Genomic DNA, 95,897 nt, shown 5'->3' with positions numbered 1-95,897 from the left:
CGACACAACGCTCGACATACGGGGCCTCCTCGAGGAGAACGGACACCCCAACGTAGGAGCGCCGGCGACCCCGAAGGATCACCCACATATCAAGCATGACAGGAAGTGTGCTTCCGCATTCCGCTGGCGCACTGGGCTCAACCCAGGTTGACCGGCGCTCAACGGTCGGGTGCGCCGCGTCCCCGCAGGTCAGAGGCTCTCAGCCATACGCCGCGTGCGACCGGTTGCGCCGTCACCTACAGCTGCCGCAAGACGTACCTAGGTCCCCCGTGTACCGCTGCTTCCTGGTGCGCGCTGGTGCGGGGCCGGTGCGGTCGAGGGGGGCGGGGCGGGCGCGGTCGAGGGGGGCGGGGCGGGTGCGGTCGAGGGGGCGGGGCGGGCGCGGTCGAGGGGTGCGGGGCGGGGGCGGGGCGGGTGCGGTCGAGGGGTGCGGGGCGGGGGCGGGGCGGGTGCGGTCGAGGGGTGCGGCGTCGAGGTCAGGGAGTGACATCGCTCCAACCCCTTGACACTCGCCCCCTTCTACTCGATTATCGATAATCAGTTGGCCGCCCAACGAAGGGCGCCCGGGTCAAGGAGGACCTCATGAGCAGCAACGCGATCGCCACCTTCTTCGGGGATGACGAGTTCCCCGTCACCTTCGAGGACGGGCAGCGCGAGCTGCTCTGGGTCCACGACGACCTGCACATCCCGAACCCGGTGTCACCGATGTACGCCGACATCGGCGGCTGGTGGCTCAAGTGCGACTACATGTTCCGCCGGTTCGGCACCCCGTTCGCCTCGGACTGGATCTCCAAAGTCATCAACGGCTACGTCTACACCGCCGCCATCCCGGCCGAGCAGGGTCTTACGGCTGAGGCTTCGGAGTACGGCGCCCGGTACACGCCCCGCACGCCGCTCGATGAGAACTACGCCGCCGAGATCGGTGGCTACCTCGGCTGGACGCTGCCGACCTACGCCGAGAACTTCCTCGGCTGGTGGCGTGACCGGCTCGTGCCCGAGATCAGGCGCAACTTCGAGCGCCTCGACACCTACGACTACGACGCCGCCGAACTCGTCGACCTGGCCATCCTCCTCGAGGACGCGATCGACATCCACGACCGTCACTGGTCGATCCACTGGGTCCTGAACTTCAGCCAGTTCTCCTCGACGCTGAATCTCAACACCGTGATCGCCGAGGCCAAGGGGGAGGGCGACCACTCCGCCCTCATGGGCCGTCTCCAGTCCTCCACCGAGAACCGGAACTGGGACTCCATCGAGGAGCTGTGGAAGATCAAGGAGCACGTCAAGAAGGACAGCGGCGCCATCGCCGACGCGTTCCGTCAGGGCGCGACCGGCACCGACGTGATCAAGGCCCTGCAGTCCACGGCGGAGGGGAAGGAGTTCCTCGCCACCACGGTGGAGGCCTACCAGGCGGAGTACGGCTTCAAGTCGATGTGGGCACACGAGTTCTCCTTCCGTACGTGGCGCGAGGACCCGGCCCCGGTCGTCGAGGCGGTCCGTGGCTACCTCGAGGCGGACTACGACTACCCGGCCGAGATCGCGGCCGTCGCCAAGGACCTCGATGCCGCGAAGGTCGAGTGCCTCGACGGTGTCACCGGCGAGACCCGTGACCGCCTCGAGGCGGCACTCAACCTCAGCCTGCGGATGAACCCGCTCACCCCGGACCACCACTTCTACATCGACCAGGGCACCAACGCCCGGGTTCGCCTCGTGCTGCTGGCGATCGGGCGCAAGCTCGTCGAGGCCGGCAAGCTGTCCGACCCCGAGGACGTCATGTACCTCAAGTACAACGAGCTGCGCACCGTCATGGCCGGCTCCAACAGCTTCGACGCCGAGGACCTCGTCGGCGACCGCCGCGATGAGCGCGAAGCCGCCTACGAGGTCCGTCCCCGCGACTGGGTGGGCACGGCCACCGAGGAGAACCTCGCGTTCCCCTACCTGTCCCTGTGGGCCTTCCCGGAGAAGGTGTACCGCAAGCCTTCCACCGTGGAGGGGGAGATCCACGGCCTCGGCGCCTCGACAGGCGTCATCGAGGGCACGGCCCGACTCGTGCTCTCCCCGGAGCAGTTCTCCCAGGTCGAGCGCGACGAGATCGTCGTCTGCCGCATGACCAGCCCCGCGTGGGTCGTGCTCTTCACCAAGATCGCAGGCCTCGTCACGGACGCTGGCGGCATGGCCTCCCACCCCGCCGTCGTCTCCCGCGAGTTCGGCATCCCGGCCGTCGTCGGCACCTCCGACGCGACCCGTCAGATCAAGACGGGAGACCGCGTCCGGGTCAACGGCGCCACCGGCATCGTCGAGGTCCTGTCGTGACGCTGTCACGCTCCGTGCTGCGCGAGCAGATCAAGGAGGTCATCATCCAGCGCATCCTCGACGGGACCTACGCCCCGGGAGACCGGGTCGTCGAGCTCGCGCTCGTCCAGGAGCTCGGCGTGAGCCAGGCACCCGTGCGCGAGGCGCTGCGAGACCTCGAGGCGATGCGGTTCATCGAGTCCGAGCCCTACCGGGGCGCTCGCGTCCGGCAGGTCAGCCACAAGGAGCTCACCGAGACCTACCCGGTCCGTGCAGCCCTCGAGGAGCTCGCCGGGCACATGGCGGCACCCAGCGTCGAGAACAGCGTCCTGCGGATGCTCGAGACCGAGATCCAGAACATGCTCGAGGCAGCCCGACGCAAGGACCAGCACGGCCTGCTCGTACACGACGCCCGGTTCCACGAGCTCATCGTCGAACAGGCCGGCAACACGGTCCTGCTCGACTCCTGGTCCGGGCTGCGGATCGAGGCCTACACCCTCGTCTCCGTCATCAAGTCACACCTGGACCTGGTGGCCATCGCGAACGCGCACCTGCCCATCCTCGACGCCCTGCGCCAGCGGGACGGGAACCTGGCCGGGAAGGTCATGCGCGAACACATCGAACACTTCGGAAACACGCTGTTTGGAGGCGACCCCAATGACTGAGACACCGCTCGTGCTGCCGTTCACCGACGAGCGCTGCCGCGACGTCGACCTCACCGGAGGCAAGGGCGCCAGCCTCGCCTCCATGACGGCCAACGGTCTGCCGGTCCCGCCCGGGTTCGTCATCACCTCAGCCGCGTTCGCCGCCGCCGTCGACGGCGACACGCTGCTCGCCCACCTCAAGGAGCGCGACCTCGACGCGGCCCGGGCTGTCGTCGCGGCGACCCAGCCGCCGCGCGAGCTCATCCAGGCCGCGTACGACCAGCTCCCCGCGAACTGCTCGGTCGCCGTGCGCTCCTCCGCGTGCGCCGAGGACAGCAGCGACGCCTCCTACGCCGGCCAGCAGGAGACCTACCTGTTCGTCGAGACCTTCGAGGAGGTCATGGACAAGATCGTCGAGTGCTGGCTCTCGTTCTTCTCCGAGCGAGCCCTCTTCTACCGCGAGCACAAGGGCGACCTGAACGACATCGCGATGGCCGTCGTCGTGCAGCAGATGGTCGACGCCACCAAGGCCGGGGTGATGTTCACCGTCGACCCGGTCAACCACCGCCGCGACCGCATCGTCATCGAGGCCGCGTTCGGCATCGGCGAGAACGTCGTCTCCGGCGAGGTCACCCCGGACTACTACACGCTCGACCGCAAGGGCGCCCTGAAGAAGTCGAAGATCGTCAAGGACCAGGTCATGGCCGAGAGCGAGCTGGCCGACCTGGTCAAGCTCGGGCTGCACCTGGCCGAGCTCAACGGCGGACCGCAGGACATCGAGTGGGCCTACGACGATACCGGCCTGTTCATGCTGCAGTCGCGCCCTGTCACGACGATGTAGCCGAGACGGCCCGCCGCGGTCCGGCCTCGACCTGAGCACCCGCCTCACGGCCGGGCCGGAGCCTCACCTCGCCGCCGGCGAACCCGTCACCGAACCACCGACACAGGAAGGAGCCGACCGCCATGACATGGATGCAGCCCACCACGGTGGACGCCGTCGTGCGCGCCCGCGCCGACAACCCCGAGGCCGTGATCGTCGCCGGCGGCACCTTCCTCGGCATCCTGGTCAGGGCCGGCATGCTCGAGGCGGACGACTGGATCTCCCTGCAGGACGTGCGGGAGCTGACCCGCCTGCACTCGGCCGGGGACCTGTCCATCGGCGCCATGGTGCGCCACCGCAGGCTCGAGCTCGACGAGGACGTGCGCGGCCTCTGGCCCGGGGTCTCAGCCGCCTTCCGGGCCGTCGCCAGCCCCCGGGTGCGCAACGTCGCGACCGTCGGGGGAGTCCTCGCCGACGCCGACTACGCCTCGGACCCGCCCTCGATGCTCGTGGCCGTCCGCGCCGTCGCCGAGGTCGCCAGCGTGCGCGGCACCCGCCGCGTACCGATCGACGAGCTCATCACCGGGCACTACAGCACATGCCTGGAGGAGGACGAGCTCATCACCCGGGTCATCGTCCCCAGGCCTACCGGGCCAGCCGTCTACCGCAAGCTGCGCACCCGCTCCCAGGAGGACCGGCCCGCCTCGTCGGTGGCCGCCGCCGTCCACGAGGGGACCGTCCGGGTCGTCGTCGGCGCCGTCAGCGACCGCCCGCACCACTTCGCCGACGTGTGCGCGACCTGGCGCGCCGGCGAGGAGGCCTCTGCCCGCGAGATCGGGGAGGCCTACGCCGAACGCATCGAGTACATCGACGACAACCGCGGCTCTGCCGCCTACCGGCGTCGCGTCGTCGCCGTCGAGGTCCGCCGCGCCCTGATGCAGGTGAGCGCATGAGCCCCTCGACGCCACGCCCGGACCTGTCCGGCCAGAGCAGCCCGTCCGGCCAGAGCGACCCGGCCCCGCAGCCCCGGCCCGGTGAGACGTCCGCGGTGCGGGGGGTCAACCCGCGCATCACGGCCGGCATCCGCTACGCCATCGACGGCGGCATACCCGGCGAGTGGCACCTGCGGATCGTCCGCTCCTCGGTGCCCGCCGGCCGGGTCACCGGATTCCAGACCGCGCTGCTCGACGACGAGATCATCGTCCTGACCCCGGACGACGTCGAAGCGGCCGGCCTGCCCGCCTTCGGCTGCCAGATCGCCGACCAGACCGTCCTGACCCGCGAACCGAAGTTCGTCGGCGACGCCGTCGCGGCCGTCATCGCCCCGACACCGGCCGCGGCGCGGGTTGCGGCGTCCCTGGTCGAGGTCAGCTACGAGCGCACACCCGCCGTCTACGACGAGATGGAGGCGATCGCGCCAGACGCGCAGCTCGTCCACAGTCGGCACGCCACGTCCGAGTCCGACTCGGCCTACTTCGACATGCGCCCCCAGGACGGCACCAACGTGTGCCACCGCTTCCGGATCCGCACCGCCGCCCTGCAAGGGCGGCAGGAGCCGAACGTCATCACCGCTCTCGATGACCCCGACACGGTCCTGGCCGACGCGTTCGCCGACGCGGACGTCATCGTCGACGAGGTGTTCCACACCCCAGCGGCAGCGCACGTGCCGATGGAGCCGCACGCCACCAACGCGCAGTGGGTCGACGGGCGCCTGGAGGTCATCACCGGCACCCAGACCCCGTTCAACATGCGCCAGGACCTCGCCCACATCTTCGGCATGGCCGCCGAGGACGTGCGCGTCGTCGTGCCACCGATGGGTGGCGCGTTCGGCGCGAAGACGTTTATCCGCACCGAGGCCATCACCGCGCTCGCCGCGCGCGTCGCCGGCCGACCGGTGCGATGCGTCCTGGACCGGGACGAAGTCTTCAACGAGGTCACCCGCCACCCCGCCACGGTCCGTATCCGCCTGGGCGCCAAGGCCGACGGCACCTTCGTCGCCAAGCGCATCTGGGCCTACGTCAACACCGGCGCGTACGCCGACTGCGGGCCCGGGGTCGCCCAGAAGATGGGGTACGCCGGCGTCGGCCCGTACCGCTTCGAGCACGTCGCCGTCGACTCGTACTGCGTCTACACCAACCTGCCGCCCGGCGGCGCGTTCCGCGGGTACGGCGCCATGCAGTCCGTGTGGGCCTCCGAGCGAGTCGTCGACGTCATGGCCGAGCGACTCGGCGTCGACGCCGTCGAGCTGCGCAGGCAGAACCTGCTCCGTGAAGGCGACACGTTCTGCACCGGCGAGGTCATGCACGACAGCCACTTCGAGGAGCTGCTCGACGACGCGGCCGCCGCGGTCAGCTGGGAGCGCGACGGTGACCGGTCCGGCAAGGGCGTGGCCATCATGCTCAAGGGGATGCAGACACCGTCGAAGGCTGAGGCCCGCATCCACCTCCTGCCGGACGGCCGGTACGAGGTGCAGGCGGCGACCGCCGACATGGGCCAAGGCGCCTCCGAGATGCTCACCCGGCTGGCCGCCGAGTTCCTCAAGTGCGACGTCGACGAGGTCGTCGTGTGCACGCCCGACACCGACCGGGTGCCGTACGACACCCGGACCACCTCCAGCCGCTCGACGCACATGATGAGCCGCGCCCTGGCCGACGCCGCCCAGGACCTGCTGCAGCACGGCAGCATCGGGCACGGCTTCGTCTCCAACGACGGGGGCCTCGACCCCGACACCGGCCAGGGTGTCGCGTCATCGCACTGGCACCAGGGCTCGGCCGCCGCGCACGTCGACGTCGACGCCGAGACCGGCGTCATCACGCTGAAGACGCTGTACGCGTCCTCCTACGCCGGCAAGGTGATCAACCCGCACGGCGCCGACCTGCAGAACGAAGGCTCGATGATCCTCGGGCTCGGTACGGCCCTCTTCGAGGAGCTGCAGTTCAGCGACGGACAGATGACCAACCCGAACCTCTCCGACTACAACATCGCCTCCGCGCTCGATGTCGCCGCCATCAGCCACAAGGTCATGCAGATCCCGGGAGCAGAGGTCCACGGCCTCGGCGAGACCGCGGTGCCGCCGGTGCCGCCCGCGATCGGCAACGCCGTCGCGTCGCTCGGCTACCACGTCACCCGGCTGCCCATGACCCCAGAGCGCGTCCTGGATGCCGCACCCTCGGCCGACCGGGACACCACGGCGTCCACCCAGCCACAGACCGACGCGTCCGCCCGGCCAGACGCCCGGTCAGACACCGATTCAGATGGCGACTCGTACACAGACTCACATGGAGACTTGGACACCGGCTCACACGCTGACCGGGGAACGGAGCAGGCATGAACCTCACCCTGCGCGTCAACGGACGCACCATCGAGGCCGACGTCGACCCCGAGATGATGCTCGTGGACGTCCTTCGTGACCACGCCGGCCTGACCGGTCCCCGCGTCACGTGCGGCGTCGGCCTGTGCGGTACCTGCACCGTCCTGCTCGACGAGCAGCCCGTGTCCGCCTGCATCCTCATGGCACCCCTGGCCCAGGGCAAGGACATCACCACCATCGAGGGCGTCCCGGAGGACGACCGCGTCGTGGCCTGCTTCGACCGGCACCACGCGTTCCAGTGCGGGTTCTGCATCCCGGGCATGGTCCTGACCGGACGCGCCATGGTCGCCGAGGGCCACGCCGGCGACCGCGAACAGATCCGCGAGGGACTCGGCGGCAACCTGTGCCGCTGCGGGTGCTACCTGAAGATCATCGACGCCATCGAGGAGGCGGCCCAGTGAAGTACGTGACCTACATCCGCACCGACGGCGCGGATCCCACCCCCCGCGTGGGCTACCTCGACGGCGAGGACGTTATCGACGCCGGATTCGACGGTGACATGGTCGCCTTCATCGAGGCCGGTGCCCCCGCCGGCACCACCTTCCTAGCTGGACGCGGCGACACGATCCGGCTCCGCGCGCCGCTGCGCCCGCGCACCATCCGTGACTTCCTCGCCTTCGAGGGCCACCTGAAGAACGCGTTCGCCGGGCTCGGCAAGGAGATCCCCGAGGAGTGGTACACGGTGCCCGCCTACTACAAGGGGCTGCCCGACACCGTCATCGGTCCCGGGGACGAGATCCCGTGGCCGGCCTACACCCACAAGCTCGACCACGAGCTCGAGCTGGCCGCCGTCATCGGCCGCCCCGGCAAGGACATCACCGAAGGCGACGCCCTCGAGCACGTCTTCGGATACACGATCTGGAACGACATGTCCGCGCGGGACACCCAGACGCGTGAGCTGCCGGTCGGTATGGGCCCCTGCAAGGCCAAGGACTGGGACGGGTCCAACGTTCTCGGCCCGTGCATCGTCACCGCCGACGAGATCGACCCTCACAACGTCGACCTCGAGGTCCGCATCAACGGTGTGCGGTGGGGCGGGGACAACACCAGCGCGATGCACCACACCTTCGAGGCGATGATCGCCTACGCCTCCCAGGGCCTCACCTTGCGAGCCGGCGAGATCCTCGGCTCCGGCACCGCAACCGGAGGCTCCGGCCTCGAGCTGGACCGCTGGCTGCGCCCCGGAGACCTCATCGAGATGGAAGCCAGCGGGATCGGCGTCCTGACCAACACCGTCGGGCCGAAACCGGCCTGACGCCCACATCTGTTCCACCCACAACACCCCAAGCACCAAGGAGAGATCATGGCATTCGTCGTCGCTGCAACGTGGCTGGCCAAGGAAGGCGAGGAGAAGCGGGTCGAGGAGACCATCGTCAAGATGACCCCGCTCTCGCGCGCCGAGGAGGGCAACCTCTTCTACCAGGCCCAGGTCAACCCGGACGACCCGCGCACGTTCTTCCTCTACGAGCAGTACGTCGACGAGGCCGCCTACGAGGCCCACAAGGCGACGCCGCACTTCCAGGAGAACGTGTTCGGCTACATCATCGAGTACCTCGAGGAGCGCTCGGTGAAGACCTACACGACCATCGACGCGTGACCGTCTAGCACCATGTCTGACACCACAGTCCTGCTCCTGCGTCACGGAGAGGTGGCCTCCCATCGCGGCGACGTCCCCGTGACGCAGGACGGGCTGCTGCACGCCCGAACAGTAGGTCGTGCGCTTGCCCACCGGTTCGAGCAGCCCATCAGCCTGCTCTACGGAGGCACGCGCCGCACCCGCGAGACCGCCGAGGCGATCGCGGCCGGCATCGCCGACCCGGCACGCGTACACGGCCCGCTGGACAGCTTCGCCCTGCGCAACCCCGACATGTACGCGGCCGGCACCCGGGTCAACATGGTCAGCTCACCGGAGACCCTCGCCGAGCAGGTCCCCGGCATGACGACCGAGGACGCTCAGGCGAACCCATGGTGGACCGCCTTCTTCTCCGCACCCGACCGGATCGGGTGGTGGCTCGGCCAGAGCGAGCCACCCGGGGAGACAGCTGCCGACCTGAGCGCCCGCCTCACCAGGTTCGTCGTCAGCATCGCGGACCCGGGCCCGTTCACCGGCCGCCTGGTCGTCGGCGTCACGCACTCGCCTCTGCTTCGCTCGCTGCTGCTGGCCAACACCGGCCAGGACGTGGGCGAACCGCGGTACGTCACCGGGGCGCACGTCACCGTCACGGCCGAACGCACCCTGCACGTCGACGCCATCGACCTGCTCGAACCGGCGACCTGACAAGCGCCCGACTCGTACCTGACCCGGACATGGCCTCGCCCGCGACGCCTCACCACCCACCTCTCGACACCCAAGGACCTCGACATGGAACTCGTGCACGACTTCACGGTCCCCGTTCCCGCCGACCAAGCGTTCGCGCTGCTGGTCGACGTCCAGAAGATCGCGCCGTGCCTGCCCGGAGCGGCCGTCACCTCCGTCGACGGTGACGCCTTCGAAGGTGGCATGAAGATCAAGCTCGGCCCGATGTCGATGACCTTCAAGGGGGACGGCGTCCTGGAGAAGTTCCCCGAGGAGCGCCGGGTCGTTCTGCAGGCACAAGGACGTGACGCCAAGGGCAACGGCGGTGCCCAAGCCAGCGTGACCGCCTCGCTGCACGAGCGTGGCGAGACCACCGACGTCCACGTGGTCACCGACCTCAACGTCAGCGGCAAGGCTGCCCAGTTCGGCGGCGGGGTCATGAAGGACGTCAGCAACCGCATGCTGGGCCGCTTCGCCGACAACCTCGCCCAGCTCATCGCCTCAGGTGCGGCACCGGCCGCCGGGACCGCCGGGACCGCCGTGCCAGACGGTGACGGAGCGCCCGAGGGGCAGATCTCGACCCAGCAGCCTGAGACCCAGCAGCCTGAGACCCAGCGGGGGTCCGCAATCGCGACCAGCCCGCGTCCTGCGACCGGGCCCTCGCAAGCACCCGCGTTCACCCCGGCCAGCGACGACGGACTCGATGCGATGGGTCTGCTCTTCGGCTCGAGCAGCGTCAAAGCCGTCGTCGTGCCCGTGGGCGCGGCCGCGGTCGGTGTCCTCATCGGCTACCTCTACGGCAAGAACCGCACCCTGGAAAGGATCGTCCGTCGTGTCCTCTGACCCGATCGTCACCGTTAACCCGTCCACCGGCGCGGAGATCGCCCACTACCAGCCCATGACCGGCCAAGACCTTGAAGCCGTCCTCACCGGCGTCGCCGCGGCCCAACACGAGTGGGCCGCCACATCAGTGAGCACGCGCGCGGAGGTGCTACGCGCGGTCGCTGCTCAGCTGCGCAAGAACGCCGACGACCTGGCCCAGATCGCCACCGCCGAGATGGGCAAGCCGATCACCGAGTCGGTCGCCGAGGTCGAGAAGTGTGCGTGGGTCTGCGAGTACTACGCGGACACCTCACCGGTCGTGCTCGCCGACCGCGACGTCGACGCCGCCGGGTCCCGAAGCTGGATCCGGCACGAGCCCCTTGGCGTCGTGCTGGCGATCATGCCGTGGAACTTCCCCTTCTGGCAGGTGTTCCGCTTCGCGGCCCCCGCGCTCATGGCCGGAAACGGAGGCCTGCTCAAGCACTCACCCAACGTCACCGGCACCGCCCTCGCGATCGAGGAGCTGCTGACCGAGGCGGGCCTGCCGCGCGACGTCTTCCGCACCCTCGTCATCGCCGAGCCCGACGTGCCGGACGTCGTCAGCAGCCTCATCCGCGACGACCGAGTCGCCGCAGTCACACTCACGGGCAGCAACCGGGCCGGCTCCCACGTGGCCGCCGCCGCCGGCGAAGCTGCCAAGAAGAGCGTGCTCGAGCTGGGCGGGAGTGACCCGTTCGTGGTCCTGCAGGACGCAGACCTCGAGCAGGTCGTGCCCAAGGCCGTCGCGGCCCGCTTCCTCAACACAGGTCAGTCATGCCTGTGCGCGAAGCGTTTCATCGTCCACCAGAGCCTGGCCGAGGAGTTCGGCCGCCGGTTCGCAGAGGCCGTCGCCGCCCTGGCGGTCGGCTCGCCCCTGGACGCGTCGACGAAGATCGGGCCACTGGCCCGTCCGGACCTCGCAGACAACCTGGACCGCCAGGTGCGCGAGTCCGTGCAGGCCGGGGCCCGGGTCCTCACCGGCGGAACCGCGCTCGCGAACGGCCCCGCTTGGTACGCCCCGACCGTGCTGGTCGACGTCACGCTGGACATGCCCGTCATGGCCGAGGAGACCTTCGGTCCCGCAGCCGCCGTCATTGCCTTCGACACCGACGAGGAAGCCGTGGCGCTCGCGAACGCCACCCCGTACGGGCTCGGTGCCAGCGTCTGGTCGGCAGACCCCGACCGGGCCCTGGCCGTGGGCACCCAGATCAGCTCCGGTGCCCTGTTCATCAACGCTGTCACCGCATCAGACCCGCGCCTGCCGTTCGGCGGCGTGAAGCAGTCCGGTTACGGCCGCGAGCTCGGCGAGGCCGGCGCGACCGAGTTCACCAACGTGCGCACCGTCGTCGTCGGCTGACCCGGCGCCCCGACCCCAGGAGAAACAGACATGCAAACCGTCACACGGAACGTGTGGACCGACACCACACTGCGCGGCTGCAACCCGAGCATGGTCGTCACCCGCGCCGGCGTCGTCGTCATCGACACGCCGCAGCTGCCCACCAAGGCCGTCGCCATGCGTCAGGCCGCCGAAGAGCACGGTCCCGTGCGCTACGTCATCAACACCGAGCACCACGTCGACCACATCTTCGGCAACTACTACTTCCGCGGCGCCGGCCCGATCGTGCACCACCAAGGAGTCGCGGACAACTTCATGGAGGTGACCCCGAGCCTCGACTCCTACGACTACGCGCACGAGGCCATCCCCACCGACGACCCAGAGGGGGAGGCCATCTTCCCGGACCGCGAGACCTACTTCGCCGACCCCGGCCGGGCCGACATCGTCTTCACCGGCGACCTCACGATCACCCTCGGCTCGCACACGTTCGAGCTCATCCACACCCCCGGTCACACCCCCGGACAGCTGGCGGTGCACGTGCCCGAGGAGCGGGTCGTCTTCACCGGGGACACGATCTTCTCCGAGTGCCAGACCTGGCTCATGGGCTCGAACGTGACTCAGTGGCTCGCAGCCCTCGACCGGATCGCGCAGCTCGACGTCGACTGGGTCGTCCCCGGGCACGGTCCCGTCGTCACGCCCGACTACCTGGCCCGGCAGCGAGCCAACCTCGTCGACTGGGTCCAGGCCGTCGCCGACGCCGTGGCCAGCGGATGGAGCCGCGAGGAGACCGTCGCGAAGGTGAACTTCGCCGAGCGCTACCCGGTCGATGTCGGTCAGGGCTACATGATGAACCACATCCAGACGCTGAACGCCGGGTCCATCTGGGACAAGCTGACCGCCGGCCGGCCAGCCTGAGGAGAGGGACACCGCATGAGACTCCTGCTGATGGGGCCGCCCGGGGCAGGCAAGGGCACCCAAGCCTCGAGGCTGGCCGAGACGCTAGGCGTGCCGGCGATCTCCACCGGCGACATCTTCCGCACAGAGGTAGCCGCCCGGAGCCCGCTGGGCCGGCAGGCGCAGCGCTTCATGACGGCCGGCGAGTACGTGCCGGACGAGGTCACGAATGAGATGGTCCGCGGGCGCCTCAACGAAGCGGACGCCGCCGAGGGATGGCTGCTCGACGGCTACCCGCGCACGCTCGACCAGGTTGGAGTCCTCGATGACGTCCTGTCCGCCTCAGGCCATCGTCTGGATGCTGTGGTCGTGCTCAGCGTTGACGAGGACGAGCTGGTGCGGCGTCTGACAGAGCGCGCCGTGACCGAAGGCAGGGCAGATGACTCCGAAGCGGTCATCCGGCACCGGCAGCAGGTCTACCGCGAACAGACGGCTCCACTAGTCGAGGTGTACGAGAAGCGCTCGCTACTGACCTTGGTCAACGGGTCAGGGCCCGTCCGCGAGGTCACCGACCAGATCGTCGGCCTACTGCATGGCGACGCCCCAGCCCGGTCCTGACCGCCGGGGCCGCTATCAGTCTGGCCGTTGCGCTGGAGCTGGCGGCCGCTCCCGGCGCCGCGAGCCGAGCGCGACCGCGGCGATCCTCGTTCAGTGACTCTCGGGATCGTCAGGTCCCCGGCTGCCTTCGAACCCAGGCATCACGGCCTCGGCTTCTGGCCGATGCTCCGCCGGATTCGACGGTCAGCGTCTCGGCTCCCCGACGGTGCCGGCCATGACCGGCGCACCCTCCGGGTCCGCATCAAGGATCGCCGGCCGGGCGGGCGGTGGTGGCGGCACCGGTCTCGATGATGCGTGCGTGCGCTGCTGCTCGGTCAGGTCGCGGTAGACGGTGGACTCGTCGCCGGTGGCTGCGTGGATGGCGCGCAGGATCAGCAGCTGGCCGCGTTCGATGGTGGCGGGAGTGCCGGCCATGTGAACACCCGAGGTGGTCTTGCGGGTGGACACGGTCATCAGGACGGTCCCGCCACTCTCGACGGTGACGTGCTCGAGCTGGGCGTAGACCCAGTCGCGGTTGCGACCGCCGCGGAAGGCGACCCGGTCGCTGGTGACGACCGCGTGCCCCGGAGTGACCGACACGCGGTGGGGCTGACCCTGCTTCGTCCGCTCCTCCACGAGCGTGGAGGGGAGGGTGGCGTGCAGTGTCTCGGTGGGGCGAAGGCGCAGGCCGTGGGTGTCACCAGTGTGGGGCAGCAGGGGCGTGAGCGCCCAGGAGACCAGACCGGTGAGCTCCGCGGCGCGGGTCTGCCAGCGGCGTTCGGCGTCGTCGAAGCGGGCCATCGCGTGACGGTGCGCGGTCTGCGCGGCGGCGTACTCGGTCTGGGCGGCGGCGACGGCCGACTGGTGGGCGCGAGCAGCCGCCGCGGCGCGACGTCGTTCGCCGGTGGCGGCGATCCAGTGCCGTTTGCGCCACAGCACGACCAGGAGCGTCACGAGAAGGCCGAGCAGCGCGAGGAGGATGCCGAACCCGGCGGCGATCTCTCCGGCGGTGGCGGGTCGGGTGACGGTCACGGTGCGGGTCAGGGTGCTCTGGTTGCCGGCGGAGTCAACGGCGGTGGTGGTGATCTCGTAGGTGCCGGACTCCAGCGTCCGGGACCAGGCCTGCGTGGCACCGGTGCCGGCGAGGGTGTCGCTGATGGGGGAGAAGGCGCCTGCGGCGTCGGCATCGCCGTTGTTGGCGCGTCGGATCGCGCGGACCGTGACCCGGGCGGCCTTCTCGGCGACCAGGGTCAGCAGCAGCGTGCCGTCCTGCGCACGGGTCGCGTCGGGGTTGACGGACAGGGCCGGCTCGGTCGTGTCCACGACCGTGGCGGGCACGGCCGCGCGCGCGCTCCGGCCGGCGAAGTCCGTCAGCGTGGCCGTGGCCGCGCGGTAGCTGCCGTCCTCCAGGGGGAGGCTGAGGGTGGTCGCGCCGGAGTCGTCGAGCGTGAACGTCTCCGGGGTCAGCCCGGGGACGGCGATCTGGCCGCGGCTGCGCGGGGTGCCCACGACCCGGTACTCGACGGGGCTGTGGAACGGGACGCTGGTCTGTGTCACCGTCAGGGCCGCGGTCGGGTTGGCGACGTTGAGGGTGCGAGCCACACGGGTGACGTTGCCGGCGGGGTCGGTGCTGGTGACGGTGGCGCGGTACGTGCCGTTGCGCAGCCAGAGCTGGTGGGTGATGGGCGATCCGGTTCCGGTGCCTGTGATGGCCTTCTGCCCGGTGACGGCGACCGTGTACGCGGCCCCTGACTCGGTGGTGACCGCGACGCTCGCGGCGCCCTCCAGCGGCGTGGGGCGGTGCACCGCGACCGTGGCTGCGGGCTTGGTGGCGTCCGCCGTGACCGTGACGGCGTCGCCCTCGTAGCTGGTGTTGCCGGCGGCGTCGGTCGCGGTCATCAGGTAGCTGTGGCTGCCGGTGGCCGCTGTGAACGTGATCTTCTGCTTCTTGCCGGTGCCCTTCTTCGTCGCGACCGTGGTCCCGTCCTCCTGGACTTCGACGGTCGAGCCCTTCTCCGCCGTGATCGTCATCGAGACGCGGCCGCCGGCCTTCGCGACGACTCCGGAGACGGTGGGAGTGTCGGGCGCTTCGTAGTCCGGTTCCACGTCGTTGTAGAGCGGCACGACGGCCGAGGGCGCGTCGGGGAGTGCCTCGGTCCCGGCGCAGTAGGTGTCGATGCCGAGGTCGCCGCACACGTAGGAGCCGCTGTCGGAAGGGCAGGAGTGCCAACGGTGGCACCCATCACGGTGAGCCGACGCCGGCGGCGCGCTGGTCAGGGTCACCGGCAGGCAGGCGGCGAGAACCCCGACGGCCATGAGGGCCCGGAGGTACCTGCGCGGTCCTCGCCGGTGGGTGGCCACGGTGAAGCAGCCCTGCCCTGGACGTTGGGTGACGGGGGGCAAGCTAGTGCGTGGTGTCATGGAGGTGTGTCCCTGTATCCCCTGTGAGGAAGCGCTTGCTGGCCGGAGTTTGGACCGCGCGCTCGATCCGGTCAGGGTGCCAGAGAGTCACGTGACATGTGCCGGTTCGCGCAGATCTGCACTGCGCGTACACGGTCACCGCCCTCAGGACCATCGGGACCCTCAGGGTCGCGGCTCCGCCGGTGCCGTTCAGTGGCACCAGGTCTCCGCCGTGTCCACGACGCGTTGAAAGCGGCTCCGCTCGCCCGTGATGGCGCTGATCGCGCAGAACCGGGAAAGTCGGGTCGGGGCGGCGAACCGTGACGGGCAGCGTCCGAAGAACAAGGCGGGGCACGGGTGCCGCCCAGTAGTCGTTCGAGGCAGCAGATGTGTCCCCGATGCAGGCCCGGCATCGACGGCTGCGCTAGAGGTCCGGGTGGGGTTCAGTCAGGCAGTAGCGGCTCGTGCGGGCGAGCCGTGGGCCCCTGTCCCGCTAGGCCACGCCCGCCGGGTTGTCGCACGTCCGAGACCAGCTGCTGAACCCGTCCCTTCGACAGGCCGGTCGCCTCGGCGATGCGGTCGTAGGACCATCCGGCTCGTCGCAGCTGCCGCACGGCCTTGAGCCGGACTGTCGCGAACCGGTCCAGCTCGCGGTCGAGGGCGGCGTAGAAGTCGCCGACGGCCCGGGCGATCTGGATGGGGTCCTGCATGGACCCGAGGCGCTCCACTTCGGTGTGCAGAGCGTCACGCAGCTCGGGCGACATGGACCCGCGTCGGGCGCCGGAACGTCGGGCACGAGGGGGCATGAGGACATCGCACAGCGTATAGACATGTGTACGCACGGACGTCGGCGGGTGCGTCCCAGGGCGCGGGCCGGGTGGTCCTCTGAATGCCTGTGCAGCTGGGCGTCAGCGTCAGCAATCTGCTGCGCTGTGGCCCGCGTGGCGGCAGGGGGACCGCGGCTTGCCGCGGCGTGCGGCGGCGGCCGGGCAGGTCTTGTTGGCACTGTCGGGGGGCGCTTGCCAAACCAAGCCCCTGGAGAGTAAAGAGGTCTATTCTTGGGGTATGGGTGCGCTGTGGGTGCGGTGAACGTGCCGTGACCTTGAAGAGGCCCGAAGGGAACTCAAGGTCCACGGACCGCGGCGTGCGTGTCGAGCCCGCGCCGTCCTTCACAGACCCGGCTGGGCTCTACATCGTTGCCAGTCGCAGCTCGTTGCACCTGTTCGACCTGGCGGCGGGTGCCTATCTGCGCCTGCCGGGGGAGCGGTCCAACACCTTCCCTGGGGACTTGGCGGTCCTGCGCCTGACGCAGGTGGAGCGCATCGCTGTCGGCGACTCGTTCTTCATCTGGCTCGATGACCCCCGCGAGTACGCCGTCATGGACTACTGGCGACAGTCGTCACCCATTTCGGCCATCTACCTCGTCAAGGACGCGTGCGCAGAGGGCGCGACCGGCCCGCTGTCGCCGGCCGCTCAGGACAGGGCTCTTGCGCCGGGGAGCGATGCGCACCTCGTCCCGCACTCACGCCCTGGCGACTCCGCGCACAACTCCGCGCACAACTCCGCTTCGCCGGTCTGGTCGGGAGAGGTCTTGCCCGGCCTCCACGTGCAGCTCAGCGGTCTGTGGCGCGTGCTGACCGGCCCGGACGACTGGAGCCTGGAGCCTGCGAGTGATGAGGCGGGCGAGGGGCTCGCTGGGCGGGTCCTTGACTGGCCCTTGGCCCAGTCCGAGGAGTGGGTCACGCTCTTGGCGGTCTATGCGTCAGGCGCCGGGGAGCGCCTTCAGCTGCGCCTTGACGTCGCCCACCGTCCCGACACGGACCTGCGCAGCACGAGCGGTGTGTGCTCCATGGGGCTACGGGTCCCGCCGTTTCCGCCACGGGCGCCACGCCCGGCACCCCCAGGGGGAGCGTGAACCCCCCACGTCACGGTCGTGCCCGGGTCATCTGGGGCTCGTCCGCAGGCGAATGGCCGGGCGAGCGACCCTTCTCCGACTGGGGACAGTGGGGCTACGGACATCTTGACCTGCGCGTCTTCGCTGACAACGACGAGTACTGGGTGGACATCGAGGGCACGGCGCATCGGCTCGAGGACATGACACCGGGCTACCGGGTCAATGTCCTTGCCTGGCTGGACGCCAACGCGGCCTACTTCCACGCCATGACCATCCGCAAGCACCTGATCGAGGTCTACGCGGAGCTGCTCGACGGACGCGTTGACCCACTCGCCCTCAGGCGCCTGCACCACATCCTGGCCTCGGGCCCCGAGCAGTGGCTGGCGGCGACGGCGATCGTCCAGGCGCTCAAGGATGCAGTGGGCGAGAGGGGGACCTCCGCCAACCAGCCTCGCACGGTTCACCCGCGACGCCCGCCCTTGGGTGGGCCCGTCCCCGGCGTGGAGCGCCTGATCATCACCACGGAGAACTCGCGGTACGACCTCGACCTGCGTGGCGGACGGGTCCGTCGGGTCCCGTCTACTGGCGCCCGAATGCGAGCCGATTCGCAGTGGGTTCCGGTGCGTGACGTGCGCCCGGTCGAAGTGGGTGCGCCGATGGCAATGCGGCTGGACGTTCGCGGTGATGGCGTCCCCACGGTGCGCCTGACCAGTCCCGTGATCGGTGTCACGACCGCGTGAGCGCCTCGCCCGCGGGGTGCGCGATCCGTCGTTCGACGTGAGGGTGGGGAACGCCCGCCATCTCAGCGCGATGTGATTAGAGGTCTATACTCGGTGCCGTGGTGGGGAGCGCGGCGCAGGTTCCGCGCCGGTCGCGGCACGGAGCCACCGGCGTTGGCCTTCTGGATGTGCGCGTCCTCGAGCAGGCTCATGTCTGGACGGAGCCGGACGGGACGGTCCGTCGTGTCTGTGATCTGCCACGGGAGGATGCGGAGGCACTCGGCGCTCACCTGCGCGCGGAGTGCAACCTGCTCTACGCGGTCGTGCTGCGACGTGAGGTCGCCGCACGCCTGCTCGCGCTCGCAGCGACGAGCGCGCAGTCGGCGGAGGTGGTCGGGGCGAGAGCGGCAGGGCCGCGAGTCGCGGGGGAGACGCAGGCTGGTCCAGATCGTTCGACTGCCTCGCGGGGTGATGCCGAACGTGCGATGCCCCAGGGGTGGCCGCAGCTGTCCGGTCGCGCACGCGTGCGCTTGTGGGCAGCGCTGGGGCGCGGTCCGTCGGCGTGGCTGGAGAGCACCCCGTTGATGCGCGCCCTGAACCGGCAGCTTGACCGCTCTGACGGTGGCGAGGCGCCGTGAGCGGTCAGGGACGGTCGAGCTTCCAGCACGCCTGCCGGCCTAGCCTTGGCGCCGCTGGGGAGTGGCAGAGGCGTGGCAGCGATCGATCTCGTGGTGGAGTGGGGCCGCTCGCGCTGCTGACGCTGTCCGCCTTCGCTCGCCGGAGTGCGGGCCGGGCGGGGCGGGGGGGTGAGCGCTGTCGGTGTGGGGTGTGACCGGACGGATGCCCGCCTCGGCAGGTGCACGTCACGCCCGCCGTGGTTGGTAGGGCTTGGAGGTGGCGTGGCCTGACGGCCGCGGTGACGAGGCGCTGAGGCGCTGAGGCACCCGGCGTTTCGCCGCATCAGGGGTGTGGCGAGCTGGGGCTGTGGTGACCAAGGATGGCGCGTCCGGCTGGACGGCGGAGTCCGACGCCGCGCGCCATGGGGCGGGGGTAGCCCTCCCGGGGTGTTCCACGGTGAGGGTGGTGAGGGTGGCGCCGCGCGAGATGCCCGCCTGGCATGCCATTGAGCGCCGTTGAGCAGACGGATCGTGGACCGACCCAGGCCTCTTCAGGAGCGGAGCCGGCGCCTCGCCTCGTCGGAAGCCCGTCGACAGCCCGTCGAAAGCCCCGGCGGAGGGTGTGCAGCGCAGAGCCTAGAAAGAGCACGTCACATAAGTGCAGGTCAACGCGGTGAGGGTGTGACGTGTACGCCACACCCCTGTGTCGAGGTGACGACACACGCGCGGGTGCCGCTTCGGTCCGGGTGGCATGGCTGCTGCGCAGGGATGCCGGGCGCTGCGGCGGCTGCCTGATCGGCACGCGCGGCATGCGGCGCGTGTCCGGACCCGGACCGGAACGCTCTGGCAGGGGATTGCCTCGAGCCGGGATCTCCTGACGGTGCGGCAGGTCCCCCTGTCTTGCCATCGGAGTCACCCATGTCTGTTCCACACCCACCGCTGCCGGCCCCGCAGCGCCCAGGTCCACGTCCACAGCGGGAAGCGGAGCCCGCGCGGCAGGCTGCGAGGGCGCGTCCGATGGCCGATCTCCACACTGGAGAGATCCTGCTGTTCAGTAAGGCAAAGCCGGCGCCCCGGCACGGGCAGCCGTTCACCATGCTGTTCCAGGACGACCTGCTGGCCGTCGTCAGCTCGTCAGCTGGGGCAGGCATGACCGCCCTCGAGCTGCGGGTGCTGCTGGCGGTCTGGGCCATGGTCGGCTTCGACAACCTAATGGTCCTGAACGTCAGCGCGCTGGCCCGGCGCGTGAGCGCGCACCGCTCCTCGGTGAGCAAGGCGGTCGCGGCGCTCGAACGCCTGGGACTGCTGCGCGTCCTCGGCCCCGAGCCGGGATCGATGAGCCGGGACCGCCGGCTGCGCCTGAATCCACACATCTCCTACCGAGGGCGCGTCGGAGAGCGTCACGACGCAGTCGTGCGGGACCAGTGGGCCCCCAACGGTCCGGCGCTCGCGGCCGCCTCCGAGGCGGTGCAGACGACCTCGTCTGATGAGTCGGGTCCAGAGCAGCCGTCGAGGTCGTCGGGCATGGAGGCGACGCCGGACGCTGCGAGGAAGACGGAGAAGCCAGAGGTGACAAAGCCGTAGACGTCGACGAGGGAGCCCGGCGATGACGAAGACGCAGAAGGCGACAACGGAGCCGGAAGATGAAGGGCCCGAATGTGCCCTCGGCGCCGACGACATCGGGGCGAGCGCGGGGCGAAGCGGTCGCCGGGCGGCAGGAAACGGGTCCGCTCTCAGCCGTCGCGCGAGGTGCCTGCGCCAGTGGGCCGCATCTGCGCCCCGTCTAGTCCTCAGCCGGTCCTACGTCCCAGAGGTGGCAGCATGCACTCCCCAGCTGGGGTCCGCACTCTTCGAGCCGGCAGCCTTCCTCCCGTGGCCTCCATGCCAAGGCCCTCCGAACCCGCAAGCTCTCCGGGTCAGTCCCCGGCGCGCTTGTCGTCCTTGGGCGCTCGTCGTCTGGACCGGCCCGTCGGGCGGGTGGGCCACAAGGTGACGTTGAGGCATTGCTCGAGCTTGGCCAGGGTCACCATGTCGGGCCATGTGTTGCCCGCCAAGATGTCGTAGAGGGTGCTCCGTTCGATCCCGGCGTCGTGCGCGACCCGAGCTCGTACTTGCCCTTCCAGGGCTTGGTCGAGGGAGCGGGCGATCGCCACAGCGTAGGAGACGACTGGTGGTGCGTCCTCTCGGAGAACCCCGTCGGGCCATGTTCCGTCCGCCAGCCAGTCGCTGGGGGAGCCGGCAGGGCCGGAGCGGCGTGGCATGGGCTGATCGTACCCACGCACGGGGCGAGATCTGGCCGGACGGGATCGGTCGCCGCTCGATCTCCAGGGCCAGCAGACCGTGGCCGACGGTCACGCCGCCGTCTCTGGCGCTCACCGCGGCCGGCTCGCCAACCCGACGGGAGAGAGGCGCTCGGACGGAAGCCACTGGTCAACGACGGCGTCAGCATCCACAACGAGGTACGTGACCCGAGCCCACCACTGCCCATCCCTCTTCTGCCAGCCCGTCACCAGGCCGGGGTGGGGTCCGCCGTTCTCCGCAGTGTGGTTGACCCAGCAATGCTGACGGGCCGGAGGCGTGGGTGGGACGTCGTGCACATGCCCCCGTCCTGAGCCGCCTGCCATAAGCCCATTGTGGCGCAACGGTCGAACAGATGTTCCATGCCGGTCATCGCGTGCAGCGAGTGTGGATGGCAGCGGCCGGACCGCGTCGAATGCAGGGTCGCCTCGGCGTCCTCGCCGCGACCGGCGTCGTCGGCGCCCAGGTGCTGAAGGGCACCACTGGAGCGGAGCGTGCCACGAATGAAGCCTTATGGGGTCGGCCGCCGAGCGTGCCGTCCGGCGTTAGCTGGCGGCGTTCACGGGGGTCCACGTAGCGAGCGGCATCCCAGGACTCGCTCCGTTGTCCGGGGCCGTCGCGCTACTGCTCCGTTCGGTCGCACCTGTATCCGCATCCCACTGGCTTCGTGCGACGGTGATCGCCTCGAGGAGTTGGGCGAAGTCCTCGCAGACGTACAACTGCGCATGGGTATCGCCGTCGCCGCCGCCGTCGAGGCCATGTGGGGTAGGGGTATCGGTGACGGTCCCAGGGGTGGCGCAGATGACGTCGGTAGGCGTGGTGTCGTCGCTGGTCATGGTTCACGACAGTGCTCGACGGCGTGTGGCGCGCAAGGGTCTGGCCCGATTTCGCGGAAGGAGAGGAAGGTCGTCAGAACTGTCCGCGCATGCGTGGACGTGACTCGGCGGGACGCGTTGACGGATAGACGCGTACACCTTGGCGTCGCGCGGCGGCCAGAGTGAGAACCACGAGCGCAACGATGAGGTCTGGCCTGAGGCCTTCCGTCGATCGCCCTCAATGTGCGTGCCGGTTATGGCACCAACCGTCGATCCCTCGACCCTGCGTCGACCACGAGGTGGGGCGGTAGGCGCCTAGGGGAGCCGGCCGGTGAGACCGGTGACCCACCGCCGATCCAGCCGGCCGGACCAGTGCGCGAGCCCGCTCGGGCATCCGAGCCAGCGGCCGACGGCAGCGTACGTCCAGCCGGGCTGCCGGTCGATGACGCAGCAGCAGCTCTCGAGTGTGACAACGATCCAGCGCTTTCGTGCGCATGGTGACTCCTCCGTGAGGTCCGCGCCCGCCTATCGGGTTCAGGCGTGGAGGCGACCACCGCTCATCGTGACGAGGACGGTACCCGCGCAGCACCGCGGCCACGGCGAGGAACGCCGGCCTGGTCGAGCGCCCGACGCACCGCGGACTGGGTGCGCCCGGTCAACTCGGCGAGCTCGTGGATGGAGCGCCCGGCACGGTACTGCCCGGCGCAGAACGTGAGCAACCGCTCCCGCTGCTCCGGTGTCTGCCGGGTCGAGGCCGTGCCGACGAACTCGGGCAGCACGTTGAGGACTGGGCGGCCGGGGTACGGCACCGGGTCAGTCCTCCACCTTGCGCGGGCCGGCCTTCCGCGACGCATCGAGGATCGGGTGCTCCAGAACGTAGACCTTGGTCGCTTCGTACTGGTCGGCGATCCACTGGTCGAGCACCGCGATCTCGATGCGCCACTGGCCGCGGCCGCCGATCTTGATCGCCGGCAGGTCCCCGGTGCGGACGAGCGCGTACACCTGGGCCTCGGTGCTCGCGAGAAGGGTCGCGACGTCGCTCAGCGTGTAGAACCGCGGCGCGACCAGCGACGTGCGCTCGAGGGCGGACTCAGTCGTTCTCCGTCGCATGGCCGAGATGATGCCATGGCGCTCCAGCAGTTCAACTGCAGGCGTGAGACATGCCCAGGCGATCCCTGGAGGTCCCAGCGGGAGGTCAACTGGGGGCGGTGGCGCCGACCGACCCTGAGATGCCGGGCGAGAGCTGCAACCTTCATCCTGGCCCGTCCTTGCCGCGCGACCGCACGCGCTGCACAGACCACAAGGACCTCGCGGGCGGCCGTCCGGGGACCGCCCCGCACCGACTCCGAAGGGCGTACTGCTGAAACCCCCTTGCTCCGCGGCGTCGCGTGACCTCGCCCCGTGTGTCGTCCGGTTGGCGGCAGGGTCGCAGCGCCGTCTAGGGCGCCACGTCCTCTGTCAATCGTGTCCGGCGGTAGTTCTCGGAACTGATCGGAGTCCTGTCGTCGGTCAGGACGTGCGTCGCATACGTGCGCAGCCCGTCTGCGTCGCGGACATCCCAGATGCCGCCGTAGCCGGGCTCGGTCAGGAAGCCGCGGGCAGCAAGCCGGTGCAGGACGGCACGAACCTGAGCGCCGGAGAGGCCCGTCCGTTCGCTCATCTCGGGCGTTGAGATCCCATCGACGATGGCGTCGACGTGTCCCATGACCGTGACCAGCACGCTCGAGGGAGTCTGCGGCGACCGGATGAGCTTGTCCTCGATGAGGGCTTGGCAGCGTTCCATGGTGAGCATCAGCACCTGTGCGTACTCGGCTGGGAACCGGACGTTCTCCGGCATCCCGTAGCGCGCCGCGTCGGGCATGCGGCCGCACTCGCAGAGAAGGCTGCGCGGCACCTCAGGGACGCGAGCCACGACGCGCGCGATGCGCCCGCAGTCGCAGCGGACCCCCGTGTAGACGCTCGAGGTGAGTGTCTGTGTTGCTGAACCCGACCGGCGACGGCGTGTGCCGGTGGTAGGCCGGGATGGGGCGACGGTGGGTGATGTCATGGTGACGTTGACGACCGGGTCCCAGTCCGGGATGCGGCCCTTGGACCGAACCGTCCGGGTCAGGCGGGCGTAGCCGTAGGTCAGACCGCCCGGGGTGTGCTGACGGAGCAGGTCGTGGTCGACCTCGTCGTGCCGGGCGCACAGGTGTGCGAGGAGCTGTCGCTCCGGTGAGAACGTCGTGTACCGGCCGAGGTTGGCCCAGCGGAAGTCGGGGTCGGTGTAGTACCCCGTGATCCAGTCCACGAACGGCTGCGCGCGCCACTGAGGGCCGACCCAGTCCGGGAAGGGGCTGCCGTCCATCCCGTGAAGCACGACGTACGGCAGCTCAGGGAACAGGGCGTTCAGCAGGGACAGGAGCGCGGGACGCGTCAGGGTGCCGGCGTCGGTGAGCCGCGTGACCAGGACAGCTCGAGGTTCCCGCTCGTTGAACGTGAACGACCGGTCGGCGATCGAGGTGGTCCCGCGCCCGGCCGCGCCCACGCGCCAGCGGATCGGTCCGATGGCCACCACCGAGTCGTCGCTGGTGCCGAGTCGCAGGGTAGCGGCGGCATGCCAGATCCCGTTGTCGTCTCGGTGGAGCGACAGCTCGGGCATCACCGTGTGCAGCGCCTCGTACTGCGCTTGGCTGATCTTCTTCGGACCTGTGGCCAAGTGCGCGAGGGCGACGGCCACGACCTCGTTGTACGTGTGGAACGGCCCGGCCAGTGGCGCCTCGACCGAGGTCGCGCGCGCACGCTCCAGCTGGGCGGTCACCTCGCGGCGGCGGGCGCGCAGGCGATCCTCCTCGGCCGAGTAGTCGGCTACCTTGTCCGGGTCGGAGGTCGACAGGACGATGGCCCGGGCTCGTGCCACGAGCTGGTCGAGCTCGGTCAGTTTGCCCTCGAGAAGCTCGACCCGGGCGTACGCGGAGGCTGCCGCCGTGGCCGGGCGCCCCGTCAGCTGGTACAGCGACGCACCGTCGGGCAGCCTCCGGACCGGGACGCCCTCGCGGCACGCCTTCGCCGCGGCGCGCGCGAACCCGGCCAGCAGCAGACGTGCATCGAGGTATCCGAGCGTCTCGGGTTCGCTCCGGGTGTCAGTGACCGGGGCAGCGCCGCCGGTGCGAGGTGGCGAGCTCGTGTCGTGCGCCGCCTGGGTCAGCGTTGAAGTGCTCACGGCAGGTCAGCTCCTTCGGGGTCGCGCTCGGAGTGCGCGACGGGCTTGGCCCGCAGGACGAGGTCCTTGCGGTCGGTGCCGACCGGCCAGCGACGCACGGCGTACTTGTTGTTGGCGGCGATGTTGATCTCGTAGTCGTACTGGTCATCGCTCCAGCGCCGGCCTGTCAGCGGGGCGATGTGGGCCCTGGCCTGGGCCGGTCCGCGACCGGTGGTCTTCGTCCACGCCCCGGTGCGCATCACCGTGCTGGGCAGCATGTGCATGTGCAGGCTGGGGTTGACGCTGTCCGCTTCGACGTCCTTGGAGAGAGGACGGGGTCGACGGGTGGGTCGGTCTCGGATGGCGTCGCGGGCGAGCCTCTGGACGTACGCGGCGTAGCGGTCGAGCACCTCTGGTTCGGCCCATCCGCCCTCGGGGACGGGGACCCGGCACAGCATCTGCAGCTCGCCGCTGTCATGGATACCGGCCGGCTCGTTCCGGCTCGACCCGTGCCCATCAGGGTGGGTGAGCACGTCCGCGTCCAGCTCGGCACGCAGCATCTGAACGGCGGGCCCGGCTGGGTTCAGCGCGTCGGCGAGAGCTGTCTGACCCATCTCGCGGCGCATGTCCGCGACGGTGCCCGCGTCGTAGCGCTGGATGGGAACGCCCGCCATGTCGGACAGCTCGCGGAACGGGTTGCGGTGTCGGTACAGGTACTCGCCCTGAATCCAGATGGCCGCGCAGGCGTTCAGGCGGCGTTCCAGAGCGACGGGGTCGCTGAGGGCATCGACCGTGCTCTGGCGGGCGCCACGCTTCCCTCGCTGGGTCATCACGCCGAGCCTTGCGAGCTGCTGCTGCTTCTCGGACGGGGCGCCGTCCGAGCTCAGGACCAACATCATCTGCCGGACGTTCGCGCGCAGCTCCGGCCGGGGGAGGAGGACACCGTCGTCAGTGAGCGCGTAGCCGAAGGGGACGAACTGCTTGCCGCGTGGCCAGAGGCCGCGGCGCCAGCGTGCGATCGTCCCGGCGGTGACGCGCTGAACGATCCAGTCGCGTTCCATGGCGGCCATCATCGCGAGCACCGCGAACAGCAGGCGGCCGACGTGCGAGTTGGGTCCTGAGAACTCGAACCGGACGTGACCTGCGACGACGACGTCGACCCGCCTGTACATGGCCGCTTGCAGCAGGTTCGCTTGGTGGTCGGACCGGACGAGGCGGCTGACGTTGGCGGCCACGAGCTCGATCGGGTGCAGGCGCTCGATGACCTCGATGAGGATCTGGGTGAACTCGTTCAGGCCAGCCTCCGTCTCGGTCGCGGCTGAGGCCATGGACCAAAGGTGCCAGTAGCCGCGATAGGAGAAGAGGACGGCGACGGTTCGCCCGCGGGTGATCCGCTCGACAAGGACGGTTTCCGTCTTGCCGTCCGTCCCCGTCATGGTGATGGAGCCGCGCGAGTCGAGCGGCTCGAGGCCGAGCGCGAGGACTGGGGCGACTCTCGGGTCGTCCGCGTAGGGCTGGTAGGTCTGGGCGGTCATACCCTCGAACATGAGGCGATCCTGTTCGTCGGACTCCCGATTCACGAAGAGGCGCAGGACGCGGTATCCGAGGATGGGGCCGCCGGTGTGGGCACCTGGCTCGTCCATGACCGCGCGCCAGCTCGGCGAGGACGAGTTCGTGACAGGAGAGCGGCTCCCTACGGGGTGCGTGGTTCCGTGAGGTGCGGAAGGGGCCGGCGTTTCTGTCGGCTTGTGCTGGGACATCGTTCAAGCTCCTGGGGTCGGTGTTGCGGTGGGGGTGGTGGCGCAGCTAGTCGAAGCCAGGCCACCAGTACGAGGTCGTAGAGGACTCGATCGCCGTTCACGACGCTGATGGTGGGTTCCATGAGATCTACGATGTAGTTTCAAAACTACACAGTCAAGAGTTTCGACTCCGCGGGCCGGGCGACCTTGTGTCGGAGAGCCGAAGCTGTTTCCTGCCTCGCTCGAACACAGTGCGCGCGCTTGCGCGGCACGCAAGGAGGTGGCGCGGCGGCGCCTCGATGTGTCCACAGTGGAGGCCAGTCGATGTGCCATGGGTGCGGCGGCGACCTGCCAGAGCCGGGCCTGATTCCATGCCCTCAGCTCAGCGCGGTTGAGGCCAAGGTCCGTGCCCAACTGGGGCCGCCCGAGGGGTCGAGCGTGGTTGTTGCCGAGGGCGCCTTCGACGCGCTCGCGGTGCCCGCGAAATGCTCGCGCTCATGCTCACCGCGTCGGCGCTCCGCGGTCAACCCGCGTCCCGACGGTCGCGGGCGCCACCGTCGGGCGAGCCGGCTTGCTCCCGGACCTGCGCCGCCTGGCGCCGCCGCACCTGACTCGCGTTGGCAAGGATCCGCCGTTATGCGCGCACAGGGCGCCTCCAATCCGAGGCTGCACCTGGTCGGCTACGGCGACTGGACCGGACCCGCGTCACGCCACCCTCATCGGCGTCGGCCGCACCGATCCTGACGCGGCCCCCCTCCATCTCCGCCCAGCTCGCGCGCCCCTGAATGAGGCATCTACGACGTCCTCGAGAACGAGACCGCGGACAAGTGTCGTGTGCAAGGTATGACGACGACACAGACTGAGCCCATGGACTCCACCGACGAGCTCGACCCGTCCGGCGCTGAGCTCGACACGCTGCACCGGCAGAGCCTCTTCATCCCCGAGGACGAGGCGACGCCGGAGGTCTACCCACGTCTGACGAACCTGTCGGCAGGCTTCCTCTTCGACGTGGTGGTCCGGCCGGTGGAGGTCGAACCGGTTGAGTACGTCTGCATCGGGGTGGACGACTCGCTCGAGACGGCAGGAGTCGTCGCACGCTGGAACATGCTCTGGGAAGCCGGCCAGTTCCGTCGACGGTTCTTCGACCGCGACGAGCTGCCGCCGGCTCTGGCCCGGCTCGCAGACCTCGGAGACGTCAACATCGCGGTCGTGCCGAAAACGTCCTCACGCTACTTCGAGCACTCGCCGCTGCTGCACATGCTGCCCCGAGGCGCCCTGGAGCGGCATGGGCTCCCGCTCATGCGGTGCGGGTTCTGGCCCTACTCGACCCATCACGCGCCGGTCGACCGATACCTGCCCGCAGACTTCGAGCAGCGGCTCGCGCGAGCGTGGGCAGCCCAGGTGTGGCCGCACCTGCTCGCGGGGTCACGGATGTCGGCCTTCTCCAAGGACGACCCGATCAAGCTGCTAGCGCACAACCTCGGCTTCTGGGTGCCGGCGGCAACATCAGCGATCCAGGACGTCCTGGGCTCGTTTCCCCTGATCGGAGACCCGGTCGAGCAACGCCCCTTGCGCCTCGTCGACGGGAGCGAGCTGCCCGGCGCTCATCTCGGGCGGGTGCGCGCTGGCGGAGACGTCTGGGCCGGTGAGGAGGAGGCGCAACAGATGCTCACCGCGACCGTGCGGCGCGCTGACTCGACCGGCAACCTGCGCGCGGTCCTCGATGCCGTGAAGTCCAACCGGGTTCACGACGACTTCTCTGACCGGTGGTCGCCAGCGCGCGAAGACTTCGAGCGCAAGCTCAACCACACCCGGGCCAAGGTCAAGGTGTCCTTCGTGGAACTCCCGGACGACACTCCCGTGCAGGGGCCCGAGAGCGAGGTCGTCGGTAACCTCGTGACGAACGACTTCCTGGCTCTGCTCGACGAACGCCAGCGTCGCATCGTGGTGCTCCTGAGTACGGGCGTCACCCGCCAGCAGGAGATCGCGGAGTTGCTCGGGTACGCCAACCACTCGCCGGTGTCGAAGCGTCTCGCGGAGATCCGCAGCCTTGCCGCAACCTACTTCGGGCTCTCCTGACCCGTCGGGCGGCCGCGGGCAGGGTCGATGCCATCAACGACTCCTCAGCAACTCCGTCCAGTGAGAGCGGCAGATGAGCGCGGGGCGGCCTACCGCGGTTGCCCTCCGGACGAGTTCTCACGGCCTGCGATGGCCGCGAGCGTCTCGCGGGCCGAGTGCTCTACGAGCATCGGCACGAGGTCCCTGATGCCGCCGCTGAGTGCCGACTGCGCCAGCCGCACCGCGGTCAGGACGTGTAGCTGGCGCAGCCCATGAATCCGCGGGAGACGCTCCGGCCTCGCGCCGTCGCGGGCAGGGTTCGCGCTCGGGTCGCGGCCTAGCTGGTCAGCGATCTTGAGCGGACCCACGCGTGGACGGAGGCGGTGAACTCCGAGCTGTCACGCTGCTCGCCGCGACCGGCTGCGTTTTCGGGCCCGGACATCACGCGGGATCGCCTCGCCCGGCGCCAGGCACTCGGACCGGGCCGAGCCCGCCTCGCGCCCGTGGGGCTGCCAACCGCGCGTCAGTTGCTCTCACCGGGTAACGGCAGCATCCGGCACGCCGAAGGGCGTGCCGGATGCTGGTGCGTCGGTCGCGGGTATCGCTCCGGCTGGGTCACGCCGGTGTCGCTCGTTGCGTCACAGGGCAGCGATGACCGACTCGAGGTGCTCGCGCCCGCTGCGGTAGTAGCGCTCATTGACGACGTTGGTGTCCTCCCAACCGCCCACGGCCGTGAGCTGGCCCGGCTGCAGGTTGTACACATCGACGCACGTGCGTGCGAAACGGTGCCGCATGGAATGCCACACGAGATCGAACTGCACGCACTCACGCGTGACCGTCTCGTAGTGGCGGGTGTCGCTGTGCCACTCGTCACAGGTCTCGACCCAGGTCTGCGTGGGCCACCCGGCCGCGAGCGCGGCCGGCGTGAAGTACTGCTCGTGGAAGGGGCTGTGGTGGAACATCCCTCCCCTCGGCGCCGGGAAGAGCAGAGCCTCCGGGTTCGTCCCGGCGGTCTGTTCGCGCCGGGCTTCCTCGCATCGGGCGCGCAACGCCTTCAGGAGCTTGTAGCCGGTGACGGAGCGCTTGTGGGCGACCGTGCGGCGGGTCTTCTCGCCCTTGGGGAGCTTGCGCCGATTGTCGCCCTCGGAGACGCTTGCGGATGCGTCGATCTGCCAGTTGATCGCTATCACGGCTGCACGTTTGAGGAAGGTGACGTCGTCGGCGGTCAGCTGGAAGAGCTCACCCCATCGGGGCCCGGCGTCGCACGCGAGCTCGATAGCAAGCCGTCCCCACGCCGGGAAGATCCTGTCGAACTCCGTCGCCAGCGCAACTATGCGGGCGATGCTCGGAGCGTCCTCGTCCCGGATGTAGTTCGGGTTCTCACTGACATCGCGGGCACGACCAGCGCGCTTGGGGGCGGCCGTACCCTTCAGCGCGGGCAGGACGCGGACCGCGCCGGCGGGCAGCATCTCGGCCTGCGCTGCGGTGAAGTAGTGATGACGGTGACCCCAGATGAGCAGACCCCGTAGTGCGGACGTGTTGTGGTCCACGCTGTTGCGGGTACCGCCCTGGGCGCGCAGGACGTCGGCAAGGTCGCGGTCCATCTGCATCGCCTGCAGGTGTTCGCGACCCCGGATCATCCTGTTGAGACGCTGCTCCACCTGACGGAGATGGGTGCCGCTCCAGGGGACACCGTCGTCGCGCTGGTTCTGGTCATCGGCGTTGATGTACGCGGTGACGAGGTCCTGAAGGGGAGTCAGGCCGCGCGGACCCATCGCGCGCGCGAGGCTGGCGTCGATCGGCGCCGCCTTCGTCATCGCGCCTTCTAGGGTTCGGCCTCCACTCGTGCCACCGCGCCTACCGTCCGGCTTGCGCCAGGTGAGGCGGTAGTACGGGTCGGAGCCTGCAGGGGCGAGGATGCTCACCCGTCCGACGTGTGTGACCGGGTTGTTCCTGACCTGGGTGCTCGCGCTCCGGGCGGTCATCGCGACACGCTCCTTTCGGCGCGGGGGGAGTAGTCCTTGATGGGGCGGGGCAGTGGCACGCTCTCGGCATCGGCCGAAGGTGTCGCCGGGACGACCGTCGTGTCGGTGCCGGTGCCGGTGCCGGTGCCGATGTCGTTGCCGTCGGCTGGCGTCTTTGGCATCTCGCGCTGCTGGGTCCGGGGCCGGCGAGGGAGGCGACGGACCCAGTCGAGGACCTCCTTGCGGTCCCAGAGGTGTCGTGCGCCCAGCACGAAAGGTGCCGGGAAGTCGGTCTGGTAGGTGTATTCGCGGGCGCGGTCGACGCTCACGTGCAGGAGTCGGGCCACATGCTGGATCGTGTAGATGGGGTCCGCGGTGTCGGGTTGGACGGTGTCATGAGTTGGTGTCATGACACTGTCCGTCCGGGTCTACGTATCGAGCGCAGTCAGGTGGCCCACCGGTTGGAAGGGACGTGCGTCACACAGGACTGCTCGTCGAGCTGGGCAGGCCGCCAGGCTCTCGCAGTCTCCGGGCAGGTCGCGCCCCGGGACTTCGAGCGTGAGCTGCGACAGGTTCGCGCATGCTTGCAGGATAGTGGTCTATCCCTCAAAGGTGAAGGTTTAAAACGACGCTTGTGACGCTGCGCACAGCGTCGCCAAGAGAGTGTCCCTAGGTGGTCTCTAGCGGCGTCGAACGGCGCGCGCATCGCGCGATCACGCCGGGCGTACGCCGAAGGCGTCAGAGCTGGGTCACGAACTCGTGATCACCCAGACGCGAGAGGTCAGCGCTTGCAGCCGCTGCGAACGCAAGCGGGCCGGGATGCGGTCGAGCGGTGCTGCCTGCGTTCCCGACCGGCGCTGTGAGCGGTCCTCCATCGGGGATCCGGGCGGACAACACCTGGCCAGACCTCGGACCTGCTGGCCCGGGACCGTGGCCCTACCTCAATCGTGCCCGCACCGGCCTGCTCGCTGTTGCGGGAAGGAACTCCTCTGCCCGTTCCATCCACCGGCCCATGTCCTGACCTGTCGCTCACCGTCGGCGATGTCGGTGGCTGCACCTACCGTAGTTGCACCGATGTAGTTCGCCGGGGGGCCTGGTGGCGGCATCGTGCGGAACCCCACCTCAACGTCGCGGCCGGGACCGCTTCATCGAATGGATCGACAGACCGGGGGAGATTCCCATGTCCAGTACCTCACACACCGCTCAGTTGCTCGCTGACGTCCGTTCCCAGCTCGCACCGGACGATGTGGTCATCAAGGAGGCGCGCGCCCGCCGCGACGCCGTGCGCGCAGCGGGCGAGTCGTTCGCTGGGGGACTTCGGTCGTTCACCTCCGGGTCCTTGGCGCACGGGACAGCGAACTGCCCGGTGCACCAGCGCGACAAGGGGCTCGACGCGGACTGCGGCGTCGTGCTCGATCGGCGCGTTCACACGAACCTCGGGCCGGACTCCGCGCTGGCGGACGGGCCGGTGGAGGTCGTCGAAGAGGTGCGTGACTTCATCGCGGCCGTCGTAGCACCTACGTACAGCAGGGCGACGTTCGAGATCACCAAGCGCGCCATCCTCATCACCTTCAACGAGCCGCTCCCGAGCGGCGAGGACCCGACCGTCGATGTCGTGGTCGGTCTGAGCCGCAAGGATGCGCCGGGTCTCTGGATCCCCAACACGGAGGCGGACACGTGGGACCCGTCGCACCCGGAGCAGCACACGGCGCTGCTCACGAGTGGGCCCCGGGACCTGCGGCGTAGCCGAGCCCGTGCCATCCGGCTCGCGAAGGCGGAGAACAAGAGGATCGCTCCGCCGCCCCTCTGCTCGTTCAACCTGGAAGCGCTGGGATACATGTACGTCGAGCCGGGGCTGTCGGAGGCTCAGGCGTTGCTCGCCCTGTGGCGTGACGGCGCCACCGACCTGAGCGCCCGCCTCACCCCAGACCCCGCGGGTATTTCGGCGGACATCAAGGTGGAGGATCGGCTGCTCGCGGCCGCGAGGCTTCGTGAGGCGGCCGGCCGGCTTGCCAGCGCCCTCGGCCGCGACTGGGACGCGGAGTGGGTGCGACGCCAGCTACAGCCGCTGTGGCCGGACTTCATCGCGGACGGCACCGACCAGGGCAGCACCAAGGCCCGGCTGGCAGCGAGCATGAAGAACAAGTCCAGCCTGTCGGTGACGACAACCGGCGCGCTGACCACGGGCGCCGGACTCGGTCTGAAGCACCCGCGCTCCTTCGGGGCGCACTGACCGTGCGTCCCACCCGTCGGCGCCTCTCCTGGCTGGAGGACATCCCTCGGCGGCACGCGCTCGCGGCCTCCGCCCGGGCGGCCTACCCGGACCTGCGATGCCGTCGCCCGCACCGCCCAACAGGGCTGGTCTACACGTATGACGCCATCATCGACGTGCCCGGGTACGACGCTCGGCGTGTGCGCCTGGAGTTCTCACCTGTGAGGCCGGACACGCCACGGGTCCTCGTAGACGGCCCGGTAGGTCCTGCTGCATCCCCGCACCGCTTCGACGACAGATGGCTCTGCATCTGGCATCCCGCGGATCGGGCCGAGCGTCGATGGGTTCCCGAGGATGGCCTGCTGGCTCTGTTCGGGATGGTCGCCGCCCACCTCTTCAAGGAGGCGTACTGGCGCGAGACCGGCGAATGGCTGGGGGACGAGGCTCCACACCCTCCAGACGAGGACGATCGCGCCGATGCGCTCCGGACGACGGGATCCCCGCTGTGATGTCCACCGACGGCATCCTGCACGCCGCCCTGACGAGCGCGCAGCACGAGGTGACTGCCTCGCAGACCGGCGGCGTGACCGGCCTGTTGCTGTCCGGCCTGATCTCGGGGGCCGTCCTCGCGGCTGTCATCGGTGCACTGGCGAACACCGCACTCGCTCGGAGAAAGAGTCTCGAGGAGGAGCGCGCCCGGGTGCGAACCGTGTTCGCCGAGGCGTTCGAGGCCGTAGCCGCGTACAAGGAGTTCCCGTATGCGATCCGTCGTCGACGGGCGGACCAGCCGGCCGAGGAACGCATCCGGCTCTCGGAGGACTTGCGCAAAGTCCAGGCGCGTCTCACCTACTACTGCGCGTGGACGTTGGCCGAGTCGCCGGCCGTGGGTCACGCGTACGGCGCGCTCGTCCGGGACCTCCGCGCGGTTGCCGGCGGGGCGTGCCGGGAGGCGTGGCAGGCTGAGCCGATCACCGCGGACCGAGACATGAACATCGGACCCGACCTAGTGGACCTGTCCGCGTTGACGAGCCTCGAGGAGGCGTACACCTCCGCCGTGGAGACCCACCTGAGTGCGTTCCTGCGCCGCAGGAGCCTGTGGCGCAGGACCAGCTAGGCAGGATCGCCCGGGGGCTGGGCCGCAGGTTGTCTCCTCCGCTCGCGCTGCCCGCGCGGGTCGAGGGCTGACGAGATGGTCCGACCCGTCCCCGGCGACGTGCAGGACAGGGCGGCCCGCCCAGACGGGGCCGCCCTGCGTGCGAAAGCGGTGCGAAAATCGAATGGCGGCCACTCCCAACACGGGTGTCTGCGCAGGTCAGCGCCGCGAGAGGCCTAGGGAGCCGCCGAATGCTCAGATGTCGCGGAAGACCTCGATCGTCGCGCCGAGGGCGTTGAGGCGCTCGGCGAGGTCCTCGTAGCCGCGGTTGATGACGTAGACGTTGCGCAGCACCGACGTGCCGGGCGCGGCAAGCATGGCGAGCAGCACGACGACCCCGGGACGCAGCGCCGGCGGACACACGACCTCGGCCGCACGCCAGCGGGTCGGCCCCTCGACGATGACACGGTGCGGGTCGAGCAGCTGCACCTTGGCCCCGACCTTCGTCAGCTCGGTGAGGTAGATCGCGCGGTTCTCGTAGACCCAGTCGTGGATCATCGTGCTGCCCTCGGCGACCGCGCCGATGAGGGCGAAGAAGGGCAGGTTGTCGATGTTGAGGCCCGGGAACGGCATCGGGTGGATCTTGTCGATCGGGGCGTGGAGCGGACCGGGGATGGTCGTGAGGTCGACGAGGCGGGTCTTGCCGTTGGCCGACGTGTACTCCGGCGTGAGGTCGTACTTCATCCCCATGCCGTCGAGCGTCGCGAGCTCGATCTCGATGAACTCGATCGGCACGCGTCGGATCGTGATGGCGCTGTCGGTGACGACAGCGGCGGCGATGAGGCTCATGGCCTCGATGGGGTCCTCGCTGGGGGCGTACTCGACGTCCACGTCGATCTGGGCCACACCGTGGACCGTCAGCGTCGTGGTCCCGATCCCGTCGATCCGGACCCCGAGCTTCTCGAGGAAGAAGCACAGGTCCTGGACCATGTAGTTGGGGCTCGCGTTGCGGATGATGGTGGTGCCGGCGTGGCGGGCCGCGGCCATCAGGACGTTCTCGGTGACGGTGTCGCCGCGCTCGGTGAGCACGATCGCTCGATCCGGGCCGACGGAGCGGTCGGAGCGCGCCTCGTAGAAGCCGTGGGTCGCGGTGACCTCGAGACCGAAGGACCGCAACGCCGCCATGTGGGGCTCGACGGTGCGGGTACCGAGGTCGCAGCCACCGGCGTACGGCAGCTGGAAGGCCTCGTGCTCGTGGAGCAGGGGGCCGAGGAACATGATCACGGTGCGCGTGCGACGGGCGGCCGCGACATCGATGTCGTCGAGGTTGAGCACGGTCGGCGGGATGATCTCGAGGTCGCTGCTGTCGGGCAGCCAGCGCGTCTTGACGCCGATCGAGGCGAGCACCTCGAGGATGCGGTTGACCTCCTCGATGCGGGCCAGGTTGCGCAGCGTGGTGCGACCCCGGTTGAGCAGGGCGGCGCAGAGCAGCGCCACCGCGGCGTTCTTCGAGGTCTTGACGTCGATGGAGCCGGTGAGCTTCTGGCCGCCGACGATGCGCAGGTGCTGGGGGCCGGAGTGGCCGAGCGAGACGAACTCGGAGTCGAGCGCGTCACCGATCTTGGCGAGCATGTCGAGGCTGAGGTTCTGCTTGCCCTGCTCGATGCGCGTGACGGCGCCCTGGGAGGTCCCGAGGAGCTCCGCGAGGTCCGACTGGGTCATCCCCTTGTGGCGTCGCGCGTCGCGGATGAGTCCGCCGATCCGGGTCAGGTAGGTCTGAGGCACGTCGAAGAGGCTAACTCATATATGAGTTACGGCAAATCCGCCGCACGGCCGGAGGCCACGGACCGGGACGTCCCGGGGTCCGTGGCCTCCGAACAGCGATGGCGTATGCCGTGTGGCTGGGTCAGCCGCGTGCGTTGGCGACGCCGACGGGGAGGAAGCGCGAGCCCGTGACGGCCTCGGCCACGCCGGTCCGGTCGAGGAGCGGGGTGATGCCGCCGTTCCAGAACTGGAAGCCGGCGCCGCTGATCATCGCGAGGTCGATGTCCATCGGCGCCTGTGCGACACCCTCGTCGAGCATCCGTCGTGCCTCGTCGGCCAGGACCGTGAGGACACGCTGCCGCACCTGGGCGAGGTCGAGCACGACCGGCTCGGCCGGCTTCTCGATGAGCTCGGCGACCTCGGGGTCGAGCACCGGACGGCCCGAGCTGAGGTCGTAGAAGCCGCGCTTGCCGGCCGCGACGATCCGCTGGAGCGTCGGCGAGGCGTAGAAGCGGTCCGGGAAGGCCCGGACGAGCGTCTCGCCGTTGTGCAACGCGATGGCCGGCCCGACGAGCCCGATGAGGACGAAGGGCGGCATCGGCGCCAGGCCGGCGAAGGCGCGGTCGACGACCTCGATCGGCGTGCCCTCGTCGAGGATCTTCGCGGCCTCGCCCATGAAGCGGCCGAGGAGTCGGTTGACGATGAACGACGGCCGGTCCGCGGCGCGGATGCACGTCTTCTTCAGCGCCTTCCCGACGGCGAAAGCCGTTGCGAGAGTGGGGTCGTCGGTGTGCTCGCCCGGGATGATCTCGAGCAGCGGCATGACGGCCACCGGGTTGAAGAAGTGGAAGCCGACGACGCGCTCCGGGTGCTCGAGCGTCGATGCCATCTCGGCGATCGACAGGCTCGACGTGTTGGTCGCGAGCACGCACTCGGCCGACACGACGGCCTCCACCTCGGCGAAGACCTGCTGCTTGACCGACATCTCCTCGAAGACGGCCTCGATGACGAAGTCGGCATCGGCGAAGCCGTCCTTGCTCGTCGACCCGGTCACGAGGGCCTTGTAGCGGTTCAGCTTGTCGGCGTTGAGGCGTCCCTTGCCCGCGAGCTTGTCCAGCTCGGCGTGGACGTAGCCGACGCCCTTGGCGGCGCGGTCGTCGTCGATGTCGGTGAGAACGACGGGCACCTGGAGGCGCTGGAGGAAGAGCAGCGCGAGCTGGCTCGCCATGAGCCCGGCGCCGACGATGCCCACCTTCGTGACCTTGCGGGCGAGCTGCTTGTCGGGAGCGCCAGCAGGCCGCTTGGCGCGCTTCTGCACGAGGTCGAAGGCGTAGAGGCCGGCACGGAGCTCGTCGCTCATGAGCAGGTCGGCGAGCACCTCGTCCTCGGCGGCGAAGCCCTCCTCGCGGGTCGCCGTGCGAGCCGCCGCGAGCAGGTCGAGGGCGGCATACGGGCTCCTGGCCTGTCGGCCGGTCTTGACGTCGGCGAGGCCCTTGGCCCTGGCGATGGCGGCATTCCACACCGTCTCGTCGCGGTCGACCTCGGGACGCACGACGGTGACCTCACCGGAGAGGACGCGGGCGGCCCAGGCGATCGACTCCTCGAGGAAGTCGGCCGGCTCGAAGAGCGCGTCGGCCATGCCGAGCCGGTACGCGTCGACTCCCTTGAGCATGCGGTTCTGGCTCAGCGGGTTGTCGATGACGACGGTGATGGCCTTCTCGACACCGATGAGGTTGGGCAGCATCCAGCAGCCGCCCCAGCCGGGGACGAGGCCGAGGAAGACCTCGGGGAGCGCGACGGCGGGCACTCCGGCGCTCATCGTCCGGTAGGTCGCAGACAGCGCCAGCTCGACGCCACCGCCCATGGCCGCGCCGTTGACGAACGCGAACGTCGGGACCGGCAGGTCGGAGAAGGCGGCGTATGCCGCGTGGCCGGCCCGGGCGATCTCGAGCGCCTGGTCGCGCGACCCGATGAACGGCACGCCGGTGAGGTCGGCGCCGACGGCGAAGATGAACGGCTTGCCGGTGACGGCCACGGCGACGATCTCGCCCGCCTCGGCGCGCTCGCGCAGGCGCTCGACCGTGGCGGCGAGGCCGGCGATCGACTGCGGGCCGAACGTGTTGGGCTTGGTGTGGTCGAAGCCGTTGTCGAGGGTGACGAGCGCCAGGGTCCCGGCGCCGCCCGGGAGGGCGACGTCGTGCACCGGGGTGCGGGTGACGACCTCGGACGCGAAGTCGGCTGCGGCCGTGGGCTTGTCGGTCGTGGTGGCGCTCACTGGGCGATCTCCTCGTCGGTCGTGGTCGTCGTCGAGGACTCGTAGTCCTCGTGGTGCGGGTTCTCCCAGATGACGGCGCCGCCCATGCCGATGCCGATGCACATCGCGGTCAGGCCGTAGCGGACCTCGGGATGCTCCTCGAACTGCCGCGCGAGCTGGGTCATGAGGCGCACGCCGGAGCTGGCCAGCGGATGACCCGTGGCGATGGCGCCGCCGTACTCGTTGACGCGAGGGTCGTCGTCGGCGATGCCGAAGTGGTCGAGGAAGGCGAGCACCTGGACGGCGAACGCCTCGTTGAGCTCAAAGAGACCGATGTCGCCGATCGTCAGGCCGGCCTTGGCGAGGGCCTTCTCGGTGGCAGGGACCGGACCGACGCCCATGACCTCGGGCTCGACGCCGACGAACGAGAAGGACACGAGGCGCATCCGGACCGGCAGGCCGAGCTCGGTGGCGGCCGCCTCGGAGGCGAGGAGGCACGCGGTCGCACCGTCGTTGAGCCCGGCCGCGTTGCCCGCGGTGACGTTGCCGTGCGCGCGGAACGGCGTCTTGAGCTGGCCGAGGTCCTCGACGGTCGTGCCGGGACGCGGCGGCTCGTCGGCGGTGGCCAGGCCCCAGCCCTGCTCGGCGTGTCGCGTCGCGACGGTGACGAGGTCGCGCTGGATCTTGCCGTCGGCGTACGCCTGGGCGAGCTTGTCCTGGCTGCCCACCGCGAAGGCGTCGGAGCGCTGCTTGGTCAGCTGCGGGAACCGGTCGTGGAGGTTCTCGGCGGTCTTGCCCATGACGAGGGCGTCGGGGTCGACGATCTTCTCGGACACGATGCGCGGGTTGGGGTCGACGCCCTCGCCCATGGGGTGGCGGCCCATGTGCTCGACGCCGCCGGCGATGGCGATGTCGTAGGCACCGAAGGCGATCGAGCTCGCGGTGTTCGTCACGGCCGTCATCGCGCCGGCGCACATCCGGTCGACGGAGTAGCCGGGCGTCGTGTTCGGCAGGCCCGAGAGCAGCGCCGCCGTGCGGCCGAGGGTGAGGCCCTGGTCGCCGATCTGGGTGGTCGCGGCGATGGCGACCTCCTCGACCTTGTCCTTGGGCAGGTTGGGGTTGCGGTGCAGCAGCTCCCGGATGCACCGGATGACGAGGTCGTCGGCGCGGGTCTGGGCGTACATGCCCTTGTCTCCGGCCTTGCCGAACGGCGTCCGGACGCCGTCGACGAAGACGACCTCATTGAGTGCGCGGGGCACGGTGCCTCCCAGTGGATCGAGGGTGATCGCGATGGATCAGGGGTCGACGGGCCGGCTCGGACACCGGCGTCGGGCCGCGGCAGCGCGCGACCTCCTCGATACTACTTCTCGGTAACTTCCCGGCCAACGGGCCTCCGGGTGACCATCCTCACGACGGCCCGGCGAGCGAGGGCACGCCTCAGGCGGGAGGGTTCTCGGTGCAGGCGAGGGAGATGAGCGGCGCGGTGATCGTCGTCTGCCAGCGACGTGCCCCCATGGTCGTGAGCGCCTCGGCGACCTCGGCGGTCGACGGGGAAGCGGGACCCTCCCACAGGAAGCGGCGCAGCAGGTCGGGGGTCAGGAGGTTCTCGACCGGCACGGCGAGCTCCTCGGAGATCGCTCCGAGCAGCTCCCGGGCGCGGGCCAGGCGGGCCGCGGCGACGGGGTCGCGGTCGGCCCACGCCTTGGGCGGTGGCGGGCCGCTCGGCGGGAGGGCCAGGACGGGCAGGTCCTCGTCGGGCAGCGCGAGAGCGCGCGCGACGACCTCGATGATCGCCTCCTGGTGGCGGCGCACCGAGCGCGCCAGGCGGGGCTCCGCGGAGCCCACGGTGCGCGGCGGCTTCGTCGCCCGCTGGTTGGCGATGGCGATCTCGCTGATCGCGGCATCGGGCAGGACCCGTCCGGGGGAGGTGTCGCGCTGCTGGGCCGCGGCGTCGCGCCAGAGCCACAGCTCTCGCACGATGGCCAGGCCACGACGGCCGCGCACCTTGTGCATCCCCGACGTGCGCCGCCATGGGTCGACGCGGGGCTCGGGGCCGGTGAAGTCGAGCAGGTGATCGAACTCCTCGGCGGCCCAGGCCGCCTTGCCCTGCGACGCGAGCTCGGCGGCCACCGCGTCACGGAGGTCGACGAGCACCTCGACGTCGAGGGCGGCATACCGCAGCCACGGCTCGGGAAGGGGGCGCACCGACCAGTCGACGGCCGAGTGCTCCTTGGCGAGCTGGAGGCCGAGGTAGTGCTCGACCATGGCGCCGAGCCCGACCCGGGGCAGTCCGGCCAGCCGGCCGCCGAGCTCGGTGTCGAAGAGCGACTGCGGGTGCAGCCCGACCTCGGCGAGGCACGGGAGGTCCTGGGTGGCCGCGTGCAGGATCCACTCGGCGTCGCCGATGGCCTCGCCGACGGGGGAGAGGTCGGGGCAGGCGATGGGGTCGATGAGCCAGGACCCGGACCCCTCGCGCCGGATCTGGACGAGATAGGCGCGCTGTCCGTAGCGGTAGCCCGACGCCCGCTCGGCGTCGATGCCGACGGGCCCGGTGCCGCTGCCGATGGCCTCGGCGGCCCGGATCAGGGTGCGCTCGTCGACGACGACGTCGGGCACCCCGTCGCGGGGGTGGGTCAGTGGGACGAGCTCGGGGACGACGCCGGGTGCGAGGTCGGCGGCCTGGGCGTCGTCGAGGTCGTCGGCGGGCTCGTTCGGCTCCGCCGTCACCGTCGCTGCCCCGGGAGGGGGACGACGCCGTCGGGCAGGGGCGGGATGCCGGCGATGGTGCAGAGCATGTCGGCCCAGGCGCGCAGGTGGTCCGTGGCGTCACCGCCGACCGGGGTCCACGAGGCGCGGATCTCCATCTCGACGCTCGCCTCGCGGTCGGCGAGACCCGCGAAGCTCTCGCTGACCACGCGGGTCACCGTGCCGGCCTCGGCGGTCCAGCCGAGGTTGCGGTTGGCCAGCGAGTCGGTCAGCCACGACCACCCGACCGCCCCGAGCATGGGGTCGCCGGCGAGCTCGGGCTCGAGCTCGGCCCGCGCGAAGGTCACGATGCGCCACTGGCCGTCCCACGTGTCGGGGGCTGCCGGGTCGTGCAGCAGGACGAAGCGTCCGGTCGCGAGGTCGTCGTCGGGGTCGGCGACGTCGATGACGTCGGCGGTCAGGGCTGCGGCATACGGGGCGATGCGCGTCGGCGCCGGCACCTCGGTCAACCGCACCTCGGAGCGCAGACGGACGTCTCGCAGGGCGCTGAGCGTCCTGGCGAAGACCGCGCCGTGGTTGCCCGGCAACGTTCGCGTGTGCACCAGACGAGGGTATGCCGGAGTCGGGCGATCTGTCCTCAGGGCGCGCCGGACGCGCGTGGCGCGGGGGCACGCGCTTGCCGTGGCAGGATTGACCGGTGCCGACCACAGCCCCGCCAGACACCCGCCAGAGCGATCTCGTCCGCGCTGCGCGCCGCGAGTCGGTGACCCGGACGCCGGTGTGGTTCATGCGTCAGGCCGGTCGTTCGCTGCCGGAGTACCGCGCCGTCCGCGAGGGCATCCCGATGCTCGAGTCGTGCATGCAGCCCGACCTCGTCACCGAGATCACGCTCCAGCCCGTGCGCCGCCACGGCGTCGACGCGGCCATCTTCTTCAGCGACATCGTCGTCCCGCTCAAGGCCATCGGCGTCGACCTCGACATCGTCCCGGGTGTGGGCCCCGTCGTGGCCCACCCGATCCGCACGGCCGCCGACCTCGACCAGCTCGTGCCCCTGACCCCCGAGCACGTCCCCTTCATCACCGAGGCCGTGGGCCAGCTCGTCCGCGAGCTCGGTGACATCCCGCTCATCGGTTTCGCCGGAGCGCCCTTCACCCTCGCGTCCTACCTCGTCGAGGGTGGGCCCTCCAAGAACCACGAGAAGACCAAGGCGCTCATGCACGGCGACCCCGAGCTGTGGGACGCCCTCTGCGCCAGGCTCGCCCAGGTCTCGGGTGAGTTCCTCCGCGTCCAGGCGCAGGCCGGCGCCAGCGCCGTCCAGCTGTTCGACTCGTGGGCGGGTGCGCTGTCGAAGGCCGACTACGCCGCGCGCGCCATGCCGCACTCGTCGGTCGCTCTCGCAGCGGTCGCGGACCTCGACGTGCCTCGCATCCACTTCGGCGTCGGCACGGGCGAGCTGCTCGCTCTCATGGGGGACGCGGGTGCCGAGGTGGTCGGCGTCGACTACCGCGTGTCGCTCACCGACGCCGTGGACCGCCTCGGGCCGACGTATGCCGTCCAGGGCAACCTCGACCCCGCCCTGCTCTTCGCGCCGTGGGACGCCCTCGAGCGCCGCGTGCGGGAGATCGTCGAGGAGGGGCGCCATGCGCCGGGCCACATCTTCAACCTCGGCCACGGCGTGCTGCCCACCGTGGACCCCGACGTGCTGACCCGGGTGACCGAGCTCGTCCACGAGTGCTCGAGCCGCCGATGACGACGGCGGCACCGTCAGTCGCTCGCTCCAGCCTCACCATGCTCGGTGGGTCGGTCGCATCGCGCGTGCTCGGGGTCGTGCGCAACGGCCTCATCACCGCGATCATCGGCGCCAAGCTCGCCGGTGATGCCTTCTCCCTGGCCAACACCCTGCCCAACGTGCTCTACGTCCTTGCCGCGGGCGGCATCCTCAACGCGGTGCTCATCCCGTCGCTCGCGCGGGCGATGAAGCTCGAGGACGGCGGCCAGGAGTTCACCGACCGCGTCATCACGGTGGCCCTCACGGCGATGGCGGTCATCACGGTCGTCGTCATGGCCGCCGCCGGAGGGTTCGTCTGGCTGCTCGCCCGCAACTCGTCGCCGGACTTCAAGGACCTCGCGCTCGCCTTCTCGCTCATCTGCCTGCCGCAGATCTTCTTCTACGGGCTCTTCGCCCTGCTCGGGCAGATCCTCAACGCGCGCGGGCAGTTCGGCGCCTTCGCGTGGGCCCCCTTCATCGCCAACGTCGTGGCCGTCACCGGGCTGGTGCTCTTCCTCTTCGTCTTCCCGAAGGACGCACCCCGCGGAGCCCCCGGGCGCGACCAGCCGCGGGACCCGTCCGAGTGGACCGGGCCGATGATCTGGCTCTTCGCCGGCTCGGCCACGTTGTCCGTGATCGTCCAGGCGCTCTCCCTCATCCCTGCGCTGCGGCGGACCGGCTTCCGCTACCGCCCGCGATGGGGCCTGCGCGGCGTCGGCCTCGGTGGAGTCAGCCGCCTCGCCCTCTGGGCCTTCGGCGGCCTGGCGGTGTCACAGGTCGGCTTCTTCATCAGCCAGGGCGTCCTCAACAACGCGACCGCCTCCGCCACGACGCTCGGTCTCGAGGACGCGGTACGCGGCCCGGCGGCATACGCCATCGCCTTCACGCTCTTCATGCTGCCGCACGCGTTCATCACCGTCTCGATCATCACCGCGCTCTTCCCGCGCTTCTCCGCCGCCGCAGCGTCCGACGACAAGGCGAGCCTGCGCCGGGACTTCCGCACCGGCCTGACGATGCCACTCGTGGCCAACGTGCCGATCATGGTCGCGGTCATCGTGCTCGCCAACCCGATCGTCGCGCTGCTCAACCCCGGCATCGAACCGCGCTCGGTCGAGGTCTCCGCCAGCGTGCTCATCATCATGATCCTCGGGCTCGTGCCCTTCGGGCTCGACCTGCTCTGCTACCGCATGTTCTTCGCCCTCGAGGACGGCAAGCCCACCGTCATCATGCAGGTGCTCCTGACCGGCATCAGCGCTCTTGCCGGCGTCGTGACGCTCTTCATCAACCCGGTCTGGGCCATCGGCGTCATGGCGATGGGGCAGACCGTCGGCAACGTCGTCAGCTCCATGGTCGGCCTGTACCTGCTGCGCCGGCGCATCGGGACGCTCGGGCTGGGCGCCGGTCTCGTCACGGCCTCGCGGGTCGGCGTCGCGGCCGCCGTCGCCGGCGTCGTCGCGTGGGGCGCCACCCAGGTGCTCGACCCGATCACGAGGTCCGCGGTCGAGGGGTCGACCTCGGCCCTCAAGCGGATGTTCGCCAGCGCGCTGGAGATCGGTCTCGTCGGTCTCGTCTTCTTCGTCATCTACCTCGGCATCGCCCACGCCATGCACGTGCGTGAGGTGCGGCAGGTCGGCGACATGGTCCGCCAGCGGCTCGGTCGCTGACCCGAGCCGCCGACGGCTCCTGCACTGCTCTCGGCTCCGGGGTGTCAGTCGTCCGTCGTGGAGGCGGGCGCTGAGGCCGGGGCTCCCGCGGGCTGCGGGGTGGGGCCTGCGGCGGGGGCGGCGTTCACGGCGGAGGCCGCTGCCGGCGTACCCGCGACGCGGCGACGCCACAGCCGCAGGGCCAGCAGGGTGAGGGGCACGAGGAGGACGAGCCACGGCAGGAGCGCCGCGAGCCCGGTGAGGATGACGGTGAGCGAGCCGAGGAAGCTCTCCCACGCGGTGCGCAGCCCACCGCCGAGACCACTCTCGGTCTGCACGGGGGTCGTCGCGTCGGTCCAGAGCGTCACGGTGACGTCGCTCGTCGTCGTCATCGCGTCGAGCTGCGCCAGACGCTGGGTCAGCGAGTCGAGCTCGGCCTGACGGCGGGTCAGCTCGCTCTCGAGAAGGATGACCTGCTGGAGGTCCGTCGTCTTGGTGAGCAGGGCGCGCACGCGGGTGATCCCGTCCTGCATCGGCTCGATGCGCGCCTTGGTGTCGACGTAGGTGTCGGTGACGTCCTGGGACTGGGACGAGCGGTACGACACCGTCCCGATCCTCGACAGCTGCGTCAGGACGTCGTCGAGGGTCTTGGCCGGGACGCTGAGCACCATCCGGGCCTCGTCGACGCCGACGGTCGGCAGGGACGAGCCCGACTCGAGGCGGGGGTCGACCCCACCCGGGCCGGTGGGACCACCCGTGGGGTCGACCGAGGTGACGACGTTCTCCGAGGTCACCTGGCCTCCGGCGTCCGTGGCGATGACGCGGGCCCGAGCCGCCGACCCGGTGAGGTCGGTCACCTTGATCCCGAGCCACGCGGAGCGCGCGATCTTCGGCTCGATGACCGCGACCGAGGCGGCGACGCCGTTCCCGAGCGTGCCCGGGTCGGCGGCGGGCGCCTTGGCTCCGGCCGAGGCGTCGGCCTGCGGCGCGAGGTCCGGCCCGACCACGCCGCTGCCCGTCACGGCACCACGACTCGCCTCCCCGGCTGAGGCCGCGGACGAGGAGGATGAGGTCGAGGCGGTCTGAAGAGCCTTGAGGCCCAGAGGTATCGCCAGGGCGAGCACGGCGACGGCCACCAGGACCATGGCGAGGAGGCGCCGACGGGCGGGTGGGAGCTGAGAGAGACGCGGCAGGTGTGGGGTGGCGGTCATGGCGAGCCTTTCGACGGGTCGCCTCCCGTGCCGCACCTGGTGGTGGTGCTGTGGTGCGCACGGTGTGCGTGGCGACGTCCCTTGTCACCAGAGACACGCAGCCGGACCCGATCGTTGCGCCGCCCCGACCCGGTCGAGGACGAACGAGTGGCGGTCGACGAGCTCGCAGCGCGAGCCGTCGTGCCGGTCGACGAGCGGCAGCCGGGCCACGACGGCGACGGTTCGGTCCTGGCCGAGACGGGCAGCGAGGAGGTGGAGCGTCAGGGCGCCGGCGCGGGCGTGCTCATGCGCCCAACATGTCCTCATCGGTCGGGGCCCGGCCACACCGCCGGAGCCGGGATGGGAGAGTGGCGCCATGGGCAGGACGGTCGCGGTCATCGGCGGTGGGATCAGCGGGCTGGCGGCCGCCTGGGAGCTCAGTCGCCCGGGCGCCGACGTCTCCGTCACGGTCCTCGAGGGCTCAGACCGGCTCGGTGGGAAGCTGCGCCTCGAGGACGTCGGCGGGGCGCGCATCGACGTCGGCGCCGAGTCGGTGCTGGCTCGTCGCCCCGAGGCCCTCGCCCTCATCGAGGAGCTCGGCGTCGCGGACCTGACCACGCATCCCGGCCCCGTGGGCGCGTCGATCGTGTCGCGGGGCCGGCGTTGGCCGATGCCCCGCGGCACGGTGATGGGCGTGCCGGCCGACCCGGAGTCGGTGCGGGGGCTGCTCAGCGACGACGAGGTGCAGCGCCTGGCGCACGAGCAGGTCGACGGCCCCGTCGTCGGTGACGTCTCGGTGGGCGACCTCGTCGACGCCCGCCTGGGCCGCGCCGTGACGGACCGCCTCGTCGAGCCCCTCCTGGCCGGTGTGTACGCCGGGCACGCCCGCGAGATCTCCGCCGAGCAGGCCGTCCCGGTCCTCGCGGCCGCCGCGCACGAGGGTCGACCACTGCTCGACGTGGCCCGTGCCGCGGCCGAGGTGGCGGCGAGCGGACGGATGGCCGATCGCCCCGTCTTCGCCTCTCTCGTCGGCGGCCTCGGGACGCTGCCCGAGGTGCTCGAGCGCGAGATCGTAGCCGCGGGTGTCCGCGTGCGCCGTGGCGCGGTGGCCCGCGGGCTGCGCCGCGACGGCGACGGGTGGGTCGTGTCGACAGGTCCCACGACCGACGTCGTCGAGGAGCGCTTCGACGCCGTCGTGCTCGCCGCCCCAGCAGCGCCCGCCTCGCGCCTCCTGCGCGAGGTCGCACCCGAGGCCGCAGCGGCGCTCGCGACCGTCGAGTACGCGTCGATGGCCATCGTGACGTTCGCCCTCGAGGGTGCCGCACCGGCCGTCCTCGACGGCAGCGGCTTCCTCGTCCCGCCCACGGAGCCGCTGACGATCAAGGCGTCGACGTTCAGCTCGGTCAAGTGGCCCTGGCTCGCCGCCGCACACCCCGAGCGGACGTTCCTGCGCGCGTCCATCGGCCGCCACCGCGAGGAGGTCGCGCTCCAGCGCTCCGACGACGAGCTCGTGGCCGTGGCCCTCGCCGACCTCCGGACGGTGCTCGGTCCCGGCGTGCCCGGCCCCGTCGACGCGCACGTGCAGCGCTGGGGTGGGGGACTGCCGCAGTATGCCGTCGGGCACCGTTCGCGTCTCGCACCCACACGCGAGCTGCCGCCAGGGCTCTCGCTGTGCGGGGCGGCATACGACGGTGTCGGCATCCCGGCCTGCATCGCGTCCGGCCGCGCGGCTGCACGGTCGATCCGGTCGGTCCTGACCCGCTGACGTCGGGGTCCGAGCCGCTTGGGATGATGGGGCCATGAGCGAGCGCCTGACCCCGGCCGAGATGCGGGAGATCAACGACACCATCCGCTACTGCATGTGGTCGGTGTTCAGCACCGTCACGCCGGTCGGCGACGACCGCGACGCCGTCACAGCGGACCTCGAGGCGTTCCTCGACGAGATCGCCGGCGAGGGGGTCGTGGTCCGGGGCCTCTACGACGTCGCGGGGCTGCGCGGCGACGCCGACTTCATGGTGTGGTGGCACGCCGAGACGATCGAGCAGCTCCAGTCGGCCTATCACCGCCTGCTGCGCACCGAGCTCGGCGCGCACCTCGAGCCGGTCTGGAGCAACGCCGCGCTGCACCGCCCGGCCGAGTTCAACAAGAGCCACGTCCCCGCCTTCATGGCCGACGAGGTCGCCCGCAAGTACGTCTGCGTCTACCCGTTCGTCCGCTCCTACGAGTGGTACCTCCTCGAGGACGCCGAGCGTCGCGACCTGCTTCGCGAGCACGGGCAGATGGCGCGCGACTTCCCGGACGTGCGGGCCAACACCATCGCCTCGTTCGCCCTCGGAGACTACGAGTGGTTGCTCGCCTTCGAGGCCGACGAGCTGCACCGCATCGTCGACCTCATGCGCGAGCTGCGCGCGTCGCGCGCCCGGATGCACGTGCGCGAGGAGATCCCGTTCTTCACCGGGCCCAAGGTCGAGCCGGCCCAGCTCGTCGCCAACCTGCGCTGACCCCGGCGACGCCCGCGCACACCACCGAACCCCCGCCTGCACGTGCAGGCGGGGGCTCAGTCGTCGATCGCCTTGGCGATCGCCGCGATGACCGGGATGAGCAGGAACACCAGCCACGACTCGGTGCGCAGGAATGCGGCGAGCGCGATGAAGGGGGCGAGGCTCAGCAGGACGCGTGCCACCGTGCCGCGTGGCCCCTGGTGGGGCGCCGACGGGCGGGACACGGCACCCCCGCGCGCCGGCGTGAGCCGCGGACGGGGCTCGGGCAGGTCGACGAAGAGCGAGGTCAGGTCCCGGCGCACGACGGCGTCGGTGGCCCGGCCCCGCCGGTCCTCGTACTCGTTCGCGTCGAGCCGGCCCGCGGCGTGGTGCTCGGCGAGCGCCGCCAGCGCCTCGTCGCGTTCGGCGCTGCCGATGCGGATGTCGCCGTCGTCGACCATGGGACGAATCTAGGCGCTCAGGACTGCGACGGTCCCTCGTCCGGCTGGAGGCGCAGCGAGATGGAGTTGATGCAGTAGCGCTGGTCGGTCGGGGTGTCGTAGCCCTCGCCCTCGAAGACGTGCCCGAGGTGCGAGCCGCAGTTGGCACACCGGACCTCGACGCGCTTCATGCCGAAGGCGCGGTCCTCGATGTACTCGACCGTGTCCCCGGCGAGCGGGGAGTAGAAGGACGGCCAGCCGCAGTGCGACTCGAACTTCGTGTCGCTGCGGAAGAGCTCGCTGCCGCAGGCTCGGCACGAGTAGACGCCCTGCGTCTTGGTGTCGGTGTACTCACCCCGGAAGGCCGGCTCGGTGCCGGCCTGTCGCAGGACCTTGTACTCGGCCGGCGTCAGGGCTGCGCGCCACTCCTCGTCGGTGCGCTGGACGGCATACGGCTTGTCGGAGGTGTTGTGGTGGCTCATGTCCAGACCAACGCCACGTCACCCGGGTTTGTGCCCGCCCGGCGACGGCGTGGTCCTTACGAGGTCTTACGGGCCGGGTGAGCGCGTGCCACGAGGGCCCCGGCGGGTGGCCGGGGCCCTCGTGCTGCTCGGCCCGGGATGGTCCGGGCCGGGCAGGGTCGCTGCGTGCCGGACTACTTCTTGTTCGGCGGGACCGTGCAGGTGGCCGTCGCCGTGTTGCCGGCGGCGTCCGTGGCCGTGACGAGCAGGTCACCACGGACGGTGACGTGCCAGTCGACCATCCCCTCGAAGGGGACCGACGACGGCGTCGCGCCGAGCGCCTGCGTCATCTTGATGTACGTGCCGGGGCCGTACGGCCCGAAGGTGGCACCGGTGGCGGTGTCGGAGACCGTCACCGTCGTGCCCGGCAGGTTGTCGGCGGCGACGAGCTGGTAGAAGCCGGCCTTCTTGTAGCCGGGCGGGGTCACGCCGTCCGGGTTGACACCGGGACCGCACGAAACGGTCGGCGGGGTGACGTCGTTGACCTTGATCGTGACGGTCTGGACGAACTCCGGCCCGGCCTCGGCGCCGTTGACGAGGAAGGTCGTCGTGCACGTCAGCGTCGAGCCCTGGGGGGCGTCCGCGGCGACGGTGATCGCCTCGTCGAGGACGACGTCGCTGCCGCTCGTGACGGTCTGGGGCAGCGACGGCGTGAACGCGATCGACAGACCCGTGGCGCACGAGACGTTCGCCGTGACCTCGGCCGGCAGGTTGCCCAACCCGGCGAGGATCGTGCTCGCGACATTGCCCGGGGTCACGCTCGGGAAGAACGTCCCCGACGTGGCGGCCGCGATGCGCTGCGCCTGACCGGTGGCGTTGAGGCCGTCGGCGCCTCCGGACTCGACGTTGATGGCGATGACCTGGGCGCCGACGCCCGTCAGGGACGCCGTGGCGTCGGCCTCGCTGTGCCCGCCGCTCGGGTCGTGCCCGCTCGCGTCACCGAACCAGACGACGATGCGTGAGGAGTCGGGACGGAACGCGATGGCGTTGCCGCCGGAGCCGACCTCCCACAGCGCGTTGATCTGGCCCTCGGGCGTGTCGCCGCCGCCGGACGCCGAGAGGCTGTCGATCGCGGTCTGGGCCGTGGCCTGGCTGCCCGTCAGGCCGGTCTCCACCTGGAAGAACTCCGCCCCGTCGCCCACGTCCTTGTACGACGCGATGGCGAACTGGGCCTGTGGCTGGGCTCCCTGGACCGTGGAGACGATCGAGCCCATCTCGGACTTCACGTTGGCGATCGCCGGACCCATGCTGCCGGTCTCGTCGACGACGAGGACGATGTCGGGCTTCGGCGGGATCTCCGGCGTGCTGACGGTCTTGGTGAGATGGACGGTGTCGCCCGGGTTGACGGACGCGTCGTAGGTGGCCGGACTGACGCCGGCCCCCATCGCGAGGGCGGGCGTGGCGACGAGCGCCCCGGCTGCCGCGATGCTGAGTGCGCCGCGGCGCATGGTGCTGAACACGGGTGTCCCCTTTCGTGGGACGAGACGGTGAGAAGCGGCGCGCGGAGCAGGTCCTCGCACCCCGAGGCGGGCAGGTGGTGACCGTGACCCCGAACGGCACCTCTCGACCGCGACCGGCCCGACGGGCGGGCCGGGGAACGATCGGGGTGTGCGGCTCGCCGCCCGTGGTCCCCGAGGCTCCCGAAGTACGGTGCCCCGAACGTCCGATTTGATACGTCTGGTCCGCATACCGCGCCTGCGGCGGCACGCCCTCCCACGACGTGGGCGGGTCGTTTGCGACGATGGGCCCGTGCAGGTGCGCCGTCTCGTCTCGCGTCCGGTGCTCGTGGCCGCGGCCGCCGGCACGGGTTCGGTGCTCGGCGCCGCCGGAGGCTCGGTGGCTGCTGCTGCGTACTTCGCCCGCCGCGTCATCACGCCCGACGAGCTGCAGCCCGACGACGTCGAGATCCTGCGCCACGACGGCGGGACCGTCACCTTCTCCGTCACTCCCGAGACGGTCGTGCCCGGCCGCTACGGCGTCTGGCTCGAAGGGGGAGCGGGGCACGCGCGGGTCGGCGAGATCGTCGACGCGGACCCGGAGTCGGTGACGCGCCGACTCATGGCCGTCGACCGGGGCGCGATCGAGACCGGGCCCGCCCGCTGGAACCAGTACTACTTCTGGGACCGGCCGTCGGTGAGCCTGGGCCTGCCCGACGAGGACGTGGCCATCCTGTCCGACGTCGGTCCGCTGCCGGGCTGGGTGGTGCGTCGGGAGGACGGCTCGACCGGGTCCGACTGGGCCGTGCTCGTGCACGGACGCGGCGCACGCAAGGAGGAGACGCTCCGGGCCGTGCCGGTGCTGCGCGAGGCCGGGTGGACGAGCCTCGTCACGGCGTACCGCAACGACCGCGACGCGCCGCGAGGCCCGGACGGGCGCTACAACCTCGGCCTGTCCGAGTGGCGCGACGTCGAGGCGGCCATGGGGTATGCCGTGTCGCACGGTGCCCGACGCATCCTCCTTCTCGGGTGGTCGATGGGCGGCGCCATCGTGCTCCAGGCGCTCGACCGGTCACCGCTGTCCGACTACGTCGTCGGCGTGGCGCTCGACTCCCCGGTCATCGACTGGGGCGTGGTGCTGCGTCACCACGGCCGGTTGCACCGGGTGCCGGGCCCGCTCGTGCGGGTCGCGACCGACCTCATGGGCTCACGCCGCACGCGCCGGCTCGTCGGGGTCCACGAGCCGATCGACGTCGCCCGCACCGACTGGGTCGCACGCGCGGGCGAGCTCCGTTCCCCCATGCTCGTCATCGCCTCGGACGGCGACGACTTCGTGCCGATCGGTCCCGCGGTGGCCCTGGCGGGTCGCCGGCCCGACCTCGTGCGCCTCGAGCGGTGGGACACCGCTCGGCACTGCCGAGAGTGGAACTACGACCCGGACCGCTGGGAGCGCGTGCTGCGCGACTTCGTCCACGGGTTCGACGAGCGTCGCTGAGCCCCCGTCGTCCCCGTCGTCAGCGTCGGACGTACCAGCGGCCCATCAGCGTCGCGTCCTGCGCGACGAGCACCTCGAGGTCGAGGTCAGCCGGAATGCCCTCGGGGCCGACCGGCCGCGGGTGCTCGCCGCCGACGACGTGCGGGGCGATGGTGAAGCACAGCTCGTCGAGCCGGCCGGCCGCGAGGAAGGAGCCGAGGAGGCTCGGCCCGCCCTCGGTGAGCACCTGGTCCCATCCACGGCGGTGCAACGCCTCCACGAGGGCTGCGACGTCGACCGACTCGTCACCACAGACGAGGACGTTGTCCTCGCCGAGGTCACGGCGCGCCGAGTCGAGTCCGGGCGCCGAGGCCGGAACGGCCATGAGCGCCCGCCCGTCCCGACAGCCGCTCAGCGTCGAAGGCACGTGCCCGCGGTTGCTCACGGCGACGAGGGGCAGCGCGTCGGGGAGGCCCTGGTGACGGCGTAGCTCGACGAGTGGGTCGTCCACGGACAGCGGAGGATAGCCCTCGGCGCGGATCGTCCCGGCCCCGACCACGACGACGTGGCTCAGGGCTCGGAGCACCTCGAAGACGACGTGGTCGGCGTCGTTGTTGATCGAGCCCGAACGTCCGTCCGCGCCCGTCGCAGCGCCGTCGAGGCTCGTCACCATGTTGCAGCGCACCCAGCGGTCCTGCGGTGCGGCATAGGCGCCGAAGAGCCCCGCCGCGTCGAGGTCGGAGAGGGCGGGACGTCCGGAGTGACCGGGCAGGAGCAGGCGCATGGGGCCAGTATCGGCGAGGGTCGGTCTCGCCGCGCGGATCGGTGACCTCACATCCCGTCGCGCCGGTCTCCGGTCGGGCAGGATGACGCCATGGGCAAGGGCGCGAAGGGCAAGAGCAAGAAGTCAGGGAAGTCGTCGGGCAAGGAGGGCGGCAAGATCTCGAGCAAGAAGGCGGCCAAGCTCGAGGCCCAGGCCGCCGAGGACGAGGTCATCGCGGCGCACGAGGAGGCGGCCGTCGAGGAGATCCAGGACGTCGCCAACGCCCTGCGCGTCGGCAAGGGCTTCGTCCTCGCCGACGTCGACACGTCGGGGACTCCCGGCTTCACCGGGAAGAAGCTCGAGGGCAAAGCGGCGCTCAAGGCCTGCGAGGCCGAGCTGTCCGACCTGCTCGAGCGGCTCTTCGCGGAGTCCACGACGGGCTCGAAGCGGTCACTCCTGCTCGTCGTGCAGGGCATGGACACCTCGGGCAAGGGCGGCATCATGCGCCACGTCATCTCCGTCAACCCGCAGGGCGTCAAGGCGACCGGCTTCAAGGCACCGACGAAGGAGGAGCTGGCGCACGACTTCCTCTGGCGCATCGAGAAGGCCCTGCCCGGCGCAGGCCAGCTCGGGGTCTTCGACCGCTCGCACTACGAGGACGTCCTCATCGTGCGAGTCCACGACGTCGTGCCCGAGGCCGTGTGGTCCAAACGCTACGCGCAGATCAACGCCTTCGAGCGCAAGGTGATTGCCGCGGGCACGACCGTCATCAAGGTGATGACGCACATCTCGAAGGAGGAGCAGAAGGCGCGGCTCATGGAGCGCCTCGACCGTCCGGACAAGTACTACAAGTACAACCCGGGCGACGTCGACGAGCGCGGCCACTGGGGCGACTACATGGAGGCGTACCAAGCCGTCCTCGACAAGACCTCGACGGTCGGGGCGCCCTGGCACGTCGTGCCGTCGGACCGCAAGTGGTACGCGCGCCTCGCGGTGCAGCAGCTGATCCTCGAGGCCCTGCGCGGGATGAACCTCCAGTGGCCGCAGGCCGACTTCGACGTCGAGGCGGAGAAGAAACGCCTGTCGGCTAGCTGACGCACCAAGCACGCGACGAGCGTCGGCGCTCGACGTGCCCCCGACCCGAGGACGTATGCCGCCCAACGGGTTTCGCGTGAGCGCCTGCGTCGTCAGCCGGTTCGTTCGATGACGGCCGTCGCCGCGCCGGCGATGTCGACGTCGAGCGATCCGAACGAGTGTCCGCGTCGACCCGCGATCCGGCTGGCGACGAAGGCGTCGGCGACGGGGCCGGGGGAGTGCCGGACGAGCAGGCTCGCCTGGAGGCCGAGGGCGAGGCGCTCGACGACGACGCGTGCACCGAACGACGCCTCCGGCGACGTGGGTTCGAGTGAGCGAGCTTGCGCGAGAGACGACTCCACGTGGGCGTCGAGCTCGGCGCTCTGCCCGCGGACCTCGTGCAGCTCCTTCGTCAAGGCCTCGAGCGTCGTCGGTTCACGTGTGACGGCACGCATGACGTCGAGGGCGTTGACGTTGCCCGAGCCCTCCCAGATCGAGTTGAGGGGCGCCTCGCGGTAGAGGCGCGCGAGACCGTTCTCCTCGACGTAGCCGTTGCCGCCGAGGCACTCGAGCGCCTCGGCCACCATGGGCGCCGTGCGCTTGCACACCCAGAACTTGCCGAGCGCCACGCCCAGCCGGGCGAGCTCGGTCTCACCGGTGTCGACGGCGTGGGCGAGGCGGAGGCCGAGGACGGTCGCGGCCTCCGCCTCGAGGGCGAGGTCGGCCAGCACGTTGCGCATCAGGGGTTGGTCGACGAGCAGCGCGCCGAATGCTCGCCGGTGCCGCGCGTGGTGCACGGCCCGGGCCACCGCGTCACGCATCGTCGCCGTCGAGCCGAGGATGCAGTCGAGACGCGTGGCGCCGACCATGTCGATGATGGTGCGCACCCCGCGGCCCTCGTCACCGAGTCGGCTGCCCCACGTGCCCTCGAGCTCGACCTCGCTCGAGGCGTTGGAGTGGTTGCCGAGCTTGTCCTTGAGGCGTTGGAGGGCGAAGGGGTTGCGCGTGCCGTCGTCGAGGGCGCGCGGCACGACGAAACAGGTGAGGCCGCCCGGCGCCTGGGCGAGCACGAGGAAGACGTCGCTCATCGGGGCCGAGCAGAACCACTTGTGGCCCGTGAGCCGGTACGTCTCGCCCGGCAGCGCCCCACCCGGGGTGGCGACCGCTCGGGTCGTGTTGGCGCGCACGTCCGAGCCGCCCTGCTTCTCCGTCATGCCCATGCCCGAGATCGCCCCGGCCTTCTGCGACACCGGCCGGATGCCGAAGTCGTAGTCGCGGCTCGCGAGGGCCGGGAGCCAGCGAGCACCCAGGGTGGGGTCGTGCCGCAGGGCCGACCCGGCGGCATACGTCATCGAGACGGGGCAGCCGTGTCCCGCCTCCACGCGTGACCAGAGGACGAAACCGGCCGCGCGACGCACGTGGGCGCCGGAGTTGGCGGGCGACGTCCACGGCTCGGCCGTGAGGCCGGCGCCGACGGACTGGGTCATGAGCCAGTGCCACGACGGGTGGAAGTCGACCTCGTCGATGCGGTTGCCGCGCGCGTCGTGCGTGCGCAGGACCGGTGGGTTGGTGTCGGCGAGCCGGCCGTGCTCCTGTGCCTCCGCGGTGCCGGCGAGCGCCCCGAGGGGGGCGAGGTCCGAGATGGCCGCGGGGCCGGCCCAGCGCTCCACCGCCTCCCGCAGAGCGGCGTCGTCGGAGAGGAAGTCACCGCCGACGAAAGGGGGCACCTGGTTGGTCACCTCGTGTGTGCTCACCCCGCCGAGACTAGGCGCCGACCGGCCGGCGCGAGCCGCCGGGCGCGTGTCGCGCCGGTCACGCGTGCGACGCGTGGTCGCTCCGCCGTTAGCCTCGGAGACGATGAGCGTGCGGACGAGGATGCGGGCAGTGCTGGAGCGAGTGCCGTTGGGCGTCCCGCTCGCGCGACTGACCCTGGAGACGATCCGGGTGTGCCTGCGCTACCGCGTTACCGGGCTCGCGGCGGAGGGCGCCTTCTTCATGCTGCTCAGCCTGCCGCCTCTCGTCCTCGGGCTCTTCGGTGGCCTCGGCTTCGTCGGCGGTTGGATCGGTGCCGACACGATCAACAGCGTCGTGTCGGCCATCGAGGTCTACGCCTCGCGCTTCTTGTCCGAGTCGAGCATCAACGAGCTGCTCCTGCCGACCATCAACGACGTGCTGAAGGGCGGGCGCGTCGACATCATCTCGGTCGGCTTCATCCTCTCGCTGTGGTCGGGGTCGCGGGCCCTCAACGTCTTCGTCGACACCGTCTCGATCATGTACGGGCAGAAGGACGCTCGCGGCATCGTGCACATGCGCGCCTTCAGCCTGCTGCTCTACACGCTCGGCATCCTCGCCGCGATCCTCGTGCTGCCCCTCATGCTGCTCGGGCCGGGGCTGCTCGCCTCGTGGCTGCCGGACGCGGCGGCGACCGTGACCAAGGCGCTCTACTGGCCGACGCTCATCGTCTTCAGCGTGCTGCTGCTCGCGTCGATGTACCACGTGTCGACGCCTCGACGGAGCCCGTGGCGGCGCGACGTGCCTGGCGCCCTGCTCGCCATGGCGATCTGGGTCGGCGCCTCGTACGTCGTCCGGATCTCGGTGGAGGCGTCGATGGGCGGATCGTCGATCTACGGGCCGCTGAGCACGCCCATCGTGCTGCTCATCTGGCTGTACGCGCTGGCCGTGGCGATCCTCATCGGCGCGGGCCTCAACGCTGCGGTCCGCGTCCTGTGGCCCGTCGACCTGCACGAGGGCGCGGACGTCCGGCTGGTCAACTGGGCGATGGAGGGCGCGGGAGGGCTGATCTCTCGCCCGGACCCGGAGGCGGGTGGCGATGGACCGACGGCGGATGCCGACCCGCCCGCGACGTTCGACGGCGTCGACGTGCCGGCCGACGACGTCGGGGCGCACGGGCGCCGAGGGCGTGACCAGCAGTACGTGAGCAGCGACCACGGACCCATCAAGGCGGCCATCCAGCGCGGCGTGGGGGAGGGGGCCAGGGACGTCATCGATACCGCGACCGGGGCCTCTGCTCGGGGCTCGGATGAGGCTCCGGATCAGGCCTCCGATCAGGCCTCCGATCAGGCCGCGAGACGGGGCTGAGGGGCTGGCATCGTGCCGACGACGGCCGGTTTTGTATCTCGTGGATCGATCGGCTAATGTCTACCAAGCACCGAGCGGGGAAGTTACACCGCTGGTGTTCCCGCGGACGTAGCTCAGTTGGTAGAGCGCAACCTTGCCAAGGTTGAGGTCGCCGGTTCGAGCCCGGTCGTCCGCTCGGAGGCAAAGATCCACTTGCCTTCCACGGTGGAGTGGCCGAGAGGCGAGGCAGCGGCCTGCAAAGCCGCGTACACGGGTTCAAATCCCGTCTCCACCTCGGTGAGACACCACGCAGTACCAGCAACACCCAAGGGCGATTGGCGCAGCGGTAGCGCGCTTCCTTGACACGGAAGAGGTCACTGGTTCAAACCCAGTATCGCCCACCAGCACGAGACGGCCCCTGACCAGCGGAGACGCTGGTCAGGGGCTGTCGTGTTGTGTGGGTTCGGGCGGGCAGATCTCGGACTGAGTGACCAAGTGAGTGACTATCGATCCAGATCGTGGCCCCGACGCTCCGAGCACGTCTGTCACGGCTCCTGGCCGAAGAAGGCGCAGGGCGAGGTGGCCTCGCGGCAGCTGGTTCTCCGGTATGTCCACGCCGTATTCGTCGACCGCATTTCGATCGGAACGGTCAGGCCGTACCGGCGTGTCAGCTGCTCGCGCTCCGCAACGCCTCGGAGCACCGGCAGGGCGCTGGCCCCTGATATTCGATCCACGTCGGACTCCGGCCATCGGGCCATGAGGTGGACTTTCACCTGAACGGCCACGTGCCGCAGGGTGTAACGCGTACCGCCCGGCGGTTCTCTGGCGCGGGGAGGCTCGGACGCGGTTTCATGGGGTGCGGGTTCGACACAGCGATTGCGGAGGGCGACATGAGCACTGAAGGTCGATCATGAGCAGGCCGAACGTGGTGCCGGGGGACCCCTCACACGTCTCCGTCAACGCGGGCCGCCTCTGGACGGGTGGCCTCGCCACCGCGTTGGTGGTCGCACTGACCGCCTGGATTGGTGTCCTTCTTGCCCAGGGCGTGCTGGACGTCAGCCTGGCGAAGACGGCCGTCGTCCTGAACGTCAGCAACTCGCTCGGACTCAACTACGCCGTGACGGCCTTCCTGGCCGCGGTCGCGGCGACAGGCCTCGCCCATCTCCTGTCGGTGACGACGCCGAGGCCCCGGTCCTTCTTCTCCTGGATCGTCGGGCTGGCGACGGTGGGCGCCATGATTCTCCCGTTCACCCGAGACGGCTCGACTGCGAGCAGGGTCGCCGTCAGCATCATCAACCTCGTTGTCGGACTGTGCATCGGATCGCTGCTCACCGCGGTCCTCTCGCGCACGGTCGTCGATGCTGAGCGTTCCTGGCAACGGCGCTGACTGCTCGGGAGGGCCCCTGCCGGCCGGCGCAACAGGCCAGGCGATCCTCGCTGTAGACGAGTCGCACGTGGACCTGGGGCGCAGCCCCATCGATGACCTCGACATCGCGGTCGCGGAGTACATCGACTGGTTCAACCACCGACGCCTACACGGCGAGATCGGGCTCATCCCACCCGTCGAGCTCGAAGACCAGCACTACCGACAGAACCCCGCGACGGCTACCGTCAAAACGTCAGTTCTGAGCCTCCACCACTAAACCCGGAACGGGCCAATGCTGTTGTGGGGTCCAAACACGTCAGCTCTTGCGGATCCGCCTCCGCCATGTGCGGCGGGGGTTCACCCACCGGAGGCCGTCCTCGTCCATACTGACGGAGTTGCCCTCCACGGCGTGCTTCGGAACGTACGGCTCCGCCCTCGGCCCTTGTGCACCCCGCCGAGTCGGATGCCTCAGCCGATATGCGACGCGCCCCGTGAGGAACAACAGCAGCTCGAGAACCACGATGAAGCCCACGCTGAGCCACAGACCCGCAAGCGCAGTCCACCAGAACTCGTTCTCGATGTGCTCATCGATCTGAAGGTGGCCCACGGCGAGAACCGGGGCGGTCAGGGCAAGGCAGAGCAGCATCCTCGGCCACCGCACCTCGCCGTGTCCCAGGTCCGCCCGGTCGCCCGTGTGTGGCAAGACCGGTGCACCGGGGCCATGGTTGATGGCGGGCTCGCCAAGCTGATCCGGTCGCGCGTGTTCACCCTTCACTCGTAAAGCTGGTGGAACGGTCGGGTGACGCAGCCACCGCCCGACCGATTCCCTGGAGAGGACCATGATGAAGCCGAGGACAATCCAACCCAGTCCCCATAAGTAGGGGACCCATTCGGACCACAAGGACGTGGTCTGGTCCTCCGTCAACCGCAGGGCGATCCACGTCACAAAGACAAAGGACACGACGTAGTCGGCGAAGTCCCTCGCTGGCGTGCCTGACCCATCGTCGCTCGTGACCGGCCGCCTGGTATCACGTGACGGATCAACCGGCCCAGCGAACGGCTCGTCGGCTCGCTCGGACTCGCCTCCCACAACCCGAGTATGACCGTCCGTGCACGGCGGCGGACCTCGATCCGGAGGATCCCGAGCCCGGGCACGCCGCCGTGTCAAGCACCTCGATAGCCGACGGAACACCCTCGCCTGGCACCGCCGTCGGGTTCTCCTGCAGCAGCACCGGGTCGGGCTCCACGGTGTGCTCGGTCGACGTGCCCGCCGGAACCCCCATCACCCTCCAGGCCGACCCTGACGCAGAGGAGACAGCTTCGACCACTGGTCCTCCGCGCCGTCAGAGTGCATCAGCGTCCGCGCCATCGTCGTGGCCAGGTTCGGGATGCTCCGGCCGACCGCGCACGCTGCCTGGTTCCAGCCCACGGTTACGTGACAGCCGGCGCCGGAGGGCGTCGGCGCGTTCGAGCATGGCGACGCAGTGCCCGAGCCCGGGGTGCTCGAGGGCCGGCAGGCAGGCCATGAGGACGTCATCGTCCGATGCGCCCTGTGGCAGTTCGGCCAGGGAGAGTCCCAGCAGGTAGAGCACCCACGAAGCATGCCTCAGCGCCACGTTCGCGGCATAGGCGAACTCCACTGCCTCACGCCCGACCCTGACGCCGTCGTCGTGGAGGGCGGCGAGATAGGCCTCGAGCACGATCGCCTCCACGCGCGGCAGGTCAGGCTCTGCCACCTCGACGAGCAGCTGGGCGAGGTCGCTGCCAAGTGGACCGGTGCCGACCATCTGCCAGTCGATGGCCCACACGTCCCAACCACCCTCGGCGGACCGCCGCACGACGAGGTTGTTCACGTGGGCGTCGTTGTGGCACAACGTCTGTTGCAACCAATCCAGAACCTCGACAAAGGGGGTCGGGTCATCCAGCGCAGCCACGAGCGGAGCCGGGTCGATGCCCATGGCGATCTCGAGGCGTCTGCGGCGAGCGGGCCGGTCCCACAGCAGGTCGTGCACGGCCTGGAGCTGGGGCAGGCACGCGTTCCGGAACCGCCCGACCAGGTTGCCGGTCAACCATGCTCGCTCAGTCAGCGGCGGGCCATGGACGTAGTGCGCCTGGAAGCGGCCGAGCGCTGCCGCGGCGACCGCGAACTCCTCGTCGTCGTAGCCCGACACGTGCGACACCTCGCCGATGTCCTCGAACAGGATCACGACAGCCTCGGGGTGTGCTTCGACAACGCCCAGGCACCGGGGAGCGCGTAGGCCCCAGCCGTGCTCCAGCAGGCCGCTGGTCGCGACGTCGGCCTCGCGCCTCCAGTAGATGACGGACTGAGGGGTCTGCCGGTCGTGCGGGTCGGGGCAGACGACCTTGGCAACCAGCGACCACGCTCGGTCGGTCCCGTTTGTCGTGGCGGTCCCGCGGAGTCGGGTCGCGGCACCGGATGTCGGGTTGTTGGCCGCCCCGAGAGCGAGCTCGGTGGTGGCCCAGTCGCCGACCTCGGCCGCCTCGTCGGCCAGGAGCCGCCGGACCGCAGCCGTCACGTCGCGACGTTGCTGGCCAAGGCCCACCCGAGACATGCACACCTCCCCGCCCACTGTCCCATCGGTATGCGCGGCGCGCAGGCCTTTAGCCCATGACCGTCCAAGGACTCAACTCCTCCGCCCCGGTCACTTCGTCCCGGGCGGCAGTTGGGTCCTGCCCAGGTTCAGCTCGCCGGTTGTGGCGGTGCTGTGGACGCCACTCTGACGAGGGGCAGTAGTTGTCCGGCCTGCGGCGGTAGCGAGGTCCGGGCACCTCGGTGATCGGGCTTCCAGTCGACCCGGGAGCCATGACGAGGACGCCGGCCTGGGTCGAGTGGGTGGGCTGCGTCCACCCGGGTCTTGACCGCGAATGTGAGCGATGCGGGTTGATCTGGACCGGGAAGATCCTCGTCGCGACGCCTCGCCGAGCTAGCGCTACGTTTCGGGTCACCATGCCGCGGGTGAGAAGCCGCATTCCGGTTTGGCTCGTGATCCAACGCTCGGTACACGGCGATGTGACGCGCGTGGCCGGGCTCGTGCCGGGCTCGTGCCGGGCTCGTGCCGCAGTCGCAAGCCCTTAGGCTCGGACCGTGGATGGCACCACTGTGGAGCGCTGGTTCGCCGAATACCTGGAGTTCGCGGTCGTGGCGCGCAGTGAGCACGATGTCGTAGAGCTCCTGCAGTGGTATTCAGTCCCGCTCACCATCACGCTCGATGACGCAGCCATCCAGATGGCCACGGCGGAGGAGGTGGTCGCCGTGGTCGGAGCCAAGTCAAACAGTTGCAGGCGGAGGGTTTCGTCCGCTCGGTGGAACTCGTCGGCGAGACCACCGTGCTGAACGGGTCGCCGGCGTTGCGAGGCGAGGAACTGGTGCGCCGGCGCGCCGACGACAGCGCCATCGAGCACGTGAACATGACCTACGTCCTCGTCAGGACCCAGGACGACGACATGCGCGTCGCGGTGATGGCCGTGCACGCATCGGGGACGTGAGACTAGAGGCGCGGAACCGGTCAGCGGTCGGTGGACGCGTCCCGGCGAAGATGGACGCACGTCAAACGCCCGACCGCGTGCCGGCCGCGGGCTTGTCGGGGGAGGGTCTGGCTCTGACCTTCGGAGAACCGGGCCGGGCGCACCGTCAGCCCGGCTCGGCGACGAGCTGGCTGCGTAGTGTCGCGGAGTCCGACTCGAGCCAGCCCTCCGCGGCCTTTCCGTCCTCGATGCGGAAGATCTCGATCCAGGTGGTCGTGACCTCGCGACCCGTGGCGGGGAGCCCCACGAAGTCTCACCGATGGGGCGCCGATCAGTGCGGCGGACCACCACCCGGTCACCGTCGAGCAACTCGTCCTCAAGCGTGGTGTGGAAGTCCGGAAAAGCCGCCCGGGTAGGCGGTGACAGCCTCGCCATACTCGCTGGGACCGACGATCCGCACGTCGAGGGTGTTGTGGCTGACGAACCCCGGGGCGAGGAACGCCACGGCCTCGCCGACGCTGCCCTTGTTCCACACTTCCTCGAAGAAGTGACGTGCAGCAGCCCTCACCTCGTCTTCGGACATTCTCGCCTCCCCGGCTCGCGAAGCCGTGCAGTGCGCGGAGGCTTCGTTCCCTGTCAGTAGACGGTGAGCCCTCACGGTCAGCAACGGCCTCGGACGGCAGATCTGAATCCTGACCAGCGTGGCCGAGCATGCCGGACGAGCCGACGTGGGCCGAGACGGTGCCCTGCAGGCGGTGGTGTGGTCGACCGTGCGCCGAGCAGCGAAGGACGTCGGACCCGAGCTCTGTAGGAAGACTTCCTGCGTCGCCCGGCGCGATCGTCCTGCGCTGCTCGATGCGTCAGGGCGGCGCTGTTCAGCCGGCCGTGAGCGGGCGGTCAGGGCGCCGTGACCAAGGCCGGCGAGCTGAGGTCTACGGAGGCGGGCAGCGGCCTGAATCCCTTTGCGATCAGCCAGATCGGGAAGAACACCAGCTCGAACAGCCCCCCGGGGACAACGAGGAGCATGCCGGCTCCCGCGCTCATGTCGAGGACGCCGAGGAGGTCGAGGGGGACTCCGATGGTGAGCGCGGCGTAGCCCACGAGACCGAGCAGGGCGATGGGTCGCGGGACCAGCCGGCCGACGACGAGCAGGAAGCACAGGATGATGCCGCCGATGCCGGTCGGGACGTAGACCCACAGCAGGTGGTTCGGGAAGGCCTCCGACGCGGCCAGAAGGTAGACACCGCAGGCTGCAGAGACGAGGCACTCGACAACCCTGAGGACTGGGTACCAGAGGGCCAGGGTCGGGTTGACCGGCTTCAGCACCGGGTACATCAGCAGGCCGATCCCGACGACAGCCAAACCGGACACAGACATCAGCGCGACGCCGACCGTCATCGGCGCCCGATCAGGGTTGCCGTCGATGAACGCCTGGATCAAGGACGTGCCGAACATGGCCGTGACCATCTGAACGACGAACAGGATCCCGACGGCCATCGCCACCCGCCTCCTGGACAGCGGACCCCTCGCGCTGGACCTCGGGGCGGTGGTGGTGCTCATGGTGGTCATGGCGTGCCCTTCCGATTGCGTCAGGAGCGGTTCGAAAACTCGTCTCTAACGGTGTTAGATTGGAGTTCGGACGCTACTCTAACGGCGTTAGATTGTCGAGGGCTCGGGCGCCGGACGACGGACCACCAGGAGAGGCGGGACCCATGGGCCGTAGGCCGACCGAGGTCGCTAACAGGGCACCGTTGAACGCGGAACGGACGCTGCAGGTCGCGCTCGCTATCGCGGACAACGAAGGCCTGGAAGCGGCCACGATGCGCAGGCTCGCACGCGAGCTGGGCGTCGAGGCGGCCTCGCTCTACCACCACGTCAACGGCAAGAACCAGATTCTGGACGGCTTGGTCGAGGCCGTCGCCGCCGAGATCGAGCGCCCCATGCCATCCACGGACTGGCGGACCGCGATCAGCGAGCGTGCCGTGAATACCCGCGCGGTCCTACGCCGCCATCCCTGGGCCGTGAGCCTGATGGCGTCCAGGACGAGCCCCGGGCCGGCCACCCTAGGACTCCTGGAGACGGGGATCCGGTGCTTCCGCGAGGATGGGTTCTCCGTCCTGCAGGCTGCCCATGCGATCTCCGTGGTCGACAGCTACGTGCACGGCTTCGTGCTCCAGGAGGTGAACCTCCCCTTCCGAAATGAGTCGGAGCTGGCCGCCATGACTGGGGCGATCATGGAGACGTTTCCCGCCGCCGAGTTTCCCTACCTCTTCGAGATGACGGTCGAGCACGTCCTCAAGCCGGGCTACGACTACGGCGACGAGTTCCACTCCGGGCTGAAGGTCGTACTCGACGGTGTCGCTGCGTCGCTCGTCGCGCCGTAGATGGACTCGCCCCCGGACCGGTTCATCGTCGACTTCCCGGGCGCCGAGCGGACCGCATATATCGACGCCTTGAAGAGGCAGCGCAAGGCGCCCAAGACCGTTGCGGCGTTCGACCTGACGTTCAGTGCGCCGTAGTCGGTGTCGGTCGCATGGGCACTCGCTGACGAAGCGACACGCCAGCGTATCTACGCCGCACACGCGGCGACGGAGTTCGCATCGCGTATGCCGAGAGCACCGTCTTCGCCACACGTACGGGGCATGGGGGAGTGGTGTCTCATCCCTCGAGGAACGCGCGCAGCCGAGCGGCGCAGTCGCGGACCGGTGAGCCCGGGAACAGGTGGCCGACGGAGATGGCTGCGTAGGCCAGATCCCACCCTCGTGTCGAAGGCCCGGCGCCGTCCCAATCGATGAAGACCAGCCGATCCTCGTCGATGATGAGGTTCCACGATGCGAGGTCGTTGTGGCAGAGAAGGTCAGGCTCCGGGGTGGGAAAGGAGCACGGGGGCTGCTTGTCGTGCGGGTCACCTCGCGCAGACTCTCGGGGGAGTGACTGGGACCAGGCCGTGTTGGCCAAGGGGCATCCCTTGAAGGTTGTCACGGCCGCCGATCAGCAGCTGGCGCCGATGACCGGGGATGTCGTTGACCGCGTGTAGGCCTCGGTTAGCCGGTGGCTCTACGGTTTGAACGTGATCACGAGCGCGGCCCAGGTGCCGGCGATGGTGCCGTCTGCAGTGAAGGTGCCCACTGAGGTGGGGAGCTGGTAGGCCCTTCCGAGGCTCGCCTTGGACACTGCCTGGGCGGTGAGGGCGGTCCACGAGGTGGTCCATGTGGGGGTGGTGGCCCTCGTGAACGTGGCCACGGCGCCGAAGACGACTTCGCGGGGTGCCGTGGTCGTGGCCGTCAGCCCGGAGGCGTAGTTGGTGCTCGTGCCGGTGGCTGCAGCCGTGCGGTCCACGCGGGTCACGCCGGCGAGCTCGTCGGCCACCATCTGATAGGTGCTCGATCCGGGGAAGGTTGCCGTGATCTTCGCTCCTGTGGCGAGCGGCTTGGTGGCCAGCCCCGTCAGGACCAGGAGTCGACCGCCGCTCACCGGCACATCACGGGCGACCGTGTAGGTGTTGCCCGCCGTGTCGGTGGCCGCCACGGCTCCGGTCGTCGACTTGGCCGCGATCTGAAGTGTGATCACCACCAGATCCCCTCGGCCCACGCCAGCGACGGGACTCACGGTCACGGTTCCCGAGCTCTTTGTCGTGGTGGCTGAGCTGGTACCCAGCGTCGCGACGTAGGCGGGCTGCGCGGTTGTCGTGACGGTTTGCTGGGCGGTGGAGGCTTGCCCGGAGGTGTTGGTGACGGTGACGCTGGTCGTGAAGGTGCCGGTGGTGGTGTAGGTGTGRGTGGCGGTGGGGCCGGCTTGGGCGGGCACGGTGGTGCCGTCGCCGAAGTCGAAGGCGTAGGTCAGGTTCTGGCCTTGTGGGTCGCTGGAGGCGGATGCGTCGGCGGTCACCGGTAGCGGTGTSGTGCCGCTGGTCGGGTTCAGGGTGAGCCGGGCGACSGGSGCCTGGATGGGGGACGGGTCGCTCACGGCCAGCGTGATCGCCGCCGTGTCGCTCAGCCCGCTGACGTTCCGGACCGTCAGCGTCACCAGGTACGACCCTGCCGTTGTGTAGGTGTGCGTGGCGGTGGGGTTGGCTTGGGCGGGCACGGTGGTGCCGTCGCCGAAGTCGAAGGCGAAGGTCAGGCTCTGGCCTTGCGGGTCGCTGGACGCGGACGCGTCCGCGGTCACCGGCAGTGGCGCCGTGCCACTGGTCGGGCTGACGATCAACGATGCGGCGGGCGCCTGGACGCTCGAGGCCTTCGTCGCCGTGACCGTGGTGCTGGCGACACTGGTGAGCCCGCTGGCACTCGTCACCGTGACCGTGGCCGAGAACGTGCCTTGGCTCTGGTACTCATGGGTCGCCGTGGGGGCGGTCTGAGCAGGCAGGACCGTCCCGTCACCGAAGTCGAACGCATACGTCAGTGCGGCGCCCTGGGGATCGTTGGAGGCGGACGCGTCCGCCGTCACCATCAGGGGCGCAACCCCATCCGCCGGTGTGACGGTGAGCATGGCGGTGGGTGGCAGTACGGGTGGCGGTGGGGCGTTGACCGTGACGGTCCCACTGGCGGTGCCGGTGACGCCGGAGGTGTTCCGCGCGGTGACCCTGACGGTGTAGACCCCGCTGTTGAGGTACGTGTGGCTGAAGGTTGACTGCGCCTGCGGCGCCACCGTGGTGCCGTCACCGAAGTCGAAGGCGTAGCTGAGGACTTGGCCCTGTGGGTCCACGGAGGCGCTGGCGTCGGCCGTCACCACAAGGGGTGCGGTGCCCTGCGTCGGGGTGAGCGTCAGGTCGGCGACCGGCGGCTGGATGGGGACGGGCACGATGTCCGGCTGGAACTCGTAGGCGCCGAGGTCGTCATACAGGCGCGGTCCGGCTGCGTTGGCATTGCTGACGTTGGCGTCTCGCACCCTCGGGTAGCTCAGGATGTCGGTGGTCTGCTCACCCGGCACCCCGCTGTCGGCGCGGTCGATAGCGGGGGACCCCTCCTTGAGCTGAAGGTTCCAGGAAGGCTTGTCGAGGAACACGGGGTCTGCCTGTAGGCCTGCGCCCTCCTGCCCGGACACCGCCTTCATCGCGGTGAGGGAGCTGTACGTCGTTCCCCACGCGTACATCACCCCGGACTTGCTCAGGAAGACCAGATTGTGATCCACCAGGGTGGAGTTCTGGGCGCCGTCCCACACACCGATGTTGCCGGCCCGGCGAGCGCAGGCGATGCCTGAGTACGCGGGATAGACGGCGTTGTCGACGGCGATGTTGTTGGCTATGCGGTAGCTCCCCGACGTCGAGCCTTCGAGGTTGATCCCGCTCGTGCAGTTGTGGAAGACGGTGTTCCCGACGATCAGGCCTCCGGTGACGTTGAGGTTGTCGATGCCGTGGTCCCCGTTGTTGTACGAGACGTTCAAGGTGACGAGGTTGTTGTTGGCGCCGGTGTAGAGCTGGACACCCGTGTCCTCGTTGTCATGGGTGACGTTGCGGATGATGGTGTTGCCCGGACTGGTGACGTTGATGCCGTTGGCGTTCCGTTGCCAACCCTGGGCGTTGTAGCTCGACTCGTTGCTGCTGACCGTGTTGCCGGTCGACGTGTTCGTCACGTAGATCCCGGTGTCGCTGTTGTGGGTGGTGTTGTTGTTGGACACCGCCGAGTTGTTGGTGGCCCGGATGCTGATCCCGGGAGCCGTCGCTCCCTGCGCCTGCCGCCCCGTGTTGGTCACGGTGTTGCCGGTGACGGTGATGTGGTCGCTCTTGGTGACATAGACCCCGTCACCAGTGGTCGCGGTGAAGGTGAGGTTGGAGAGCGTGATGTAGCTCTTGCTCGAGATGTAGGCCCCGTTGGTCACGCCATTGCCGATCACCGGGCTGCGGCCCGGCCAGCTGGTGATCGTGACCGGTGCGCTGGCCGTGCCTGACACGGACGGCTTGACCGTCTCTGCGTAGCTGCCGTCTCCGATGTAGAGGGCGTTGCCGGGCTGCAGGCGGGCAACCCCCTTGGTGACCGTGCAGAACGGCGCCTCCTTCGACCCGGGCCCGGAGTCGCTGCAGGCGGAGACGGTCTTGTCCACGTAGAAGTCGCTGGCAACCGGCAGGGCTGGTGGAGTGCCGATGACGAACTCGTCGATGACACTGCCCGCACTGCACGTGAGGTCCTCACCCGGTGTGGACTGGTCGCAGATCGCCTGGAGCTTGATGCCGGTGTCGCCGACGTCGACCCGCAGGTGGGACAGGTGCATGGCGCGCATCGCGGTGCGCGGGTCTGAGCTGGTCCACGGCTGCTCGAGTGACGACGGCGCCCCCACGGTGACGTGCGTGACGCCCTGGATGGGCTGGAACCGCTCGTAGTCGTGCGAGTGGCCGTTGATGTTCAGCACGTACTTGCTGTAAGCCTCTCCGAAGCCGCCCAGGATGGAGGCGATCTGCGTCTCGCCCGCGTGGTAGCCGGTCGAGTACGCGGGACGGTGACCATAGGTGACGATGTACTTGATGTTCGGGTCGTCCTGCGCCTGGCGCATCAGCGGGCCGGCCTTGGACTGCCAATCGGCCCACGCGCCGGTCCAGGGCTCCGGGTACGACATGAACCGCACGGGGCCGGAGTCGAACCATCCCCAGTCGTCGCCGCAGCACGAGATCGCCGGAGACCCAGGAGAGGCAGCAGCATTGGGCATCAGCAGGCGACCCTTGTAGTTGCGCAGATCGTCCGAGCCCGGCACGTCGTACTCGTGGTTGCCCCAGGCGGGCATGTACGCGGCCCGTCCGCTCCAGCGCATCACGTCGTTGAAGTGCGTGTCGACGGCGCTCTGACCGCTGCTCCCGCTGTTGGCATACGTGAGGTCGCCCACCATGAGCACGAACGACGGGTCGTCCGCGCTGATGTTGTCGAGCGTGGTCCCGAGCTTGCCGAAGTGTGCCGTGTCACCGACGTCCCCGATGGCATCGAACCGGTAGTTCGTCGTCGGCGGGGCATGGAAGGTGTAGTCCGGGCCTCCGCCGATCGAGTAGTGGTACGTGCTGCCGGCACTGAGCCCCCCGATCTGCAGCTGCCAGAACGGGCCGGGTGACGACCACGGCATCACGCTCGGCGCCACTCCGGTGGCGGTGTTTCCGTAGTCAGTCGTCGTGCCCCAGCGCACGTCGTTGGCCGGCCCGCGCCAGTCGATGGCCACCGAGGTGGAGCCCGTGAACGTGTAGTGCACCTCGTCGGACACGGTTGCGGCCCACGTCGCCGAGGGTATGCCGCCAACGGCGAGCACCATCGCCGCGACCAGGCTCATCCCGGCAGTGCGCAGCGCCAGGCGTGCACGGGAGGACGCCGGGCGCGAAGGCCGGGGCGATGACAACAGTGTCATGCTTGGAACGCTAGGGACTCGACCCTCACTCGTGCCCCGCCGGACGCCCGATCTGCCCTACGGCTTTTGGATGACACCGCACCCCACGTGACTCAGGTCCGCTGCCACCGTCGGGTGAGCCGGGAAGGAATCCGGCCTGCCCTCAGGGGCGTGAGAGGACGAGGTCGACCAGCAGGCCGGGGTGGTCAGTGGTGCCCTGCATGTCGATGACGGAGTGCGTGCGCACCCCGATACCCGGACTCACCACCACACTCTGCAGACCGCCGTCGTCGGTGCGCTGGTAGCCGTTGGGCAAGCATGACTGTGGGCCGGGTGAACCGCGAGCCGCGAGGTTGAGATCTGCGCCGAGGACGATCGGGCGGGCGCCGTTGCGGCGGCTGATCACGGGCAGCGCAGAGCTCAACAGGTACCTGCACTGGTTCAGCGCGATCGTGGCGTCGACGCTGGTGGTGTGCGTGGTGCAGGCGGAGAACCGTGTGGCCAGGTCGATGCAGACCCAGACGCGTTCCTCTGAGTCGTGGGGGTCTTGAACCGGGTAGACGCCGCTGTAGCTGTGGGAGCCAACTACCGGGGGCGAGACCACGACCAGGACGCCGTCGCCGAACTCCTGGCCGTTCTGACAGCGGACCGGTGCATGGGTCTGGCGGTCCTTCGCGGACGTGAACGCCGAGGCGACCGCCCTCACCGGGACGGTGGCCGACATCGCCTGCTCGAGGACGGGCAGGTCATCGCGGCAGACCTCGTTGAGACTGACCATGTCCGGCTGATGCTCGTGGATCAGTGCAACCGCACTGCTGACGGCACGCCCGCCGGAGTAGCAGTCAGCGCGTCCGCTGTTGCAGAGATTCATCTGCAACACGCGCACCGTGGTGTCGTGTCGGCCGATCGTCGGCCGGCTCATGTCGGTCGGGTCGCTCGCCGCGCGACCGGCGTCGCAGGCCGCGAGACAACCGGCGAAGAGCACCGCGAAGCCCGTTGCGGCGGCAGCCCACCGGGGGCTGCGGACGTGCCGGACGCGCATACGGCCATCGAACCCCGGAAGTCGCACGGCGCGCAATCGATGCGGGCATGCACGCAGGCGCAGCGTTGGTCGGCCGCGCGTCGACCTGTTCGACGAACCGGGCGCACGCTCTCGCTTCCCAGCTCGCTGTGACGGCCCCGAGGTACTGTCGGCCCGGCAAGCTGCTTCAGACCGTGGAGGACGCGTGTCGCACAAGGTGCTCGGCTTGGTGATCGCCACCGTACTGGTGGTTCTCAGCGCCTGCGGAGCGGGAGAACCCTTCGCGCCGGTCACCTTCGCCACGGTTCAACCGGCGGAGGTGACCAAGCTGCTGGTGTTCGTCGTCGAGAACCACTCGTTGGACCAGATGCGTGCGGCCATGCCCTACACGGCTGCCCTGGGTCGGGAGTTCGCGATCGCGACGAACTACGAGGCGGTGACCCATCCGTCGCTGCCCAACTACCTGGCGATGACGGGCGGCAGCACGTTCGCCGTCGCTGATGATGCCCCGCCATCCAGCCACACGACCGATCAGCCGTCCGTGTTCGGCCAGGCGCTGGCGATCGGCAAGTCGGCGAAGGTGTACGCCGAGGGAATGCCCGGCAACTGCGCCACGGAGAACTCGGGACGGTACGTCGTGAAGCACAACCCGTGGGCCTACTACCGGAGTGAGCGATCCTCCTGCTCCCGGTACGACGTGCCGGCCGGTGAGCTGGGCAACGACGCCGCCAACGGCCGGCTACCCAACGCCGGTATGGTCATTCCCGATCTGTGCGACAACGCCCACGACTGCGATCTCTCCGTCGCCGACCGTTGGCTCCGGATGCAGATCGAGGCGGTGATGTCGGGTCCGGACTGGCGCGCCGGGCATCTCGCGATCGTGGTCACCGCCGATGAGGATGACCACCGGCAGAACAACCTCGTCCTGACCACCGTTGCCCACCCATCCATGCATGGCGCTGTCGTCACGACGCCGCTGACCCACTACTCGCTCGCCCGTCTCTACAGCGAGATCCTCGCTGCGGAGCCGCTCCGCGAGGCGGCCGGCGCGCCCTCGATGGCCACGGCATTCGGGCTGGATCTCGCCGGCCGTTGAGGGAAGGAACGACGGCGCGCCCCAGGTCCATGCCCTCGACGAAGGGTGCCGAAGTCGGAGTACCTGCCGCCGCAGGGGGCGAGTGACCGCGGCGCCTGCATGTCGAGTCGACGTCAGCGGCTCTCGACGTACCAGGTCTCCTGGACGGTGCGACGCATCGCCAGCCGCTGCCGGGTCTGGGCGACGATGCCGATCAGGGCAAGGGCGAGCAGGGTCAGGTACCAGCCCCAGCCGGCGTGCACCGCCTGTGTGAAGGTGCCCCGGGTGAAGTCGGCGGAGTCGATCGCCCCCACCAGCAGCATCAGACCGGCGACGACGCTGACGGCCCCGGCGATCGAGCTGACGACAGCCAGCACGATCATCGGGAGGTTGCCGATGACCGCCACCAGTCCGAGCACCGCTCCGACTGCGATGCCCACCAGGACGGCAACCCAGTTCCAGTCGATGCCCAGGGCGACGACGAGGCCCGAACCGATCGCGAAGCCGAAGGCCGCCATGGCGAGAACGACCGCCACCGCGAAGTAGAGGTACGCGAGGAGAGCGAAGATCAGGGCGCACACGAATCCCGCCACCCAACCGAGCACCGTGCCGAGGACACGCTCATCGGCAAGTCCCGCGAAAAGCCCTGCCCCGAAGGCAAACCCGGCGAAGAAGCCCCAGATGGGGAGGACCAGACGCAGCGCCAGCTGTCCGGCGAAGAGCATGAAGCCGCCGGCAACGATCGCGAAAAGGCCAAGCATGATGTCTGCCATGCCCCACTGTAGGGCTCCCGGCGTTCGGTCCGGACGTGAACGGCGCACCTCGCGACCACGTGCTCCGTCGTGCAGCGCTGGACGTCGCCACGTGCGGCCCCGCCCGATCCCCGACGTCGGTGCACCTAAACATCACGCTCGCCGCCGCCGCCTCGCTACTCTCGTCGTAGACGCGGGATGGCCGGCCGCGAGGCCGGCCTGGAGCCGGACCCCGCCGCGGACCTGCGGAGGGCGTCGGGTGAGGGAGTGGTGAGATGAGCGCGAGGAACACGCGGTCGATGACGTTCCGGGCGAGCGGCGGCGAGGCGGTCACGGCCCTCGAGGAGGCAGCGCGCCGCTCCGGGATGCAGCACCTCTCCTCGGATGCTGCGACCGGCGTCTTCGTCTTCACCGCGGGGCGGATGGTGCTTGCGTTCGGAGAGAAGGTCACGGCCCGAATCCGCGAGGTCGCTCCCGGCACCGTGCAGGTGACCCTGTCCTCGAACCTGCAGTTCGGGCTGGGGAACATCGGGCGCAATGGTGCGAGCCGGGACCGCATGGGTGACGCCCTTGCGCAGCTCCTCCCTCCGGCCGCATAGGCGGGACGTGGCGGCGTCGTGCTCGGCTGACCGTGCCGGTGCGTGGTCGTCATCCCTCGTGCGACGTGGTCAGACCTCGGGCAGGGCTCCGGTCTCGAGGAGGTCGGTCGCCACCTGCGCGAGCTTGCGGTTGGTGTGCTGGCTCGCCTCGCGCAGCATCTGGAGGGCCTCGTCGGGCAGGATGCGGTGACGCTCGACGAGAATGCCGATCGCGGCCCCGATGGTCCGGCTGTGCTCCAGGGCCGCCTGCAGCTGGACGGCGCGGTCGTCGCTGCGAGCCGCCTCCACGGCGATGGCGGCATGCTCGGCGACGAGAGTCGCCCGCGCGACCGACGACTCGTCGAACGAGTGGGGCGTGGCGCTGTAGAGGGTGAGCACGCCGAGAGTCGCGTCGTGGAAGCGCAGCGGGACCGACAGCACCGCCCGGATGGGCGTGCGTGCGACGAGCTGCGTGGCGTATGCCGTGAACCTGCACTCGTGCGCGAGGTCGTCGCACCGCACGGTCTCGCCGGCCTCGAAAGCGGCCAGGCCCGGGCTGTCGCCTGCCTCGGCCGCGGCCACGGCCACTCTCTCCATGAGCGCATCGTCGGTCGAGTCGGCCAGTCGGGCACGTCGACGCGTGAAGCGTTCCGCGACGGCGACGGCCGCCCAGTCGCAGGGCACGAGGTCGACCGACCTCGTGGCGATCTCGTGGAGGGTGGGCAGCACTCCGGGTGTCTCGGCCAGGACCCGGGCCAGGGTCGTGACGACATTCGCGGCATCCAGACCGGAAACGTCGCCCACCATCGTGTCGGGGCGGTGCGTGGTCATAGGTGCATGATGGCACCGCGCCGGCCCGATCGGGAGGTCACGGACCTCCGCTCTCGCCGCCTTCACCGATCACCATGAGCGCCAGGGCCACCACCGGTATGCCGGCCCGCGCGGCGGCCTCGTAGAGCTTGCTCTCGGCGACCTCCGGGGACACCCCTTGGGCGTCGACGAGGACTCCCACCGCGACACGCACCGTCTCGACCTCCTCGAGGCGTCGGGGCGCGTCGGTGGCCTCGACCCGGCTCCGGAAGCTGAGGTCGGCGTTCGTCACCGCGCCTCCCGCCCAACCGCCGACGAGCGCCGCGACCTCGTCATGACGGCCCACGAAGGTGTCGGTGCCGCTGCCGTAGAGGTTGACGCCGCCGATGACGCGTGACGCGTCGAGGACGGGGAGAGACAGGGTGCTGCGGATCCCCACAGCAGCGCCGGCTTGGGCGAAGAGCTGCCAGCGACCCTCGTCGAGGAGCTCGCGGTGGTCGACGGCGACGACCTCACCGCTACGGGCCGCCTGCTGGCAGGGACCGTCGTCGACGTACTGCACCCCGTCGAGCCACGCGGCCTCGAGGCTGCTCGACACGTAGGTCAGCGTGACGTCGTGGCGGGCGATGCCGATGCTGAACGCGACGATGGACGGCACCACGGCCGTGAGGCTCTCGGTCACCCTGGCCAGCTGGTCGGCGATGTCGATCTCTCCACGCAGTGCCATCCGTCGCAGCGCGTCACGGGTCTGGGGTATCGGCTCCACGCAGCGGACATACCCGCCAGCGCGCCACGGACTCGGCCGGCCGCATGTCGGGCTGGGTCCTCAGCCGGTGAGTGAACCCTGGGCAACCAGCGCCCCGAGGTAGTCGGCGAAGCCGCCGGGCGTGCGTCCCTGCGTGCGGCCCGAGGTGCGCACGTGTACTGACGAGCTGGCGAGACAGGCGGCTCCGGACGCACGGATGCGCTCGACCAGACCTACGTCCTCATGGACCGCGAGCGGCTCGAAGCCCCCGGCCGCCAGGTAGGCAGAGAGCCGGACGCCGAGGTTGGCGCCGTGGACGTGCGGGTGACCATCACGCAGCTGGTGCAGGGCGTGCCACCGGTTGAGGGATTCTGCGTCGAGCTCGTCGTCGGGTTGCACGGTGCCGGTCACGAGATCGAGGCCGGCATCGGCGAGCATGACCTGCCGGACGAGCCAGTCGGGCGGGACCACGCAGTCGGCGTCCGTGCCGGCCAGCCAGTGATGATCGGTGTCCGGCTCCGCGACGTCGGCCGTCGCGACCACGACGCCGTGGGCGCGAGCGGCACCGACGCACCGACGGTCGACCTCGACGACGGTGACGTCGCGGTGCCGGGCGGCGACCTCGCGTGAGCGGTCGACGCAGGCGTCGAGCACGAGGACGACGCGTGCGTGGACGCCGGGTCGGGACCGGTGCAGCTCCGCGACGGCGTCGTCGATCGAGCCCAGGGCACGGGGGAGCAGGGCCTCCTCGTCGTTGGCCGGGACGATCACGTGCACGTGGGTCAGGGGGCGGGGGAGGTGGGCCGTCATGGCGAGCCGGCCCGGTGCGCCGAGGACCTCGACATCACATCGAGCCGAAAGTCCCTCTCGAGGTGTGTGGCCACGACGGGCAGGGCGGACGAGCGGGTCCACAGCTCGTGGACCCGCAGGCCGTCGAGCGGCCAGCCCCGCACGGGATGCCGCCAGTGGCACAGCACGAGCGCGCCGTCGTCCGCGAGGGACGCGTCGACCCGTGTCACGAGCCGTCCCAGCCGCGCCGGACTGAGGAAGTACCCGACCTCCGAGACGACGACGAGGTCGAAGGGGCCGTCGGGCCAGTCCTCGGGGACGCTGCCGGGCACGACCTCGACGTGGTCGAGCCCTCGCAACGAGGACCGCGCGGCTTCGACGGCGGCCCCGCTCTCGTCGACGACGACGAGCCGGTCGCACCGTGTCGCGAGGTCCTCCGCGAGCGCCCCGACGGACCCACCTACTTCCAGCGCGCGGCCGTAACGTTCGTGCGGGAGGGCCGCCAGGGTGACGGCCCGCTTGCGCTGCTCGTACCAGCTCGTGCGCACCTGCCACGGGTCGCTGGACGAGTCATGCAGCTCGTCGAGGCTGTCGTCCGTCGGCAGGTCCAGCCGGAGGAAGACCTCGAAGGGCCGCGCGAAGTGGGCGAGCATGTCCTCGTGGAGGACGGCCTCGTCCCCGGGCTCGTCGGAGACCGGAGCCACCTGGGTGCGGTGCAGCGCCACGGCCTCCTGCTTCGTCGCCTGCACGTCGGCGTCGAGGGTGAGGGCGTGGAGGTCCGCCCACGGCGCGTGCTCGGGCTGGCACCAGTGCCACAGCCACAGGGGGTACTCCCAGAGCACCGCGTCGGTACGCCGGCACGCCACTCCAGCGGCCCGCCCGGCCGCGTCGTGGTCGGCGTGGCCGTCGTGCCGCCACGGCGCGACGACGACGGTGTCGCCGCCGCGCTCGCCGATGACGTCGACGAGGCCCGTGACGGTCTCGGCGGTGCAGGCGGCCAGGCGGCCGTCCGGCAGACCGAGCCGCTCGAGCGTCGCGGACGGCGCGAGTCGAGCCAGCGCGGCGCGGGACTCCTCGACCCGGAGAGTGGCCAGGTCGCGGCTGGACACGGTGGGGGAACCGGGGTGCGACGCCTCACCGTCGCTGAGCAGCACGACCGTCACCTCGAGTCCGGCTCGTGCTGCAATCGACATGAGTCCGCCCGTAGCGAGCGTCTCGTCGTCGGGGTGCGCAGCGACGACGACGAGGCGGCCATGCCCTGAGAGCAGAGCGTCTGCGGGCCTGAGGTCGGCCCACTCGGGTCGCTCGCGCCACCGGCTCTCCGCCGTGCCCCGCTCGGAGTGCGTGAAGGGCCGCGCGCGGGTCACCACGGTCGGCCGTCGGTGCCGCTGCCGCCGTCGAGGACGGGACGCTCGAGGACATGCCGGCCGAGGGCAGCCTCGTCGCGCTCGGCATGCTCCTGACGCAGGTAGAGCTGCAGGTCCGCGACGCGCGCGGCGTGGTCGTCGTCGAGCGCCAGGGGTGCCGGTCCGGTCGCATGGCCGACGCGCTCGACCACGGACTCCGCGGCACGTGCCACGACGTGGCGCACGCGCAGGGCGAGTCGTGCGCCTTCCTCACCCGTCGCGCGGCCGTCGTCGACCCGGGCAGCCGCGTCGTCGAGGCAGGTCCGAGCCGCCCAGAGCCCGGCGTCGACCGCCCCCACGTGCATCTGCGCGATCTGGTCGGGCTCCCGTCCGCCGCGGAGCAGGCGGCGGGCCACGCCCACCGCGCCGCCGTACCAGATGGCTGCCACGCCCATGCCGCCCCAGGCGAACCCGGGGCGCTCGAGGTACCAACCCGTCGGACCGACCGGGACCGCCTCGGCGCCGTCGAAGTCGACCGGACCGCTGGGCACGGCGGTCAGACCCCGGGCGAACCACGCCGAGGGCTGGACGGTCACGCCGTTCGACGGACCCAGGCGGACGGCATACAGCCGCCGGGTGGTGTCGCTGTCCCAGGCGGTGACGAGGGCGTGCGACAGCGATCCGGCCAGCGAGCACCACGGCTTCGTCCCGTGTAGTCGGACGGCGGCGCGGCCCGTGTCGTCGCGCGCCTCGAGACGGACACCGGGCCCCTCCGCGGCGAAGACTCCCCACGAGGCGCCGTCGGGGACTGGCGTGGCGACGGCGTACCCGGCCGACCGGGCCTCAGCGAGGATCGCCAGGGCATCGAGGTGTGGTTCGAGGGTGCGGGCCGCCGTCAGGTCCACGGCCGCGACGGACGCCAGCGACTCCCACAGGATGCGGGTCGAGCCCGAGCCCGGAAGCGGGAAGGCGTCGGGCCGCGCCCGCACGAGCTCGGTCGTCGCCACGGGGTCGTGACTGTGGCGAAGCCGGAGCCGTAGGTCGTCGACGAGGGCCTCGAGCCGCGACGGCGGTGTCGCCTCGTCGGTCAGCCGCACCGCCCCGGTCACCGGACGGACCGGGGAGCGGGCGTGGCGGGACGGCATGCGGTTCGGCTCACGGGGGGCACATACCCAGCGGTGACGGGACGCCGCGGCGGTGCCCGTCGAGGTTCGTCCGGTTCACCCGGTTCGCCCCGTTAGCCCGGTCGGTCGCGCGGCTGACATCGATGTGGCGAGGCAGGCCGGTCAGCCCTCAGAGCTGGGTGTCGAGGTAGCGCTGGAGTGCGGCGACGGTGCGGGTGTTCCACGTCGTCGCGCCGTCGAGATAGAGGCCGAGGTAGCTCTGCAGGGCAGCCATCGAGTGCGGGCCCCAGACGCCCACGACAGGTGCACCGATCCGGACCTGCAGAGCGCGGATCGTCGCGCCGTCGAAGACGCCGGTCTGTGAGATGCCCAGCCAGCGCTGCAGGGCCGTCTTCGTCAGTGGGCCGAAGTATCCCGTGACCGGGAGCCGCGGCGCGAGCAGGCCGTACTGCGCCTTGACCGTCAGGACGCGCATCACCGCTGCCTGGACACGAGCGCGGAACACGCTGTCGGAGGCGGCCCGTGCGGTGACAGCAGCGACCATCGCCGGAACGACGTAGGGGTTGCCGGTCAGCACGACGTCACCGCCCGCGTTGATGAACCCGACGGCACGGGCCCCGGGCGACCACGCGGCCACCTGCTTGGCGTTTCCCAGGTCGTCACTGATGACGACGCCCGTGAAGCCCAGGTCGCCGCGGATCATGCCCCGGATCACCGTGGACGAGAAGACCGCCGGGTGCGACGCGTCGATGCGGGAGTAGTAGGCCGATGACACCATCAGCAGATGCGCACCGGCGCTGATCGCCGCTCGGAACGGCGTGATGTCGGTGGACGTGCGGGTGGTCACCGTGTCGGTCACTCCCGCCGTCGTGTCGGTGTTTCCGGTTACCCGTCCGAGCCCGGGGAAGTGCTTGGCCGTCATCGCGAGACCGGATGCTCTCATGCCCTTGACGAAGGTCGTGCCCTTGTCGACGACGACGGTCTGGGTGTACCCGTACTCCCGCTGGTAGAAGCCGATGGGCTTGTTGAGGCTCGCGAAGCTCTTGGCGACCGTATCCATCACCGGTGCGAGGTCGACGTCGACGCCCGAGCGCATCACCTGCGTGCCCCACGTCCTGGCGTATGCCGTGAGCGACGTGTCGGACCAGGAGCCCTGCGTCAGCGCGGTCGGCATGCGCGAGAAGCCCGGCCCCTGGAGGACCTGCACGTATCCGCCCTCCTGGTCGGAGGCGATGAACAGCGGCACTCCTGCCGTCGCCGCGGTCGTCGTCACGGTGTCGGCTCGTCCCGTGAGGTACCGCACCGGCGGGGCGCCCGCGGTCGTGCGGCCCGTGAGGATGAGGTTGCCGACGTGGTACCGGCTGATCGCCGTCGTCGTGGCCGAACCCAGCCCCGTCACGGCACCTCCGACCATGAAGAGCTGCCCGACGCGCTGTGCCGCCGTCATCCGGTTGTAGACGGCCTGGGCCTGGGCACCCGGGCTCAGAGTGGTGGCGACGGTGCCCGCGGACACGACGAGTGGAGGGGCCGAGCCTGCCGGACGGGCGGAGGCAAGCGTCGCTGCGGGGAGGGCGAGCACGACGACGGCGATGGGAGCGAGAGCGGCGGCGCACGCTGTGGGCACGCGCGGGAAGCAGGAACGCATGGCGATCCACCTACCATTCAAGGGAACTGCGCGCGACGCCCTTTCAGTGTAGGCCTCGGCGCTGAGGGCGTCGGTCACGTCGCAGGGGAATGCCGGACCGCAGGCCGCCGCGGCCACGGTTCAGGCCGAGGGTCAGGTGAGGAAGCTCCGCAGCGCCGCGACAACCTCGTCGCGGCGGTCGATGAACACGTAGTGGCTGGCGTGGAGCTCGATGACGTGAGCATCCGCGGTCTCCGCTGCGAAGCGGTCACGGCACGCGGCCCGCCAGATCGCGTCGGGTCCCTGCCACTGGTCCCCGAGGGCGTAGATGGCGAGCGCGGGAGCGGTGATGTCGGAGTAGGGGTGCCGGAACGCCCTGAGGGCCCGGACGAACGGGGCCGAGGCCGCCGTCGAGAACGTGTCGACCACGGACCCGTCCGCGAGGGTGTCCACGGAGGCGCGCATCATCGCGTCGAGAGCAGGTCCACGGATGTCGTCCGGGAGCAGGGAGTGCACGAAGCCGACGTAGTCCTCGTACGAGGCGAACCGGTCCGGGCTCGCTGCCTCCTCCGGCCACTCGACCGTCGGGCTGTCGGCCCAGTCGTAGGCCCCGTCGAGGTAGACGACTCCGGCCACGCGTTCGGGATGTCGAGCGGCGAGGGCCGAGACCTCACCTCCTCCCATCGAGTGCCCCACGACGTGGGCCCGCTCGATGTCCAGGGCGTCGAGGAGGCGGCGCGCGTCCTCGGCGGCGTCTGCAAGCGCGAAGCCGCTCTGGACCCGGTCGGTCAGGCCGTGCCCACGCCGGGTCAGGGCGACCACCCGGAACCGGTCGCCCAGGTGGGGGGCCAGCTCCGAGAACACGTGGGCGGTGCAGCCCAGACCGGCCAGCATCAACAGCGGGTCTCCGTCGCCGCCCCAGTCCAGGTAGTGGAAGCGGACACCGTCGAGGACGACGAACTCGTCGGGGGGTATCTCGATGGGACCCGGCACCCGGTGACGGTATCGCGACGAGCCGACACGCAGGACGCTCCTGAAGTGGGCACCGGGCGCGACAGCATGGAGGCCGGCACGTTCGTGGCTCACGCCCGGGCATGGGCGGGTGCCGGCGCCGATTCGACGCGCGCGGTCCCTGCGCGGGTATGGATACCGGAGGAGGGGCACCGCACCCGGACTTGCGGGACCCTCCACGAGCAGACCGACAGGGCCGACCCCCCAGAAAGGTGTTCGAAGGTGGACGTGGACACGATCCGGATCCCGTGCTTGACCGAGGGTTGCGAGGGCGAGATCCATGCCGCGAGGGAGCTGGACGAGGACGGAACCCGATGGAGGATCGTCTGGTTCGAGGGGGTGCCGGTGGTCCTGTGCTCCCGCGGTTGCCGGCCGCCGGAGGACCTCGTCGGCCTCATCGATCCCGAGGTTCGCGCTGCCTGATCTCCAGCGGTCCTCACTCCGGCGAGACCGTCACCGAGGAGAAGAGGTTGAGCCCGAGCCGTTCCGCGAGGTACTTGGTGACCAGCTGCCCGCGCACGCTGTTGCCCGCCACGTCCAGGGGAGGGGAGAACGTCGCCAGGCCGCCCTTGCCTGGTGCGACGGTGACGATGCCGCCGCTGACCCCGCTCTTGCCCGGGACCCCGACCTCGTAGAGCCAGTCGCCGGACAGTTCGTACAGGCCCGCTGTGGCCATCACCGCCAGGACGCGCCGGCACACGCCCCGCCCGACGACCGTCCTTCCGGTCACCGGGTTCACGCCGCCGTTGGCCAGCGTGGACGCCATGACCGCAAGGTCGTGGACGCTCACGTCGAGAGAGCACTGGCGCGTGTAGATGTCGGTGGCCTCGTCCGGGTCGAAGTAGAGACGGCCGTAGCTCTGCAGCAGGTGGGCGATGCCCTGGTTGCGCAGGTTGGTGGCGGACTCCGAGGCGTAGACCCTCTCGTTCAGGCTCAGCTCACGGCCGGCGAAGCCTGACAGGCCCTCCCTGACCCGGTCCCACTTCTCCTCCGCCGTGCTCCCCGGCACCAGACTCGTCGCTGCGATCGCACCCGCGTTGACCAACGGGTTCATCGTGCGGTCCAGGTTGAGCTCCACCGCCACGAGGGAGTCGAAGGGGAAGCCGGTGCTGTTGACCCCGAGGAGGCGACGCGCGTCGACGTCTCCGACCGCCTCGCAGACCAGCGCGAAGACGAACGGTTTGGACACGCTCTGGATCGAGAACGTCCTCTCGACGTCGCCGATCTCGAACGACCTCCCTCGTGCTCCCACCACGGAGATGCCGAACCAGTCCGGCGACGCCTCGGCCAGGACCGGGATGTAGTCGGCGACGGCACCCTCCCGGTTCGCCCGATACCGCTCGTACGCCTCGGTGACGGCGCCGATCACCTCGTCCGGTTCTGGGAGCTCTCCGGTCGAGATCGACGACCTGACCGCTTCCTCGTCGAACGGCAGCCGCTCATGCATCGACAGCCTGGTCATCGCGTGCCTCCCGTGCTGGTCGTCCGCGGCCCATGACATGCCTCCGGCACCTCACGCGCCCACCGACAAACGTTGTACAGACGCTCTACGACGACGCTCGGGTCCGGTAGACATGGTCCCATGTCAGCCGACGAGTCCTGGTCGAGCGACCCGAGGTTGGACCCCTACCGGAATGCCGTCTGGGCGCTCAGCCTCGATGGACAGACCCAGGCGCACCTGATCACTCGCGTGACCTACGGCGAGGCCCTTCCGCGCCGGCGCCAGGTCCACGACCAACACGACCTCCCTGCCCTTCAGGACCCGCAGGAGTCGCTGTGGAGCAAGGTGTGCTGGCGCGACGGACGCCAGGAGCGACCCGAGGAAGATCGCGGACCCGACTGGTACACCGTTCACGACCTGGCGAAGGGCGCGTTCGAGAGCGAGAGCCGTCCCGGCCTGGTCTTCGATGTCACGCCGGTGCACGGCCCGCTCCGTGACCGGCTCTGGAGCGTCTTCGGTCCGCCCTGACGATCACCCCGACGCCCTCTACATGCCCGTCTGGGCCTCGAGGCGCCCGGATCGGACTGCCGCCACGAGGGCCTCGTAGTCACGTTCGTTCTGATCGGCGTAGGACGAGGCGAAGTCGGCGATCGCGCGGTCGAAGGTGTCGCTCGTGCCGAGGTAGGCCGCGATCGCGATGCGGTCACCCGAGCGGGCGTGTGCTCGGGCCAGTGTCGCCCCGCAGATCCGGGCGTAGGCGGTCATGACGCCGGAGCTCATGGTGTCGACGTCGGCCGAGCCCTTCCAGTCGCGCAGCTGACGCAGGTAGAAGTCACGCACCTGACCGTCGAACCCGTGGACCCGCTGCCACCCGAGGAAGATGTCGCTGGCCGCCTGCATGAGCCGCTGGCCGGCGACCACGCGCTGGCCGTGGTTGGCATACCGGCTCGCCCCGACGAACCTCTCGAGGACGGACTCCTGGGCCTCCTTGGCCTGCAGGAACAGCGGGTCCTGCCCGTCCCGGCCGAGCAGGAGGATGATCCAGGCCCGGGTGCCGACGCTCCCGACCCCGACGACCTTGCGGGCGGCGTGGACGTATTCGAAGGACTCGAGCAGCTCGCGCCGATCGGTCTCCAGGGTGCGGCGGTACGACCTGATGAGAGCGCGGAGCTCACCCTCGACGTCGTCATGCCCCGTGCCCGCCGCCAGCTCCTCGATCGGCACGATGAGGGGCGCGTCGGAGATGATCCGACGCTCACCGTCGACGTCATGGGTCAGCTTGGTGAAGGCCTGCATGCTGTCCCGGGTGCGGGCCTTGGCCGCGTTGGCCTGTGCCTTGGCCTGCTGCTTCTTCGTGATGCTGGACTTCAGCAGCTCGAACACCGTGTCGACCTCGATGTGGGCGTACCAGACGTCGAGGTTGCGCGCGGCCGCGAACAGCTGCATCCGGGCGCGGTACTCGGCGACGCAGGACCTGACCACGTCCCGGCGGTCCGCCGCCGAGAAGCCCCGATCGCGACCGGCGATCTCGAAGCTCGCCGCGAGCCGCTTGACGTCCCACTCCCACGGGCCCGGAAGCGTCTCGTCGAAGTCGTTCATGTCGAAGAGGAGGCGCCGCTCGGGGGAGGCGAACACCCCGAAGTTCGACAGGTGCGCGTCGCCGCAGATCTGGGAGATGAATCCCGACCGTGGGGTCGCGGCGAGGTCGCTGGCCATGATGAGCGCCGCGCCGCGGTAGAACGTGAACGGAGAGACGAGCATCCGTCCGTAGCGCAGCGGGACGAGCTCCGGGACCCGGCTCGTCGCCTGCTCCTCGAGCAGCGCGACGGGGTCGGGCCGGTCCGTCGACGGCTCCCACGACCCGTGGCTGCGCCTCGGTGTCTCGTTGCGGGCGGCCCTGCCCCGGGTCACGCGCTGGTCCGGGGTCAGGTGGGCCACCTTCCGGGTCGCCGTCCCCGCTCGCGCCCCGGATGTCGTCGCCGACTGGCTCTCGTTGCTCACAGTCTCTCCTCAGGGTGGACGCCTCGCGACGTGGCGCGTGGTGCGCTCTCCTCGACGCTCGCACCACCGGACAGTGCACGCATCACCTCGGCAGGGCGATGTCTCGGCGGACGCGGCCTTGCGGATCGGGGTCCACGCGTCGATCCTTGGCGCGTGGACGGCACCGAGCGGTCGCGAAGACCGACCGACGCGACGGTCGAGGTCTGGGTGCGCGAGTCGACGTCCGGGGCATGGGTGCCGCCCGATTCTGCGGCCATCGCCGCCTGGCTCGACGAGCACGAGCGCGCGCGGTGGGCGCGCCTGGCCGACCGACGCGACGCGGCGGCATACCTGCTGCTCCACGCCATGGCCCGCCGGGAGGTCGGCCGGATCCTGGGCCGACCACCGGAGTCACTGCGCTTCGACCGCACGTGCCCCGACTGCGACCGGCAGCACGGCGCCCCACGCCTGCTCGACGACCCGGGGCTGCACCTGTCGCTGAGCCGCACCCGCACGGTCGTCGCGCTCGCACTGAGCCGGCACGGACCTGTCGGCGTCGACATCGAGCCCGTCGACGCCGTGGGGTTCGGTGGCTACGGCGACGTGGCGCTCCACCCCGGCGAACGAGCCCGCGGCACAGAGGAACTCCCGGACATCACGACCTGGGTGCGCAAGGAGGCCGCCCTCAAGGCGCTCGGGGTCGGTCTCCGCATCGACCCCACGACCTTCGCGGCGCCCGCGCCGGGCGTCCCCACCGACGTCGTCCCGGGCATGCCGTCGGTCACGGTCGCCGACCTCGACGTGCCGAGGGCGTATGCCGCCGCCGTCGCTCTCGAGGCCGCCGCGGGAGCGCTGGCGGTACGCGCCCACTGAGACGTCAGGCGGGCTGGGCGAACCGGGGCAGGGGAGTGGCCCAGAGCCACCGCTCGAGCAGGTCGCGTGCCCGCCGGCCCGCGGCGTCGCCGTCCCCGTCCCCGTCCACGGGCGGGATCTCCCGCACGAACGTCTCGACGTGGCTGACGAACTCGTCGGTGGTCACGGACCCGTGCCGGTGGGCCGCCACCCAGTCGCGCAGGAGGTCGAAGAACGCGACGTCACCGAGCTCCACCCGCAGGGCGTGCAGGGTCAGGGCCCCGCGCTTGTAGACGCGGTCGTCGAACATGTGGTCGGGCCCGGGGTCGGCGAGCACGACGTCCTGTGCCAGACGGGAGAGCCGGGACCAGTGGGTCGCGGCGTTGACGCGCACCGGGACGCCGTCGGCGTGCTCCGCCCAGAGCCACTCGGCGTAGCAGGCGAACCCCTCGTTGAGCCAGATGTCGGCCCACGTCGACGGGGTCAGGCTGTTGCCGAACCACTGGTGCGCGAGCTCGTGGGCGACGAGGCGCTCGTGGCGGCGACGCCCGTCGAGCCAGTTCGGCCCGAACGTCGCCATGGCGTGCGCCTCGAGCGGGATCTCGAGGTCGTCGGCGGTGACGACGACGGTGTAGTCCTCGAACGGGTAGGGCCCGAAGAGCGCCTCGTAGAGGCTCGTCATGGCAGGCAGCCGTTCCAGGTCGTGCATGACTTCGCGCTCGCGGGTCGCCGGCAGCACGACGGCGATCGGCACGTCGGCCGGGGCCAGGGCGCGCCGCACGTAGTGACCGACGTGCACCGTCGCGAGGTAGGTCGCCATGGGGACGTCCTGCTCGAAGACCCGCCGCGTCCGGCTGCCGCGCGCCCGGGCGGCCACGAGTGCCCCCGTCGCGACGACGTCGTAGGGCGAGTCGCACTCGAACGCCAGCCGGTACGTGGCCTTCGTCCGGGGATGGTCGTTGCACGGGAACCACGTCGCCGCTCCGTTGGGCTGCGCGGCCACCAGCGCCCCCTCGGTGAGCTCCTCCCAGCCGACGTCGCCCCAGCGCGTCGCCACGGGACCCGGCGTGCCGGCATACGTGATCGCGACCTGGGTGCGCTCACCGCGCGCCAGCGGGACCGACGGGGTGATGACGACCCGGGGGCCGCGGTGGACCCACTTGGCGGCCCGGCCACCGACCGAGACCTTGAGGACCCGCAGGCCCACGAGGTCGACGACGAGCCGCCGCACGTCCTCGAGCGCGGTGATCTCGAGGACGGCGCGACCGGCAAGGCGGTTGGTCGAGACCTTGTAGTCGAGGTCGAGGTCGTAGTGGGTGACCTCGTAGGCGGGATCGCCACGGTCGGGCGTGTACGCGTCGGTCAGGGCGGGCACCTGCTGGACGAGGCCGCCTGTCATCGCACGCCGCTCGCGACGTCGCCCGAGGATCCAGCCGACGATGCGCTCGACGATGATCCCGGCGCGGATCCGGACGCGTGGGCCACGGGGTCGGCACCGCTCCACGGTGCGATCGGGTTGCCCGTCCATCGGGTCCCGCGCGGCACGGCCTCGCCCCGGAGGACGAGGGAACCGGGACCCACCGTCGCGGCCACCCCGATGCTCGCCGCGGGCAGGATCACCCCGTTGGGGCCGAGCGTGGCTCCGTCCTCGAGCGTGACCGTGTCCATGCTCATGATTCGATCATGGAAGAGATGGGTCTGGAGCACGCAGCCCCGGTTGACGGTCACACCGTCACCGAGGGTCACGAGGTCCGCCTCGGGCAGCCAGTAGGTCTCACACCACACCCCATGCCCGATCCGGGCCCCGAGGCTTCGCAGCCAGACGTTGATGGCCGGTGTGCCGGTCGCCGTCCACGCGAACCACGGTCCGGCGACCATCTCGACGAACGTGTCGACGACCTCGTTGCGCCAGACGAAGGAGCTCCACAGCGGGTGCTCGACGGCGCCGATGCGGCCGACGACGACCCACTTGGCGACGGTCGTCACCCCGGCGGCGATGGCCCCGGCGGCAGCGAGGACGACACCGCCCAGAGCCGCCGCGCCGGCCAGGCCGACGTGGTCGACGAGCCCCTGGAGCGCCACGAGGACGGTGACACCGATCGCCACGGTCACCATGACTGGGATGACCCGGCACAGCTCGACGAGGCCACGGACCACCTTGAGCCGCAGTGGGGGAGCGAAGGTCCTCTCGTCGTCGGAGCCCTGCGGGGGGCGGCGCAGCCGCACCGGCGGGCTGCCGAGCCAGCTCGACCCGGCCTTGGACTTCTGCGGTGCGGCCGAGAGCACCGCGACGAGGCCGTGCTTGGGCACGCGTCGGCCCGGCGCCGTCATCCCGCTGTTGCCGAGGAAGGCGCGCTTGCCGATCTTGGCCGGTGCGATGTGCACCCAGCCGTGGGCGAGCTCGTAGCCGGCGACCATCGTGTCGTCCGCGAGGAAGGCGCCGTCGGCGACCGACGTCATCGACGGCAGCAGCAGGACCGTCGAGGCCTCGACATCACGGCCGACGCGCGCGCCGAGGGCGCGCAGCCACATCGGGGTGACGAGACTGGCGTAGACGGGGAAGAGCAACGTCCGCGCCTGGTCGAGGAGGCGCTCGGTCGCCCACACCTGCCAGCCGACCCTGCCGCGGACGGGGTGGTAGCCCTCGCGCAGCCCGATCGCGAGGAGGCGCACCAGCACGATCGTGATGGCTGAGAGCGACGCGAGACTGAGCACGGTCAGGACGGGCACCGCCGTGTATGCCGTCACGACCGCCTCGCGTGACCCCGTGGCCCGGGCGACCGCGCCGCCCACGACGAGCACGCCTGGGAGGAGCGCGAGGAAGGGCAGGACCGACAGGAGGACGCCGGACAGCCCGTAGACGACGAGCCAGGCCGGTGCGTTCGGGGGACGATCCGTGGGCCACCTCGAGCGGCTCGGGTCGTCGACCCGCTGGGCCGGCGACCCGGCGACGACCCGCCCGGGTCGCACGGACCGGAGGACGGTCGAGCCGGCCTCGACGACGACGCCACGGCCGATGTGCACGTCCGGACCGATGGTGCTGCGGGCGCCGATGACCGCCTCGCGGCCGATGTGGACCAGGCCGACGTGCACGACGTCGCCGTCGATCCAGTAGCCGGAGAGGTCGACCTCGGGCTCGACGCTGGCACCGGACCCGATCGTCAGCATGCCCGTGACCGGGGGCACGGAGTGGAGGTCGACACCGGGACCCACCGAAGCGCCGAGCATCCTCGCGTAGTAGATGATCCACGGCGCTCCGGCCATCGTGATGGCCCCCATCGCATCGGCGAAGCGCTCGGCGGCCCAGAGGCGCATCTGCACGCTCCCACCACGGGGGTACGTGCCCGGACGCACACCGGCGAGGAGGACCCGGGCGGCCAACGCGGACAGGCCCATCCGGCCGAAGGGGGTGATGAAGAGGAGCCAGCCGATGCCGAGGGCCCACCAGGACACCGGTTGCGACCAGTCGGCGAGGTGGGCGAGGCGCAGGAGCTCGGTGAGAGTGACGAGACCGACGAGCCACTGCAGTCCCTTGACCGTGAGCAGGACGAGGGACACGGCCGTCTGCACGAGCTGGGTGCCGCGCGGGATGCGGCGTACCGTGCGCTCGGTCCGTGACCCGTCGGCCGTGTCCATCGTCTCGAGCAGCTCGGCCTGGGCGCCGAGGCGCGGGTGCGTGTGGACGTCGGCCACGGTCACCGTCGGGTAGCGCTCGCGGAGCAGCGACACGAGGCGCGCCGACGACAGGCTCCCGCCGCCGTGGTCGAAGAAGTCCGCCTCGGCCGAACGAACCTCGGTGCCGAGCACCGCGGTCCAGTGACCCGCGAGCCATGCCGCCGTGCCGGACAGGTCGCTGGGCTCGCCGTCGTCGGCCGCGCCCGGCAGCGGCCACGGCAGCGCCGCACGGTCGACCTTGCCCGACGTGCGCGTCGGCAGGGACTCGACGACGGCGAGCACCGGCACGAGGGCGGCCGGAAGCTCCTCGTGGAGGCGCGCGAGCGCCGCCGTCCGGTCGAAGTCGGGGGCCGACGCCGGGAGCCCTGCGCGGCTGACGGAGTCGGGCACGACGTAGCCGACGAGGACCTGGCTCCCGGCGCCCGTCGTCTTGACGGCCGCGGCTGCTCCTGACACGCCGGGGAGGGACTGCAGCGCGGCGTCGACCTCCCCGAGCTCGATCCTGCGACCGCCGAGCTTGACCTGCTCGTCGGCGCGCCCGACGAAGACGAGGCCTTCGGGGTCGTTGACGACGAGGTCGCCCGACCGGTAGGCGCGGTCCCAGCCGAGGGTCGGCATCGGGGCGTACTTCTCGGCGTCCTTGGCGGGGTCGAGGTAGCGGGCGAGCCCGACGCCGCCGATGATGAGCTGGCCCGTCTCACCCTGAGCGACGGGCCGGTCGTCCGGGCCCACGACGGCGAGGTCCCAACCGTCGAGGGGCAGGCCGATCCGGATCGGGGTGGTGCCGTCGAGCCGTGCTCCGCAGGCGACGACGGTCGCCTCGGTCGGGCCGTAGGTGTTCCAGACCTCGCGGTCCGGGGCGACGAGCCGTTCGGCCAGCTCGGGCGGGCACGCCTCGCCCCCGAAGACGAGCAGCCGCACCGGCTCGAGGGCCTCGGCCGGCCAGAGCGCGGCCAGCGTCGGGACCGTGGAGACGACGGTGACGTCCTGGGCCACGAGCCACGGTCCGAGGTCCATGCCGGTGCGCACGAGACTCCGTGGTGCCGGGACGAGGCAGGCCCCGTGCCCCCAGGCGAGCCACATCTCCTCGCACGACGCGTCGAACGCGACCGAGAGGCCGGCGAGCACGCGGTCACCCGGACCGATCGGACTGTCCTGCAGGAACATCCGGGCCTCAGCGTCGACGAAGGCCGCCGCTGAACGGTGGGAGACCGCCACACCCTTGGGCACGCCGGTCGACCCCGAGGTGAAGATCACCCAGGCGTCGTCCTGCACGCGGACCTCGGGCAGGACGCCCGGGTCGTGCCGACCGTCCCGGGCCGCGCGCGCCGGCCGCGGTGCCGCGCGTCGGGCGGTCCGCCCGGACGCCGGGACCGGTGAGCCGGGCGACGGCACCGTGACCTGCCGACGCGCTCCCACGACCGCCTTCACGGCGGCCTCGGAGAAGACGAGGTCGGCCCGCTCCTGCGGGTCGTCGACGTCGACAGGCACGTACGCCGCCCCGGCGTGGAGGACTCCGAGCACGGCGACGTAGAGGTCGGTCGTCCCCGACGGCACGCGCACGCCCACCCGGTCGCCACGGCATACGCCCGCGGCCACGAGCTCTGCGGCCATCCGTCTCGCCTGCTCGGTCAGCTCGGCATACGTCAGGACGGTGACGGTGTCGTCGAGCGCCGGCGCATCGGGGTGACGCGCGGTGACGGCGGCGAGCACGTCGACGAGCGTCCGCGGCGCGGCGGCGCGGTCCCCGGCCAGCAGTGGGTCCACCATGCACGCTCCTCGTCGGGTCGCCGCGGACGCGTCGACCACCATGCCGAACCTAACCCTGTCGGGTGAACGAATGGTGGTGGCTCGACGACGTCGGCGCGCATCTCCCGGTGGCCGCCGAGCAGGTACGGAGTCATCCCGATCGGGTGAGCAGACCTCCTGAAGAGGAGACCTAGCATGGAGCGCGCTACCCAAGGAGACATCCATGAGCCCTGTCGACGTGCAGCCACCACCCCCGTTCACCGCGGAGGACTACCGGGCGCGTGGACGACGCGTCGTGGCAGCCGCGACCGAAGCCGGCCTCGCGGGCGTCCTCGTGACTCCGGGACCGGATCTCGTCTGGCTCAGCGGATACCAGCCCACCGCGATCACCGAGAGGCTGACGGTGCTCCTGCTCGCGCCCGACCAGGAGCCGACGCTGCTGGTCCCCGCCCTCGAGCGACCCGATGCCGAGGCGGCCGAGGGCGTCCGCGGAATGCGGGTGATGGACTGGGCCGACGCCACCGACCCCTACCTGGCCGCCGCACCCTTGTTGCGGCCCGACGGCACGTACGGCGTCTCCGACTCGGCGTGGGCGCTCCACCTGCTCGGTCTGCAAGCGGCCCTGCCCCGCTCGACCTACCAGTCGCTCACCGTGGGGCTGCCGATGATGCGCGCGGTCAAGGGACCCGACGAGCTGGCGCGGCTCACGGCGGCGGGTGCTGCGGCCGACGCGGCCTACGGGGAGATCGTCAAGGTCCGCTTCGCCGGGCGCCGCGAGACCGAGGTGGCCGCGGACCTCGCTGCCCTGCTGCGTCACTTCGGGCACGAGCAGGTCGACTTCACGGTGGTGGGGTCCGGCCCCAACGGTGCCAACCCGCACCACGAGGCCGGCGACCGCGTCATCCAGCAGGGTGACGCCGTCGTGCTGGACTTCGGCGGCCTGATGTTCGGCTACGGGTCCGACACGACCCGCACGGTCTGCGTGGGGGAGCCGACCCAGCAGATCCGCGACGTCCACGAGATCGTGCGGCTCGCGCAGGAGGCCGGGGTCGCCGGGGCCCGGCCGGGAGCGACGTGCCAGGACGTCGACCGCGCGGCGCGGACGGTCATCACGGAGGCGGGCTACGGCGACGCGTTCATCCACCGGACCGGCCACGGCATCGGGGTGACCACCCACGAGCCGCCGTACATGGTCGAGGGGGAGGAGCAGCCCCTCGTCCCCGGGATGTGCTTCTCGGTCGAACCCGGGATCTATCTGGCCGGACGCTTCGGCGTGCGCATCGAGGACATCGTCACCGTGACCGAGACCGGTGCCGTTCGGCTCAACAACACCGACCACGGGCTCGCCGTCGTCGCGTGAGGTCTGTCCCTGTATCAACCCGAACGAGTGACGCCCGCGGAACTCCCTCAGCAGGAGTCTGGTGTCACGTGCAGTGATCTCAGGAGCGGACGGTGGTCGGCATGCAGGTGGGCGTGAGGGCGTACGGAGAGCCCAGTCGGTCGAGGCACGAGCGAGGCTCGGGCGCAGGACCGCTCGCGACGGCGGAGACGCGGTCATGAGCGCCATGGACGCGGCGGCCGACGAACCCGTCGCCGCCGCCACGAGGCGCACCAGGGCACCGGCCACGGCCTACATCTCGTGGATCGCCTTGGCAATGATGACGACCAGCTCGGTCGCCAGCCTCCGGGCGGCTCCGACGATGGCGGTGTACGGCCTGGCGTGCGTGTTCCTCTACATCGTGCCCGCCATCGTCTTCCTGATCCCGACCTCCTTGGTCTCGGCAGAGCTCGCCTCGGGGTGGGATGGCGGCGTCTACAACTGGGTGGCCCGTGGCATCTCCAAGCCGATGGGCTTCCTGGCCGTCTGGTGCCAGTTCGCCATGACGATCTTCTACTACCCCAGCCTGCTGGGCTTCGTGGCGAGCACCTTGGCCTACGTGATCAATCCGGCGCTCGCGTCCAACGGCGTGTGGACCGCCCTCGTCATCGTCGTCGTGTACTGGTCCGCCGTGTGGGTCTCGTCGCGGGGGACCAAGGGCGTCTCGGGTCTGGCGAGTGCCGGGCTCATCATCGGCACGCTGATCCCCGGTGTCGTCCTCGTCACGTTGGGCGCCGTCTTCCTGGGTCAGGGCAACCCGTCCGCCGCTCCGATGACCGCAGACAACCTGCTGCCCGTCTGGGCTGGGCTCTCCAGCCTCGTGCTGATCGTCAACAACTTCCTGTCGTACTCCGGCATGGAGATGAACGCGGTGCACGTCGGCTCGTTGAAGAACCCGGCCAAGGAGTTCCCGAAGTCGATGTTCCTCGCGATGGGGCTGGTGCTGACGATCTTCATCCTGCCGGCCCTGGCGATCAGCTGGATCGTGCCCGCCGAGGAGCTGTCGCTCACGGCCGGGGTCATGCAGGCCTTCGACGCAGTCTTCGCGAACTTCGGCGCGCAGTGGCTGACCCCGATCGTCGGGGTCATGCTGGTGACCGCGTCGCTCGGTGGCATGCTCACCTGGCTCGCCGGCCCGTCGAAGGGCCTGCTGCTCATCTCGCGTCAGGAGGGCTACCTGCCACCGGTGCTGCAGAAGCTGAACAAGAACGGCGTCCAGCAGAACATCCTCGTGGCGCAGGGCATCATCACGACGATCATCGGGCTCGGCTACGCCCTGATCCCCAACGTGTCGAGCGCCTACTGGATCTTCTCCGTCATCACGACGCAGGTCTACCTCATCATGTACCTCTTGATGTTCGTGGCCGCGGTGCGCCTGCGGCGCAACGACCCGGACCACGCGCGTGGCTACCGGGCGCCGATGCTGGGGGCGCTCTGCGGCATCGGTTTCGCCGCCTCCCTCGCAGCCCTGCTCATCGGGTTCGTCCCGCCCTCGCAGTTCGGGTCGGGCAGTCCCGCAACGTATCTCGTGATCGTCGCGGCTGGCGCGCTCGGGCTCGGCCTGCTCGTTCCGTTCCTCTTCTACAGGCTGCGCAAGCCCTCGTGGAAGCAGCCTGAGACGTCAGAGGTGGCCGCATCATGAACATCACGGAGAGCGCCACGTACCAGCAGAACCGGACGACCTACATCGTCGCCGGCATCGCGATCGTGGCCCTCACGGTCATTGCGCTGCTGACCTTCCATTCCGGCAAGTCGTCGCAGCAAGCCGACCAGAAGGCCACCCAGCTCATCGCAGCCCTCACCGCGGCAGGTGCTCGTGCGCCGAGCAAGGAGCAGGTCGTGCGGGTCCTCGGGGACGACGGCGGAGCGGTGTGTGACGACCCGAACGGGTCGCTGCGCAAGGGCATCCTGCTCGGCCAGCTCATGAACGGCGCGGCCGGGCCGGGCATGCGACCGGTCATCGCCGACAACCGGGTGGTCAAGGGCCAGCTGGCCGTCCTCAAGATCTACTGCCCCGACGAGGTGCCCACCTTCCAGGAGTTCGTCGACGGCCTCGACCTCGCCGACACGGTGAGGGGGTGACGACGCGTGGAGCTGCCTGAGCGTGTCGCCGGTCTGATGGGGCAGGCACGATCGGACCTCGCTGAGCTCGTGTCGATCCCGTCCGTCGCCGACCCACGCCAGTACCCGCCGGAGGAGTGTGCCCGGGCCGCCCAGTGGGTGCTCGACGCCTTCGCGGCGGTCGGCTTCACCGACGCGCACCTGGCCGAGACCGCGGACGGGAGCCAGGCGGTCGTGGGATCGCGCCCCTGCGGAGACCCCGAGGCCGTCACGGTCCTGCTGTACGCCCACTACGACGTGCAGCCACCGCTCGACGAGACGGCTTGGCGCACACCGCCGTTCGAGCTGACCGAGGTCGACGGCCGGTGGTACGGCCGAGGCGCGGCGGACTGCAAGGGCAACATCGTCATGCACCTGACAGCCCTCCGAGCGCTCGGCGACGACGTGCCGGTCAACCTCAAGCTCGTCGTCGAGGGGTCGGAGGAGCAGGGGACGGGTGGCCTCGAGGACTTCGTGCCCAAGCACGCGGACCTGCTCCGCGCCGATGCCGTCCTCGTCTGTGACACCGGGAACGCCGCGGTCGGACGACCTGCAGCAACGGTGAGCCTGCGCGGCATGGTGAATGTCGTCGTCACCGTCGAGGCCCTTGCCTCGGAGATCCACTCCGGTATGTTCGGGGGCGCCGCGCCGGATGCCCTCGCGGCGCTCGTCGCGATGCTCGCCGGCCTGCGCGACGCCGAGGGCAACACGACGGTGTCCGGCCTCGACAACAGCCAGGAGTGGTCGGGGGCCACCTACCCCGAGGCCCAGTTCCGCAGCGATGCGGGCGTCGTCGACGGGGCGTCGCTGCTCGGCGACGGGAGCGTGTCCGACATGCTCTGGGCGCGGCCGTCGATGACGATCCTGGGCATCGACTGCCCGCCCGTCGTCGGGTCGGCAGCAGCCATCGTCCCCCGGGCGCGTGCCCGCCTCAACCTGCGCATCCCCCCGGGGACGGATCCCGCCGTGGCGGAGAAGGCGCTGACGGACCACCTCGTCGCCGCGGCTCCCTGGGGCGTGCACGTGGCCGTCGAGACGGAGGCGACGGGGTCGCCGTTCTCGGCCCAGACGGACGGGCCCGCCTATCGGGCCATCGCCTCGGCGATGGAGGAGGCTTTCGGCAGTCCCATGGTGAGCCTGGGTCAGGGAGGTTCGATCCCGCTGTGCAACGTCTTCGCGGAGACCTACCCCGGCGCCGAGCTGATCCTGATGGGCGTGGAGGAACCGCTGGCCCTGATCCACGCCCCCAACGAGAGCGTTCACCCGCGGGAGATCGAGGACATGGCTCTCGCCGAGGCCCTCTTCCTCCAACGCCTGACGCGCTGAACGGCGCGACGAGGGACGCCCGGCCTCAGGCGCCCTTCACCGCAGCACCCGTCGCGGTGGTGCGCAGGGTCATGGCAGTGGACGCGGCGGCGGCCGCCGAGTCGTGGATCGTTCCCTTGGCGGCCTGGTGCCGGCCCATCAGGACGGCCATCAGCACTCCGGCCATGCTGAAGGCGGCCATGACCCACGACGCGGTCGCGAGACCCGAGGCCAGGGCGTCTGCAGCGGGCTTCCCTTCCGCGGTGCGGTCGGCGATGACGGCTCCGTAGATCGTCGCGGCCAGCGCGGTTGCGACCGCCGCCCCCACGTAGCGCGCCATGTTCGAGACCCCGGACGCGGACCCGACCTGCTTCTCCGGCACACAGGCGGTCGACGCCGACGACGCGGGCCCGTTCGACAGTCCCATTCCCACGGCGACGGCCAGCAATGGCAGGAGGAAGGCACGGTAGGCCCAGTCGGCGTCCGCGAACCCGAGGGCGGCGAAACCGACGGCCGTCAGGATGAACCCGATGGCGACGACCTGGCGACCCCCGAGGCGCGCGGTGAGGCGCGGCACGGCAGCCGCGATGACGACGAGCCCGATCGTCGCCGGCAAGGTCGCCAGACCTGCCTGGAGCGTCGTGAAGCCGAGGGCGTTCGGGTCCTGGAAGTAGAGGCTGAGCAGGTACATCAGCGCGTTGATCGTGCCGGCACCGATGAGGATGGCGATCGTCGAGCCGACGAGGACGCGGTTGCGAAGCAGTCCGAGGTCGAGCATCGGGACGGCCACCCGCCGCTCGACGGCGACGAAGGCGAATCCTGCCGCGACACCGATGGCGATGCACGCGAGCGTGGCGACCGACCCCCAGCCCCAGTCGCCGCCCTTGCTCAGCGCGAGGATGAGCGGCGCCAGCGTCAACGCGATGAGGATCGAGCCGGCGTAGTCGATCGACCGCGAGCGGGTCGTGTCGCGCGACTCGGAGACGCGTCGGGCGGTGATGAGGATGCAGACGACGGCGATGACGGCGTCGACCCAGAAGAGCCCCTGCCAGCCCATCACCGACACCAGCACCCCACCCATGAGCGGGCCGGCCGCCGCTCCGACGGCGGCGGCGGCCCCCCAGAGCGACACCGCACGCAGCTGCTCCTGTCCGTCGTTCGCCACGGACAGGAGACTCAGGCCGCAGGCCAGGATGGTGGCCCCCGCCGCGCCCTGGATGACGCGGCCGGCGATGACGGCGCCTCCGGACGACGACAGGGCGATGAAGATGCAGGACACGACGAAAAGCATCAGGCCGAGCTGGAAGACCCGCTTGCGGCCGAAGACGTCACCCAGCGAGCCGGACGTCACGATGACCGCGGCGCCGACGAGCGAGTAGCCCGTGACGGCCCACTGCAGGGTCGTCACGTCCATGCCCGTGTCCGCACTGATGGCCGGCAGGAGGATGCTGACCGCCGACGTGTTGGCGTTGACGACGAAGGTCGAGAGGCAGGTGGCGGCCAGCACCCCGCCCGCTCGGGCCGCAGTCTGCGCCGCCGGCCGTCCGGAACTCCCGGACGCGGCTGACGAACTCGCTTCGGTCATGGTTGCGCTCCCTCCGCCAAGCACACGCGCCTGCCGCGCTCCTCGAATCTAGGACGCCACACGGCTCGTGAGAGTCACCCGTGGAGGATGACTCTGACGACCGCGGCGGCTGGCA

80 protein-coding genes, 3 tRNA genes and 1 pseudogene are annotated in these 95,897 nt (G+C 70.4%); 42 read left to right on the top strand and 42 right to left on the bottom strand.

The window, feature by feature from the left end:
- The first annotated feature begins 582 nt into the window (after positions 1–582).
- From ASH01_RS15625 to ASH01_RS15565, 13 genes are all read left to right on the top strand, one after another.
- Positions 583–2,313 (top strand): PEP-utilizing enzyme, encoded by a 1,731-nt coding sequence (locus ASH01_RS15625; RefSeq protein ID WP_056777552.1) that lies wholly within the window; start codon positions 583–585, stop codon positions 2,311–2,313.
- A complete protein-coding gene (locus tag ASH01_RS15620; protein WP_056777550.1) occupies positions 2,310–2,957 on the top strand; it encodes a GntR family transcriptional regulator in 648 nt (215 codons plus the stop codon). The genes ASH01_RS15625 and ASH01_RS15620 overlap by 4 nt, the downstream gene beginning before the upstream one ends.
- Positions 2,950–3,777, top strand: coding sequence for a PEP/pyruvate-binding domain-containing protein (locus ASH01_RS15615; protein ID WP_056777547.1), 828 nt, complete (start codon positions 2,950–2,952; stop codon positions 3,775–3,777). The genes ASH01_RS15620 and ASH01_RS15615 overlap by 8 nt, the downstream gene beginning before the upstream one ends.
- A gap of 122 nt (positions 3,778–3,899) precedes the next feature.
- Entirely contained in the window at positions 3,900–4,709 is an 810-nt protein-coding gene (locus tag ASH01_RS15610; RefSeq protein WP_082619879.1) for an FAD binding domain-containing protein, read from the top strand.
- Entirely contained in the window at positions 4,706–7,087 is a 2,382-nt protein-coding gene (locus ASH01_RS15605; protein WP_056777541.1) for a xanthine dehydrogenase family protein molybdopterin-binding subunit, read from the top strand. The genes ASH01_RS15610 and ASH01_RS15605 overlap by 4 nt, the downstream gene beginning before the upstream one ends.
- Positions 7,084–7,527: a (2Fe-2S)-binding protein gene (locus ASH01_RS15600; protein WP_056777539.1), complete on the top strand. Its 444-nt coding sequence runs from the start codon at positions 7,084–7,086 to the stop codon at positions 7,525–7,527. Before ASH01_RS15605 ends, ASH01_RS15600 begins: the two co-directional genes overlap by 4 nt.
- Positions 7,524–8,381: a fumarylacetoacetate hydrolase family protein gene (locus ASH01_RS15595; protein ID WP_056777536.1), complete on the top strand. Its 858-nt coding sequence runs from the start codon at positions 7,524–7,526 to the stop codon at positions 8,379–8,381. Before ASH01_RS15600 ends, ASH01_RS15595 begins: the two co-directional genes overlap by 4 nt.
- Positions 8,382–8,429: 48 nt before the next feature.
- Positions 8,430–8,723 (top strand): putative quinol monooxygenase, encoded by a 294-nt coding sequence (locus ASH01_RS15590; RefSeq protein WP_056777533.1) that lies wholly within the window; start codon positions 8,430–8,432, stop codon positions 8,721–8,723.
- 12 nt (positions 8,724–8,735) lie between these two features.
- Positions 8,736–9,404, top strand: coding sequence for a histidine phosphatase family protein (locus tag ASH01_RS15585; protein ID WP_056777530.1), 669 nt, complete (start codon positions 8,736–8,738; stop codon positions 9,402–9,404).
- An 84-nt stretch (positions 9,405–9,488) separates the two neighbouring features.
- Entirely contained in the window at positions 9,489–10,265 is a 777-nt protein-coding gene (locus tag ASH01_RS23685; RefSeq protein ID WP_056777528.1) for an SRPBCC family protein, read from the top strand.
- Positions 10,255–11,640, top strand: coding sequence for an NAD-dependent succinate-semialdehyde dehydrogenase (locus tag ASH01_RS15575; RefSeq protein WP_056777525.1), 1,386 nt, complete (start codon positions 10,255–10,257; stop codon positions 11,638–11,640). The genes ASH01_RS23685 and ASH01_RS15575 overlap by 11 nt, the downstream gene beginning before the upstream one ends.
- 30 nt (positions 11,641–11,670) lie before the next feature.
- Entirely contained in the window at positions 11,671–12,534 is an 864-nt protein-coding gene (locus ASH01_RS15570; RefSeq protein ID WP_056777523.1) for an MBL fold metallo-hydrolase, read from the top strand.
- A 15-nt stretch (positions 12,535–12,549) separates the two neighbouring features.
- On the top strand, positions 12,550–13,131 hold the full coding sequence (locus tag ASH01_RS15565; RefSeq protein WP_056777521.1) for an adenylate kinase: 582 nt from the start codon (positions 12,550–12,552) through the stop codon (positions 13,129–13,131).
- Between the two features lie 183 nt (positions 13,132–13,314).
- On the opposite strand, the gene ASH01_RS15560 is transcribed toward ASH01_RS15565, so the two are convergent.
- Complete coding sequence (locus ASH01_RS15560) at positions 13,315–15,306, bottom strand: hypothetical protein (RefSeq protein ID WP_056777518.1); 1,992 nt, start codon at positions 15,304–15,306, stop codon at positions 13,315–13,317.
- 647 nt (positions 15,307–15,953) lie between these two features.
- Positions 15,954–16,220, bottom strand: a complete 267-nt coding sequence (locus tag ASH01_RS15555; protein WP_156415598.1) for a helix-turn-helix domain-containing protein — start codon at positions 16,218–16,220, stop codon at positions 15,954–15,956.
- 434 nt (positions 16,221–16,654) lie between these two features.
- Here ASH01_RS15555 and ASH01_RS15550 point away from each other — a divergent pair, with 434 nt between their 5' ends.
- From ASH01_RS15550 to ASH01_RS15535, 3 genes are all read left to right on the top strand, one after another.
- Positions 16,655–17,425 (top strand): hypothetical protein, encoded by a 771-nt coding sequence (locus tag ASH01_RS15550; protein ID WP_056777513.1) that lies wholly within the window; start codon positions 16,655–16,657, stop codon positions 17,423–17,425.
- A gap of 143 nt (positions 17,426–17,568) precedes the next feature.
- Positions 17,569–18,144, top strand: coding sequence for a hypothetical protein (locus ASH01_RS15545; RefSeq protein ID WP_056777510.1), 576 nt, complete (start codon positions 17,569–17,571; stop codon positions 18,142–18,144).
- Between the two features lie 1,613 nt (positions 18,145–19,757).
- Positions 19,758–20,324 (top strand): MarR family transcriptional regulator, encoded by a 567-nt coding sequence (locus ASH01_RS15535; RefSeq protein ID WP_056777504.1) that lies wholly within the window; start codon positions 19,758–19,760, stop codon positions 20,322–20,324.
- Positions 20,325–20,656: 332 nt separating this feature from the next.
- Here ASH01_RS15535 and ASH01_RS15530 read toward each other — a convergent pair whose 3' ends face one another.
- The 5 genes from ASH01_RS15530 to ASH01_RS15505 all read right to left on the bottom strand — a co-directional run bounded on the left by ASH01_RS15530 (position 20,657) and on the right by ASH01_RS15505 (position 26,581).
- Entirely contained in the window at positions 20,657–21,001 is a 345-nt protein-coding gene (locus ASH01_RS15530) for a helix-turn-helix domain-containing protein (protein WP_156415597.1), read from the bottom strand.
- Positions 21,002–22,410: 1,409 nt separating this feature from the next.
- Positions 22,411–22,662 carry a helix-turn-helix domain-containing protein gene (locus tag ASH01_RS15520; protein ID WP_056777495.1) on the bottom strand — a complete coding sequence of 84 codons (252 nt, stop codon included), beginning with the start codon at positions 22,660–22,662 and terminating at the stop codon, positions 22,411–22,413.
- A 4-nt stretch (positions 22,663–22,666) separates the two neighbouring features.
- The gene (locus tag ASH01_RS15515) at positions 22,667–22,963 is read right to left on the bottom strand and encodes a helix-turn-helix transcriptional regulator (RefSeq protein WP_056777492.1); all 297 of its coding nucleotides are present in this window, start codon (positions 22,961–22,963) and stop codon (positions 22,667–22,669) included.
- 328 nt (positions 22,964–23,291) lie between these two features.
- The gene (locus tag ASH01_RS15510; RefSeq protein ID WP_056777488.1) at positions 23,292–25,055 is read right to left on the bottom strand and encodes a hypothetical protein; all 1,764 of its coding nucleotides are present in this window, start codon (positions 25,053–25,055) and stop codon (positions 23,292–23,294) included.
- Positions 25,052–26,581, bottom strand: a complete 1,530-nt coding sequence (locus ASH01_RS15505; protein ID WP_235509626.1) for a recombinase family protein — start codon at positions 26,579–26,581, stop codon at positions 25,052–25,054. Before ASH01_RS15505 ends, ASH01_RS15510 begins: the two co-directional genes overlap by 4 nt.
- Before the next feature lie 1,059 nt (positions 26,582–27,640).
- On the opposite strand from ASH01_RS15505, the gene ASH01_RS15500 reads away from it, so the two are divergent.
- Entirely contained in the window at positions 27,641–28,852 is a 1,212-nt protein-coding gene (locus tag ASH01_RS15500; protein WP_156415596.1) for a sigma-70 family RNA polymerase sigma factor, read from the top strand.
- A gap of 617 nt (positions 28,853–29,469) precedes the next feature.
- Here the strand turns inward: ASH01_RS15500 and ASH01_RS15490 are convergent.
- Positions 29,470–30,648, bottom strand: coding sequence for a tyrosine-type recombinase/integrase (locus ASH01_RS15490; protein ID WP_056777479.1), 1,179 nt, complete (start codon positions 30,646–30,648; stop codon positions 29,470–29,472).
- 164 nt (positions 30,649–30,812) lie between these two features.
- Positions 30,813–31,124: a hypothetical protein gene (locus ASH01_RS15485; protein ID WP_156415595.1), complete on the bottom strand. Its 312-nt coding sequence runs from the start codon at positions 31,122–31,124 to the stop codon at positions 30,813–30,815.
- A 767-nt stretch (positions 31,125–31,891) separates the two neighbouring features.
- Here ASH01_RS15485 and ASH01_RS15480 point away from each other — a divergent pair.
- Together ASH01_RS15480 and ASH01_RS15475 are read left to right on the top strand one after the other, a co-directional pair.
- Positions 31,892–33,028: a hypothetical protein gene (locus ASH01_RS15480; protein ID WP_156415594.1), complete on the top strand. Its 1,137-nt coding sequence runs from the start codon at positions 31,892–31,894 to the stop codon at positions 33,026–33,028.
- Positions 33,029–33,515: 487 nt separating this feature from the next.
- Entirely contained in the window at positions 33,516–34,121 is a 606-nt protein-coding gene (locus tag ASH01_RS15475; protein WP_156415593.1) for a hypothetical protein, read from the top strand.
- Positions 34,122–34,355: 234 nt separating this feature from the next.
- On the opposite strand, the gene ASH01_RS15470 is transcribed toward ASH01_RS15475, so the two are convergent.
- The 5 genes from ASH01_RS15470 to ASH01_RS15450 form a co-directional block, all read right to left on the bottom strand.
- On the bottom strand, positions 34,356–35,885 hold the full coding sequence (locus tag ASH01_RS15470) for a helix-turn-helix domain-containing protein (RefSeq protein WP_056777468.1): 1,530 nt from the start codon (positions 35,883–35,885) through the stop codon (positions 34,356–34,358).
- A gap of 121 nt (positions 35,886–36,006) precedes the next feature.
- Complete coding sequence (locus ASH01_RS15465; RefSeq protein WP_056777464.1) at positions 36,007–38,139, bottom strand: 3-hydroxyacyl-CoA dehydrogenase NAD-binding domain-containing protein; 2,133 nt, start codon at positions 38,137–38,139, stop codon at positions 36,007–36,009.
- Positions 38,136–39,377 carry a thiolase family protein gene (locus tag ASH01_RS15460; RefSeq protein WP_056777461.1) on the bottom strand — a complete coding sequence of 414 codons (1,242 nt, stop codon included), beginning with the start codon at positions 39,375–39,377 and terminating at the stop codon, positions 38,136–38,138. Before ASH01_RS15460 ends, ASH01_RS15465 begins: the two co-directional genes overlap by 4 nt.
- A gap of 178 nt (positions 39,378–39,555) precedes the next feature.
- Positions 39,556–40,845 (bottom strand): HRDC domain-containing protein, encoded by a 1,290-nt coding sequence (locus ASH01_RS15455; RefSeq protein ID WP_056777458.1) that lies wholly within the window; start codon positions 40,843–40,845, stop codon positions 39,556–39,558.
- Entirely contained in the window at positions 40,842–41,426 is a 585-nt protein-coding gene (locus ASH01_RS15450; RefSeq protein ID WP_020145570.1) for a DUF3000 domain-containing protein, read from the bottom strand. Before ASH01_RS15450 ends, ASH01_RS15455 begins: the two co-directional genes overlap by 4 nt.
- Positions 41,427–41,521: 95 nt before the next feature.
- Here ASH01_RS15450 and hemE point away from each other — a divergent pair, with 95 nt between their 5' ends.
- Complete coding sequence (gene hemE / locus ASH01_RS15445) at positions 41,522–42,574, top strand: uroporphyrinogen decarboxylase (RefSeq protein ID WP_056777455.1); 1,053 nt, start codon at positions 41,522–41,524, stop codon at positions 42,572–42,574.
- On the top strand, positions 42,571–44,256 hold the full coding sequence (gene murJ, locus ASH01_RS15440; RefSeq protein WP_056777832.1) for a murein biosynthesis integral membrane protein MurJ: 1,686 nt from the start codon (positions 42,571–42,573) through the stop codon (positions 44,254–44,256). Before hemE ends, murJ begins: the two co-directional genes overlap by 4 nt.
- 44 nt (positions 44,257–44,300) lie before the next feature.
- Here murJ and ASH01_RS15435 read toward each other — a convergent pair whose 3' ends face one another.
- Together ASH01_RS15435 and ASH01_RS15430 are read right to left on the bottom strand one after the other, a co-directional pair.
- Complete coding sequence (locus ASH01_RS15435; RefSeq protein ID WP_082619873.1) at positions 44,301–45,446, bottom strand: DUF4349 domain-containing protein; 1,146 nt, start codon at positions 45,444–45,446, stop codon at positions 44,301–44,303.
- An 84-nt stretch (positions 45,447–45,530) separates the two neighbouring features.
- Positions 45,531–45,803: a hypothetical protein gene (locus tag ASH01_RS15430; protein WP_156415592.1), complete on the bottom strand. Its 273-nt coding sequence runs from the start codon at positions 45,801–45,803 to the stop codon at positions 45,531–45,533.
- Between ASH01_RS15430 and hemG the strand changes: the two genes are divergently transcribed.
- Positions 45,802–47,190 (top strand): protoporphyrinogen oxidase, encoded by a 1,389-nt coding sequence (gene hemG / locus ASH01_RS15425; RefSeq protein WP_056777447.1) that lies wholly within the window; start codon positions 45,802–45,804, stop codon positions 47,188–47,190. The genes ASH01_RS15430 and hemG overlap by 2 nt on opposite strands.
- A gap of 34 nt (positions 47,191–47,224) precedes the next feature.
- Positions 47,225–47,926: a hydrogen peroxide-dependent heme synthase gene (gene hemQ / locus ASH01_RS15420; protein ID WP_056777443.1), complete on the top strand. Its 702-nt coding sequence runs from the start codon at positions 47,225–47,227 to the stop codon at positions 47,924–47,926.
- 56 nt (positions 47,927–47,982) lie between these two features.
- Here hemQ and ASH01_RS15415 read toward each other — a convergent pair whose 3' ends face one another.
- The 3 genes from ASH01_RS15415 to ASH01_RS15405 form a co-directional block, all read right to left on the bottom strand.
- The gene (locus tag ASH01_RS15415; RefSeq protein WP_056777440.1) at positions 47,983–48,366 is read right to left on the bottom strand and encodes a DUF1707 SHOCT-like domain-containing protein; all 384 of its coding nucleotides are present in this window, start codon (positions 48,364–48,366) and stop codon (positions 47,983–47,985) included.
- A gap of 17 nt (positions 48,367–48,383) precedes the next feature.
- Positions 48,384–48,827 (bottom strand): peptide-methionine (R)-S-oxide reductase MsrB, encoded by a 444-nt coding sequence (gene msrB, locus ASH01_RS15410; protein ID WP_020145578.1) that lies wholly within the window; start codon positions 48,825–48,827, stop codon positions 48,384–48,386.
- 173 nt (positions 48,828–49,000) lie between these two features.
- Entirely contained in the window at positions 49,001–50,326 is a 1,326-nt protein-coding gene (locus ASH01_RS15405; protein ID WP_056777437.1) for a vWA domain-containing protein, read from the bottom strand.
- A 289-nt stretch (positions 50,327–50,615) separates the two neighbouring features.
- On the opposite strand from ASH01_RS15405, the gene ASH01_RS15400 reads away from it, so the two are divergent.
- Positions 50,616–51,797 carry an alpha/beta hydrolase family protein gene (locus tag ASH01_RS15400; protein WP_056777436.1) on the top strand — a complete coding sequence of 394 codons (1,182 nt, stop codon included), beginning with the start codon at positions 50,616–50,618 and terminating at the stop codon, positions 51,795–51,797.
- A 19-nt stretch (positions 51,798–51,816) separates the two neighbouring features.
- On the opposite strand, the gene ASH01_RS15395 is transcribed toward ASH01_RS15400, so the two are convergent.
- Positions 51,817–52,560: a dihydrofolate reductase family protein gene (locus ASH01_RS15395; RefSeq protein WP_056777433.1), complete on the bottom strand. Its 744-nt coding sequence runs from the start codon at positions 52,558–52,560 to the stop codon at positions 51,817–51,819.
- A 90-nt stretch (positions 52,561–52,650) separates the two neighbouring features.
- On the opposite strand from ASH01_RS15395, the gene ASH01_RS15390 reads away from it, so the two are divergent.
- Positions 52,651–53,634, top strand: coding sequence for a polyphosphate kinase 2 family protein (locus ASH01_RS15390; RefSeq protein ID WP_056777428.1), 984 nt, complete (start codon positions 52,651–52,653; stop codon positions 53,632–53,634).
- A gap of 92 nt (positions 53,635–53,726) precedes the next feature.
- On the opposite strand, the gene ASH01_RS15385 is transcribed toward ASH01_RS15390, so the two are convergent.
- Positions 53,727–55,367 carry an acyl-CoA dehydrogenase family protein gene (locus ASH01_RS15385; protein ID WP_056777424.1) on the bottom strand — a complete coding sequence of 547 codons (1,641 nt, stop codon included), beginning with the start codon at positions 55,365–55,367 and terminating at the stop codon, positions 53,727–53,729.
- Between the two features lie 121 nt (positions 55,368–55,488).
- Here ASH01_RS15385 and ASH01_RS15380 point away from each other — a divergent pair, with 121 nt between their 5' ends.
- From ASH01_RS15380 to ASH01_RS15355, 6 genes are all read left to right on the top strand, one after another.
- Complete coding sequence (locus ASH01_RS15380) at positions 55,489–56,712, top strand: YihY/virulence factor BrkB family protein (RefSeq protein ID WP_235509633.1); 1,224 nt, start codon at positions 55,489–55,491, stop codon at positions 56,710–56,712.
- A 102-nt stretch (positions 56,713–56,814) separates the two neighbouring features.
- Positions 56,815–56,887: transfer RNA gene (locus ASH01_RS15375), tRNA-Gly, on the top strand.
- 28 nt (positions 56,888–56,915) lie between these two features.
- Positions 56,916–56,986: transfer RNA gene (locus tag ASH01_RS15370), tRNA-Cys, on the top strand.
- Between the two features lie 34 nt (positions 56,987–57,020).
- Positions 57,021–57,095 (top strand) — tRNA-Val (locus ASH01_RS15365).
- Between the two features lie 506 nt (positions 57,096–57,601).
- A complete protein-coding gene (locus ASH01_RS15360; RefSeq protein ID WP_056777420.1) occupies positions 57,602–58,078 on the top strand; it encodes a DUF6069 family protein in 477 nt (158 codons plus the stop codon).
- Between the two features lie 67 nt (positions 58,079–58,145).
- The gene (locus ASH01_RS15355; RefSeq protein ID WP_056777416.1) at positions 58,146–58,334 is read left to right on the top strand and encodes an IS3 family transposase; all 189 of its coding nucleotides are present in this window, start codon (positions 58,146–58,148) and stop codon (positions 58,332–58,334) included.
- Between the two features lie 39 nt (positions 58,335–58,373).
- Here the strand turns inward: ASH01_RS15355 and ASH01_RS15350 are convergent, their stop codons facing one another.
- Positions 58,374–59,147, bottom strand: a complete 774-nt coding sequence (locus ASH01_RS15350; RefSeq protein WP_056777413.1) for a hypothetical protein — start codon at positions 59,145–59,147, stop codon at positions 58,374–58,376.
- 253 nt (positions 59,148–59,400) lie between these two features.
- Positions 59,401–60,621, bottom strand: a complete 1,221-nt coding sequence (locus tag ASH01_RS15345) for an ecdysteroid 22-kinase family protein (protein WP_235509624.1) — start codon at positions 60,619–60,621, stop codon at positions 59,401–59,403.
- A 542-nt stretch (positions 60,622–61,163) separates the two neighbouring features.
- On the opposite strand from ASH01_RS15345, the pseudogene ASH01_RS24060 reads away from it, so the two are divergent.
- Positions 61,164–61,564 (top strand): annotated as a pseudogene (locus tag ASH01_RS24060) (DUF6841 family protein).
- Between the two features lie 145 nt (positions 61,565–61,709).
- Here ASH01_RS24060 and ASH01_RS22605 read toward each other — a convergent pair.
- From ASH01_RS22605 to ASH01_RS15330, 3 genes are all read right to left on the bottom strand, one after another.
- The gene (locus tag ASH01_RS22605; RefSeq protein WP_082619872.1) at positions 61,710–61,850 is read right to left on the bottom strand and encodes an ester cyclase; all 141 of its coding nucleotides are present in this window, start codon (positions 61,848–61,850) and stop codon (positions 61,710–61,712) included.
- Between the two features lie 69 nt (positions 61,851–61,919).
- Positions 61,920–62,126, bottom strand: coding sequence for a hypothetical protein (locus ASH01_RS23065; protein ID WP_156415588.1), 207 nt, complete (start codon positions 62,124–62,126; stop codon positions 61,920–61,922).
- Between the two features lie 314 nt (positions 62,127–62,440).
- On the bottom strand, positions 62,441–63,040 hold the full coding sequence (locus tag ASH01_RS15330) for a DUF4386 domain-containing protein (RefSeq protein WP_162260604.1): 600 nt from the start codon (positions 63,038–63,040) through the stop codon (positions 62,441–62,443).
- Between the two features lie 215 nt (positions 63,041–63,255).
- Between ASH01_RS15330 and ASH01_RS15325 the strand changes: the two genes are divergently transcribed.
- Positions 63,256–63,927, top strand: coding sequence for a TetR/AcrR family transcriptional regulator (locus tag ASH01_RS15325; protein WP_056777396.1), 672 nt, complete (start codon positions 63,256–63,258; stop codon positions 63,925–63,927).
- A 274-nt stretch (positions 63,928–64,201) separates the two neighbouring features.
- Here the strand turns inward: ASH01_RS15325 and ASH01_RS24055 are convergent, their stop codons facing one another.
- The 3 genes from ASH01_RS24055 to ASH01_RS15310 form a co-directional block, all read right to left on the bottom strand.
- Positions 64,202–64,525, bottom strand: a complete 324-nt coding sequence (locus ASH01_RS24055) for a phosphotransferase (RefSeq protein ID WP_082619871.1) — start codon at positions 64,523–64,525, stop codon at positions 64,202–64,204.
- A gap of 75 nt (positions 64,526–64,600) precedes the next feature.
- Complete coding sequence (locus ASH01_RS15315) at positions 64,601–68,788, bottom strand: PKD domain-containing protein (RefSeq protein ID WP_162263886.1); 4,188 nt, start codon at positions 68,786–68,788, stop codon at positions 64,601–64,603.
- Positions 68,789–69,005: 217 nt separating this feature from the next.
- Positions 69,006–69,827: an endonuclease/exonuclease/phosphatase family protein gene (locus ASH01_RS15310; RefSeq protein ID WP_156415587.1), complete on the bottom strand. Its 822-nt coding sequence runs from the start codon at positions 69,825–69,827 to the stop codon at positions 69,006–69,008.
- A 241-nt stretch (positions 69,828–70,068) separates the two neighbouring features.
- Here ASH01_RS15310 and ASH01_RS23060 point away from each other — a divergent pair, with 241 nt between their 5' ends.
- The gene (locus ASH01_RS23060; protein ID WP_056777386.1) at positions 70,069–70,959 is read left to right on the top strand and encodes an alkaline phosphatase family protein; all 891 of its coding nucleotides are present in this window, start codon (positions 70,069–70,071) and stop codon (positions 70,957–70,959) included.
- A gap of 113 nt (positions 70,960–71,072) precedes the next feature.
- Here ASH01_RS23060 and ASH01_RS15300 read toward each other — a convergent pair whose 3' ends face one another.
- Positions 71,073–71,711, bottom strand: a complete 639-nt coding sequence (locus ASH01_RS15300; RefSeq protein ID WP_056777383.1) for a hypothetical protein — start codon at positions 71,709–71,711, stop codon at positions 71,073–71,075.
- A 254-nt stretch (positions 71,712–71,965) separates the two neighbouring features.
- Here ASH01_RS15300 and ASH01_RS15295 point away from each other — a divergent pair, with 254 nt between their 5' ends.
- The gene (locus ASH01_RS15295; RefSeq protein WP_056777381.1) at positions 71,966–72,289 is read left to right on the top strand and encodes a hypothetical protein; all 324 of its coding nucleotides are present in this window, start codon (positions 71,966–71,968) and stop codon (positions 72,287–72,289) included.
- Between the two features lie 69 nt (positions 72,290–72,358).
- On the opposite strand, the gene ASH01_RS15290 is transcribed toward ASH01_RS15295, so the two are convergent.
- The 7 genes from ASH01_RS15290 to ASH01_RS15260 all read right to left on the bottom strand — a co-directional run bounded on the left by ASH01_RS15290 (position 72,359) and on the right by ASH01_RS15260 (position 79,699).
- Positions 72,359–73,099, bottom strand: coding sequence for a GAF and ANTAR domain-containing protein (locus ASH01_RS15290; RefSeq protein ID WP_056777377.1), 741 nt, complete (start codon positions 73,097–73,099; stop codon positions 72,359–72,361).
- Between the two features lie 37 nt (positions 73,100–73,136).
- Positions 73,137–73,844, bottom strand: a complete 708-nt coding sequence (locus ASH01_RS15285) for a GAF domain-containing protein (protein ID WP_156415586.1) — start codon at positions 73,842–73,844, stop codon at positions 73,137–73,139.
- 60 nt (positions 73,845–73,904) lie between these two features.
- Positions 73,905–74,633, bottom strand: a complete 729-nt coding sequence (locus tag ASH01_RS15280) for a glycosyltransferase (protein ID WP_056777372.1) — start codon at positions 74,631–74,633, stop codon at positions 73,905–73,907.
- Complete coding sequence (locus ASH01_RS15275) at positions 74,630–75,979, bottom strand: bifunctional PIG-L family deacetylase/class I SAM-dependent methyltransferase (protein ID WP_268807404.1); 1,350 nt, start codon at positions 75,977–75,979, stop codon at positions 74,630–74,632. Before ASH01_RS15275 ends, ASH01_RS15280 begins: the two co-directional genes overlap by 4 nt.
- On the bottom strand, positions 75,976–77,103 hold the full coding sequence (locus ASH01_RS15270; protein WP_235509622.1) for an acyl-CoA dehydrogenase: 1,128 nt from the start codon (positions 77,101–77,103) through the stop codon (positions 75,976–75,978). The genes ASH01_RS15275 and ASH01_RS15270 overlap by 4 nt, the downstream gene beginning before the upstream one ends.
- A 148-nt stretch (positions 77,104–77,251) precedes the next feature.
- Positions 77,252–78,727 carry a glycoside hydrolase family 3 N-terminal domain-containing protein gene (locus ASH01_RS15265; protein ID WP_156415585.1) on the bottom strand — a complete coding sequence of 492 codons (1,476 nt, stop codon included), beginning with the start codon at positions 78,725–78,727 and terminating at the stop codon, positions 77,252–77,254.
- Between the two features lie 132 nt (positions 78,728–78,859).
- A complete protein-coding gene (locus ASH01_RS15260; RefSeq protein ID WP_056777364.1) occupies positions 78,860–79,699 on the bottom strand; it encodes an alpha/beta fold hydrolase in 840 nt (279 codons plus the stop codon).
- 240 nt (positions 79,700–79,939) lie between these two features.
- Between ASH01_RS15260 and ASH01_RS23265 the strand changes: the two genes are divergently transcribed.
- The gene (locus ASH01_RS23265; RefSeq protein ID WP_056825303.1) at positions 79,940–80,140 is read left to right on the top strand and encodes a hypothetical protein; all 201 of its coding nucleotides are present in this window, start codon (positions 79,940–79,942) and stop codon (positions 80,138–80,140) included.
- A gap of 13 nt (positions 80,141–80,153) precedes the next feature.
- Here the strand turns inward: ASH01_RS23265 and glsA are convergent, their stop codons facing one another.
- Complete coding sequence (gene glsA / locus ASH01_RS15250; protein WP_082619867.1) at positions 80,154–81,179, bottom strand: glutaminase A; 1,026 nt, start codon at positions 81,177–81,179, stop codon at positions 80,154–80,156.
- Positions 81,180–81,299: 120 nt separating this feature from the next.
- Between glsA and ASH01_RS15245 the strand changes: the two genes are divergently transcribed.
- On the top strand, positions 81,300–81,686 hold the full coding sequence (locus ASH01_RS15245) for a hypothetical protein (RefSeq protein ID WP_056777357.1): 387 nt from the start codon (positions 81,300–81,302) through the stop codon (positions 81,684–81,686).
- Between the two features lie 18 nt (positions 81,687–81,704).
- Here ASH01_RS15245 and ASH01_RS15240 read toward each other — a convergent pair whose 3' ends face one another.
- Positions 81,705–83,159, bottom strand: coding sequence for a DUF2252 domain-containing protein (locus ASH01_RS15240; RefSeq protein WP_082619866.1), 1,455 nt, complete (start codon positions 83,157–83,159; stop codon positions 81,705–81,707).
- 153 nt (positions 83,160–83,312) lie between these two features.
- Here ASH01_RS15240 and ASH01_RS15235 point away from each other — a divergent pair, with 153 nt between their 5' ends.
- Positions 83,313–84,011 carry a 4'-phosphopantetheinyl transferase family protein gene (locus ASH01_RS15235; RefSeq protein WP_056777353.1) on the top strand — a complete coding sequence of 233 codons (699 nt, stop codon included), beginning with the start codon at positions 83,313–83,315 and terminating at the stop codon, positions 84,009–84,011.
- Between the two features lie 4 nt (positions 84,012–84,015).
- Here the strand turns inward: ASH01_RS15235 and ASH01_RS15230 are convergent, their stop codons facing one another.
- Both ASH01_RS15230 and ASH01_RS15225 read right to left on the bottom strand, forming a co-directional pair.
- Positions 84,016–85,389, bottom strand: a complete 1,374-nt coding sequence (locus ASH01_RS15230) for a M1 family metallopeptidase (protein WP_056777824.1) — start codon at positions 85,387–85,389, stop codon at positions 84,016–84,018.
- Positions 85,386–89,435: a Pls/PosA family non-ribosomal peptide synthetase gene (locus ASH01_RS15225; RefSeq protein WP_056777822.1), complete on the bottom strand. Its 4,050-nt coding sequence runs from the start codon at positions 89,433–89,435 to the stop codon at positions 85,386–85,388. The genes ASH01_RS15230 and ASH01_RS15225 overlap by 4 nt, the downstream gene beginning before the upstream one ends.
- Positions 89,436–89,637: 202 nt before the next feature.
- Here ASH01_RS15225 and ASH01_RS15220 point away from each other — a divergent pair, with 202 nt between their 5' ends.
- The 4 genes from ASH01_RS15220 to ASH01_RS15205 all read left to right on the top strand — a co-directional run bounded on the left by ASH01_RS15220 (position 89,638) and on the right by ASH01_RS15205 (position 94,218).
- Positions 89,638–90,774, top strand: coding sequence for an aminopeptidase P family protein (locus tag ASH01_RS15220; protein WP_056777350.1), 1,137 nt, complete (start codon positions 89,638–89,640; stop codon positions 90,772–90,774).
- 196 nt (positions 90,775–90,970) lie between these two features.
- Positions 90,971–92,434, top strand: coding sequence for an APC family permease (locus ASH01_RS15215; protein ID WP_082619865.1), 1,464 nt, complete (start codon positions 90,971–90,973; stop codon positions 92,432–92,434).
- Positions 92,431–92,874, top strand: a complete 444-nt coding sequence (locus ASH01_RS15210; RefSeq protein WP_056777345.1) for a hypothetical protein — start codon at positions 92,431–92,433, stop codon at positions 92,872–92,874. The genes ASH01_RS15215 and ASH01_RS15210 overlap by 4 nt, the downstream gene beginning before the upstream one ends.
- A 6-nt stretch (positions 92,875–92,880) precedes the next feature.
- Complete coding sequence (locus ASH01_RS15205; protein WP_056777342.1) at positions 92,881–94,218, top strand: dipeptidase; 1,338 nt, start codon at positions 92,881–92,883, stop codon at positions 94,216–94,218.
- 25 nt (positions 94,219–94,243) lie between these two features.
- Here ASH01_RS15205 and ASH01_RS15200 read toward each other — a convergent pair whose 3' ends face one another.
- A complete protein-coding gene (locus ASH01_RS15200) occupies positions 94,244–95,782 on the bottom strand; it encodes an MFS transporter (protein WP_235508638.1) in 1,539 nt (512 codons plus the stop codon).
- Positions 95,783–95,897 lie beyond the last annotated feature (115 nt).

This window comes from Terrabacter sp. Soil811 (assembly GCF_001429655.1).
Taxonomy (GTDB): domain Bacteria; phylum Actinomycetota; class Actinomycetes; order Actinomycetales; family Dermatophilaceae; genus Terrabacter.
This window is presented reverse-complemented; position numbering and strand designations above follow the sequence as displayed.

What these genes read in the sequence shown, in the direction of transcription:
- ASH01_RS15625 (WP_056777552.1), top strand. Translation starts at nt 583, where the DNA reads ATGAGCAGCAACGCGATCGCCACCTTCTTCGGGGATGACGAGTTCCCC.
- ASH01_RS15615 (WP_056777547.1), top strand. Translation starts at nt 2,950, where the DNA reads ATGACTGAGACACCGCTCGTGCTGCCGTTCACCGACGAGCGCTGCCGC.
- ASH01_RS15610 (WP_082619879.1), top strand. Translation starts at nt 3,900, where the DNA reads ATGACATGGATGCAGCCCACCACGGTGGACGCCGTCGTGCGCGCCCGC.
- ASH01_RS15605 (WP_056777541.1), top strand. Translation starts at nt 4,706, where the DNA reads ATGAGCCCCTCGACGCCACGCCCGGACCTGTCCGGCCAGAGCAGCCCG.
- ASH01_RS15600 (WP_056777539.1), top strand. Translation starts at nt 7,084, where the DNA reads ATGAACCTCACCCTGCGCGTCAACGGACGCACCATCGAGGCCGACGTC.
- ASH01_RS15590 (WP_056777533.1), top strand. Translation starts at nt 8,430, where the DNA reads ATGGCATTCGTCGTCGCTGCAACGTGGCTGGCCAAGGAAGGCGAGGAG.
- ASH01_RS15585 (WP_056777530.1), top strand. Translation starts at nt 8,736, where the DNA reads ATGTCTGACACCACAGTCCTGCTCCTGCGTCACGGAGAGGTGGCCTCC.
- ASH01_RS23685 (WP_056777528.1), top strand. Translation starts at nt 9,489, where the DNA reads ATGGAACTCGTGCACGACTTCACGGTCCCCGTTCCCGCCGACCAAGCG.
- ASH01_RS15570 (WP_056777523.1), top strand. Translation starts at nt 11,671, where the DNA reads ATGCAAACCGTCACACGGAACGTGTGGACCGACACCACACTGCGCGGC.
- ASH01_RS15565 (WP_056777521.1), top strand. Translation starts at nt 12,550, where the DNA reads ATGAGACTCCTGCTGATGGGGCCGCCCGGGGCAGGCAAGGGCACCCAA.
- ASH01_RS15555 (WP_156415598.1), bottom strand. Translation starts at nt 16,220, where the DNA reads ATGCAGGACCCCATCCAGATCGCCCGGGCCGTCGGCGACTTCTACGCC.
- ASH01_RS15535 (WP_056777504.1), top strand. Translation starts at nt 19,758, where the DNA reads ATGGCCGATCTCCACACTGGAGAGATCCTGCTGTTCAGTAAGGCAAAG.
- ASH01_RS15530 (WP_156415597.1), bottom strand. Translation starts at nt 21,001, where the DNA reads ATGCCACGCCGCTCCGGCCCTGCCGGCTCCCCCAGCGACTGGCTGGCG.
- ASH01_RS15515 (WP_056777492.1), bottom strand. Translation starts at nt 22,963, where the DNA reads ATGCGACGGAGAACGACTGAGTCCGCCCTCGAGCGCACGTCGCTGGTC.
- ASH01_RS15505 (WP_235509626.1), bottom strand. Translation starts at nt 26,581, where the DNA reads ATGTTCGAGGGTATGACCGCCCAGACCTACCAGCCCTACGCGGACGAC.
- ASH01_RS15500 (WP_156415596.1), top strand. Translation starts at nt 27,641, where the DNA reads ATGGACTCCACCGACGAGCTCGACCCGTCCGGCGCTGAGCTCGACACG.
- ASH01_RS15490 (WP_056777479.1), bottom strand. Translation starts at nt 30,648, where the DNA reads ATGACGAAGGCGGCGCCGATCGACGCCAGCCTCGCGCGCGCGATGGGT.
- ASH01_RS15475 (WP_156415593.1), top strand. Translation starts at nt 33,516, where the DNA reads ATGTCCACCGACGGCATCCTGCACGCCGCCCTGACGAGCGCGCAGCAC.
- murJ (WP_056777832.1), top strand. Translation starts at nt 42,571, where the DNA reads ATGACGACGGCGGCACCGTCAGTCGCTCGCTCCAGCCTCACCATGCTC.
- ASH01_RS15435 (WP_082619873.1), bottom strand. Translation starts at nt 45,446, where the DNA reads ATGACCGCCACCCCACACCTGCCGCGTCTCTCTCAGCTCCCACCCGCC.
- hemG (WP_056777447.1), top strand. Translation starts at nt 45,802, where the DNA reads ATGGGCAGGACGGTCGCGGTCATCGGCGGTGGGATCAGCGGGCTGGCG.
- ASH01_RS15430 (WP_156415592.1), bottom strand. Translation starts at nt 45,803, where the DNA reads ATGGCGCCACTCTCCCATCCCGGCTCCGGCGGTGTGGCCGGGCCCCGA.
- hemQ (WP_056777443.1), top strand. Translation starts at nt 47,225, where the DNA reads ATGAGCGAGCGCCTGACCCCGGCCGAGATGCGGGAGATCAACGACACC.
- ASH01_RS15415 (WP_056777440.1), bottom strand. Translation starts at nt 48,366, where the DNA reads ATGGTCGACGACGGCGACATCCGCATCGGCAGCGCCGAACGCGACGAG.
- msrB (WP_020145578.1), bottom strand. Translation starts at nt 48,827, where the DNA reads ATGAGCCACCACAACACCTCCGACAAGCCGTATGCCGTCCAGCGCACC.
- ASH01_RS15395 (WP_056777433.1), bottom strand. Translation starts at nt 52,560, where the DNA reads ATGCGCCTGCTCCTGCCCGGTCACTCCGGACGTCCCGCCCTCTCCGAC.
- ASH01_RS15390 (WP_056777428.1), top strand. Translation starts at nt 52,651, where the DNA reads ATGGGCAAGGGCGCGAAGGGCAAGAGCAAGAAGTCAGGGAAGTCGTCG.
- ASH01_RS15380 (WP_235509633.1), top strand. Translation starts at nt 55,489, where the DNA reads ATGCGGGCAGTGCTGGAGCGAGTGCCGTTGGGCGTCCCGCTCGCGCGA.
- ASH01_RS15360 (WP_056777420.1), top strand. Translation starts at nt 57,602, where the DNA reads ATGAGCAGGCCGAACGTGGTGCCGGGGGACCCCTCACACGTCTCCGTC.
- ASH01_RS23065 (WP_156415588.1), bottom strand. Translation starts at nt 62,126, where the DNA reads ATGTCCGAAGACGAGGTGAGGGCTGCTGCACGTCACTTCTTCGAGGAA.
- ASH01_RS15330 (WP_162260604.1), bottom strand. Translation starts at nt 63,040, where the DNA reads ATGGCCGTCGGGATCCTGTTCGTCGTTCAGATGGTCACGGCCATGTTC.
- ASH01_RS15325 (WP_056777396.1), top strand. Translation starts at nt 63,256, where the DNA reads ATGGGCCGTAGGCCGACCGAGGTCGCTAACAGGGCACCGTTGAACGCG.
- ASH01_RS15300 (WP_056777383.1), bottom strand. Translation starts at nt 71,711, where the DNA reads ATGGCAGACATCATGCTTGGCCTTTTCGCGATCGTTGCCGGCGGCTTC.
- ASH01_RS15295 (WP_056777381.1), top strand. Translation starts at nt 71,966, where the DNA reads ATGAGCGCGAGGAACACGCGGTCGATGACGTTCCGGGCGAGCGGCGGC.
- ASH01_RS15290 (WP_056777377.1), bottom strand. Translation starts at nt 73,099, where the DNA reads ATGACCACGCACCGCCCCGACACGATGGTGGGCGACGTTTCCGGTCTG.
- ASH01_RS15280 (WP_056777372.1), bottom strand. Translation starts at nt 74,633, where the DNA reads ATGACGGCCCACCTCCCCCGCCCCCTGACCCACGTGCACGTGATCGTC.
- ASH01_RS15270 (WP_235509622.1), bottom strand. Translation starts at nt 77,103, where the DNA reads ATGCCGTCCCGCCACGCCCGCTCCCCGGTCCGTCCGGTGACCGGGGCG.
- ASH01_RS15265 (WP_156415585.1), bottom strand. Translation starts at nt 78,727, where the DNA reads ATGCGTTCCTGCTTCCCGCGCGTGCCCACAGCGTGCGCCGCCGCTCTC.
- glsA (WP_082619867.1), bottom strand. Translation starts at nt 81,179, where the DNA reads ATGACCAGGCTGTCGATGCATGAGCGGCTGCCGTTCGACGAGGAAGCG.
- ASH01_RS15245 (WP_056777357.1), top strand. Translation starts at nt 81,300, where the DNA reads ATGTCAGCCGACGAGTCCTGGTCGAGCGACCCGAGGTTGGACCCCTAC.
- ASH01_RS15230 (WP_056777824.1), bottom strand. Translation starts at nt 85,389, where the DNA reads ATGACAGGCGGCCTCGTCCAGCAGGTGCCCGCCCTGACCGACGCGTAC.
- ASH01_RS15225 (WP_056777822.1), bottom strand. Translation starts at nt 89,435, where the DNA reads ATGGTGGACCCACTGCTGGCCGGGGACCGCGCCGCCGCGCCGCGGACG.
- ASH01_RS15220 (WP_056777350.1), top strand. Translation starts at nt 89,638, where the DNA reads ATGAGCCCTGTCGACGTGCAGCCACCACCCCCGTTCACCGCGGAGGAC.
- ASH01_RS15215 (WP_082619865.1), top strand. Translation starts at nt 90,971, where the DNA reads ATGAGCGCCATGGACGCGGCGGCCGACGAACCCGTCGCCGCCGCCACG.
- ASH01_RS15210 (WP_056777345.1), top strand. Translation starts at nt 92,431, where the DNA reads ATGAACATCACGGAGAGCGCCACGTACCAGCAGAACCGGACGACCTAC.
- ASH01_RS15200 (WP_235508638.1), bottom strand. Translation starts at nt 95,782, where the DNA reads ATGACCGAAGCGAGTTCGTCAGCCGCGTCCGGGAGTTCCGGACGGCCG.